Here is a 115,343-nt window from a genome sequence, read left to right on the forward strand (position 1 = left end):
CGGGGGGGGGGGGGGGGGCCCCGCCCCCGCCTCTTGTTGAGGCCGGCAAGCGGCAGGATGTCGGCCGCGCCGTCGCCGAACTTGGTATAGAAGCCCATCACCGCCTCGGCGGCATGGTCCGTGCCGATGACGATGCCGCGCACGGCTCCGGCGAGGCCGAACTGGGCGATCATGCGCTGGCGCGCCTTGATGTTGCCGTGGTGGAAATCGGCGCGCGGTCCCTCGATCAGGTCGCCGGCTTCGCGCGTGAGCTCGGCCATCATCGCATCGGCGGCCGGCTTGATGTTCACGGTGACGACGCGGTCGGCCTTGATGGTCGCCAAGGATTGCTGGGCGTCCTTTTCGTCTGCCTGTACGCCATAGGGCAGGCGCATGGCCAGGAACTGGGCGTCATAGCCTCCGGCCCGCAGGCGTTCGACGCCGGCCTGGGCCAGCAGGCCCGCGGTGAGCGAATCGACGCCGCCGGAGATGCCGAGCACATAGGCACGCCCTCCCGAAGCCTTGAGGTAATCGGCCAGGAAGGCGATGCGCCGCTCGGCTTCTACAGCGGGATCGAAGGCTTCGGGCACGATGATGTCGGGCGTGAGCGGTTGCGGCATGGTCGGCTTTCACGTGATTGAATCGGGTGACAACAGGCCATGTTCGTTTGGGAGCGTCAATATGGGCGCGGTGGTGGGGCGATCCGGAGATCGACCCACCTATCCACAAGCCTCCAGCCCCGGCCCCGTGCTCCCTTCAAGCGCATCTGCTAGCGTGCGACCATGACCTCCTCGCCCCAAAAACTCGATACCGCCGAGGCTTCGGCGCCCGTCACGCCGATGATGGCGCAATATCTCGAGATCAAGGCCGGCCATCCCGGCGCCTTGCTGTTCTATCGCATGGGCGATTTCTACGAGCTGTTCTTCGAGGACGCCGAGATCGCCTCAAAGACGCTCGGCATCGTCCTCACCAAGCGCGGCAAGCATCAGGGCGAGGACATCGCCATGTGCGGCGTGCCGGTCGTCAGGGCGGACGAATATCTGCAGCGCCTGATCGCCCATGGCCACCGCGTCGCGGTTTGCGAGCAGATGGAGGATCCGGCGGAGGCGAAGAAGCGCGGCTCCAAATCGGTGGTCAAGCGCGGCGTGGTCCGCCTGGTCACACCAGGCACCATCACCGAGGAAACCCTGCTGGAGCCGACGCGCACCAATCTGCTGCTCGCTTTGGCGCGCCTGCGCATCTCCGACGATGAGGCCCGCTATGGCCTTGCCTTCGCCGATATCTCCACCGGCGAGTTCGGCCTGTCCGAATGCGACGAGGCGGGGCTGTCGGCCGAGCTCGCCCGTCTCGACCCGTCCGAGATCGTGATGGCCGAGACGGTGCATGAGGATGCCGAGCTGGCCTCGCTCTGGCGCGAGAGCCGCGCCGCCGTCACGCCGGTCGGGCGCGACGTCTTCGACGGTTCCCAGGCCGAGCGTCGTCTCGCAGCCTTCTACGATGTCGGCACCATCGATGGCTTCGGCAGCTTCTCCCAGGCCGAACTGGTCGCCGCTTCAGGCCTGGTCACCTATATCCTGCGCACACAGGTCGGCCAGAAGCCGGCGCTTGAGCCGCCACGCCGGGATGGCGCCAGCGCCCATATGGCGATCGATGCCGCCACGCGCGCCAATCTGGAACTGACCCGCACCCTGGGCGGCGAGCGGGTCGGCTCCCTGTTCGATGCGGTCGACCGCTCGGTGACGGCGGCCGGCGGCCGCCTGCTGGCGCAGTGGCTGGCGAGCCCGCTGTTACAGCCCGAGGCCATTGCGCTCCGCCAGGATGCGGTGGCTTTCTTCGCCGAGCAGGCCCTGCTGCGCGGCCAGGTCCGTGCCCGGTTGAAATCGGCGCCGGATATCGCCCGCTCCATGGCCCGCCTTGCCCTCGATCGGGCCGGCCCGCGCGACCTGGCAGCCCTCCGGGAAGGGCTGACCGGCATTGCCGCGATCGAGGCCCTGCTGCGGCAGCGCGAGACCGAATTGCCGCCGGTGCTCGCCGGCATTCTCTCGGCCTTGGCCAAGCCGGACCAGGGCATGGCGGCGCGCCTTGCCGCGGCCTTGCAGGATGATCTGCCGCTGCTCAGGCGCGATGGCGGCTTCGTGCGCGCCGGCTATGACCAGGCCCTCGACGAGACCAGGGCCCTGCGCGACGAGAGCCGGCGCGTCATCGCCGGCCTGCAGGCGCGCTACGCCGAGGAGAGCCAGGTCCGCCAGCTCAAGATCAAGCACAACAACATGATCGGCTATTTCGTCGAGGTGCCGCAGCAGGCGGGCGAAGCCTTCCTGCAGCCGGGCCTTCGCGAGACCTACGTGCATCGCCAGACCATGGCCGGCGCCATGCGTTTTTCGACCGCCGAGCTCTCGACCCTGGAATCGCGCATCGCCTCGGCGGCCGAGCGCTCGCTGGTGAGCGAGCTTGCGATCTTCTCCGATCTCGCCGCGGCCCTTCTCGGTGACGGCGCCGCCATCCGGGCCGCCACCGAGGCTCTTGCTTTGCTCGACGTCATCGTGGCGCTCGCCGTGCTGGCCGACGAGGAAAACTATGTCCGTCCCGTCGTCGACACGTCGCTGGCCTTCGCCATCGAGGGCGGGCGCCATCCCGTGGTGGAACGGGCGCTGAAGCGCGAGGGCAAGCCCTTCGTCGCCAATGACTGCGAATTGAGCGGCGAGGGAGAGGGCAGCAAGGCTGCCGGCAAGATCTGGCTGCTCACCGGCCCGAACATGGCCGGTAAGTCGACCTTCCTGCGCCAGAATGCCCTGATTGCGGTGCTGGCGCAGATCGGCTCCTTCGTGCCGGCGAAATCGGCCCATATCGGCGCGGTCGACGCGCTGTTCTCGCGCGTCGGCGCCGCCGATGACCTGGCGCGCGGGCGCTCCACCTTCATGGTGGAAATGGTGGAGACGGCGGCCATCCTCAACCAGGCCGGATCGCGCGCCCTCGTCATCCTCGACGAGATCGGCCGCGGCACCGCCACCTTCGACGGCCTCTCCATCGCCTGGGCGGCGATCGAGAACCTCTCGGCCGTCAATCGCTGCCGCGCCCTGTTCGCCACTCATTATCACGAGCTGACCCAGCTGACGAAGAAGCTGCCGCGGCTGGCCAACGCCACCATGCGGGTGACCGAATGGCATGGCGACGTCGTCTTCCTGCATGAGGTGGTGCCCGGCGCCGCCGACCGTTCCTACGGCATCCAGGTCGCCAAGCTCGCCGGCATGCCGGCCGCCGTGGTGGAACGGGCGCGAGCCGTGCTGGCGCAACTGGAGGCGACCGACCGCCAGGCTCCGGCGGCTCGCCTGGTCGACGATTTGCCTCTGTTCGCCGCGGCCCCGCGGGCACCGGCCCAGCCTGCGGCCAAGGTGCCGGATGAGGTCACGGAAGCCCTCGACGCGCTCGATCCCAATGACATGACGCCTCGCCAGGCGCTCGACGCCTTGTTTTCCTTGAAAGCCAAGCGCGATAGCGCCAAGAAGGGGTAATTGGAGCGCGGACATCTTGTCCGCATTGCCGCCATCCACGCCTGGTAACGCCGCATCCGCAGGATGGGAAGAGCGGACAGGATGTCCGCGCTCCGACACTCTCCTTCCTAGAGCAAAGTGCGTTCAAGTGTGAACGCCCATTTGCTCTAACTCCTTGTTCCAACGCGTCTTTGCGATTCGAGGTGACCCCCCGTCAAATCGCAAAACGCTATAAGGCCTGCAATGCTCGACAAGCCCGATCGTGAGCTCCACCTCGTCCTCGACCGCATGGCGCTCGAAGCTGAGATCGACGCCTTGGCGCTGGAGCATGAGGGCAATGCCGACGCCCTCAGGCTGGCGGTGGTCACCCTGCTCAAGGCCACCCTGCGCGACGGCCGCGAGACCATCCGCACCTGGTTCAGCGAGGACCGCCTCGGCACGGCCTGCGCCCAGCGCCTGTCCTGGCTCGAGGACGAGATCATCCGCGCCAGCTATGCCTATGTGACGCGCTACGTCTATACCACCCACAACCCCACCGCTGGCGAGCGCATGGCCGTCATCGCCGTCGGCGGCTACGGCCGCGGCACCCTGGCGCCGGGGTCGGACATCGACCTGCTCTTCCTGCTGCCGGCCAAGCAGACGGCCTGGGGCGAGAGCGTCACCGAGGCCATCCTCTATGTCTTGTGGGACCTCGGGCAGAAGGTCGGTCATGCCACGCGCACGATCGACGAGTGCCTGCGCCTCGCCCGCGGCGACATGACCATCCGGACCGCCTTGCTCGAGGCGCGTCCGATCCTCGGCGACATGGGGCTGGCCAGCGAACTTGCCGCCCGTTTCGACCGTGAACTCGTCCAGCTCACGGCGGCCGAGTTCGTGGCGGCCAAGCTCGCCGAGCGCGACGACCGCCTGATCAAGGCCGGCAATTCGCGCTACCGGGTCGAGCCCAACGTCAAGGAGGGCAAGGGCGGCCTGCGCGATCTCAACACGCTCTACTGGATCGCCAAATATGTCTATCGCGTCAGGGATGCCGCCGACCTCGTCGAGGCCGGCCTGTTCACCCGGCGCGAATATCGCCAGTTCACCCTGGCCGAGGACTTTCTGTGGGCGACGCGCTGTGCCCTTCATTTCCTCACCGGCCGCGCCGAGGAGCGGCTGACCTTCGACATCCAGCGCGAGATCGCGGCTTTTCTGGGCTATTCGGACCGCGGCGGCCTGCGCGGCGTCGAGCGCTTCATGAAGCATTATTTCCTGGTGGCCAAGGATGTCGGCGATCTCACCGCCATCGTCTGCGCCGCACTGGAGGCGCGCCAGGAAAAGCCCAAGGCGATGCTGGATCGCTTCATCGCCCCCTTCCGCCGCAGTCAGCGCCAGGCCCTGATCGGCACCAAGGATTTCGTGATCGAGACGGGCCGGCTCAACGTCGCCAACGACCAGGTGTTTGCGCGCGATCCCGTCAACCTGATCCGCCTGTTCCACCTCGCCGACCTGCATTCACTCGCTTTGCATCCCGACGCGATGCGTCTCGTCACCCGCTCGCTCAAGCTGGTGAACGCTTCGCTGCGCGAGAATGTCGAGGCCAACCGGCTGTTCCTGGAGATCCTGACCTCGCGCAATGCTCCCGAGACCGTGCTCCGGCGCATGAACGAGGCCGGCGTGCTCGGCCGCTTCATCCCCGATTTCGGCAAGGTCGTGGCGATGATGCAGTTCAACATGTATCACCGCTACACCGTGGACGAGCATCTCCTACGTTCGGTCGGTGAGCTCGCCGACATCGATCGCGGCGAGGGCGGCGACGAGCATCCCCTCGTCAACGAGATCATGCCGACCATCCAGAACCGCACCGCCCTCTATGTCGCCACCTTCCTGCACGACATCGCCAAGGGCCGGCCGGAGGACCATTCGCTCGCCGGTGCCAAGATCGCCAAGCGACTGGGGCCCCGCCTCGGCCTGACGCCGGGCCAGACCGACACGGTGTCCTGGCTGATCGAGCAGCATCTGGTGATGTCGATGACGGCGCAGTCGCGCGACATCTCCGATCGCAAGACCATCGAGACCTTCGCCGGCACCGTGCAGACGCTGGAACGGCTGAAGCTGCTGCTCATCCTTACCGTGGCGGATATCCGGGCGGTGGGGCCGGGCGTGTGGAACGGCTGGAAGGGCCAGCTCCTGCGCTCGCTGTTCTGGGAGACCGAGCTGGTGCTGGCCGGCGGCCATTCCAATGTGGACCGGCGCGCCAGCGTGCAACTGTCCCAGGACGAACTGAGGGCGGGCCTGTCGGACTGGAGCACGGCGGAGATCGATGCCTATGTGGCGCGCCTCTACCCGCCCTATTGGCTCAAGGTCGACCTGCCGCGGCGGCTGCGCCACGCCCGCTTCGTGCGTGCCGTGCGCGAGCGCGGCGAGACGCTCGGCACCGAGGTCGCCACCGACGCCTTCCGCGGCGTGACCGAACTGACCATCCTCGCCCCCGACCATCCGCGCCTGTTGTCGATCATCACCGGTGCCTGCGCCGCCTCCGGCGCCAACATCGTCGATGCCCAGATCAACACCACCACGGACGGCCTGGCGCTCGACACCATCTTCGTCAGCCGCGAATTCCCACAGGACGAAGACGAGCTGCGCCGGGCCGGCCGCATCGCCCAGGCGATGGAGCAGGCACTCACCGGCACCATCCGCCTGCCGGATGCCGTGGCCAAGCGCAGTGCCATCAAGCCGCGCCAGAAGGCCTTCCAGGTCGCGCCCGAGGTGGTGGTCGACAATGAATGGTCGAACCGGCACACCGTGGTGGAGGTCTGGGGACTCGACCGGCCCGGCCTGCTCTACGACCTCACCACGGCGATCTCGCGGCTCAACCTCAACATCGCCTCGGCCCATATCGCCACCTTCGGGGAGAAGGCGGTCGACGTGTTCTACGTCACCGATCTCACCGGGGCGAAGATCACGTCGGTACAGCGTCAGGACAGCATCCGCAGCAATCTGCTGGCGGTGTTCCGGCGCGAGGGTAAATCGGGCTGAACGGGCTGCGGGCCGGCGCTGTGCAGCGGCCTTTCCGTGATTTCTGAGCGAAATCCTTATTGCAGCCTCTGCACCAGCTGCTGGTAGAATTTCTGCGAATCCCTGCCCATCGGAAGGTCGTTCTGGGCATTGGGGCCAACCAGGTCGGCGGTGACGACGCGGGCCCGGTCGCGCAGGGCCGACCAATCCGGCAAGGCCCATTGGGCCTGCGTAATGGTCGAGAGGATATAGAGCACATTGTAGCGTCCCGTCAGCGTCAGGCTCTGGACGGCGGGGCGCGCCAGCATGTTGACGAGGGCGCCGACGAGCATGCGCTGGTCGTCGGGCGAGACCGTTCCGTCGCGCACGGCCCGCACGAGATTGTCCGTGGTCGCCCGCCGCACGTCGCCATCGGGACCATCGATCAGGTTGACGTTGGCGAGCAGTTGCTCCCCGGCCGTCAGCTGGGGCATGGGTGGCGGCTTGTAGGCGCGGGACTGGTCGATGGCCTGCGTCAGCACGGCATTCGAATCGCGCAGATACATGTGCTGGGTTGGATTCAATGTCGGTGATGGCGTCTGAGCCAGGGCGAGCTTGGCCTGGGCTTCCTCGAGCGCGCTTTTCATCGCCAGCAACTGATCGTTGAGCTCTTTGAGTTCGGCTGCATGCTGAAATCGCTCGGTCTGGAGTCGCACGTCGGCCGCTAGGAAACGCTGGGCCCGTTTGTCATTGTCCGCCGACAGTTCCTCGGCCTGCCCGCGCAGGCGATCGGCTTCCTTGCGTGCATCGTTCTCCCGAAGAAAGGAGATGAGTGCAAGGATGGCGAAGGCAATGGACAGGACGAGCGTGACGATGAAGCCCATGCGAATATGGCGCGTCCGGCGTTCGGCCGCCGCGCTCGCGCTCACGAAGGCCTCGATCTCAGGGTCCTTGTCGCGATATCCGGCGGCTTCCACCAGGGCATTGCCGGTAAGCAGGTAGCCGGGCGCCCGGTTCGATCGGCGCCATTGATAGGCCAGGGCGCCGATGCGGATCTGGGCGCGGGCATCCTGCGCCGTCGCTTGTCGCTTCGGTCTCCTGGCCGGCGGTGTGCCTGCTGGCAAAGGCGGTTCCGGCGAGGCGAGATAGGGGGCGAGTGGCAGGTCGAGATCCGGCCTCGCGCCGTTGGTCGACCAAGCCAGCAGTTGCGTGCTCCAATAATCGATGATGCCCTGGGCGGCCTCGCGGTCCTCCTCCTGTCCAAGCCGCGCACCCGCCGCAGCGACTTCGTCCCGGAAAGCGGTGACACGATCGCGAAAGGCCGAGATCGCCTCCGGGGTATCGCCATCGCGCTGGCTGCTGGACTTGAGCAGCTCGAGATGTTCATGGCTGATATCCGCGAGGCTTGCGAAATCGTTCGGCGGATGAGCAGGCGTCTCGGTCATGGCACGGCCCCCAGAATGCTCCTCAGGCGGTCGCTGATCTGGAAGACGCTATCGAAATCCGCCTTCAGCCGGCTGTCGAGCGCAAAGAACTGAGCGCTGGCATTCTTCTGGAAACCCGAAAAGGACCGCTGCAGAGCCCGGATCGCCGGGGCGCTCTTGAGGTTGAACGCGGTATCGCGCTGCGCGATCTCGACATCCTGCAGGCAGGCGTCGATCTTGTCGCAATCTTCCGCGTCCACGGTCAGGTCCGCCCGCTCCAGGCCGAGCACGGCCAGGTTCAGCAGCATCGCCCTGGTCTCCGGCCACAGCGCAGCGATCTCGTCCACGATCAGGACACCGGGATCGTCCAGACAACTGGCGAGGATCGAGAGGTTCTGCTCCACTTTCTGCAAGCGATTATGGGTCGCGATCCGGCTCATCAAGCTACGCTGCAGGGCCCCGAGGGCGACGATGGCCTCGTCGAGCGCAGCCAGAAGGCCAGTGTCGGCTGCACCGATTTCGACCAGGGCGCTCGCCAGTTCCGGCAGGGGCAGCTTCGTCGCCGCGTCGAAAATGCCCTTGTTCAACTGCACCGACTGGCTGTCGCTGATCGAGGCGATCTGCCGGATGGCGATGAGCACCGGCCCCGGCCTGTCGGCCTCGAGCCCCTCCTGGCAGCGCTGCGAACTGCTTTCCAGGTCGTCGACCCAGGAAAGGTCGAGGCCGGCCAGGATCTCGTCCGCACCCGGCCTGGCGATCTGGGTGCGGATGGCGATGACGGTGGCGCGCACCTGCGAGATATAGACCTGCACCGTCTCGTAGCTGATCGGATTGTCCATGCTCGCCACGGCCTGCAACAGGATGCGGGTGTGGTTGATCTGGATGTGATGGAGGCTGTCGTGCAACCCCTTGTAGGCGGCCAGCAGGTTGATGCGTTGGCCGATTTCGGCAAGCCGCTGCTTCGATATGCCTGCCTTCTTCCGAACCTCGTCCTTGGCCAGGTAGGCGGCGAGGCTGTCGAGGCCGGAGACGACGGTGCCGACCTGCGAGGCCACGCTCGGCGGCGCGGTCAGGGCATCGGGGATCAGTTGCGTGACCAAGTCCCTGAATGCGGTATTGTCGTTCTTGGCATGCAGGACGATGGCGACGAAGTTCGTCAGGATCCCGCATTTTTGTGCCCAGTCGACGCAATCCCGGGCGACCTTGCGCCGGGGCTGTTCGGCAAAGCTTACCCCGGTGATGGCGACCGACGTGCCGTAGCAGATCTGCATGAGGTCGCCGAGTTCGCGAAAGGTGCACAGGTCTCCGATGGCATTGGAGATCGAGATGACGCTCTGAGGGGGGAGTGTGACGACGCCCATGCCGTTCTCCCTTCCTCAGGCCGGCGGGATGGCCGCGGCGAAGCCGGCCGCCTCGATATCCGCCCGGATCAGGCCCGCCGGGACGCCCTGGTTGAATTTCGGTTCGCCCCAGGCCGGATCGCCGAAATGATGGAGGGCGAGAAGCTGCCACTCCATGCTCAGGCAAGGTGAGCCCGAAGAGCCCGGATCGGTGTTGGTGGCATAGCGCAGCCTCGGCCGGCTTGGCGGGGCGGGCGTGGGCAGGATCGCCTCGGTGTCGATCGCCAGCTTGACGGGGCCGCCATGGGGATGCTGGGCGATGATCAGGGGCGAGCCTTGGCTCAGGGCCTCGTCCCGCTTCGGCAGGGCGAGCCAGCCGCGCTTGGTGCCGGCGGTCCCGGCGAGCTGCAGCAGCGCAAAGTCGAGCTCGGTCGTCGTGGGTGGCGGCTCGTCCGGCGCCTCGGTCATTTCGGCCGGCGCATAGGGACGATGGTGCAGCAGCGGCGTGGCGGACAAGGCGACCGCCTCGCCCTCGTTGAAGGAACCGTCGGCCTTGCGGGCATAGTCGAAGCGGCAGGAAATGGCGGTCATGCCGTTCTGTCCGGCGGCGGCCTCGACGACATGCCAGTTCGTCAGCACGGCCTGCGGCCCGACCAGAAAACCGGTGCCGGCCGGGCTGCCGTCGATCTCGATGCGGCAGACCCTGCGCAGCGTCTCGTTCATTCCGGCGATCCACAAGGCGGGATCGAGCATGTGCAGATGCGGCTTGACGTTGCGCTGCAGGCCGGGGCCGAGGGTCTCGGCGCTGGGCTGCGTGCCGCGATGGTCCTTGTCCAGCACCACCAGGTCATAGGGGTTGGTCAGGGTTTCGGCCGCCGCTTCCGGCGCCAGCCGCGTGATGAGCTGGCGAATATCGTCGCGATGCGGGCGGTTGACGTAGATCGCCTTGAGGAAATTGCCGGTCTGGCCTTCCTGTTCGAGGCGAATGACCAGTTCGCGCAGCACCGAGACCAGCGGCTGCCTCACATCGGTCCAGTAGACCTCGAGCTGATCGCCGGTCGCCACATAGACGAAATTGCCGAGATCATCGAGATTGACGGTCGTCGAGAGGGCCTTGGCCAGTTCAGAGACTTGCGCGCCTGTGAGCTTGTCCACCTTCGCCCCCTCTTGCCGCCCGGTGCTTGCCGCTCGCTCGACTATCCCGATGTCGGCTCCCGGCTGAGCGCCTGCTTGCTCGAGCTCCCTGTTTCGACGCGCCCTTGCGGTTCCAGCTGTCTCCGTCCAATCGCAAGACGCTTTAGCATAATCGCGTGAGAGCGCCGTGAATCCCGGCAGGGGCCGGACTTCAGCGTGGGGCGGAGGACGTCGGAAGGACGCCACAGCGCCAGATGTGGATGCCGGTGTTCGGCGAAGCCGGGATGGCAAGCAGCGCAATGAGAACCGCCTCCGTCGCGTGTGCTACGGAGGCGGGGAAAGGCACGAGGCGTGGAACGTGCCGCGTCGGCTCAGGTGCGGGCGCTGCCGGAAGAGCGCAGGCGGTCGAGGGCGACGGCGCCGATGATCACCAGGCCCTTGATGATGAACTGCCAGATGTCGGACACGCCGATCAGGATCAGGCCGTTGGAGAGCACGGCGATGATCAGGGCACCGATGAGCGTACCCCAGATCGAACCGATGCCGCCCACGAAGCTGGTGCCACCGAGGATGACGGCGGCGATGGCGTCGAGTTCGTAGGACTGACCAAGCTGCAGGCCGTTGGCGGCATAGAGCTTGGCTGCCGACATTGCCCCGCCGAGGCCCGCCAGCAGACCGGAAATGCCGTAGACGATGAGCAGGATCGACCAGACCTTGATGCCCGACAGCCGCGAGGCTTCGGCATTGCCGCCGATGGCGTAGATGCGCAGGCCCAGCACCGTACGGCGCAGGATCAGCCAGGACACCACCACCGTGGCGAGCGCGATCACCATCAGCCAGGGCACGCCGAACAGCGTGCCGTTGCCGATGAAGGCGAAGGGCAGGCTGGGATTGAAGATCGTCTTGTCTTCGCCGAACAGGCGGGCGAGGCCGCGCACCGCCGTCATCGAGCCGAGGGTGACGATGAAGGGTGGCAGGCGCATGAAGGCGATCAGCGCACCATTGACGAGGCCGAGCAGGCCGCCGGTCACCAAAGCGGCTACCAGCCCCATCATGCCCCAGCCCGGGATCAGCGAGACGATCAGGGCGATCATGGCCGAGGCTGCCAGCACCGAGCCGACCGAGAGGTCGATGCCGCCGGTGAGGATGACGAAGGTCATGCCGGCGGCCAGCACGGTGTTGATCGAGGCCTGCTGGGCCACGATCGACAGATTGTTCCAGCTCATGAAGCGACCGCTGGCCCAGGACAGGCCGCCGGATTCGACATAGCCCGACAGCAGCTGGAACAGGATGGCGATCAGCACGAGGGCCGGCAGCATGCCCAGGCCCCGCAGGGTGCCGGACAGGGCGAATTTGCGGCGGGCGGTATCTGCAGTGGAAGGGTTGGTGGATGTCATCGCACAGTCCTGCCTGTCTTGGGGGCCGTGTATTCCTGGGATCGCAGGCATCCCTGCGTGCTCTTCCTTTCCCGCGAGCGACCCGTCTCCAAGTGCAGGCAGTCGCGACATGCAAGCATGTCGCTGAGATGCCTGCGATCCCAAGAAGAGTCGATCTCGAGGCGAGCTGGTATGGAAGCCGGGTGCATCATGCGGCATCCTTCGCGGCTGAGGTCGCGATGGCCATGATGTTCTCCTGGCTGACCGCTTCGGCATTGCCGCCTCCGCCGAGTTCCCCGGCGATGTGGCCTTCGCGCATCACGATGACGCGGTCGCAGATACCGACGATTTCGGGCAGTTCGGACGAGATCACCGCAACGCCGACGCCCTCGCGGGCCAGCCGGTCGATCAGGCGGTAGATTTCCGATTTGGCGCCGATGTCGACGCCGCGTGTCGGCTCGTCCAGGATCAGCACGCGCGGCTTGGTCTCGAGCAGGCGCGAGAGCAGGACCTTCTGCTGGTTGCCGCCCGACAGGCCGCCGACCGGCGCGTCGGGCGAGGCGGTGCGGATGCCGGTGGCCTGGATCGCCTCGGCCGTGCGCCTGCGGCCCTTGGCGAGGTTGAGGAAGCCGCCGGCCAGGGCGTCGCGGGCGATCACACCCAGATTGATGTTCTCGGCCACCGACATGTCCAGCATCAGCCCGAGCAGCTTGCGGTCCTCGGTGAGATAGGCAATGCCGGCCTCGATGGCGTCCTGGGGCGAACGGATGCTGACTTCCTTGCCATCGACCGTCACGGTGCCCGATATCCTCGCATCGGCGCCGTAGATCAGGCGGGCCAGCTCGGTACGGCCGGCGCCGACCAGGCCGGCAATGCCGAGCACCTCGCCCTCGTGGATGTCGAAGGAGCAGGGCTGGATGCGCCTGCCATCGGCGATGTCGCGCACCGAGAAGATGATCCGGCCGCGGCTTTGGTGGGCGTCGTGCTCCTTCTTGTAGAAGGAGGAGAGGTCGCGTCCCACCATCATGCGCACCACCGCGGCGGGGGTGATCGCCTCGCGGTCCAGGGTTCCGACATAGGTGCCGTCGCGCAGCACCGAAACGCGGTCGGAGAGCTCGTAGACCTCCTTCATGCGGTGGCTGATATAGACGATGGCGAGCCCCTCCTGCTTGAGCTGGCGCACCAAAGCGAACAGCCGCTCGGTCTCGCGCTCGGACAGGGTGGTGGTGGGCTCGTCCATGATCAGCACGCGCGAGCGGGCATGGACGGCACGAGCGATTTCCACCAGCTGGCGTTCGGCGATGGAGAGTTCGGCGACCTTGTCGCGTGCGCTGAAGGTGGCGCCGAGGCGCTGCAGCACGCTTTCGACGCCGGCAACCATGGCGCCGCGGTCGATTAAGCCGGCCCGGCTCGGTTCGCGGCCGAGATAGATGTTCTCGGCCACGGTGAGATTGGGTGCGAGGGCAAGCTCCTGGTAGATGATGGCGATGCCCAATTGCTTGGCCGCCATCGGCCCCGAGATCGCCACCTTCTGTCCATCGATCAGGATTTCCGAGCCTTCATCCGGCGTGTAGGCGCCGGAGAGGATCTTCATCAGGGTCGATTTGCCCGCGCCGTTCTCGCCCATCAGGGCATGGATCTCGCCGAGCTTGACGTCGAGCGATACGTTCTTCAGGGCCTGGACCCGACCGAACGTCTTGGAAACATTACGCATTTCCAGAAAGGGATGCGTCTGGCCTGGGTTCATCCTGCCCCCGTTCTCATGCTGTTATCTCAGCAGTTGCGCCAATGTTGCAGCTGTTCCCTGGCTTGCCAATGATTTTGACTGGATTTGGTAAGCGGCGACGAAGGCCGGGCTCTGGCGAAGGCCGAGGCCGGCAAAGGCCTCGATGTCGAGCACGGCCAGGGGATCGCCGCTCTTCAGCCGCTGCCAATCGGCCTCGCCGATGCGCGGCTCGAAGATATCGAAGGCAACACCCTGATCGTCCACGCCGCCGAGATAGCGGGCAAAGCAGGCAAGCAGGAAGGCCTCGCGCGCGAGGTCCGAGCCACCGGCAATCAGCTGGCCGATGGTCTTGCCGTGGAAGACCACGATCTTGGAGGCACCGTCGCCGGCCACCCGGAGAAGCTGGTCCTTGATCGCCGGATTGGCGAAGCGCTCGATTACCGTGTCGGTGAAAGCTTGCGTCGAATAGCCCGCTGGCGGTTCGACCAGGCGGCGAACATCGCGCTCCCAGAAGGCGTGGAGCAGGCGGGGAATGTCGGGATAACGCATGCCTTCGTCGACCTGGCGGCCCCCCATCAGCAGGGACGGGTAGCACATCAACATATGCGCGGCGTTGGAGAGCCTGCCCTTCACCGCGACATAGGCCGGCACCTCGCTGCTGAACACCACGCCAGCCCGTTCGAGCTCGGGGCGGCCGGCGCAGAAACGGTCCTCCACCACCCAGCTCGTATAGGGTTCGCAGGTGGCGGCGACGAGATCCTCGACACCGATGCCGGCGGTGATGCGCCGGCGCTCGTCCTCCGGCACCTGCGGGGCGATGCGGTCGACCATCGAATTGGGGAAGGCGCCATTCGCCTCGATCCAGTCGGCAAGGCCGGGATCGAGGGCTCGGGCAAAACCGACTACGCCGAGGCGCGAGGTGTCGCCGTTGCGGGGGAGATTGTCGCAGGACATCACGGTGAAGGGCGGCAGGCCAGCCTCGCGACGGAGCGCCAGCGCAGCCACGATATAGCCGAACACCGTCCGGGGCGGGCCGCCATCGAGATCGTGGCGGACGTCGGGGTGATCGAGACGAAAAGCGCCGGTGGTCTCGTCGATGTTGTAGCCGCCTTCGGTGATGGTGAGCGAGACGATGCGGGTGGCGGGATCGGCGAGGCGGGCCAGCACGGCTTCCGGATTCGCCGGGGCATGCAGATAGTCGATCATCGCGCCGACGACCTGCGTTTCCGTCGGGGCCGGGGAGGTGAGCTGCGTCACGGTGTAGAGATTGTCCTGCCGGCGATAGGCTTCCGCCTTGGCCCGCGCGGCGGCGCCGTCCGTCAGCCCTACGCCGCAGATCGCCCAATCCTCGTGCCCGGGATGGTGCAGGCAGCCCTCGATGGCGATGGCCTGGTGCACGCGATGGAAATTGCCGACCCCGAAATGCACGATTCCGGCCCGCAGCCGGCTGCGATCATAGGTCGGCCGGGTGACGGTCGGGCCGAACGAGGCAAGCGTCGATGTGTCGAGCGGGGGCATTTGCGTGTGCTTTCAGGCGTTGAAAAGGCCTCCCCCGGGGGCGGGAGGAGGCCAGCTTATGTCAGATGGCGACGTCAGTCGTCGTGCTTGGCATTCCATCCCTTGTAGTCGCCGACATTCTCGCGGGTGACCAGGGCTGAGGGAATCAGGATGACGGGTTTCTCGGGCTTCTTGCCGTTGACCAGGTCCATCGCGGTCTGCGCCGAGACCTTGGGAATGGCGTAGAAATCCTGGCTGGCGGAGGCCTTGATCATGTCCAGCGCCGGATCCTTCAAGGCGGCCTCGATGTCGGGAGAGCCGTCGACCGAGGTGATGAAGAACTCGCTGCGGCCCGCCTGCTTGGCGGCGAGCGCCGTACCGATGGCCTGCGGATCGTTGATGGTGAAGATTGCGTCGATCTTGGGGAAGCGGGTCAGGTAGCCCTGCGCCACGGCCATGCCGCCGTCGCGCGATCCCTTGCCGTCCTGGTCGTCCGACAGGATCTTGATGTCGGGATATTTGGCCAGGACCTGCTTGCAGCCCACCACGCGGTCGATCACCGAGGAGACCTGCGGCCCGTTCTGGATGACGACATTGCCGGCGCCCTTGAGCTTGTCGGCGATGTACTGGCAGGAAACGCTGCCGGCCATGATGTTGTCGGTCATCACGATGGCATCCGCGCCCTCGGCACCGGTGTCGAAGGCGATGACCGGGATGCCGGCCGCCTGGGCCTTCTTGATGGCGGGCGTGATCGCCTTGGGGTCACCGGGGTTGAGCAGGATGAAATCAGCGCCGGCTGCGATGAAATTGTCGATCTGGTTGACCTGCTTGCCGAGGTCGTAGTCGTAGCCGACGGTGGTCACCTGCGCCTGGGGATAGGCCTTCTTGATGATCCGGGTCGCGGTGTTGGCGATGATCACGAAGCCGGGATTGCCGAGCGATCCCACCGATATGCCGACCGTCTTGACCTCCTTGGCCAGGGCAGGGGCCGATATGCCCGTGACCAGGGCCGCACCGGCCATGGCGATGCCGGCGAGGCATTTCAAAGCCTTCATGATTTCCTCCTCATGAATGAGATCGATCTCATTTTATTATAAAAACTTACAAACGAATTGATGCACGAGAAGGCAGGCCTGTCAACGCTGGTCCGCGATCAAGGCGCGAGATCGAAGACCGATTCCCGGTCGATCAGGATGGTCGGCATCTCGACATCCCGGCCGGCTTCGCCGCCCTGGATCTGCCGAACCAGCAAATTGACGGCTGCGCGCCCCATTTCATGGATCGGACGCTGCACCACCGAGATCGCCGGCGTGAGGGCGCCCGACCACGGCGATTCGTCGAAACTGATGAGGGCGACATCCCGCCCCACCGCCAGGTTCAAGGCGCGGCAGGCGGCCAGCACCCCGATGGCGATTTCCTCGCATGTCGCCAAGATCGCGGTAGGCCGTGGATCGGCACTGAGAATCGACGTCGCAGCGTCGATGATCATCTGGGGATTGTTCGGCGTGTAGCGCAGCCAGTCCTTCGGCAGGTCGAGGCCGGCGGCCGCCAGGGCCTCGCGCGCACCGAGGACGCGATCGCGCGCGCTCGAGACGGCGCCCCGCGGCTCGCTTTGCCGATGCGAGGTGGCAGCGGCAGTCAAGACGACGAGGCCGATGCGGGTGTGTCTGCGGGCGATGAACAATTCCACGGCCTCGCGGGCACCGCCGCGGTCATCCGTGGTTACGGCGCTGACCGGAATGTCCGCGATGCGGCGGTCGAGCAGCACCATGCGTCCCTCGCCTGCGCCCGCCTTCTGCAGATGCTCGTTGTGGTCGGGCGAGGACGGCACCACGATCATGCCGGCGACGCGCTTCTCCATCAGGGTCTGCACGGCCTCGATCTCGGTCTTGAGATCGTCGTCCGTGTTCACGATCAGGGTCTGATATCCCAGGGAGGCGCAGGTATCGATGATCGCCCGGGCCGCGCTGGCGAAGAAGGAATTGCTGATGTCGGCGAGCACCACCCCAATGACCTGGGTGCGGCCCGCCCGCATGGCCCGGGCCGCTTCGTTGAGCCGGTAGTTCAGCGTCCGGGCCGCCGCTGCGACGCGCTCGCGCGTCTCCTCGGTGACCAGGCCATAGCCGCCGAGAGCACGGGCCGCCGTCGCACGGGAAACCTTGGCAAGACGGGCGACGTCCAGGAGGCGGGCAGGACGGGAAGGACCGGCTCTCGGACTTTCCTCGTCGGTTTTCTTGTTTTGGGTCATGCCTCTACTTGGTGCAGGAGGCTTTCTTTGGCCAAATTGGAAAAGTATTTGCAGTCGCGGAGAGCCTGCCTACTCCCTTTACGGTAGAAAGGCAAACCATCCGCGCCTGTTGGCGGCCGATCCCGCCCGATCAAGATCAGGCTGTCGGTTGTTCAGCAAAGTTTGGAAATAGTCGGCCTTTTTAAAGTCATCGGATCGCCGCGATGGCAGCGGACACCTCGCGGATACTGCTGCCGCCCTGAATGGGGGAGGCGGTGGTGACGAAGCAGGACCTTGACCCTGCAGGGGTCGTTTTCAATCGTTTCGGCCTGGGGCCTCGCCCCGGCGACCTGGCGAGGCTGGGCGGCGATCCGCGTGCGGCCTTGCGGGCGGAGCTTGCCAAGCCCGATATCGCCCTGATCCCGGTTGTGACGGATGCGGACCTCCTGCCGGGTAGCGCCGCAGCCATCCAGGCCGTCATGAACGAAAACCTGCAGCGCAGGATGGAGCGGATGACGGCGCCCGCCGCCATCCAGATGGGCCCGGAAGGCAAGGCCGCCGCGTCCGCCGCTCCCGTCCCGCAGGGGCCGATGAAGCCGGAGCCGCCCGTCGAGGCCCGGCTGCTGAAGGCGGAGGGACAGGCGCGCTTTGCCAAGGCAATGGAGGCGGAAATCGGCTTCGTCGAGCGCCTCGTCGCCTTCTGGTCCAACCATTTCTGCGTCTCGGTCGCCAAGGACAACATCGTGCGGGCCGCGGCGGGCGCCTTCGAGCGCGAGGCGATTCGCCCTTTCGTGCTGGGCCGCTTTGCCGACATGCTGGTCGCCGTCGAGCATCATCCGGCGATGCTCTATTATCTGGACAATCAGCAATCCATCGGCCCGGGCTCGCGGGCAGGGCGCAACCGCAACCGCGGCCTGAACGAGAATCTCGCCCGAGAGATCCTCGAACTGCATACGCTTGGTGTCGGAAGCGGCTACAGCCAGGCCGACGTGACCGCCTTCGCCCGCATCCTCACCGGCTGGATGGTGGCGGGGCGGGAAGGGCGGCTCGGCGAGCCCGGCAGCTTCGTCTTCAATGCCAGCACGCATGAGCCGGGCGACCAGGTCTTCCTCGGCAAGACCTATCCGGCCGGCGGCATGGGCCAGGCCGAGGCCGTGCTCAACGATCTTGCCCGCCATCCCGCCACGGCCCGGCATATCGCCACGAAGATCGCGCGCCATTTCATCGCGGACGACCCACCGGCCTCCATGCTCGCACGCCTGGCGGAGATCTTCATCAAGACGGACGGCGATCTTCGTGCCATCGCCGTGGCGCTGGTCAACGCGCCGGAAGCCTGGTCGCAACCGCTGGCAAAGATGCGCTCTCCCCTCGATTTCGTTCTCGCCTTGCGGCGCGGTATCGGCCCTGGCCCGGATGCTGATCCCGGCCAGACCCTCAATTGGCTGGCGGCGCTGGGCGCGCCCTTGTGGCAGCCACCTGGCCCGAACGGCTTTTCCGATCTCGTCGATGCACAGGCGTCCCCGGCGGGCATGGCGATGCGCCTCGACATCGCCTGGCAGGCGGCGCGCCAGGCCAGGGCTCTTGCCGAGCCCGCCGATCTCCTGAATGCCCTCATCGGCCCCTCGGCGTCGGCAGAGACACGCCAAGCCGTCAGCCGTGCCGAATCGCGGCAGCAGGCGGTGGCATTGCTCTTGATGGCTCCCGAATTCCAGAGGAGATAGCCATGCATCCATTGTGCGAGCGTCCGCATCCCTCCCGTCGCGCTGTCCTGCTGGCCGGCGGCACCCTGTTCGGCTGGGCCTATCTGCCGCGTTTTGCCCGAGCGGCCGGCGCGAGGGATCCGCGCCTGGTCGTGCTCGTTCTGCGCGGAGCGCTGGACGGACTCTCGACCGTGGCGCCGGTCGGTGATCCCGATTATCGCGGATTGCATGGCGATATCGCCCTGGCGCTCGACGGACCGCATCCGGCGCTGCCCCTGGACGGATTCTTCGCCCTGCATCCGGCCATGCCGACCTTTGCCCGGCTGTTCCAGGCCCGGCAGGCGCTGGTGGTGCATGCCGCTGCCACCGGCTATCGCGAACGCTCCCATTTCGACGGGCAGGACGTGCTGGAGAGCGGTTTTCCGGGGCCGGGCCATACTGCGACGGGCTGGCTCAACCGCGCTCTCGCCAGTCTTCCCGCCGGCGACCGCGTCGCGCCGCAGAGCGGTCTCGCCGTCGGGCCCTCGACGCCCCTGGTGATGCGCGGTGCCGCGCCGGTGCTCGGCTGGGCTCCGCAAGTGCTGCCGGATGCGGGCGATGATCTGGCGGCGCGCCTTCTCGATCTCTACGACCACCGTGATCCGATCCTCGCCTCCGCCTTGCGCAGGGGGCTCGAGGCCGAACGCATGGCGGCCGGGGATGGCATGGGCATGACCAAACGCAAGGGCGGGCTCGACAGCGCCGCCGGCATGCGCCAGGCGGCCGAGGGGGCGGCCCGCCTGATCGCCGCCGATGACGGTCCGCGCGTGGCGGCGCTCGCCTTCGATGGCTGGGATACCCATGTCAACGAAGGTGGAGCAACGGGCCGGCTCGCGACCCTGCTCGGCGGCCTCGATGGCGCTTTTGCAGCGTTCGAAAGCGGCTTGGGCCAGCATTGGCAGGATACGGTCGTGGTCGCCGTCACCGAATTCGGCCGCACCGCGCGCATCAACGGCACCGAGGGGACCGATCATGGCACCGGGACGATCATGCTCCTGGCGGGCGGTGCCCTCAAGGGGGGGCGCGTCGTCGCCGACTGGCCAGGCTTGAAGATCGCCCAGCTTTACGAGGGCCGCGATCTCAAGCCGACCACGGATATGCGCAGTGTGCTGAAGGGATTGCTCGCCGACCAGTTCGGCCTCTCGCCCATGGTGTTGGGATCGGCTGTCTTCCCGGATTCGATGCCGGTTCAACCGCTGGCAGGGCTTGTTGCCTGAAGCGTCGGGGTCGCAATCAAATCAGTCAATCCGTTTAGGATTGTGGCTCAATTCTGTCTATTCGTCACAATAATTACTGATTTATTAGGAAGAAATATTCCAAATAAACCATTGTTGTTCATCGAGTTTTAAGATGGATTGCGATATTTTACTGACAATGCTGGGGTAATCAAATCGGAGTTCCTGTTACAATGACGATGAAGATCTGCCTTTCAGCCGCGATTCTTTGTGTGACGACAGCCTTGGCGGTTACGCCCGCCTTTGCGGGCGACGGCCGCACCGGCGCTTTCGTCGGCGGCGCAGCGCTTGGGGCGGTCGGCGGCGTCCTGCTCGGCCAGGCGCTGGCCGATCGTCCCGCCCCGCCGCCGCGGCCTGCACCGGTGTATGAGCCGGCCCCGGTCGCCTATGATCCCTATATCGATCGCCTCGATCGTCTGCATGCAGGCTGCGACAGGGGCGACCGCCGGGCCTGCGTCCAGTTCGGCGAAATGATCGGCGCCCATCGCGAGCGCGTGGCGGAATGGCGCCGGACCCATCCAGACTTCTTCGAGTGGGAATAAGGCATTTTGCATCCCCGGGAACGGGCGGGCGTTTCGGAAACGCCCGTTTCCCAATTATCCATCCGATGCGAGCTGAAGAAAGTTCAGCCGGTCGGCCTCATCGTGATCATGCAGGCAATGCCGGGGCTCACCACGAAGCGCTGGTTGAGACAGCGGATGGTGGCGAAGCCCTCGGTAACGACCCGGGCCCTGCCGATATCGCCATCGGAATCGCCGCGCATCACGCCGAGATCGAGCGTGTCCTGCTCGATGTCGTAATCACTCTTCTCCGGCCCGATCGTGTGCAGCAGGCTTTCAAGGTGGGCGGTGAAGTTGATCAGGTCCGCAGGGCTGGCCCGGTCGCCCACCAGGCCGATCGAGTCGATCGCATTGCCGGCGAGGACGATGGTCATCGAGGTGGGTGAACGGGACGTGCCGATCGAGCCGGTGACATCGCCCCTCGGCGTGATCGTCGTCAGATATTCGGCGTCGTCGAACGTGCAGGCATAGGACTCGTCGTCCTTCCCTCGGCAGGCCCGGATCGGATCCAGCCCGTCCCGGACGAGGCGCGCATCGAACATGTCGATCAGGCGTCGTTCCGTCAGCGGTGCGGATTGGGCCTGGACTGCGCCGAACAGGGCGCTCGTAAAGAATATGGATAGCAGCAGGCGCATGGCCGTAGCGAACTCCGGCCCCCCGAGGGGATTAAGCACCTGCTGCCTTAAACATTGATGAAAGCGGCCGGTCGATGCCACTCGTCACAGGACCCCGCCGCCTCAGGCCGCGCGGACTTCCTGGACCTCGGGCACGAAATGGCGCAGCAGGTTCTGGATGCCGTTGCGCAGCGTGGCCGTGGAAGAGGGGCAGCCCGAGCAGGCGCCCTTCATGGCGAGATAGACCACGCCTTCGCGATAGCCACGGAAGGTGATGTCGCCGCCATCGGCCGCCACGGCCGGGCGCACGCGGGTCTCGAGCAGGTCCTTGATGGTCTCGACCGTGTCCTCGTCCGCCTCGTCGAAGAATTCCTCGCCTTCCTCCAGCGGCGCGACATCCGCGTTGAGGATCGGCACGCCGGAGAGGTAATGCTCCATGATGGCGCCGAGCACGGCCGGCTTGAGGTGCTGCCACTCCACGCCCGAGCGGGTGATGGTGATGAAGTCCGAGCCGAAGAACACGCCGGCGACGCCCTCGATGGAAAAGAGCTTCTGCGCCAGCGGCGATTGCACGCCCTCGGCGGCATTCGTCATGTGCAGCGTGGTGCCTTCGGGCAGCACTTCGCGGCCGGGCAGGAATTTGAGGGTCGAGGGATTCGGCGTCGCCTCGGTCTGAATGAACATCTTTCTCTCCGCTCCAGCAACCGGGTCAAGGCCGGTCAGGACCTCTCAATTATAGAAGGAGCTGCGATTTGGGCGCAATGCCCTCCACCGCTTCGACCAGCTTGTCGAGATCCTGCGGGCGCGACAGGCGATGGTCGCCATCCTTGATCAGCGTCACCGTCACGTCGTCCTCGGCCAGACTCTCGACCAGTGCCATGGCATGCTGCCAGGGCACGTCCGGATCCTCCATCCCCTGCAATATATGGACGGGGCAGCCGGTTTTCACCATGTCGCCGAGAAGAAGATGATTGCGGCCTTCCTCGATCAGCGCGCGGGTGATCGGATAGGGCTCGGGCGAATAGTCGGAGGGGCGCAGCCAGGCGCCCTTGTCCATGATCTCGCGCTTCACCGCGTCAGGGAACTGGTTCCACATCAGCCGCTCGGTGAAATCGGCAGCGGGCGCGATCAGCACCATGCCGGCCGGTGCCAGCGGCGTGCCGGCCAGCGCCCGCGCAGCCAGCAGGGCGATCCAGCCTCCCATCGAAGAGCCGACCAGGATCGGCGGTGTCTTCACGCCCTCGCGGATCACGGCCAGGGCATCCTCGAGCCAGGAGCCGATGGTGCCCTCCTCGAAGCGGCCACCTGATTCGCCATGGCCGGAATAATCGAATCGCGTCACCGCCCGATGGTGACGTGCGCCCCATTCGGCCAGAAAACTGGCCTTGGTCGCCTGCATGTCGGAGCGGAAGCCGCCGAGCCATACCACATCCGGGCCGCGTCCGGGCTGGTGACGCCAGGCAATCGTGCGGCTGGACGGGCCTTCGCCGACGCTGATCATGGCGGGGTTGCTGGTCATCCGGTCACTTCCTCTTGCTGGTGCGGCGGCGCGTTCTGGGAGGACGCCCGAAAAAATATGCGGGGCCGGCCCGAAAATCCTGCGCTGCATCACCTTTCATTTAGAACATGGGGCGCTCTATAGAGGGTGTCATGGACCAACGTCCATTGACCACCCTCATCATCACGCCGAACCAAGCCGGAAAAATCTGCACCCATGTCCGATTTCTCGTCCAAAGCTCGCCCGGTCGGCCGACGGCCGAAGGAGGAACGCTTTGCCGGTATCACCGTGCTGCAGATCATTCCGGCCCTGGATGCCGGCGGTGCCGAGCGCACCACCATCGACATCGCCGATGCGCTGACGCGGGCGGGGGCCCGGGCCCTTGTCGCCACCGAAGGCGGTCGGCTGGTCGGCGAGCTGCAGGCCCGTGGCGGCCTTTGGATCCCGTTCAACGCCTCGACCAAGAATCCGCTGCGCATCTGGGGCAATGCCCGCCGGCTGGAACGCCTGGTGCGCGAGGAGAAGGTCGATCTCATTCATGCCCGCTCGCGCGCTCCGGCCTGGTCGGCCCGCCTCGCCACCAAGAAGCTCAGCCTGCCCTTCGTCACCACCTATCATGGTGCCTATTCGGCGAGTTCCGAATGGAAGAAGCGCTATAACGGCGTGATGGCGCAGGCCGATGTCGTCATCGCCAATTCGAATTTCACCGCCGCCACCATCAAGGAAAACTGGCCGGAGGCGGCGGAGCGCCTGCGCGTCATCCATCGCGGTACCGACCTGACGGCCTTCACGCCCTCGGCCGTGTCTTTCGAGCGCGTGGAGACGCTGCGCCGGGCCTGGAACGTGGCGCCGCATCAGCGCATCGTGCTGCTCCCCGGCCGTCTCACCGGCTGGAAAGGCCAGCGCGTGCTGATCGATGCCGCCGCCATCCTCAAGCAGAAGGGCATCGAGGACACGGTCTTCGTCCTGGCGGGTGATGCCCAGGGCCGGGACGGCTATGTCGCCGAACTCGAGACGCGCATTGCCGAGCGCGGCCTCAAGGGACTGGTGCTGCGCGTCGGCCATTGCAGCGACATGCCCGCCGCCTATCTCTCCGCGGCAGCGGTCGCCATCCCGTCCACCAGCCCGGAAGCTTTCGGACGCACGGCGGTGGAAGCGCAGGCGATGGGCTGTCCGGTGGTGGTGGCCGACCATGGCGCCACCTCCGAAACCGTGCTGGCTCCGCCGGAGATCGTCGGCAATCTGCGCACGGGCTGGCGTACGCCGGTGGGCGATGCCGAAGCCTTGGCGGAAGCCCTGCACGAGGCGCTGACCCTGGGTGCTTCGGCCCGCGATGGCCTTGCGGCGCGGGCCCGCGCGCATGTCGAGGCACATTTCTCGCTGGACGTGATGTGCAATGCCACGCTCGATGTCTATGCCGAACTTCTGATGAAGAGCCGCAAGCTCAAAGACGAGTGAGCCAAAAGCCGCGAATTGTTCGCCGCATGGCGAGCCCGTGACAGTCTATCGGGCTGATTTGTGATCTAAATTTCGCGCATCGGGCATGAAAGCGTTGACTTCCGGGCGCTTCGGCAACATCTTCCCGCATCCGGGCGCGGGCTTCGACGCGAAGCCGCCGGCTTGCCCAAATCAATTCATGGTAGAGGAGTTTACCGCCATTCGTCGCCCTATGAGGACAAACGCACCCGTCGTCAAGGACGGCCCGCGCATCAATGAGGAGATTCGGAACCGCGAAGTCATGCTGATCGATCAGGACGGGCAGAATCGCGGTGTCACCGACACCAGGGCGGCGATCGCCATGGCCTTTGAAGCCGGACTGGACCTGGTTGAGGTGGCCGCCAATGCCGAGCCCCCGGTCTGCAAGATCATGGACTACGGCAAGTTCAAGTTCAACGAGCAGAAGAAGGCCGCCGAGGCCCGCAAGAATCAGAAGACGGTCGAGATCAAGGAGATCAAGCTCCGGCCGGCCATCGACGATCACGACTATGACGTCAAGATGAAGGCCATGAAGCGCTTCTTCGAGGAAGGCGACAAGGTCAAGGTCACCTTGCGCTTCCGTGGCCGTGAAATGGCGCATCAGGAGATCGGCTATCGCCTGCTCAACCGCGTCAAGGATGACACCGGCCTGATCGCCAAGGTGGAATCCGATGCCTCGCTCGAAGGCCGCCAGATGGTGATGGTGCTGGCGCCGCGCTGATCGAGCCGGATAGATGGAGTGTCGACCTCTCAGCTCCATCGATCGATGGGGTTGAGAGGTCGAGACGCCATATCCATGGCGGTTCCGGGCCGCCATCGTCGCGCCATGTTCCGGGCACAGGAACAGACAGTTCATCTGTTTCGTGCCGTCCCATGGTCCGTTCCCTGACATTCCGGCGTTTCGCCTTTCTGACCCTTCTCGCCGCGGGTGGCGTCTTTGTTGACGCAAAGGTCCTGCCGCGCTGGTTTCCGCAGGCCTTTGGCGGGGTCTGGGGTGGATTGGCCGCCCCCGACAATGCCAATGTGCCCGCCTCCTTGCGCGACCTGCCGGTCGTCGTGATCAAGGGCAAGCGCGATGACGGGCCGGTTGCGATCCTGCTATCGGGCAATGGCGGCTGGTGGGGCATCGACGACGGCATCGCCGAGGGACTTGCCCGCGCCGGCGTGACCACGATCGGCCTGAACAGCCTGGCCTATTTCATCCATCGCCGTTCTCCCGAGGAGGTTGCGGCCGCGATCGACAGGATGGCGGCCGCGATCGGCCCCGACCGGCCGGTCATCCTGGTCGGCTATTCCTTCGGCGCCGATATCGCAGCCACGATCTATGCGCGCCTGTCCGACGACCTGCGTGCGCGCATTCGCCAGGTCTCGCTGCTCGGCCTCTCGCGGGAAGCCGACTACGCCGTCGGCTTCATGAAGGTCGCCGGTGGGCGCAGGGCGACGATCCCAGCCGTCGCCGCCATAGACGGCCCCCATATCCAGTGCTTCCATGGTGCCGATGAAGGCGCGCGGTCGGGCTGCAACGATGTCGATGCCGGCAAGGTGCAGGTGGTCGAGGTGCCGGGCGGCCACCATTTCGACGGTGATTACGACAGGATTGCCAGCCTCATCCTTGACGGCATGCCGTCCCTGCCGCCCAACGATCCGATTCGCTATGCGGGGATGGACCGATTCGCCTGGCTGGCCCATCCGGCAGGGATGGACCTTCAGGCTGGAAAACACCGAAACGATTGAATCCCCCGGTCGCGCTATTTATGTGTGGGCAGCAGTTTCTTGTTTCCAAGCCAATTCGTCGGATTGGCTCGGGCGTCTTTGCGATTCCCGGTGACACCGTCCAATCGCAACACGCTCTGGCACAACGCGATAATGGCTCCAGGCGGGTCGATCCATGTCCACCACTCTCGTCGGCAAGCGCATCCTTCTGATCATCGGCGGCGGCATCGCAGCCTATAAGGGCCTCGAACTGATCCGCCGCCTGCGCGAGCGCGGTGCCGATGTGCGGGCGATCCTGACCAAGGCCGGCGAAGCCTTCGTCACCCCGCTCTCCGTCTCCGCCCTCACCGGCGACAAGGTCTATACCGACCTGTTCTCGCTGACGGACGAGGCCGAGATGGGGCATATCGAGATGTCGCGCGATGCCGATCTGCTGGTGGTGGCGCCGGCGACGGCCGATCTCCTCGCCAAGATGGCGCAGGGGCTCGCCAATGATCTTGCTTCCACCACGCTTCTAGCGACCGACAAGAGCGTGCTGGTCGCCCCGGCCATGAATGTGCGCATGTGGCTGCATCCGGCGACCCAGCGCAACATCGCCCAACTGCGCGAGGACGGCGTGCTCTTCGTCGGCCCGAATGACGGGGAGATGGCTTGCGGCGAATACGGGCCGGGCCGCCTGGCCGAACCCCTGGAGATCGTCGCTGCGATCGAGAAGGCGCTGGCGGGGCCGACCTTCATTCCGCTGCCGGGCTCGGTACGCGCCGATACGCGCCTGTTGCCGGCCCTGCCGCTCGCCGGCAAGCATGTGCTGGTGACGGCCGGGCCGACGCATGAGCCGATCGATCCCGTGCGCTACATCGCCAACCGTTCGTCCGGCAAGCAGGGCTATGCCATTGCCGCAGCGGCCCTGGCCGCGGGAGCGCGCGTCACCCTGGTCTCCGGGCCGGTTGCGCTGCTGCCGCCGCCCGGGGTGAACCTGGTGCCGGTGGAAACGGCGCGCGAAATGCTGGACGCCGTCAGCACCGCGCTGCCGGCCGACATCGCCATCTTTGCGGCGGCGGTGGCCGATTGGCGCGTGGCCGATGCCGGTGCCCAGAAGATCAAGAAGGGCGCCGAGGCCACGCCGAGCTTTTCGCTGGTGGAAAATCCCGACATCCTCGCCACCATTGCAAAGGACAAGGCGAACCGGCCGTCCCTGGTCGTCGGTTTCGCGGCGGAGACCGAGCACGTCGTCGAGCATGCCAAGGCCAAGCTCGCCCGCAAGGGCTGCGATCTCATCGTCGCCAACGACGTCTCGCCGGAGAGCGGCGTGATGGGCGGGGACCGCAATCGCGTCCATCTGGTCTCGGCCTCGGGCGTCGAGACATGGCCCGATATGGACAAGGATGCGGTCGCCCGGGCGCTGGTGGCCCGCTTTGGCGAATTGGCCGGCGCGCCGATCGCCTGATCGCCTTTTTCCTCCACGTGCTCGCAGATTTTTTCCCCGAATGCCGGTTCCGTTCGATTGGATTGCCGATGGCGGACATCGGCACACAGCCTCTAGGATTGCCATGACCCTGACCATTCCCGTCAAGAGACTCGCCCATGCCGGTGACCTGCCGCTGCCCGCCTATCAGAGCGAGGGGGCGGCGGGTCTCGACCTGCCGGCAGCGCTGGGCCCTGGGGAAACCCTGGTTCTTGCACCGATGATGCGTGCTCTGGTGCCGACCGGGCTGGTTTTCCAAATTCCACAGGGCTATGAAGGACAAGTGCGCCCACGTTCCGGATTGGCTGTGAAAAGCGGAATTACCGTTTTGAACGCGCCCGGTACGATAGACGCCGATTATCGCGGTGAGATTAAAGTCGCCCTGATCAATCTGAGTGTAGAATCCTTCGCCATCACCCATGGCATGCGAATCGCCCAGTTGGTCATTGCGCCGGTGACGTTGTCTGTCCTGGTCGAAACGGCGGAAGTCGATTCGACCGCTCGTGGCAGCGGCGGCTTCGGTTCGACGGGCACCACAACCTAAAGCGTTTTGCGGTTCGAGAAAATCACTCGAATCACAAAGACGCGTCGAACAAGAAGTCAGAGCAAATGGGCGTTCAGTCATGAACGCTCTTTGCTCTGAAATAGGACCGTATCAGGGGGTCGACATGCAATTGCTTTCGCGCCGTTCCTTGCTTGGCCTCGCCGCCGTGGTGGATATCGCCCACCATTCGAGGCCTACGCCGGTCGCCGCCAAGGCTCTTGCCTCCCGGCATGCCTTGCCGCCGCGCCATCTGGAAACCTTGCTGCAGACCCTGGTGCGCCACAACATCCTCAAGGGCGTGCGCGGTCCCAGGGGCGGCTATGAACTGGCGCGCGAGAGGCGACGCATCAGCGTCGGCGACATCGTGCGCGCCGCGATGACCGATGCCGCCGGCGAGGAGGATCCCGCGCCGGTCTCGACCCTGGTCGACCAGGTCATCGCGCCGGCGGTCAACCAGGCCTCGCAATCCTTCCTGGCCGAACTCGACCAGATCACCGTCGAGGATCTGTGCCGGGATGCCGAGCGAAAGCACGTCTTCGGCGGCACACCGGCCAATATCGACTTCGCGATCTGAAGATTTCGTCATCTAAAGAACATTAAATATCTGTAATTCAATATTAACCTCGACATTTTCGTGGATTAATGTTGAATTCCAGCCGCTTTCAATCAAGGACGTTCCCCATGGCGAATGCCAATCATGTGCCCGGCCGCGGCCGCATCTACCAGTCGATCACCGAGACCATCGGTGATACCCCGCTGGTGCAGCTCAACCGGCTGGCCAAGGCCAAGAACGTCAAGGCGCGCATCCTCGCCAAGCTCGAATTCTTCAATCCGATCGCCAGCGTCAAGGACCGCATCGGCGTCAGCATGATCGATGCGCTCGAGAAGTCGGGCCATCTCAAGCCCGATACCGTGCTGGTCGAGCCGACCTCCGGCAATACCGGCATCGCTCTCGCCTTCGTCGCCGCTGCCCGCGGCTATCGCCTGATCCTGGTCATGCCGGAATCGATGTCGATCGAGCGCCGCAAGATGCTGGCTTTGCTCGGTGCCGAACTCGTTCTCACCCCGGCTGCCCAGGGTATGCGCGGCGCGGTCGCCAAGGCCGAGGAGATCGTCAAGGAATTGCCGAGCGCCATCATTCCCCAGCAGTTCCGCAATCCCGCCAATCCCGAGATCCATCGCCTCACCACGGCCGAGGAAATCTGGAACGACACCAAGGGTGACATCGACTATTTCGTCTCGGGCGTGGGCACCGGCGGCACCATCACCGGCGTCGGCCAGGTCCTGAAGCCGCGCAAGCCCGATCTCAAGATCGTCGCCGTGGAGCCGGAGGATTCGCCGGTGCTGTCGGGCGGCCAGCCCGGCCCGCACAAGATCCAGGGCATCGGCGCAGGCTTCGTGCCGGATGTGCTCGACCGCTCCGTGATCGACGACATCATCACCGTCGGCAACCAGACCTCGTTCGACACCGCCCGCCTGCTCGCCCGCATCGAGGGCATTCCCTGCGGCATCTCCTCCGGCGCGGCCGTTGCTGCCGCCCTGGAACTGGCGGCCCGCCCCGGCATGGACAACAAGTCCATCGTGGTGATCGTGCCGTCCTTCGCCGAGCGCTACATTTCCAGCGCCCTGTTCGAAGGGCTGTAATTGTCCCTGCATTCGGGCAGAGATGCCCCTTGTCATGCAAAAACCCCGACCATTTGGCCGGGGTTTTCTTATGAACGATCGCTTTTCATATCGGGCGGCGATCAGATCCAGCTGTCGTCGCTGCCGCCGGAATCGTCTGAATCATAGTCGCCATCATCGTCATCGTCATTCGAATCGTAACTGGCGTCGCGCACATTGTCGTCGTTGTCGCGGCCCTTGTCGGCGCTTTCGTTGATGATGGTCTCGTTGATGGTGGTGTTGCCTTCGCCCCAGGGGGCCGAACTGCCGCCACCGAACAGGCCGCCACCGCCACCGAACATCGAGCGCACGCCCTCGAACAGCAAGGCGCCGCCGGCGACACCGGCCGCCGTCTGCAAGGCACCCTGCAGGAAGCCGCCGCCACGCGCGGGCTGCTCGGCCTGCTGCGGAGGCACCTGGCCCGGCTGGGCCTGGTTGCGCTGGCCACCGAAGCCTTGCAGGGCCGAGCCGGCGCGCTCGAGGATGGATTGCGGCTGTGCGGGCTGCTGAGGCGCCTGCGGAGCTTGCTGGGCGGCCGTTTCGGCGGCCTGTACCTTAGCATGCGCCTCGCGCAGGGCGTGATCCTGCACCAGCACCGTCTGCACCAGCGCATAGGCTGCGCCCGGCGAACGGGCCATCTCGGCGGCGATGGCGGCTTCCGCCTCGTTGTCGCGCCCGGTGGGGGCGGAACTGCGCAGGCGATTGAACAGGTCCTCGATGAGGGCTTTTTCGTTGGGGGTCATCCTGACTCTCCTTCGCGGCTGCTTCCTGAGGGGGTAGGCCGCAACGCCTCCCATGTGGGTGCTGCACTTCAATCGGACAAGAACCGGCCAGAATTGGGGCGCGTTACAAAGGAGTAATGCCCCGGAGCGCGGACATCCTGTCCGCTCTTGAAACGATATGCTGCCAGGAAATTCGTTTGCCTTCGGCTTTTGCAGCGAAAAACGGGCGTCGTCCTATCCTGATATCTGATTGTTTCAAGAGCGGACAGGATGTCCGCGCTCCGGGCCTCAATGCGCCTCTTCCCAATTGCCGGCGGCCCGCGCTTCGACCTGCAGCGGCACCTTGAGTTGCAGGGCCGGGAGGGCCGCATGCTCCATCACCTGGGAGACCACGGGCAACGTGGCCTCGACTTCCTCCTCCGGTGCCTCGAAGACGAGTTCGTCATGCACTTGGAGCAGCATCTTGGCCGAGAGGCCGGCCTTGAGGAGGGCGGCGTCCATACGGCTCATGGCGCGGCGGATGATGTCGGCGGCCGAGCCCTGGATCGGCGCATTGATGGATTGCCGCTCGACGAAGGCCCGCTCGGAAGGGTTCTTCGATTCGATTGCCGGAAAATGCATCTTGCGGCCGAAGACGGTCTCGACATAGCCGTTCGCGCGGCATTCGGCCTTCATCCGGTCCATGTAATCGCGAATGCCGGGGAAGCGCTCGAAATATTTCTTGATATAGGCGCTGGCTTCCTCGCGCGGGATCGAGAGCTGGTTGGCGAGGCCGAAGGCGGAAATGCCGTAGATGATGCCGAAATTGATGGCCTTGGCGCGTCGCCGCACTTGGGGATCCATGCCTTGCACCGGCACGCCGAACATTTCGGAGGCCGTCATGGCGTGAATGTCGACGCCATCCTCGAAAGCCTTGGTCAGCTGCGGGATTTCGGCGACATGGGCGAGCACGCGCAGTTCGATCTGCGAATAGTCGGCCGAGATCAGCTTGGCGCCGGGGGCGGCGATGAAGGCCGAGCGAATCTTGCGGCCTTCCTCGGTGCGCACCGGGATGTTCTGCAGATTGGGCTCGGAGGAGGACAGGCGCCCCGTGGTGGTTGCCGCCAGGGAGTAGGAGGTGTGCACCCGGCCGGATTTCGGGTTCACATAGGTGGGCAGCGCGTCGGTATAGGTCGATTTGAGCTTGGTGAGCTGGCGCCAGGCCACGATGCGGCGCGGCAGTTCCAGGCCCTGGTCGGCCAGGTCCTCCAGGACCTGGGCCGAGGTCGCCCATTGGCCTGTTGGGGTCTTCTTGCCGCCGGGCAGGCCCATCTTGCCGAACAGGATGTCGCCGAGCTGCTTGGGCGAGCCGACATTGAAATTCTCGCCGGCAAGCTCGTGGATCTCGGCCTCGAGCCGGGCGGCGCTCTGGGCGAATTCACCCGACAGGCGCGCCAGGATCTGGCGGTCGATCATGATGCCGCGCGATTCCATCTTGGCGAGCACGGCGACGAGCGGGCGCTCCAGCGTCTCGTAGATGGTGACCAGGCCTTCGGCGACCAGGCGGGCCTTGAGCAGCAGCCACAGGCGCAGCGTGACGTCGGCATCCTCGGCGGCATAGGCGGTGGCGCGCTCGATGGTGACCTGGTCGAAGCCGATCAGCGACTTGCCGGAACCGCAGACCTCGGAAAAGGCGATCGGCTTGTGGCCGAAATGGCGTGACGAGAGTTCGTCCATGCCGTGATTGCCGCGCCCGCCATCGACGACATAGGACATCAGCATGGTGTCGTCATAGGGCGCGACCCTGACGTTCTCCTCGCCCATCACCAGCGTGTCGTATTTGAGGTTCTGGCCGATCTTCAAGACGCCGGGGTCTTCGAGCAGGCCCTTGAGCCGCTTCAGCGCCTCCGGCACATCGACCTGGCCGGCCATCATGCCGCCGCCGAACAGGTCTGCCTTGTCGCGATGGCGCAACGGCACATAGCAGGCCTTGCCCGGCTCGACCGACAGGGAGAAGCCGACGAGATCGGCCTGCAGCGCGTCGAGCGAGGTGGTTTCGGTGTCGAAGGCGACATAGCCGAGCTCACGGGCCCTGCTGATCCAGCCATCGAGCGCTTCCAGGCTGGCGACGGTTTCATAGGAGCCGGCTTCGAAGGGGATGGCCGCGAGCCTGGCCTTGACGCTCTCCACCACGGCGGAGGGCGTGCCGGCCCCGGTGGCAACCGCCGGAGCAGGAACGGCGCCGTCGGCGCTCGGCCTGGGCGCCGGCGTGCGGGCCGGGGCGGGCGAGAAATCGCTGTCGGGGATCTTCAGGGCCTCGTCGGCCGGGATATCGGCGACGTCGAGGCCGGCATCCTCGGCGATGCGACGGGTCAAAGTTGAGAATTCCATCGCCTTCAGGAAGGCGATGGCGCCCTTGGCATCGAGCCCGGGGGCGATCAGGTCCTCGATCGGCGTTTCCAGGGTGACGTCGGTGACCAGCTTGACCAGTTCGCGCGAGATGCGGGCGAGCTTGACGTTTTCGGGATCGGTCAGGCTCTCGCGGCGCTTGGGCTGCTTGATCTCGCCGGCCCGGGCGAGAAGCCCTTCGAGGTCGCCATATTCGTTGATCAGCTGCGCCGCCGTCTTGACGCCGATGCCGGGCACGCCGGGGACATTGTCGGTGGAATCGCCGGCCAGGGCTTGCACATCCACCACCTTGTCCGGCGTCACGCCGAACTTTTCGAGCACTTCGGGCTCGGCGATCAGGCGCTCGGGGCGCGAGCCCTTGGCCTTCTGGTCGCCCGAAGCGGGATCGAACATCACCACGCCCGGCCGGATCAACTGCATCAGATCCTTGTCGGCGGAAACGATGGTGACGTCGGCGCCGGCCTTGACGGCGATGTCGCAATAGGTGGCGATCAGGTCGTCCGCCTCGTAGCGCGTCTGTTCCACCGGCTTCAGGCCGAAGGCGCGCACGGCGACGCGCATCAGCGGGAACTGCGGCACCAGCTCTTCCGGCGGTGGCGGCCGGTGGCCCTTATAGGGCGGGTAGATCTCTTTGCGGAAGGAATCTTCCGACTTGTCGAAGATGATGCCGAGATGGGTGGGCTGCTTGCCCATCACCCCTTCCTTGATCATCTTGTGCAGCACGTTGCAGAACAGGCGCACCGCACCTGTCGGCAGGCGGTCGGAGCGGTAATTGTAGCGGGCGTCCTGGTTGATCGACTGGAAATAGGCCCGGAAGATGAAGGACGAACCGTCGACCAGGAAGACGTGGTCGCCCTTTCCGGGGGCGCGCGGAGCAGAAGTCATCGTGGCCTCGTCTTCGGTCTGTTCAGGACTGATTCTTGGAGCGCGATCATACAGGCTCGCATCGAGAAGGCGAGCATGGGAGCATAGATCGGAGCACGGACTTCCAGTCCGCTCTTTCTGTCCGTAAGCGTCGCGCGTGATAGAAAAGCAGGAGCGGATATCGCGACATGCAGGCATGTCGCCGAGAAGTCCGCGCTCCGATCATTGCGCCCTTTCGGGCAAGTATCTACATTTGCCCCATGGCATTCTCATCGCAAGAGCTGGAGCGCTACGCCCGGCATGTCGTCATGCACGAGGTCGGCGGCGCCGGGCAGCAGGCCCTGTCGCGGGCCCGCATCCTGGTGGTCGGTGCCGGCGGGCTCGGCGCGCCCGTGCTGCTCTATCTGGCGGCGGCAGGCGTTGGCACGCTCGGCATCGTCGATGACGATACCGTCTCGCTCTCCAATCTGCAGCGCCAGATCATCCATGCCACGCCCGATATCGGCCGGCCCAAGGTCGAGACGGCCAGCGAGGCGATCGCAAGGCTCAACCCGCATGTCACGGTGGTTCCGCATGCCCTGCGCATCGATCCTGCCAATGCGGCGGAGCTGATCGCCGCCTATGACCTGGTGATCGACGGCTCGGACAATTTCGACACCCGCTATGCCGTCTCCGATGCCTGCTTCCATGGCCGCAAGCCGCTGATCATGGGCGCGCTCGGCGTATTCGACGCCATGCTGACCACATTGCGACCCTTCGAGACCAATGCCGAGGGTGAACCCAATCCGACCTGGCGCTGCCTCTTCCCGCAGAAGCCGCCGCCGGGGACCATTCCGAGCTGCTCGGAGGCCGGCGTGCTCGGCGCGCTCGCCGGCGTTGCAGGCTCGATGATGGCGCTGGAGGCGATCCGCGAGATCGTCGGCTTCGGTACCGGCCTCACCGGCCGCCTGATCCACCTCGATGCGCGCGACATGCGTTTCGGCGAGACCCTCTATGGCTGGGATCCCGACAATCCGCTGAATGGCAGGGCGGCGCCAGCAACGGGCGAAACGGCGATGGCCATTCCCGGCTGAGTGTGTCATGTCTCGCTGCCATGACCGAACAGCGATCCTATAGCCGCGTCTTTCTGCGCGCCCTCAATCTCGAAGCCCATATCGGCTATTACGAGCATGAGAAGGGCGTGACCCAGCCCCTGGTCGTCGATGTCGAGTTGACTTTGGCCGAAGCCCGTTTCGGCGACGACGATATCGAGGGCACGATCGACTATGACAAGATCGCCGCCATCGGGCGGGACCTGGCCGCCGGCCATGTCGACCTGCTGGAGACGTTCGCCGAGCGGCTGGCGCAGCGCTGCCTCGCCTTCGACCGCGCTGCTGCGGTGCGCGTGCATGTCGAAAAGCCGCGCGCCGTGCCGGGCGCCATGGCCGGTGTCGAGATCCTGCGCCTCAAATAGCCGGCTAGTCGGCCTTGGGCCGCGATACCCATCCGACTCGATTACAATTTGGCAAGGCTGGGTTCCCACGCCGGGCGCCTCCCTCTATTTTGCCCGCGATTGTTCAATCGGGTTGAGATTCCACATGGAAAAAATGATCGAGCGCTGCCTCGTCGCCTCGCGCTGGGTGCTGGCGCCCTTCTATATCGGGCTGGTCATCGCCTTGTTCGTCGTCCTGCTGAAATTCGGGCAGGAACTGCTCCATTATGTCGTGGGCGCCTATGGCTTCACGACCGAGGAAACGGTGATCGGCGTGCTGGAGCTGGTCGATCTGGCCCTGCTCGGCAGCCTGATCCTGATCGTCATCTTCTCGGGCTATGAGAATTTCGTCTCGAAGATCGATGGTACCGAACATCTGTCCTGGCCGTCCTGGATGACCAAGGTCGATTTCGCCGGCCTCAAGCTCAAGCTGCTGGCCTCGATCGTGCTGATCTCCGCCATCCAGCTCCTGAAGGGCTTCATGCAGATCGAGAAGCTGACCGACCGCGACCTCTACTGGCTGGTCGGCATCCACATGGTGTTCATGATCTCGGGCGTATTGCTGGCCTTTTCCGACCTGCTGCAGGCCAAGGCGGGCCATCCCGACGACTGACGTCGTCTCGCCCCGGGCACCGCCCGTTTCCTTGCGTGCGGCGCCGTGGACCTATGGCGCCGCGATGACCTGGCTGCAGGCGGCGGGCAGATCGCTCAGAGTGAGCTGGCGCGGCGGGTGCGGAGGCTTGGGGCGCGGCTTGGGATGCAGCACCGCATCCGAGAACCAGTAATCGAGTTCCTTGCCGCAGCCCTCGTCGCCTGTCGGCGGCTTTTGCGGCGTGCAGGTCGGGCTGCCGCGCGGGCAGGTGATGCGGACATGGAAATGATAGTCGTGCCCATACATCGGGCGCACCTTGCCGAGCCAGGAGCGGTCGCCGGTGGCGTCGCGGCACATCGCCTTCTTGATGGCGGCGTTGACGAAGATGCGTTCGACCGCCGGATCCTGGGCGGCGGCGCGCACGATGCCCATCTGGCCGGCGGTCCAGGCGCGCGAGACGTCGAGCCGGTCCGGGCGTACCATCATCACGGCACTCTTGGTCTCACGCTCGGCGACGCTCAGCCGGCGGTTCGGCATGGGGGTCAGCCAGATGTCGGCGTCGAGGCCGATCTGATGCGAGGCATGGCCCGTCAGCATCGGGCCGCCGCGCGGCTGCGCCATGTCGCCGATCAGGATGCCGGGCCAGCCCGCCACGGTCGGGGCCTTGGCCGCGAGATTCTTCACCACCCGGATGACGGCAGCATTGCCCCAGGCGCGATTGCGTGAGGGGCGCATGACCTGCCAGGTCGGTCCATCGGCCGGCAGTTCCACGCCGTTCGACAGGCAGCCCTTGGCGTAGAAGCCGATGGAGCCGAGGCCGATATTGGCCGCTGTTTCGGCGCGGCCGAAGAGCTGCTTGGCGGGGGTGGCGGCCGTCACCGCGCCGAGCGGCGGCAGTTTGTAGCCGGGCGGGGTAATGTCTTGCGACAGGGCCGGCGTATGGCTCGCCAGGGTCAGCAGCGCCGCCGCCGGCAGGGCAGCCTTGAACGACGGAAAGATCCTGGCGAAACGGCGCATGCATGCTCCCGCAAAGTGATTCGTGACGCCATCCTATCCTGTCTTTGCCGGAACGGCAGCATCGGGCGGCGCGGCCAGGGTTTCGGCGGGGCCGCCGGTGGACGGAAACCGAAAATTAACCATGTTCGATTCATGCTTTGTTCGGTTCCGGGTGGACTCGCATCCTGTGCAAAAGCGCATGGCGAATAAGGGCCCGGTACGGCCAATGTCAGCGAACCGCATCGAGGAACCTGTCATGCCTGCCCTGCATCTGAGCGCGAAATTCCGCTGGATCGCCGTTGCCTTCACGCTCTTCGCCGCCACGCTCTGCCAGCTGGCCCCGGCTTCCGCCGGCGTCGTGGCCAAGGTCGATATCGCCAGGCAGCGCATGACCGTGATCGTGGACGGCAATGTCGAGGCGGTCTGGGCCGTGTCGACGGCACGGCGCGGCTACTATACCCCGCGCGGCGTCTACCGTCCCAAGCTGCTCAAGCGCATGCACTACTCGAAGAAATACGACAATTCGCCGATGCCCTATTCGGTGTTCTTCAAGGGCGGCTATGCGGTGCATGGCACCTATTCGGTCAAGCAGCTCGGCCGTGCCGCCTCCCATGGCTGCATCCGGCTGGCGCCATCCCACGCAGCGGCCCTCTACCAGCTCATCCGGCACCGAGGCATGTCGGATACGCGCGTGGTGATCGGCTAGCCCGCGGATTTCACCGGGCGAGGCCGGTAATAGCCACGAATCTGCATATCAGCCGTGCACATTCGCGCGAGAAGCCGTTCCGCTCCTTGACGCTGGGCCGGTGCATTCCTAGCTTGAGGGCAACGGATATTTGCATGGCGATTCCGCCATTCCCGCTGTGGAGATTCTCGAAATGGGTGCCAACACGATCAAGGTCACGGATGCCTCCTTCGCCAATGACGTGCTGAATTCGGCCGAGCCGGTCGTCGTCGATTTCTGGGCCGAATGGTGCGGCCCTTGCCGCATGATCGCGCCCGCCCTCGACGAGATCGCCACCGAGATGGCCGGCAAGGTCAAGATCGCCAAGCTGAACGTCGACGAGAACCCGCAGATCGCCTCGCAGTTCCGGGTGATGTCGATCCCGATGCTGATCGTCTTCAAGGACGGCAAGCCCGTCGCCCAGAAGGTCGGGGCCGCTCCCAAGGGCGAGCTGTCGCGCTGGGTTTCGGCTTCGGCGGCCTGAGGCGAGAATTCGCTTCACCCTCTGTTCTGTGAATGAAGGCGGCCTCAGGGCCGCCTTTTTCATGCGGTCAGCGTCGCCGCCCGCAGGGCGTCCGCATCGCCGATCCTCAAGCCGGCAGCCTCGATGGCCTGCCGGGCCCGCGCCACCAATTCGGCATTGTCCCGGGCGAGCGTGCCGTCGGGACGATGGAGGTTGTTCTCGAAGCCGACACGGGCGTGCCCGCCCAGCAGGGCTGCGGCGGTGACGCAGGCCGCCTCCTGGGGTCCGAAGGCGCACAGGCTCCAGGGATCGAAGCGTGGCATGTCCTCGGCGAGGAAGGGCAGGAGATCGGCGGGGCGTGACGTCTGGTCCGTCGTATAGCGGCCGAGCACATAAAGCACTGGCAGCTTCTCGTAGGGGATGAGGCCGCGCCGCTGCAGGTCGGCAAGGCGCCTGGCTTCGTCCGGCGTGTAGAGGATGATCTGCGGCATGGCGCCGATCAGCCTGAGAAAAAGCAGCAATTCGGCAAAGGCGGCTTCCTCGCCGGCATCGGGCACCAGTTCGCGCAGGGCGAGCGATACCGCTTCCGGCCGCGTTTCGCGGATGACGGCCCGTTGGTCCGCCGGCGAATAGAGGCCGAGCGCCTCCGAGGTGACCTGCACCACGAGATCCTTGCCCGTCGCGGCGGCAATCGCGGCGATGACGGCGCGATAGGCCTCGGCATCGAGCAGATGGCTGCCGTCCCTACGCCGGACATGGACATGAATCATGGCCGCGCCGGCCTCCAGGCAGCCCGCCGCCGTCTGCGCCAGGGCGGAGGTCGTCATCGGCAGGGCGGGATGATCCGCCTTGGTCCGCCGGCCGCCATTGGGGGCGACGGCAATGAAACGCGGGGCGCAATCCAGCGTAGCCGACAAAATCCGTCTCCGAATGAGGATTCATTTGTATCAATATTATAGCATATGATACGTTTGTTTCAATAATCCCTCCGATGGAGCGCAGGGCATGAACGGGCTTGTGGATCTCGACGGCTTGGCCGCGGAGATCGTCAGAGGCTTCGACGCGATGCCGGCGCAGATCAGGGCCGCTGCCCGTTATGTGCTGGAGAATCCGCGCGATGTCGCCCTTTTGTCGATGCGGGAACAGGCGCGTCGCGCCGGCGTGCAGCCGGCGACCATGATGCGTCTCGCCCGGCAATTGGGCTTTGACGGTTACGAGGCCCTGCGGGAACTGCATGCCGACACATTGCGGGAGGCGCAGACGGGCTTCGCAGGCAAGGCGGGAGACCACCTCACCCGGCAGGAGCGCGGTGGCGACGAAGACCTGGCCGCAGCCATGCTCGGTATGCTCGGCGCCCAGCTTGGCGGGCTTGCGGCAGCCAGGCCGCTTGCCGCATTCGCCGGTGCCGCGCAGGCTCTTGCTTCGGCCCGCCGCATCCATTGCCTCGGTCTCAGGGCGAGCCATCCCGTTGCCTGGCACCTGCATTATGCGCTCACCCTGATCGGTAGGCCCAGCGTGCTGCTCGACGGGATCGCCGCCATCGGGGCCGACGCCCTCGTCGATGCCGCTCCGGGCGAGGTGATGGTGGCCGTCAGCCTGCAGCCTTATACGCGCCTAACCCTCGAACTCGCCGAGCATGCCGCTTCGCGCGGGCTGTCCATCCTCGCCATCACCGACAGCGAGGTGGCGCCTCTGGCCAGGATCTCCCGCCATCATCTCGTCGTGCCGACGGCCAGCCCCTCCTTCCTGCATGCCGTGACGCCGGCCTTTGCCGCGGCCGAGGTGCTGGCTGCGCTGGTGGCGGGCCATGACGGCGAGGCGGCGCTCGCCGCCCTGCGGCGCGCGGATGCGCATCTGGCCGCCCTCGGCACCCATCTGACCCGACGTCCGCAGCCGAAACTCCCGGGAACCTCGCCATGAGCCATCTGCTCCATCGTGCTGCCAACGCCGTCATGCCGGTCGCCGTCGGTGGGCATGGCATCGAGCTGATCGATGCCGCCGGCAAGCGCTATATCGATGCTTCCGGCGGTGCCGCCGTCTCCTGCCTCGGCCATGGCCACCCGGCCGTGCTGGAAGCCCTGCACCGGCAGCTCGATAGGCTTGCCTATGCCCATACCTCCTTCTTCACCACCGATGTCGCCGAACGGCTGGCGGATTGCCTGATCGCCCATGCGCCGGCCGGGTTGGAACGGGCCTATCTCGTCAGTGGCGGCTCGGAGGCGGTCGAGGCGGCCCTGAAGATGGCGCGGCAATATTTCGTCGAGAAGGGGCAGCCGCGGCGCCGGCATGTGATCGCCCGGCGCCAGAGCTTTCACGGCAATACGCTGGCGGCCCTCGCCGCCGGAGGCAATCAGTGGCGCAGGGCCCAGTTCCAGCCGCTGCTGATCGAGACCCACCATATCGATCCCTGCTTCGCCTATCGCTTCCAGGCGCCGGGCGAGAGCGACGAAACCTATGCGGCGCGGGCCGCCCAGGCCCTCGAGGACAAGATTCTCGAATTGGGGCCGGACGAGGTCATCGCCTTCCTGGCCGAGACGGTGGTCGGCGCCACGGCAGGCGCGGTGCCGCCCGTCGCCGGCTACTTCACCCGCATCCGCGAGATCTGCGACCGCTATGGTGTCCTGCTCATCCTCGACGAAGTGATGTGCGGCATGGGGCGCACGGGCACACTGCATGCCTGCGAACAGGAGGGGGTGGCGCCCGACCTCATGACCATCGCCAAGGGCCTCGGCGGCGGCTACCAGCCGATCGGCGCCGTCCTGCTCAGCGGCGCCATTTTCGAGGCCTTCGCCGGAGGCTCAGGCTTTTTCCAGCACGGCCATACCTATATGGGCCATGCCATGGCCGCCGCGGCCGCCCTGGCCGTGCAGGAGACAATCGCGCGCGATAATCTTCTCACCAATGTCGCAGCCATGGGCGATCGCCTGCAGGAACGGCTGGAACAGCGTTTCGCCAACCATGCCCATATCGGCGACATCCGGGGACGCGGCTTGTTCCGCGCCGTCGAGTTCGTCGCCGATCGCAACAGCAAGCAACCCTTCGACCCGGCGCTGAAATTCCATGCCGCCGTCAAGCGCGAGGCCATGGCGCGGGGGCTGATGGTCTATCCGATGGGCGGCACGATCGACGGCGTCGAGGGCGACCATGTGCTGCTGGCGCCGCCCTTCATCATCGAGCGCAGCCAGGTCGATGCCGTGGTCGAGCGCCTGGGCGATGCCGTCGAGGCCGCCTTGGCCGGGTTGCCGGCGGCAGGGGCCTGACCATCTTCCCGGCCGTGCCGAAGGCCAAGGAGACAAAGCTCTATCGACGCAGGCCGGAATCCCGTCTAGCAATGAAGCCTTCGGAGCCGTGCGCTGCCGACAGGAGGGGAAAGCGGCCCACGCCGAGAAGGCCGGCAGTCCGGAGAAAACCGGGGTGACTGGGGCCTGATTCGCTCGCCCCCGTTTGAATCAGGCCATGAACTTCAAGGAAATCGGCGCGGCGTTCCGGCCTCGGGGGGCGGAAACCGCGCCATTCAGAGGAGGAGCCTATGCACCGCGTCCGTCCGGTGACCGTCACCGGTCTTGTCGTCGCACTGACCTTCGCACCCCTTGCCGGGGCCAACGCCGCTTCGCCGGCGCCGGTGGAGGCCGAGCACGGCATGGTCGTCACCACCCAGCGCCTGGCCACCCAGGCCGGCGTGGATGTCCTCAAGAAGGGCGGCAATGCCATCGATGCCGCCGTGGCTGTTGGCTACACCCTGGCCGTGGTCTGGCCGGAAGCCGGCAATATCGGCGGCGGCGGCTTCATGACCATCCGCACCAAGGACGGCAAGTCGACCTTCATCGATTTCCGCGAGCGGGCGCCCAACGCTGCCACCAAGAACATGTATCTCGACGGCAAGGGCAATCCGGTGAAGGGCGCCTCCACGGACGGCTATCTCGCCGTCGGCGTGCCCGGCTCGGTGGCCGGCTTCGAATATGCCCGCGAAAAATACGGCTCGCTGCCGCGCAAGGATTTGATGGAAGCCGCCATCCGCTATGCCAAGGATGGCTATGTGCTCGGCCAAGGTGACGTCGCCTCCGTCAAGGAGAATGCCGACTGGCTCAAGCGCGACCCGAACGCGGCCAAGATCTTCCTCAAGGCCGACGGCACGCCCAATGCGGTTGGCGACACCTTCAAGCAGCCCGATCTCGCCGCCTCGCTCTCTGCCATCGCCGAGAAGGGCCAGGACGCCTTCTACAAGGGCGCGATCGCCGATGCCATTGTCAAGGCTTCCGCCGCCAAAGGCGGTATCCTGAAGAAGGAGGATTTCGAGCAGTACAAGGTTCGCGAGCTCGAGCCGGTGAAGTGCAACTATCGCGGCTACGACATCATCTCCTCGCCCCCGCCGAGCTCCGGCGGCGTGATCATCTGCGAGATCCTCAACGTGCTGGAGGGCTATCCGCTCTCCTATCTCGGCGCCGATTCGGCCAACACCGTACATCTGATGGTGGAGGCGATGCGCTATGCCTATGTCGACCGCAATTCCAGCCTGGGCGATCCCGATTTCGTCAAGAACCCTGTCCCGCACCTCCTCGACAAGAACTACGCCGCCGAGATCCGGGCGAAGATCAATCCCTACAAGGCCGGCGTCTCCGAGGAGCTGATGCCCAAGGGCATGGGCGAGTCCAAGGAAACCACGCATTATTCGATCATCGACAATGACGGCAATGCCGTCGCCGTCACCTACACGCTCAACGGCTCCTATGGCGCCGGCGTGGTGGCGGAGGGTACCGGCATCCTGCTCAACAACGAGATGGACGATTTCACCGCCAAGCCCGGTGTGCCCAATCTCTACGGCCTGGTGCAGGGCGAGGCCAATGCCATCGAACCCAAGAAGACGCCGCTGTCCTCGATGAGCCCCACCGTGGTCACCAAGGACGGCAAGCCCTTCATGGTGATCGGCAGCCCCGGCGGTTCGCGCATCATCACCATCACGCTGCAGGCCATCCTCAACGTGATCGACCATGGCCTCGATATCCAGGAAGCCGTCGACGCGCCGCGCATCCACCATCAATGGCTGCCCGACCAGATCTATACCGAGCCCCAGGCGCTCTCGCCGGACACCGTCAAGCTGCTGGTCGAGATGGGATATAAGGTTGACGAAGGCGATCCAGCCTGGCCGGTCTGGGGCAAGGCGGCCGGCATCCTGGTCGGCGGCAAGGATCTCGCCACCATCAAGAAGGGCGACGGCGCCCGCTACAACGGCGCCATGGACAGCCGCGTCGAGTCAGGCCTGGCGGCCGGCTATTGAGGCTGTCTCTCTACCTGAAAAGACCGTGACATTTGTCATTGCCGGGCTCGACCCGGCAATCCAGTCCGGCTTTCGGGAGAACTCGACATCTGGATGCCCGGGTCAAGCCCGGGCATGACAAGGATCGGTGTTTATTGGATTCAGGCCTGCTTCTCTGCTTCGGCCGCCACCGGCTTCGGGCCGCCGCGGGCGACACCGACCATGGCCGGGCGCAGCACGCGCGAGCCGATCGAATAGCCGACCTGCACCACCTGGGCCACGGTGCCGTTGGGCACGGAGGGATCGGGCACCTCGAACATCGCCTGATGGAAGTTGGGATCGAAGCGTTCGCCCTTGGGGTCGAGCTTCTTGACGCCGTGTTTTTCGAGCGAGCGCAGCATTTCCTTTTCGGTGAGCTCGACGCCCTGCATCAAGGCTTTGACGGCATCGTCGCTCTCGCGTGCTTCTGCGGGGACGCTCGCCAGGGCACGTTCCATATTGTCGGCGACGCCGAGCATGTCGCCGGCGAATTTGGCGATGGCATATTGACGCGCATCGTTGAGCTCGCGCTCGCCGCGGCGGCGGACATTCTCGACCTCGGCCAGGGTGCGCAGCAGGCGATCCTTCAGCTCGGCATTCTCGGCCTGCAGCTTGCTGAGGACCTCGAAGGCTTCGTCGTTCGCCGCGGTCTGGTCGGCGCCGGCCTGTTCGCCACCAGCCTGGCCCGTGCTGTCGGCCGTCGGCGCCGCCGTGGCGGCCGCCTCGGCCGCAGGGCGGGTCTCGGTTTCGGCTGCGGGTTTGGTCTTGCTGGTCATTTCACCTTTTCCAACTCATGTTCGGCCGGGATATCAGCGTCCTGGCCGATAAAATCAAGGGTTGATGCTGCGAGCAACCTCAATCCGCCCATTTTGAGTCAACGCCGATGGCGCTCGACCAGCGCCAGGGCGGCGGCGAAGGCGCTCTCGACATCGAGGGCGGTGGTGTCGAGAACATGGGCGTCGGGCGCCGGCTTCAGGGGGGCATCGGCGCGGCCGGCGTCGCGGGCATCGCGCTTGCGGATATCGGCGAGCACCGATTCGAAAGGGGGGGCATCACCGCGCTTCTCGAGCTCGAGATGGCGCCGGCGTGCCCGGATCTCGGCATCGGCTGTGACGAAGATCTTCACCTCGGCGCCGGGCGCGATCACCGTGCCGATGTCGCGGCCGTCAAGCACGGCCCCACCACGCTGATGGGCGAAGCGCCGCTGCAGATCGAGCAGGGCCTTGCGCACCTTGGGGTGGGCGGCGACCACGGAGGCCGCTTCGCCCATTTCCCGGCCGCGCAGCCGGGACTCGTCGAGGCTGGCGACGTCGAGCCCGTCGGCGATCTCGGCGGTGGCGTCCGCATCCTCGAGATCGAGGCCACCATCGATGGCGGCCCGCCCGACGGCGCGATAGAGCAGGCCGGTGTCGAGATGGGGCAGGCCGAGATGGGCGGCGAGGCGCTTGGCCAGGGTACCCTTTCCGGAGGCGGCGGGGCCATCAATGGCGATGATCATGACGAGGCACCAGGATTACACATCAGCGGGAGTAAGGCGGTGTTTCCGCCGGCAGGGTGACGACCGCGGGCCGGAGCGTGGGGCGGCCTTGCAGCACGATACGGTGTCCGGAACCCTCGGGTGATGTGGCGACAGCCGCCCCGAAAAGCGGGAGCAGGTACCCGGCCGCCTCCCCGGCCCCTCGCGGTGCGATGACGCTGGTCTCGCCGGGCGCGTTGAGGCCGGCGAGCAGCACGGCCGAGGTTATCAGATCCGGCGTTACCGGTGACGAGGTGTCGCCATCGGGCACGCGCCAGAGGATCGGCACCGCGTCGACGGCGCCGCGTAGGGTCAGGGGCAGGCGCGTGCCCTCGGCCGAGGTGACGATCTCGGCGCCCATCCGCATCAGGGGCGCCAAGGCAGGCGTTATGGCACAGGCCCGCACTGCGGGCTCACCATCGAAACTGGCCGTGACGCCATGGCCTGCGACAACGCCCATCATCAGGACTGCGGCTGCCAGGGATCCTCCCAAATCGAGGCTACCTTCCGGGGAGAGCAGGCCGCCGACCCCGACGCCGTGAATGCGCCAGCTTCCCGCTCCGGCGCGCTCGATCGCCGCACCCAGCCTGCGGCAGGATTCGGCCGTTGCCAGGATGCCATCGCTTTCGGGAAGGGTCTCGATGCGCGTCTCGCCCACGCTGAGGAGGCCGAGGATGATGGTAAGCAGACGGGCCGTATCGTCGCACGTCACCCGGGTCGCCTGAGCCGGCCCGGAGGACCGGCGCGCGGGAAGCGGAGCGGCTTGGGGGGGCGATGCGAGCAAGGAACGGCTCCGGACGGGCGGAAGAAATTTGCGGCAAGGCAGAATGCCGGTGGCGGGACTCTTGCTCCCGCATGGGCGAACCTCCCAGTCCACCCGGCCACACGCCCTAGCATGGATGGCCCGGAGGGCAAAGCCGGTGGTGGGAGGAAATCTTGATTCAACCCCTTGCCAGATCGCGAAAAAACGCCATCTTTGCGATTCTGATTGACATGGGGGCTTCTAGTCTGTAGCGGCCTCGCACTTCGATTTCCGACATAAGGTACACGCCGTGGCCAGACCCGAACTTGGCACGAAACGCGTCTGTCCGACGACTGGGCGCAAATTCTACGATTTGAACAAGGATCCGATCATCTCGCCCTATACCGGCCAGGTGGTCGCCATTGCAGCACCGCTCCTGCGCGGTGGCCGTCCCGACGCGGTCGCTCCGCGCCCCGCCGATCAGACCGAGGACGACAACGATCTCGATCAGAACACGGACGCCGAACTGATCAGCCTCGAAGAAGCCGATGACGAGACGAGTGCCGCCAAGGCCGTGGTCGGCGACGACGACATCGATGTCGAGGATGATCCGGGCTCCGATGACACCTTCCTCGAGGAAGACGAGGACGAGAATGACGACGTCACCGATCTGATCGGCGACGGCATCGAGGACGACGAGGAAAGCTGAGGCTCGCAACGAGCCCCTTCAGGGACGCGGAACCCGCCCGGAGCCGCGTCTTTTCCCCAATTGAAAGATTTTACAAAATTTCTTCACAAGACGTCTTGCATCGGGCCGCGAAACGTGACAAACGAGCGGCCCGTCGGCGGTGACGCCGAGGGACACCGAAGCAGCTCCCAGGCCGCTTCGCAAAAGTGGGGTCATAGCTCAGCTGGGAGAGCGCTACAATGGCATTGTAGAGGTCGGCGGTTCGATCCCGCCTGGCTCCACCACTTCCTCCCGGTCTTCAATGACAGAAGTCCGGTTCCACCAAGCCCGCCGGCATCGAGCGGGCTTTTTTATTGCGCGACGAAAGCATCCCGAAGGATTACATTGCCTGTGTCCTGGCGAACGCCTAGGGTTCGAGGGCATTCCGTTCGGTTATCTCGCATGCCGGTGGATCATCTCAGCTCGACTGCTGCTTGCCGAGGCCGCTTTGTCCGGTGTTTCGTAGGCGATAGCCCGGATGAGCGGGATCAGTGAAGATGACCGAGGCAAGAGATGCCAAGCAAAGGGAGATAAAGCATGCGCTTTTCACTCAAGGCCTTGTTCGCTGCCGTCATGATGCTCGGCGGACTGGCTGTCACCTCGACGCCGTCTTCGGCGCTGCCGGTGGCGCCGGTCGAGCGGGCGGCCCCCACGGCGAACACCCTGGAAGGCACGGCCCAGGCCCAGCAGGTCCAGTATTACTACTACCGGCCGCGCTACTACCGCCCCCGCTACTACCGACCCTACCGGTACTACCGCCCCTATCGGCGCTATTATCGGCCGCGCTACTATTACCGGCCCTATTATCACCGCCGGTACTATTACGGCTATTGAGCCCATGGGCTTCGTCGTCGGGGGGCCCGCTCGCCGGGCCTCCCGATTCGATACGGAACCATGACCCGATCCATGCGTTCTCACCCGGGACCAGCAAGGTCCCGCCTTGGTGCCATAGCGCCTTGCGAAACCGGCGTGCCTGCCGGCATTCGCAGGAATATGCCGTCAGCGGGCATGCTTGGCGCCAAGCCTGACAAGGGGGTGCAGTATGGAGAATCCGCAAGTGGGTTGGATCGGAGCCATCATCATCGGTGGCCTCGCGGGGTGGCTGGCCGAAATGTTCATGAAGAGCAATATGGGCGTCCTCATGAACATCATCCTCGGCATCGTCGGTGCGGCCGTTGCCAATCTGGTGTTGGGTATGTTTAACGTGGTGCTCGGTGGCTGGATTGGTTATCTCATCGCCGGATTTATCGGAGCCTGCATCCTGATCGCGCTCGGAAGAATGCTGAAACGGTCCGCCTGAGGCGTCGGCGGCTGGCGCTCGGCTGTCACGGGGAACCGGTGCGGGGCACGGCCCAGCCAGCGAACGCTGCTGGAGAACCCGGCCGGGCCGTGGCAGGGCGAGAGAGAAGCCCGATGCCCGGCCATGCTATCTTTGGCTTGTGACAGTTTCGCAACAAGCGTGGCGGCGACGCCCGGCTTCAAAGGCTGCCGGCTTGCGCCATGAAGTGGTCGAGCTCGATGAAGCCAGCACTCCCTTCCATCGGCCCCTGCACGGTCACGGTGTGGGCGCCGGCGGCATTGGCATAGCGCAGGGCCTCCGCAACCGGCTTGCCGAACCGGCGCGCCACCAGAAATGTCGCGCCAAAGCAGTCGCCCGCACCGGTCGGGTCGATTTCGGTCACCGCAAAGCCGGGCATGTCGGTGCGGCCCTCCCGGCTGAAATGGCTGGCTCCGCCGGCGCCGCGTTTCAGCACGATCTCCTTGACGCCCGCCGCCAGCAAGCCCGCCACCGCCTTGTCCTCGTCGCTCTCGCCGGAGAACAGCGACAACTCCTCGCCTGAGGGCAGGAAGAGATCGGTTGCTGCCAGCACGGTATGGAAGATCGCCTTGCTGCCGTCCCGCAGCGTCTCACGCCGGATGTTGGGGTCGAAGGAGACGGTGCCGCCGCGTGCCTTGAGCCCCGGCAGGGTCTTCAGGATCATGTCGGCGACCGCCGGCACCGGCAGTCCGGATCCCATGATGTGGAGATGGCCCGCTTCGGCGAGCACCGCCTCGGCCTCGGGCGTGGCGGCGATGCGTCCGGCGGCGCTGTCGCGCATGTTGTAGACGAAGGCACGGCCGCCATCCGGCCGGTAGCGCACGAAGGCGCTGCCGGTGGCCGCTCCCGCATGCACGGCCACGGCAGAGACGTCGACACCGTCGCGCCGCAGGCGCTCGAGGTTCAGCGTGCCGAAATCGTCATCGCCCACGGCCGAGACGATCGCGGCGGGATGGCCGAGCTTGCCGACCTGGTCGATGAAGATCGCCGGCGCGCCGCTCGGAAAAGGACCGACCAGGGGTTGCGGCTCCAGGAAGCCGTTGCCGGTGGTGGTCGCCATGATCTCCACCAGGATCTCGCCGATGGTGACGATCTTGCCTGCAAGCATGGGAGGTTCCTCGATATCTGAGAAAAGGGGAGCGAGCCTGGGGCCTAAAGCAAAGCGCGTTTAGACGGAAACGCTGCATTGCTTTAGCTCTTTGATTGGACGCGTCTTTGCGATTCTTGGTGATTCCACCAAATCGCAAAACGCTTTAGCTCTGGAACAGCGTGATCGGCTGTTCACTGGCATAGATCGCGCTCTCGTCGATGGAGAACATGCTCTGGTGCATCAGGAGGGCCCCGCCAAGGGCGGGGCCCTCGACGCCGAGGCCGGAAACTTCGATACGCGGCAGCGGAAAGCCCTCGAGCAGTTCGCGCTGCATGGCCTTGCTGACCTCGGTGGCGACATGGGGGAAGACCGCTGCGACAGAGCCGCCGAGGATGATCAGGCCGGGGTTGAGCACGCTGGTGACCTGGATCAGGCCGGCGGCGAGACGCTCGCCCCAGACCCGTGCCGTGGCGGTCGCCGCCTCTTCTCTCCGCACAAGACCTTGTAGCAGCCTGTCGAGATCGGCTTCGCCGCCCCGGGTGCGATAGAAGCCGAGGATGGCGTCCTTGCCGATATAGCTTTCCAGATGGCCCGGCTTGGAGCGGCCGGCCGGGGCACTGTCGCCGCCGAGCACGATCTGGCCGAATTCACCGGCAAAGCCCGCCGAGCCGCGCAACAGGCGGCCGCCGATGACGATGCCGCCGCCGGCACCGTTCTCGATCAGCAGGAAGGCAACGGTCTCCGAGCGATGCGTGGTGTCGCGATAGGTCTCGGCGATGGCGAAGGCATTGGCGTCGTTCTCGATCGAAATGGCGGGATCGAGCGAGGGGAAACGCCGGTTCAATCGATCGGTGACCATCTCCTTCAGCCTCACGTCGCGCCAGCCGAGCATGAGCCCGTTGATCACGGTGCCGTCCGAGGCGAGCAGGGCCGGCAGGGTGACGCACAGGCCGCGCAGGCGCTCGGGCCGGTCGAGGCTGTCGATGGCTTGCGCGATGAGCGCCACCATGCGGTCGATGCCGGCCTCCGGGGTTTCGCGATAGGTCGGGAAGGGCAAGGTGAGGCGCAAGATCTCCTGGGCCAGCATGTCGATGACGACGACGGTGAGCCGGTCGACGCCGATCTCCGCACCCAGGAAGCTGGCGCCGGCAGGATCGATCTGCACCCGGATGCCGGGGCGGCCGGTCTTGCCGGCATTCTCGCTGCGCGGTTCGTCGCGGCGCTCGACCGCAAGGCCCTCCGTCATCAGGCCGGTGATGATATTGCCGGTGGTCGAACGGTTGAGGCCGAGCGCCCGGGCGAGGTCGGCCCGGCTCATGCCGGCGTCGCGGAACAGGGCATTGAGAGCCCTGATTTCATTGAGATGACGGACGGTTTGCGGCGTTGCCAAGATGGGGAGATCCGCTCGGAGGGGAGGGGGAGACTACAATGTCTTGCGACTCGATGGAATCGTCAAACCACGCAAAGACGCGTCGAAACAACGTGTTAGAACGGCGCTGTTCCGGCGGGTTCCATGAATGGCATGCGACGCACGCGGCCTGGACGAGCGCTGGAGAAGGCCGCGTTCCGAACTGCGTTCCAAGTCGCTTTCACGGCGTGCGGGCCGTCTCGGCCTTGCGTTGGGCTTCGGCGTAGCGATCGTCGATGAAGGCCTTGGCACGCTGGGCGAGCTCGACATTGTCGGTCCAGGTGTTGCGCCAGATCGCGCAGATGATCGAGAGGTCTTCATCGACCACTTCGGAGGAAAAGCTCTCGAAGGTGATCCAGTCGTCATAGCCGCTGGCGACGAGGGCGTCGAAAATGGCGGGGAAGTTGATCACGCCCGAGCCGAGATAGCCGCGATTGCTTTCGCCGATGTGGAAATAGCCGAGCTTGTCGCCGGCGAGCCGGATGGCCTGCACGGGATCTGCTTCCTCGATGTTCATGTGGAAGGTGTCGAGATGCAGGAAGATGTTGTCCGAACCGGTGTCCTGGATGAAGGCGAGGCCCTGCGCGGTGGTGTTGAGTAGGTTGGTCTCGAAGCGATTGACGATTTCAAGATTGAGGCTGACGCCGGCCTGCTTGGCCTTGTCGGCCAGGCGGGACAGCGTGGCGACGCTGTTGTCCCAGCCCTTGCGCGTCGGCAGGCTGCGATATTTGGTATGGGCCGAGAAGATGATGCCGCCGAGCTTGTGGCCGCCGAGATCGCGCGTGATGGCGACCGCATCGGCGAGGATTTCCTCGCCCCGGCGCACCACGGCCGCGTCCTCGCTCGAAATATCGCCTTCCAGCGGCAGGCCCATGGTGACGGTCACGGCGAGATCATAGTCCTTGAGGCGCCGCGCCAGCCAGGACACATCGAATTTGCGGGGGTCGAGGCGGGGAAATTCGATCAGCTTGTAGCCGAGGCGATGCGACTTCTCCATCGCGCCTTCGAGATCCTGCTGCGTGGTGCCGCCCGTCCATACGAAGGAATGAATGCCGAGTTTGTCCATGGTGGATCCTGCCCTGTTGCGCCGGCCGGGTTCCGTCCGGAACGTGCCGGCTCGATCATGCTTTTTGGTCTTATTTTGTTGTGAGTAGCAGCAAACTGGCTTCCATTCAAGCAAGGCCGCCCGTCTCTTCTCGACGGCCCTATCCGATGGTCGCGACGCCCAGTCCCGGCCGCTCGGCGCGGGCGGCAACGAAACGAAGGCCCTCGCGCGCCCGATGAAGGGCGGGGTTGTCCCGCCGGGCGGCATGGAGCGCATAGATCGAATGGGAGAAGGCCGGCGCCCCCTTCACCAGCCGCAGGCGCCCATCGGCGAGGAAGGGCGTGACCGCGCCGGCGCGAAAATAGCCTGAGCCTCCCACCGAGAGAATGTGGGTCAGCGCCAGGGGACCGAGCGAAATTGCCAGGGGGGCAGCGGCGAAATCGGGAAAGGCGGCGCGGTGGTTGAGGGCGAAAGCCGGTCCCCAATCGACCTGGATGTAGCTGTCCCGATCCACCGTGCCGTCGGTGGCGGTCGTCACCAGCACCAGTTGTTCCTCCACCACCAGCTCGGCGACGATATCGCGATATTGCGGCGGGTTGTAGAGCGTGACCAGATCGAGCGAGCCTTCCCTGACGCGCTCGACCAGCCGGGATGGCGTATCGACCTCGACGCGCAAAGCGACGCGCGGGCATTCGCGGTGCATCCAGGCCAGCCAGTCGGCGAGCAGGGGATGCCAGAGGCTGAGCTCGCCGCCCAGGCTGATGCCCTCCTCCCGCCCGGGCGGCAGCGCCACCTCTTGCCGGGCGCGTTCCCAGACCTGGACCAGGGCGGCGGCGGGCCCGACGAAGCGCTCGCCGGCCGGCGTGAGCCGGGCCCCGGCCTTGTTGCGGACGAAAAGACGGCGGCCGATCTGCTGCTCGAGGGCCCGGATGCGCGCGCTGACTGCCGTCTGCGTCAGATTGAGGCGCTCGGCCGCGGCGGCGAAGCTGCCATTCTGCGCAATTTCCAGGAAGGTTCGTGCAAGCCCGATATCCATGAAAATAAGATTATGGATTTTGCATTGAACTGCAATAACAATGCGTTTGTCTGAGGTCATTTCCGATGTCACAACTCCAGGACGCTCCGATGCCGGCAGTACCGATCCGCCGTGCGGCGGGGTGTCGGCCCGGTGTCTGGCCCGGCAGAAGCAAGACGCGTTTCGATCGAGGCGCGGTGGTATCGAGTGAAATGGCATGACGGACGACAGGTCTCCCGAAACGATTGCCGCCAGCAACGGCATGGCGGACGACAAGGCCTTCCGCGCGGTGGCTCCGCCTCTCTACCTCGCCAGCTCCTATGCCTTTGGCGGCTTCGAACAGGCCGGCACCTACGAATATGGGCGTACGCGCAACCCGACGCGTGACCAGCTTGCCGAGACGCTGGCGGCGCTGGAAGGCGGGGCAGGTGCCGTGATTGTCGCCAGCGGCATGGCGGCGGTCGATCTGGTACTGTCGCGCCTCAATCCCGGCCAGACCATCCTGGCGCCGCATGACTGCTATGGCGGCACGCAACGTCTCCTGGCCATGCGAGCCAACAAGGGCCATTTCAACCTCGCTTTGGTCGATCAGACCGACGAGAGCGCACTCGACGCCGCCCTGGCCCAGCGTCCTGCCCTGGTGCTGGTCGAAAGCCCCAGCAATCCGCTGATGCGCGTCGTCGACATCGCTTCCATCGCCGGCAAGGCCCACAGGGTGGGGGCAGGGCTTGCTGTCGACAACACCTTCCTCTCGCCGGCGCTGCAGAAACCGATCGGCCTCGGCGCCGATTTCGTCATCCACTCCACCACCAAATATCTGAACGGCCATTCCGACGTGATCGGTGGCGCAGTCGTGGCTGCCAGGACCGAGGACGTCACGGAGCTGGCTTTCTGGGCCAATATGACCGGTGTCACCGGTTCGCCCTTCGATGCCTATCAGACGCTGCGCGGCATCCGCACCCTGTTTCCGCGCATCGAGCACCAGCAGCGTTCGGCGGGCGCGATCGCGGCGTTCCTGGCCGGCCATGACGGCGTTGCCGCCGTGTATTATCCGGGTCTGCCGGGCCATCCCGGCCACGAGATCGCCCGGCGGCAGCAGGCTGGTTTCGGCGCCATGCTCAGTTTCGAGATCGCCGGCGGGCCCCTGGCCGTCAAGCGCTTCGTCGAGGCCGTCAGGGTGTTCACCCTCGCCGAGTCGCTCGGCGGCGTCGAAAGCCTGGTTGCCCATCCCGCCACCATGACCCATCTCGGCATGGGTGAGGCCGCGCGGGCAGCCGCGGGAATCAAGGACAGCCTGTTGCGGCTTTCGGTAGGGCTGGAGGGCGAGGGCGACCTGCTGGCCGATCTCGCCCAGGCGCTGGACGCTGCTCGCCAGCCTGAGGCTGGCCGGCAGCGGGCGTTTGGGACATGATAGCCGTACCTTCGATCAGGGAGCCGATGCCATGATGGAAGCCGATCGCGACGATGCCGACGAGACTACGCATTCCTTCGCGTCGTCAGCCTGCTTCGCCCATGAGGTCGAGGGCGGCCAGCTCGATGCCGCCGCGCAGGTGCAGGTCGAGCGCCGCGCTGAGATCATGGCCTGGCGCAAGGGCGAGCGGGCCCGCCTGATTGAAGAGCGGCTGGCCATGCCTGTCGATCTGAGAACCGAGAAGACCCTGGCCATCGCCGGGCATCTCGATAGCGTCGTCGGCGATGTCGCCGGGCGGGTGGTGAGCTTCTACTGGCCGTTGCGGGGCGAACCCAATCTGCGCGACTGGGCCGAGGCCCTCGCTGCGCGGGGGGCGATCACGGCACTGCCCCTGGTGGTTGAAAGGAACACGCCGCTGGTGTTCCGCACCTGGCGGCAGGGCGAGAAACTGGTCAAGGGCTTCTGGAACATCCCGGTGCCCGAAGGCGGGCGCAAGGTGGTGCCCGACATCTGCCTGGCGCCGGTGGTCGGCCATGATGCCCGGGGCTTCCGGCTCGGTTACGGCGGCGGCTATTTCGACCGCACGCTGGCAAGCCTGCCGGCGAGCGTAGTGGCGATCGGCGTCGGCTATGCCGAGGCGGCGATCCGTACCATCCATCCCCTGGCGCACGATATCCCGCTCGACGCCATCGTCACGGATCAGGGCGTACGGCGCTACCCCAGCGATTGAAGACGGGCGCCCGTTCGGTGGGAAGCGGCGATTTCATCGGGAACCTTTGGAGACGGGATGCATCCAATCACGCGTCCCCAACGAGGTATCGATTCCGATGTCCCATTCCGGTTTGCAGATTCATCCGGTCGACGACCTGATCGACAGGGCGATCCGGCGTGAGCCCGAGGCCATCCGCACGATCACGACGCAGCACAATCGCCGTCTCTATCGGATCGCCCGCAGCATCCTGCGTGACGACGACGAGGCGGAGGAAGCCTTGCAGGCCGCTTATATGCGAGCCTTTGCAGCGCTGCCGGCCTTTCGCCGCGATTCCAGCCTGGCGACCTGGCTGGCGCGTATCGTCATGAACGAGGCGCTCGGCCGCGTACGGGCAAGGCGTCCTGCCATCGGGATCGAGACGGGCAGGGCCCTCCTGGCCGGCGAGGTGATCCCCTTCCCAATCCAGGCCGTGGCGGCCGATCCGGAGCGGACCATGGCCCAGAGACAGATCCAGTCCCTGCTGGAAATGGCGATCGACGAGTTGCCGACGATCTACCGGGTCGTCCTGATGGCACGGGTGGTCGAGGAGATGAGCCTGGAGGAGACGGCGGCATTGCTCGGCCTCAGGCCCGAAACGGTGAAGACCCGTCTGCACCGGGCGCGCCGCCTGCTGCGCGAGGCACTGGAGCGGCAGGCCGGCCCGCATCTGATGGACGCCTTCCCGTTCGATGGCTGGCGCTGCGAACGCATGACGCGAGCCGTGATCGAAAAAATTCTGTCCAATCCCTGAAGCGGCGGGAACCAGGTCGCGGCGCTGGCATCCAATCTCCTGCAAACGTCTACGCACAGGAGAAATGCCATGTTGATTGCAAGGCTTGCGGGAACAGCAGCCGTTCTCGCCATTCTGACCGCCGGCGCGCCGGCCCGGGCCGGCGGCCTTACCGATCCGCAGATCGCCCATATCGCCTACACGGCGGGCGTGCTGGATATCGAGACAGCCAGGCTGGCACTGAAGAAATCGAAGAACAAGGAGGTCGTCGCCTTCGCCCGGAACATGGTCCATGACCATGAAGCCGTGAACGGCAAGGCGCTGGCCCTGGTCAAGAAGCTGAAGGTCACGCCCGAAGACAACGATGTCAGCAAGGGCCTGGTCAGCCAGGCCGAAGCCAGGCGCGCCAGCCTTGCTGCCCTCGATGGGCCGGCCTTCGACAAGGCCTATGCGGACAATGAGGTCGGCTATCACAAGACCGTCAATGCCGCCCTTGCCGATACGCTCATTCCAGCGGCCGGCAATGCCGAGCTCAAGAGCCTGCTGCAGACCGGGCTCAAGATCTTCCAGGGCCATGAACTGCATGCCGAACATCTGGCGGGCGCGCTGAAATGAGGCGTCACTCCAAGGCAGGAGCATCGCGCCGTGCCGCGCTCGGCATTGCAGCCGGCATGATACTGCTCTGGGGCGGAACGGCACGCGCCGCCACGATCGCGATCACGGTCAGCGATCTTGCCTTCGAGCCTGCCGTCGTCGAAGCCCGGGTCGGCGACGTCATCGAATGGCGGAACGCCGATTTCGTCGGCCACACTGCGACAGACCGTAGCGGGCGATGGGACGTCGCCTTGCCGGAGGGAAAGAGCGGGAGCATCCCTGCGACTAGGCTTGGCGTGATGTCCTATTTCTGCCGGTTTCATCCGCAAATGACCGGCATTATCCGGGTGAAGCCGAAGCTGTGACGGCCAGACAGTGCCGGCAAAGGCGTCGGCATTGTCTTTTCTCCCCCTAGGGGCGAGAGGCGGGCCTCGCCTTGCAGCCCGGCTCCCGCGGTGACATGCTGGGGTCCTGCCTATTCTCCGCGTAAGAAACGCACTTGCGCCGGCAGCCCTGACATTCTATGTAAAATGTCCTAATTACACATTTTCCAATGTGAAAAGGGCCCATAGGCGCCAATGTCCCGCACTCTCTCCCCTCATCTCAAGCGGCTCGAAGCCGAGTCGATCGGGATCATCCGCGAAGTCGCGGCCGAATTCGCCAATCCGGTGATGCTCTATTCCATCGGCAAGGATTCGGGGGTGATGCTGCATCTGGCCCTGAAGGCGTTCTATCCCTCCAAGCTGCCTTTCCCGCTGCTCCATGTCGACACGACCTGGAAGTTCAAGGACATGATCTCGTTCCGCGACGAGATCGCCAAGCGCTACGGGCTCGACCTGATCGTGCACATCAACCAGGACGGTGTCGAGCGCGGCATCAACCCGATCACCTCCGGTTCCTCCCTGCACACCCAGGTGATGAAGACGGAGGGGCTGCGCCAGGCCCTCGACAAATACAAGTTCGACGCAGCCTTCGGCGGCGCCCGCCGCGACGAGGAGAAGAGCCGCGCCAAGGAGCGCATCTTCTCCTTCCGCACCGCCAACCACACCTGGGACCCACGCAACCAGCGCCCGGAATTGTGGTCGCTCTACAACACCAAGATCCGGCAGGGCGAATCGATCCGCGTCTTCCCCCTTTCGAACTGGACCGAGCTCGATATCTGGCAATACATCCTCGAAGAGGACATCCCGATCGTGCCGCTCTACCTCGCCAAGGAGCGGCCGGTGGTATTCCGGGCCGGCACCATGCTGATGGTCGACGACGACCGCCTGCCGCTGGAGCCGAGGGAGGTCCCCGAGATGCGCCGCGTCCGCTTCCGTACGCTCGGCTGCTATCCGCTTTCGGGCGCCATCGATTCCGAGGCGACCTCCGTCGCCGACATCGTGCGCGAAATGCTCACGGCCCGCACCTCCGAGCGCCAAGGCCGCCTGATCGACAATGACGAATCGGCCTCGATGGAAAAGAAGAAGCGCGAGGGCTATTTCTGATGAACGCTGCTGCCCCCCAGACCCAGCTCTCGCTCGCCGAAATGCTCAAGCCCCGCGAAAAGGGGCTGTTGCGTTTCCTCACCTGCGGCTCCGTCGATGACGGCAAGTCGACCCTGATCGGCCGGCTCCTCTATGATTCCAAGCTGATCTTCGAGGACCAGCTTGCCACGCTGGAAAAGGATTCCAAGCGCCACGGCACCACCGGCGAGGACATCGACTTCGCTCTGTTGGTCGACGGGCTGGAGGCCGAACGCGAGCAGGGCATCACCATCGATGTCGCCTATCGCTTCTTCTCCACCGCCAAGCGCTCCTTCATCGTGGCCGACACGCCCGGCCACGAGCAATATACCCGCAACATGGCGACCGGCGCTTCCACCGCCGATCTCGCCGTCTTGATGATCGATGCCCGCAAAGGCGTGCTGGTGCAGACCAAGCGCCATGCCACCATCTGCTCGCTGCTCGGCATCCGCCACATAGTGGTCGCGGTCAACAAGATCGACCTGGTGGATTATGATCGTGTCGTCTTCGAGAAGATCGTCCACGATATTCTGGCTTTCACCGCCAATCTCGATTTCACCTCGGTTACCCTGATCCCGATCTCGGCGCGCTTCGGCGAGAACGTCTCGATGCGCTCGACCCATATGGACTGGTATCACGGACCAATCCTGATCGAGCATCTGGAGACGATCGACGTCGCCTCCGATGCCGTGAAGAAACCTTTCCGCTTTCCGGTGCAATGGGTGAATCGGCCCAATCTCGATTTCCGCGGCTTTTCCGGCACGGTCGCCTCCGGCGCCATTCGTTCGGGCGACAGCGTCACGGTGGCGGCGTCGGGCAAGACCTCGGTAGTGACGCGCATCGTCACCCAGGACGGTGACCTCGAGGAGGCCGTCGCCGGCGATGCGGTGACCCTCACGCTCGCCGACGAGATCGATGCCGCGCGCGGCGACGTGTTCTCCCGCACCACCGAACGGCCCGATGTCACCGACCAGTTTGCCGCCCACCTGATCTGGATGTCGGAGGACGCCCTGCTGCCGGGCCGCTCCTACATGCTGCGCATCGGCACCAAGTTCGTGCCTGCGACCATCACCTCGATCAAGCACAAGATCGACGTCAACACCCAGGAGCATCTGGCGGCCCGTACGCTGCAGCTCAACGAGATCGGCGTCGTCAATGTGGCGACCGGCGTGCCGGTGGCGATCGACTCCTATGTCGACAATCGCGAAACCGGCGCCTTCATCCTGATCGACCGCGCTACCAACCAGACCGCGGCCGCCGGCATGATCGATTTCGCCCTGCGCCGGGCCACCAACATCCACCGCCAGTCGCTCACCATCGACAAGCTCGCTCGTTCGGCGCTCAAGCACCAGAAGGCGGCGATCGTCTGGTTCACCGGCCTGTCGGGCTCGGGCAAGTCGACGATCGCCAATCTGGTCGAGGCCGAGCTTGCCCATGCCGGCCATCACACCATGCTGCTCGACGGCGACAATGTCCGCCACGGCCTCAACCGCGACCTCGGCTTTTCCGACGCCGACCGCGTCGAGAACATCCGCCGCGTCGGCGAGGTGGCCAAGCTGTTCGTCGAGAGCGGCACCATCGTGCTGTGCTCCTTCATCTCGCCCTTCGAGGCGGAGCGTGCCCTCGTCCGCTCCCTTGTGGAGGTCGGCGAGTTCGTCGAGGTCTTCGTGGACACCCCGATCGAGGATTGCATCAAGCGCGATCCCAAGGGCCTCTACGCCAAGGCCCTGGCGGGCGAGATCAAGCACTTCACCGGCGTCAGCAGCTCCTATGAGCGGCCCGAGAATGCCGAGATCGTGCTGAAGACCGTCGGTGAAACGCCTCGGGCGCTGGCGGAAGCCGTGGTGAAGGCCCTGCGCGAGCGCGGCCTGCTCGACCACCAGGACGATTGGGGGCTGTAATCTATTTTCGAATACGCGCTGGTGCCAGATACCGCCGCGATCTAGCATAGGTCGGCTCATAGTGATGAGATTCTCACATGAGGAGCCGGCCTGTATCGGGCCGGCCCGGGGATCCGGCAAGGCTTTGTCGGACCGGCAGCGTTGATCATGGGGCGTGATGGCTGGTTTGTTTTCCTTCAAGGGCCGTATCGGCCGGCATGCCTACCTTCTCGTTACGGTACCACTGGCCTTCGTCTATCTGGTCTGGATTGCCTGGTGGCTCTTCGCCACCTCCAGCTTTGATGACGAGGGGCCTGCCAAGATTTTCCGCATGAGTGCGATCGGCTGGGTCGTCTGCGCCTGGCCCTATCTGGCAGCCGGCTTCAAGCGTTGTCACGATCGCGATAAATCCGGCCTGTGGTATGTCGGCTGGACGGCAGGCTGCCTCGGTTTCTGGATCGCCGCGATCATGGTTCAACCCTGGCTGGCCTGGCTGGGCAACCTCATCGCGCTGTGGACCCTGGTCGAGATGGGTTTCATCAAGGGGACGCCGGGCCCCAACCGCTTCGGCCCACCCGCCGAAGAATGGCCCCCGCAAGCGTAGATCCTCGCGGTTTGAAGGAAACGCCGTCGAGCAGGCGGGGCATCGTGCCGCCCCTCACCTCCAGTTGCAGACGGTTGGCGCAGTATCGCGCCGGGTGTATCCTGGCCGAGGAAGGCCAAGCGCGACGAATGCAACATGGCACAAGCCGGTTCAAATGATAGCGGCATGACCATCGGGCGGATGTTGCTGAGCCCGAGAGGACGCATTCCTCGCTTCGACGCCTTGTTCGCCTATGCCTGCCTGTGCGTGATGTTCGCGTCAGCCACCCTCGTCTGGGTCGGATGGGTGTTCGCCTATTACCGCCGCGATCCCTCAGCTGTGTTGCAGGTGATGCCCTGGGTGCCGCTCGGCGGGCTCGGCCTGATGATGGACTGGATGGGCTTCTGCATCCTGGCCAAGCGCTGCCATGATCGCAATCATTCAGCCTGGTTCCTGCTGATCGGACTGATCCCGCTTGCCAACCTATGGCTGCTGGTGGACTTGTTTTTCTGGCGCGGCACCCGTGCTGCCAACCGCTTCGGCCCCGAACCGGAGGGCATGGCCAGCCAATGGCGGGCAACGAACGGGGATCGTTGAAGGCAAGCCGACGGTCAAAGCCCAAGAATGCCGGAGAGGTTTCCAGCCTATGGTCTGGAACGCCAAGGTGAGATAAAGACCATGGCTCGTATTGTGACAATTTCCTGAATTGTAAAATATCCCCAATTCAAGCGGTCAGCCTGCTGCTCTTCTGTCACGCCGGAAACACGCTTCTCCGTTGATCGAGATTGATGCCTTGTTTTCAGTCGGCCGCACTGATAGGGCCGGTAGGTATTGAAATCGCATGAGCTTGTGATCAAGGGGGTTGAGCGCGATGAATGAACCAACACTTGTGGAGAAATTGTTCAGTTTCCAGGGCCGGCTGCGTCGCAGCAATTACTGGATCTATCATCTCCTCCAATGGGTCGCGCTGTGCGTCATCGTGGGAATCTTCTACGGCCTGGCATTGACCATTACGCCGGACAATCCGCTGATCTATGTGCTGGGCGTGATCGGTGTCGTGCTCTATGTCGGCTTTGTCTGGTCCGGGCTTTCCATCGGGGTTCGCCGCTGCCATGACCGCAACAGGAGCGGCTGGTTCCTGCTGGTCAGCTTCATTCCCCTCGTCGGCGCCATCTGGGTTCTCATCGAACTCGGTTTCCTCGACGGCACCCAGGGTCCCAACCAATATGGTCCCTCGCCCAAGGGCATCGGCGGCAACGAAGTTGCCGGCGTGTTTTCCTGAACAGCAAAGGGGCCGAACCCGTTCGGCCCCTGGTTTTCGGCAAAAACGATGCGACAACAACAACCTATGGCATCAGATCTGATTCCGAAATCGGATCTGAGGCTGTAGATGATGCCGTCGCCTACGCCGCTGCGCTCAGACCAGTTTCCATGCCAAATAGAGCGCGGCCAGGGCGATCAGCCACAGGGCGGCATTGCCCCAGCGATTGCGACGGGCCTCGGCCTTGCCGATCGCCTCGATGCTGTCGGGTAGCAGGGCAAAGCCCTTTTCCGCCGCCTCGTTGAGGCGTTCGGCCAGGGTTTCGGCGCGATTGAGCAGGCTCGGCAGCAAGGTGAACGACTTGCCCGCCTCCAGCGTCTGCTGTCCCAAATCGCCGAGCTTGCCCAGAGGCCCGAGATTGCGCTCGATCCAGTCGCGCACCACGGGGTCGGCCGTCGCCCACATGTCGAGCTTGGGATTGAGCCGGCGGGCGACACCCTCGACCACCACCATGGTCTTCTGCAGCAGGATCAATTCGGGCCGGGTCTTCATGTCGAAGAGTTCGGTGATCTCGAACAGCAGCGTCAGCAGCTTGGCCATCGAGATCTCGTCGGCCCGCTTCTGGTGGATCGGCTCGCCGATGGCACGGATGGCCTGGGCGAAATCGTCGATCGAATGGCTCCGAGGCACGTAGCCCGCCTCGAAATGCACTTCGGCCACCCGCCGGTAGTTGCGGGTGATGAAGCCGTGCAGGATCTCGGCAAGGAAGCGGCGCTCCTTCAGGCCGGCCCGGCCCATGATGCCGAAATCGACCGCCACCAGCTGGCCCGAGGCATCGATCATCAAATTGCCCTGGTGCATGTCGGCGTGGAAGAAGCCGTCGCGGATGGCGTGGCGCAGGAAGGACTGGATGATGATGCGGCCGAGATCGACGAGATCGAAGCCGGCCGCCTTCAGCCTGTCGATGTCGGACAGGGGAATGCCCTCGATCCACTCCAGCGTCAGCACGCTGCGGGCGGTGCGGTTCCAGTCCGGTGCCGGGATGCGGAAATCGGGGTCGTCGGCGATATTCTCCGCCATTTCCGACAGGGCCGCCGCTTCCAGGCGCGAATCCATCTCGAAGGCGACGGTGCGCGCCAGCATGTCGACCGTCTCGACCGGCTTGAGGCGTTTGGAACGCGGGTCGAGCCGCTCGATGGTGCGCGCGGCGAAATAGAAGGTGGAGAGATCGGAGCGGAAACGCCGGTCGACGCCCGGGCGCAGCACCTTCACAGCCACTTCGCGCTCGCCGTCGGCGTCACGGATGATGCCCTTGTGCACCTGTGCCACCGAGGCGGCGGCAACAGGCTCGGAAAGCTCGGCGAAGAACTGGTTCAGCGGGCCGCCCAGCGCCCTCTCGATCTCGGCGATGGCGACGGCGCGTCCGAAGGGCGGCATGCGGTCCTGCAGCTCTTCCAGGTCGCGCGCCACGGCAAAGCCGACGACATCCGGCCTGGTAGCCAGGAACTGCCCGAGCTTGACCCAGCTCGGCCCGAGCTTCACCAGGGCAGCCGCCAGGCCCTTGCCGCCGCTGACATTGCGTTTTTCGACCAATCGGCCGAGGCGCACCACCAGCCGCGCCGGTGCTGGCAGATCATGGATGTCGACGAGGCTAAGCGCGCCTTCGCGGGCCAGTGTCCAGCCGGCGCGCATGAGACGAAAAGGGTCGAGGAAAGAAGCCAAGGGTACCAGCCGAATGAATTCGCGGGGAGGTCGATAGCACGCGCAGCCGCATTGGCAAACCTTCTCCCGGTTTGGGCTCCAAGCTCTTCTCCCTCTTGCACATCGTCTTGCGAGGGTTCTATTTGCCATCTGACCCAATGATATCGAGTTCAGGAAGCTTCCGTGACCATTCGCTACCACCGCGGCGATCTGCCCGACCTGTCCCGCTACACTACCAGCGCCGCCATCGATACCGAGACCATGGGCCTCAACCCCCATCGCGACCGGCTCTGCGTGGTGCAGCTCTCGCCGGGAGATGGCACCGCCGATGTGGTGCAGATCGCCCAGGGCCAGAAAAGCGCCCCCAATCTCGAGCAATTGCTGGCCAACCCGTCGGTCACCAAGATCTTCCACTTCGCCCGCTTCGACATTGCCGCGCTGCAGAACGCCTTCGACGTGGTGACCAAGCCGGTCTATTGCACCAAGATCGCCTCTAGGCTCACGCGCACCTACACCGACCGCCACGGCCTCAAGGACCTTGTGCGCGAACTGCTGGGCATCGACCTCTCCAAGCAGCAGCAATCCTCCGACTGGGGCGCCGACACGCTCACCGACGCCCAGCTCGCCTATGCCGCTTCGGACGTGCTCCATCTGCATGAGCTCAAGGCCAAGCTCGACGCCACCCTGGCGCGGGAGGGACGTTCGGACATGGCACGCGCCTGTTTCGACTTCCTGCCGACGCGGGCGCTGCTCGACCTCAATGGCTGGCCGGAGACCGACATCTTCGCCCATAGCTGAGGCCAGCGTCGCGCCTCGCTCCAGATCTGCGCCCAGGAGGCCTGGCGGGTGACGGCGGCGTGACGCGTTCCCCTCGGCACATTCCCCCTGCGCCTGAAATCTGCTATGAGGGCGCACCTGTTGCGATTTTCACCCAAAGTTGAGGAATTGCAGACAGGGATGGACGGCGCCTGTGGCGCCGGGTTGACGTCTCCACTTCGCATCGCAATATGATGGTCGGTGGCGATGGTTTCCCGCCGTTAGCAGCGTTTGGATAGGTATTCGTTTGGCCGATATCATGGATGCGCGGGTCAAGATCCCCCAACCCGCCATGCCTTCGCGTGAAAGCGCTTTCAAAGCTGCCCGCGCTCACAGCAGGCTGGTGCGTTTCCTGAAGTTTGCCGTGCCCGCAATAGCGGTTGCCGGAGCGGGTATTTTTGTGTTTCTGGCAGTGTTCAACCCCTTCGCGCCGGGGATTATCAAAGTCGATGGTCCGGTCAATCCGGTCAGCGACGGAAACCTGGCGGTCGAAAAGCCGCATCTGACCGGCTCGAACAATCGCGGGCAGAAATACGATGTCACGGCCACGGGCGGCACGCAGAAAGTCAACGTGCCCGGCGTTGTCAGCCTCACCGGGTTGAAGGCCGTGATCACCGCGCCAGACCAGAGCGATGCCACGCTGAGCGCCGAAACCGGCACCTTCGACACGGTTGGCCAGCTTCTCGATCTCAAGGGCGATGTGCGCGTCAAGTCGACCAAGGGCTATGACGCGACCTTGAAGAGCGCCAGCATCGACCTCAAGGCCAGCACGGTGAACAGCAAGGAGCCGGTCACCGTCAATCTCACCTCCGGTACGATTTCGGGCAATGGCCTGAGCATCGTGCAGGGCGGTTCGAAAATCCTGTTCAAGGGCGGCGTCAGCGCCAGCTTCAATGTACCCTACAAGCCGGATACGGAAGACGGCGCGGACAATGCCGACGCGCCCGCTGCGCCATCCGACGATGCTCCGGCTCCCGATGCTGCGGCTCCGAATGCCGCTCCCCCGAATCCAGCCAACCCAGTGCAGGGAAATCCCACCCAATGACGATGAAAATCCGCCGCCTGGTGCCTCTCGCGGTGCTGCCGCTCGCTTTGGCCCTGACGGCTGCCGATGCCGGCGCCGCACCGAAGAAGGCGGCCAGCCCCTTCCAGGGCTTCTCCTCCGACAGTGGCAAACCCGTCGACGTCAAGTCGGACTCGCTCGAAGTGCATCAGGACGAGCAAAAGGCGGTGTTCACCGGCAATGTGGTGGCGACGCAGGGTGAATCCGTTCTGCGCACCAATGAGTTGACGGTCTTCTACGAGAATGTCGACAACAACAACGCCAAGGACGGCGCTGCCAAGGATGGCAAGGCCAAGGACGCCAAGTCGGGCGATGCAAAGCCGGCCGATGCCAAATCCGCGGATGCCAAGCCAGCCGACCCCAAAGCCGCCGATGCCAAGCCGGCAGACGGCCAGCCGGTTGGCGATGCCAAGGCTACGGAAACCAAGGCTGCCGAAGCGAAGCCTGCCGACGCCGGCAAGGCGCCGGCCTCCGGTTCCGGCACGCCGGCCAGCTCCATCAAGAAGCTGGTCGCCCGCGGCAATGTCGTGGTCACCTCCAAGGACCAGAAGGCGACCGGCGCCAATGGCGTGATGGACATGGCCACCAATGTCGCCACGCTGACGGGCGGCGAAGTGGTGATGATCCAGGGGCCGAACGTGCTCAAGGGCACCAAGCTGACCGTCAACCTCAAGACGGGCATCGCCAGGGTCGAAGGCGGTGGCACCGGCGGTGTCTCGGGCGTCTTCACCCAGGGCAGCCAGAAGAAGAACAGCAACTGAGGGAGCAGGCCCGTGATGATGCGACCCAGCCCGACGTCTCGCCGCCTCGCTCCGGCGCTGTTGCTGCCTCTGGCATTGCTCGTTTCATCACTGGCCTTGCCGGCCGGTGCGCAGGAGAAGAAGCCCTCCACGCCTTTCCAGGGCTTCTCCTCCGACAATGACAAGCCGGTGAACATCAAGGCCGATCAGCTCGAAACCCATCAGGACGAGCAGAAGGCGATCTTCACCGGCAATGTGGTGGCGACCCAGGGCGAGTCGACGCTGACCTCGGAGGAGCTGACGGTCTTCTACGAGGCCGCGTCGCTGCCGGGCAAGCAGCCGGCCGATGCCGCCGGTACCAGCCCGGCCCAGCCGGCGGCCCCCTCGGCGGCACTGCCGGCCGATGCTTCCTCGACCGCGGAAGCCGCCGATGCCGACACGGCGCCGGCGCCTGACAACAAGGTCAAGAAGCTGGTGGCCAAGGGTAATGTCGTCGTCACCGCCCCGGACCAGAAGGCCACCGGCGATGATGGCATCCTCGACATGGAGACCAACATCGCCACGCTGACGGGCCAGGAAGTGGTGATGACCCAGGGCTGCAACGTGCTGCGCGGCAAGAAGCTGGTGGTCAACACCCAGACCGGCCGAGCCACCGTTACCGGCGGCACCACGGGCCATTTCGTCTCGGGCGACCAGAAGTGCTGATCCAGGGACGTGCTTTCCCCAGAGCGTTTTCCAGAAAAGTCGATAGGCTTTTCGATAAAGAAAACGCGTCAAAACAAAGAATTAGAGTGAAAGTGCGCTTCGGAGAAATCGCGCTTGGCTCTCGAGCAAAACGCGATAGGCGGCATGTTTTTGCCCGATGAACGAGATATTCACCGGCGTGCGGCAAAGCTGTGATTGGACACCGGAATGTGCAATGCAGGCCGGTTTTCTGTATGGGCAGCGTGATAACAGGAAAACGCGGCATCGGGCCCGATGCCGCAGGAAGAGTGCGGGCCAGGCATGAACGAGATGGTGCAATATGCGGCTGACGGCGATGAAGCAGGGCCGGCCGTCAGTATCGAGGGCACGCTCTCGGTGGTGTCGATTGCCAAGACCTATGGCAAGCGCACGGTCGTGAGCGATGTCAGCCTGGAGGTCCGGCGCGGCGAGGCCGTCGGCCTGCTCGGTCCGAACGGCGCCGGCAAGACCACGGTCTTCTACATGATTACCGGCCTGGTGCCGCCGGATCATGGTCGTATCGAACTCGACGGCCATGACGTAACGGCGCTGCCGATGTATCGGCGCGCCCGGCTCGGCATCGGCTATCTGCCGCAGGAAGCCTCGATCTTCCGCGGCCTGAACGTCGAGGAGAATATCCGCGCCGTGCTCGAGATCGTCGAACCCAACAAGGCCGAGCGTGAGCGCCAGCTCGACGAACTGCTCGACGAGTTCAAGATCGGCCGCTTGCGCAAGACTGCCTCGATCGCGCTCTCGGGCGGCGAACGCCGGCGCGTGGAAATCGCGCGCGCTTTGGCGGGGCGGCCGTCCTTCATGCTGCTGGACGAGCCTTTCGCCGGCATCGATCCGATCGCGGTGGGCGACATCCAGACCCTGGTGCGTCATCTGACCAATCGCGGTATCGGCGTGCTGATCACCGACCACAATGTGCGCGAGACGCTGGCCCTGATCGACCGGGCCTACATCATCCATTCCGGCCATGTGCTGACCCAGGGCACGCCGCAGGAGATCATCGACAATCCCGAAGCCCGCCGGCTCTATTTGGGCAGCGAATTCAGGATGTGAGGCGGCCACGCGGTCATCCCGGACGCGGTGCGGCACATCGTGACGCTTCGCAGATCCGGGATCGCTTGCAGAATACGGTTTTTAATCGTCCTGCGGTTCCGTGTCTGCACCGCAACACTTCGTGTTGCAGCGCGCACGGGATGACAATCGCCCTGATTCTCCTCTAGGTTCGACAGGCCAACCCGGAACGTCGATTTGCTCGCCTATGTCCTGCGCCGCCTCGCGCTGATCGTGCCGACCTTGTTCGGTATCATGCTGATCTCCTTTGCCATCATCCAGATCGTGCCCGGCGGTCCGGTGGAGCGCATGGTGTCGATGCTATCGGGCAATGCCGGGGGCGGGGGCGATCTCGGCGGGCCCGCGCCGAGCTTCAATGCCGGCGCCTCGCAATATCGCGGCTCCCAGGGGCTCGATCCGGCCTTTATCGCCAGCCTGCGCAAGCAATATGGCTTCGACAAGCCGGTCTATGAGCAATTCTGGCTGATGATCAAGAACTACGCCACCTTCAGCTTCGGCCAGAGCTATTTCCGCGATACGCCGGTCACCACGCTGATCGCCGAGAAATTGCCGGTGTCGATCTCCATCGGCCTGTGGGTGATGCTGCTCTCCTATGCGATCTCGATCCCGCTGGGCATCCGCAAGGCGGTCAAGGACGGTTCCTTCTTCGACGGCTGGACCAGTGCGGTGATCGTCATCGGCTATGCCATTCCCGGCTTCACCCTCGGCATCCTGTTGATCACGCTGTTCGCCGGCAGCGCCTTCTGGCAGATCTTTCCCAATGGCCGGCTGGTTTCCGACAATTGGAACGAATTGTCGCTGTGGGGCAAGATCGCCGACTATGCCTGGCACATGACGCTGCCGCTGATCGCCATGGGGGTCTCGGCCTTCGCCACGCTGACGATGATGACCAAGAACGCCTTCCTCGACGAGATCCGCAAGCAATATGTGCTGACGGCGCGCATGAAGGGCCTGTCGCCGAGCCGGGTGCTCTATGGCCATGTCTTCCGCAACGCCATGCTGATCGTGATCGCGAGCTTTCCTGCTGCCTTCATATCGGCACTGTTCACGGGATCGCTGCTGATCGAGCAGACCTTCGAGCTCAACGGCCTGGGACGGCTCAACTATGAATCGGTCATCAACCGCGACTATCCCGTGGTGCTGGCCTCTATCTACATCCTGGCGCTGGTGGCCCTCGTCATCAACCTGGCCACCGACCTGATCTACATGTTCGTCGATCCGCGCATCGACTTCGAAGCGCGTGAGGTTTGAGATGGCGGCTGCCACCCAGACCCGGCGAGGCTGGCTCAATCTGTCGCCTCTCAACCGGCGGCGCCTCAACAATTTCAAGGCCAATCGGCGCGGCTATTGGTCGTTCTGGCTGTTTCTCACCCTCTTCATCCTGTCGCTGTTCGCCGAGTTCATCGCCAATGAAAAGCCGCTGCTGATCGTCGACAAGGGCCAGGTCTTCACGCCGGTCTTCGTCGATTATGACGAGACCGATCTCGGCGGAGACCTGCCGGGACCGGCAAATTTCCGCGATCCCTACCTGGTCAAACTGCTGGCCGATCGTGGCGCCTTCGTGCTCTGGGCGCCGATTCGCTATGGTCCGCAGACCATCAACAAGAACCCGCCGGCCGGCGGCGTGCCCTCGCCGCCCACCTGGGCCCTGCGCGACGAGCAGTGCCGTGACGCCGCCCAGACCGTGGGCGGGACGACCTGCCGCGACATCGAATGGAACTGGCTCGGGACCGACGATACCGGCCGCGACGTGCTGGCCCGCATCATCTACGGCACCCGGATTTCGCTGCTCTTCGGCCTGATCCTCACCTTCTTCTCCTCGCTCATCGGCGTGGCCGCCGGCGCGGTGCAGGGCTATTTCGGTGGCTGGGTCGACCTGATCTTCCAGCGCGCCATCGAGATCTGGACCAGCATTCCATCGCTCTATCTGCTCATCATCATCTCGGCGGTGCTGGCGCCGGGCTTCTGGGTGCTGCTCGGCATCCTCCTGCTGTTTTCCTGGATGGCGCTGGTGGCGGTGGTCCGTGCCGAGTTCCTGCGCGCCCGCAACCTCGAATATGTCCGGGCGGCCAAGGCGCTCGGCCTGTCCGACACCACCATCATGATCAAGCATCTGCTGCCGAACGCGACCGTGGCGACGCTGACCATGCTGCCCTTCATTCTCTCGGGCGCCATCTCGACGCTGACGGCGCTGGACTATCTCGGTCTCGGCCTGCCCCCCGGCACGGCCTCGCTGGGCGAATTGCTCAAGCAGGCCCAGGCGAGACCCAATGCCTATTGGCTCACCATCTCCGGCTTCACGGTGACGGCGTTGCTGCTGTCGCTGCTGATTCTGGTCGGCGAAGCGGTGCGCGACGCACTCGACCCGCGCAAGACCTTCGGCTGACCCCAGGAGAAAATCGCATCGGACGAAATCGCATCGGGCGATTGCAGGATGCGGAGCGATCGGCTAGAAGGACAAGCGAAGCACCCATAGCTCAGCTGGATAGAGTGTTGCCCTCCGAAGGCAAAGGTCGCACGTTCGAATCGTGCTGGGTGCGCCATTCCTCCCTTTCGCGATGATCTGCAGCCGCTCGAGACATTCCCGGGCGGCAAGGCTTGTCGATTGCAGACGATGCGGCGAACCGTTGGTTCAGTCCGGATTCATGGCAGCAAAAACCGCCTCGTAGCGGCCGTCCCGCTCGGCCCAGCGGCGGGCGCGGTCGCGTTCGACCAGTACCTCGCCTCGGGGATGGTCGCCCCGTTCGAGCAACTGCATCACCTCGGCGACATAGGTATCGACGGGAATCGCGCGCGGATCGGAAGCCTGCCGGCTGCCGGTGAGCTCGGTCTGCACATAGGGTGGTGCCAGTTCGAGCACCTCGACGGGCACCTTGCGAAGCTGGTGGCGCAGGGATTGCAGCCAGGAATGCAGGAATGCCTTGCTGGCGCAATAGGCCGGGAAGTCGGCGCGGGGTACGAAGGCGAGGTTGGAGCTGGTGGCCATGATCGCCGCGTCCGCCTGTCCCTTCAGGATCGGCAGGAGCGCCGCCGTCACGCGCAACACGCCCAGGATGTTGGTCTCCACGATCGCCTCGGCATCGCCGGCGTCCCAACCGTCCGCCGCCAGGTCCTCGGCGCGCGAGATGCCGGCATTGGCGACGAGCATGTTCAGTTCGGGAAAGCGCCCGCGAACCTCGCTCGTGAGGCGTGACAGGGAGTCGGGATCGGCGAGGTCGAGCGGCAGCCCCACCAGGCCGGGCCGGTTCGTCGTGATCCGGTCAAACAGGCCTTGGCGCCGCCCCGTCACGATGACGCGGTTGCCGCGCTGGTGGAAGGCTTCGGCGAGCGCGCGGCCGATGCCGCTGGTGCCGCCGGTGACGAGAATGGTGTTGCCGGTCATTTTCATGGGTGCTGCGTCTCCGTTGAGCTGGGGGCACGGAAACGCCAGCGCTGCGACCGATGCAGCGGACCGCCTCCAATCCCGGCTGGGCGCTGGGCATCGCGGCGGCAGCAAGCCGCGCCAAGATGGCAGCTCCAGAGGAGGACGGGAATGCGGAGTAGGAGAGAGATGACATGACCGTAGCGCCCTGTTGAATCGAGATCTCCCTGCTGGGACCCTCTCGACGAAGGACGCGTTGGATGACGGTAACGCCTACGGCAGCGTCATGACTGGCCGCTGCACCCATTTCCCTACTGTGGCGGGCGGCCGTCGTCAAGGACGCCATCCAGGCTTCGCCCTGCTGGACAAGCTCAAGGCCGATATCGAGGGGGAAGCCGGGAGCATGACTGCGCTGCCTGTCTTGAATCATCATTCTCAAGGCGAGCGCAGGTCGACGCACCGGCTGTCGCTCGATACGCAGCCGCCCTCTTCAGCCTGGCGGGCTACCAAGGGCAGGGTGATGTCCAGACAGGCACCGCCCGTGGGGCTGTTGGATGCGGCGATATGGCCGCCATGCAGGCGCACGATCTCGCGCACGAGGTTGAGGCCCAGCCCGGCGCCGCGGCCGTCCTGCCGCAGGCGGTGGAACGGCTCGAAGATCCGTTCGGTCTCGCTTTCGGGGATGCCCTCGCCCTCGTCGCAGATCTCGATGCGGCCGCTGCCGTCGACGCGCACGCCGATGGTGCCGCGGCGCCCGCCATGATCGATGGCGTTCTGGACGAGATTGGTCAGCGCCCGCTCGAGCGAGGTCTGGTCGCCCGTCACCAGGATCGGCCCGTCATCGGCTCTGAAGTCCATCTCGTATCCGGCGGCGAAGGCCAGCGGCGCGAGATCGACGATCACTCTTTGGGCAAGCGCGACAAGATCGACCGTTGCCGTCGGCCTTTCCTGCTGGTCCAGGCGCTGGAAGTCGAGCAATTGCCCGGTCAGCACCCCCAGGCGGGAGGCATCCTCCAAGAGGCGCGTCTTCTCCGGTCCCGGTGGCAGCGAGGCGATGCGGGTGGTGAGGATGGCGATCGGCGTGCGCAGTTCATGCGCAGCGTCGGCCAGGAAGCGTTGATGCCGCTCATAGCCCTTGTCGAGGCGGGCCAGCGCATCGTTGACGGCCTTCACCAGCGGCATGATCTCCGCTGGCACCCCGGTCTGGGGCAGGCGAACGCCGCGTTGGCCGATGTCGATGCGCCCGGCCTGTGTGGCGGCCGCGCCGAGCCCGGAAAGGGCCCGGCGCACCACGATCGGCGTGACGACCAGGGTGACCAGCGCCATCAGGACAAAGAGCGGACCGATCACGGTGGCCGAACTCAGCGACACCCCCCAGAACAGATGCTGCCAGGACATATGGCCTTGTGTGCCGGTGAGGATCTGTACGCGCCCAGCGGGGCTCTCCACCCATTTGAGCACGGCCGCGGGCTTGTCGATGCCGGGCCGGTCTTCTCCGAGCCGGATCTGCTGGATGTGGATCATGCCCGCGGCGAACGGGGCGTAGTCAACAGGAACGCTGCCTTCCCTGAGGTCCCGGCCCTGCTTGTCGCGGATGATGAACCACAGATCGGGCGCTTCCTGGCGCAGCCGCCGGAGATCACCGGTCTCCGCCAGGATGAGCCGGCCGCCGCCGTCGCGCACCAGGGCGTCGCGGAGGACGTCGAGGGCGCTGTCTTCATAGGCATCGGCGAACCGCGCCGTGCCCCAGACGGCGACGACCACGATCACCACGATCAGCGCGAGCATGACGGTCTGGAAGGCGACCAGCCGCTTGACCAGGCGCCAGCGCAGGGAAAGCGAGGAGACGGCGGTCATGACGTTTCGCGCAGGAGATAGCCGACCCCGCGAATGCCGTTGATGACGACCCCGGCATCGGCATCGGCGAGCTTGCGTCGCAGCCGCGAAACATGGGTGTCGAGCGCGTTGGACTGGATCTCGTCATCCAGGCCGAACACCGCCTCCATCAGGAAGGGACGCAGCACCATGCGCCCCATGCGTCGGACCAAAGCGGCCAGTACCAGCAATTCCCGCCGCGGCATGTCCAGCGGGGCGCCGGCCACGCTGGCTTCCTGGTGGGTGAAGTCGAAGCAGAGCCGCCCGACCCGCACCATATGCGATTGCAGATTGGCGGGCCGGCGCAGCAAGGCGCGCAGCCGCGCCAGCAATTCCTCGAAGGCGAAGGGCTTGCCGAGATAGTCGTCGGCGCCATGTTCCAGCCCGCTGACACGATCGGTCAACTCGCCGCGGGCGGTAAGCACCAGCACCGGCACGGCATTGCCGCTGGCGCGCAGGGTCGGGATCAGCGACAGCCCGTCGCCATCGGGTAATTGCCGGTCGAGAAGCAGGGCGTCATGCACCCGATCGCAGAGGATTTCCTCGGCGGCGGCGATGCTCGAGACATGGTCGACGATCATGTCGTGGCGGACCAGGGCGGAGCGCAAGGCCGAGACCATCTCCGGCTCGTCTTCCACCAGCAAGATCCGCATTGCCGCCTCTCCATGTCCCCTTGGCTCGCGCCTTGCCAGCATAGCGTTACCCGTCCTGCATTGCGCGAACCTTGCACATGTTCCTGCAATGCAGGGGAAAAAGGGGCAATCGGGGCCACGACCGATGCATCTTGATGAAGGTGCATGAGGCCAGGAGGTGGCCGGCTGTCTTCCCGTGCTATCTCGGTGCCGGCCCTTCCTCGTGACCCTGACGGAAGCGAGCAGCCGGCCGGTCGATGCGGCCGAGGGCCAGCGCGAGGGCGAGGGCAGCCGCGGCGGCGACGACGACGAGCAGGCTTGCCGATGGCCAGCCATAGGCATCGATGAGCGCGCCAACGGCAATCGGCCCCGCGACCTGGCCGAGGCTGCTGCCCTGCATGGCGAGGCCGACCACCATCGGAGCCAGCGCCGCGGCCGGCGCCAGGACAGGGGCCGAGGACAGGAGTGTTGCCGGGATGAGGCCGCCCACGGCCGAAAACACGACGCATAACAGCAGCAGCGGGCCATTCGGGAAGATCTGCAGGAACACGCAAGGCGCGGTGATTCCCATCACCAGGCTGGCGCTCGCGATCAGCACGGCCCGGCGGGTCCCGCGCGACAGCAGGAAGCCAGCCGCGAGATTGCCGAGAATGTTCGAAGCACTGGCGAGGGCGCTGAACATGCCGGCGGTGCCATAGTCCAAGCCCATGCGCTGCATCAGCAGCACCGGCAGGAAACTGAACAGGGCGAAGAACATCAGGCTATAGAGGGCGAAGCATATGGCGAGCAGCGGGGGGGCGCCGGTGGTCAGCACGGCAAGGACATTCCGGGCGAGGCGCTGCGGCGGCGTCGTGCTCCCATGGGTGCTGCCCGGCACCGTGACCAGCGCGGCCAGGATGGCAAGGCTTGCGATGATCGCGCCGGACCACCAGATGGCGCGCCAATTGCTGAAGAACGGGCCGGCGAGCATGGCGAGGGCTATTCCGGCCGGCATGAAGCAACTCCACAGGGCAAAGGCGAGATCGCGCTGCCCGGCAGGGCTGATCCGGTTCAGGATGGCGGGACCCGCGACCGTGACCAGCAGGAAGCCGAGGCCTTCGACGATGCGCGAGGTGACCAGCGCGCCATAGTGGGAAGTAAGGGCACCGAGCCCGCTGCCGGCCGCGATGGCACCCAGGCCCAGCACCAGCATGCGGCGATCGCCGAAGCCGGAGATGGCCGCTCCCGCCGGGATGCCGCCGGCCAGGCCGAGCACGGCGAAGATGCCGGCCAGCCAGCCGATGGCGCCAAGGCCGAGGCCGAGATCGGCCTGCAGCAAGGGAGCGGCGATCAGCGTCTTGCCGACCTGCAGCGAGGCTGCAATGCCGGAGGCGACCACCACGGCTACTGCCGGCCAGGCCGTGGTGCTGCGGGGCAGGAGGAGAGGAGGAGCCATCAGGCGGCATCCTGGAGCCGCGCGGCGGCGAGGGCCCGGGCGAGATGGGCGACGTGACGTCCCTGGAAGCGCGCACCGTCGAGTTCGTTGGTGCTGGGCTCGCGATTGCCGCCGTGGCCGTCATCGGCCAATGTCGAAGCGCCGTAGGGCGAACCGCCGGTGATCTCGTCCATGCGCGACTGGCCCTGGAAGGTATAGGGCAGGCCTGCAACCACCATACCCAGATGCAGCAGGGCGATATGGGTGGACAGGATCGTGGCCTCCTGCCCGCCATGTTGGCTGCCGGTGGAGGTAAAGACGCTGCCGACGCGCCCGACCAGCGCGTTGCGTGCCCACAGCCCCCCGGCCTGATCTAGAAAATTCTTCATCTGCGCGGCCATCATGCCGAAACGCGTCGGCGTGCCGAAGATGATGGCATCGTGGTCGGCCAGTTCGGCAACGTCGGCAATCGCTGCGCGCTGGTCCAGCTTGTAGCCGGCGCGGATGGCAACGGCGTCAGGCACGATTTCCGGCACCCGTTTCACCACGGCGCGTGCGCCGGTTTCACGCACGCCTTCGGCCACCGCACCCGCCATGGTCTCGATATGGCCGTAGGAGGAATAGTACAGCACCAGCACGGACGTCATGGTCAACTCCTCGTCATTCCTGGATGACGGGAGCATGGCATTTCTGGCTTATCGATCGGAGTGATATAATTGGCATCAAACTGATCGAAAGAATTGATCATGATCGATGCTCTTACCTTGGATCAACTGCGCACCTTCGTGACGGTCGTCGACAGCGGCAGCTTCCGCTCGGGGGCTGCCAGGCTCTCGCGCGTCCAATCGGCGGTGAGCCATGCCATCGCCAATCTGGAGGCCGAACTCGGGCTGGCCCTGTTCGATCGCACCGGTCATCGCCCGGTGCTGACCGGCGAGGGCAAGGCGCTGCTGGCCAATGCCCGCGACATCCTTCTGCGCGTCGACGCCATGCGTGCCCGTGCCCGAGGATTGGGTGAGGGGGTGGAACTCGAACTTTCGCTGGTGGTGGACACGCTGTTTCCGGTTGCCTGGGTCGGCGAGGCGCTCAGGGTGATGCGACAGGACTACCCTTCTGTCGCGATCCGCCTCGCCTTCGAACCCCTGGGTGGCCCGCTCACGGCCCTGCTGGCCGGGCGCAGCACGCTGGCTGTGATCACCGGTGAGAATTTCCGCGATCCGCGCGTGGTGCTGCAGGGCCTCGCCTCGATCGAAATCGTGGCGGTCGCCGCGGCGGGACACCCGCTGGCCACTCGGATCGACGAGCAGACGATCGAGGTCGCCGAACTCGCCGATCATCTGCAGATCGTCCAGGTGGATCCAACCACCCTGACACAGGGGCGGGATTTCGGCGTGTTGTCACCGCAGACCTGTCGCGTCGGCAGCCAGGACACCAAACATGCCATGATCCTGGCGGGATTGGGGTGGGGGCGCCTCCCCTCCTGGCAGGTGGAACGGGATCTGCGGGAAGGCCGTCTTGTGCGGCTGCACACGAAGGATCTGGGTCGCCATGCCAGGGCGGGCACGCAGGCCTATCTCGCCCATCGTCTCGATGAGCCGCTCGGGCCGGCCGCCCGCGCCTTCGGCAGGGCGATCGAGCGCATTGCCGCAGCGTAGGGCATCATGCCGAAAGGTGGCTGTCGGCTTTCGGCAAAACGATGCGGCAGCCACAGGCCGTGGCGACGGCATCGATTCCGGAGCCAGATTCGACGCCGCAATGCCTGCCGAAACGGCAGCCTGTCAAATCAGCGGTATGTACATATTCACGACAAGAACTATCAGTGTGTGCAGGCTGTTTCAGTTTGAATCAATTGTCGGATTGCCTATGCCGCGTCCCAAGTTCATTGTGCTGCTCCAGGGACCAGTCGGCCCCTTCTTTTCCGAGCTTGCGCAATCGCTCGTGGCGCGTGGCGACAGAGTCCTCAAGATCAATTTCAATTTCGGCGACCGCATCTATTCGAGGCGGATTCCGTTTGTCATGTTTTCCGACAGCCTGTCGGCATGGCGGGGCTGGTTCTCGCAGTTCCTGCTTGGCCAGAAGCCGGACAAGGTGATCTTGTTCGGCGATCAGCGGCCCTATCATCAGGTGGCTGTGGCGCTGTGCCGGGAACTGGGCGTCGATGTGTGGTGCCTGGAGGAAGGGTATCTACGCCCCGATTACGTGACCGCCGAACGGGAGGGCAACAATGCGGCTTCCCTGCTGCCGCGGGTCCTGTCGGCCTATGACCGCAGCAAGGCCGCCCCCGTCGAGGCGCCGGTGACGATCCCCGCCACCAGCTTCAAGCCCATGGCTTGGTGGGCTTTCAAATATTACCTGGCGATGTCGGCCGGCAGCTTGGTGTTTCGGCAATATTCCCATCATCGCGAGCGCTCCCTATTGGGCGAGGCGATGCTCTGGAGCCGCAATGCCATGCGCAAATACACCGATCGCTGGAACAATGCGAAGAAGATCATCGACCTCGTCGACAATTTCGACCGCAAATATTTCGTCGCCGCCTTGCAGGTGCATGATGACCTGCAATTGCGGGTTCACGGCGCGGGCTGGACCATGGAGCGCATGATCGAGGCCACGATCCGTTCCTTTGCCAAGCATGCCCCGTCCGGTACCCGCCTTGCCTTCAAGGCTCATCCGCTCGACCGTGGGCACCGGCCCTATCACCGCTTCGTGGCGCAACTCGCCAAGCTGGCGGGCGTGGCCGATCGGGTCTCCTTGATCGACGACGGGCCGACCGGGCTGTTGATCCGCCATGCTCGTGGCATGATTACGGTCAACAGCACCACGGGAATTCTGGCGCTGCAGCGCAATTGCCCGGTCTTCGTGCTGGGGAATGCGCATTACGCCATAGACGGCCTTGTTGCCCATGGTGGCGAAGACAAGCTGAAACAGTTCTGGAGCGCGCCTTTCCTGCCCAACGCGGCAGCAAGGGATGCCTTCGTCAGTCATATGGTGGCAGCGACGCAGATCAACGGTTCCTATTATCTGAGCCGTTACTTCGATCTGACCATCCACAACCTGATTGCTCGTATTGACGACAATGTGGTGGAATTGCCGAAGAAAGCCCCTGTGCGTGTGCCGAAATCGGCTTGAAATCGCTCTATGGAAGTCTGAGGACAACCAGTCCTGTTAAGCCTCCGAAGCGAAGTGCGCTTAGACTGAAACGCTTTTTTGCTCTCGCTTCTTGGTTCGGCGCGTCTTCGCAGTTCTTGACGATTCCGTCACATCGCAAGACGTCTTGAAGTCCGGCGGCGAAGGGCCTGCATCCGGACGGGCGGCGCGGCAACGCAATGGCTTGCAGCCCTTAATTAAGCCGGCTTACAAGACAGGCTGGCGCTGCCGAATGACGCCGGCCAGAGCCATCGGCCCGCCTCATCGGTCGTTGCAGACCCGGCAAACAAAAACGGGGGCAAATCTGCCCCCGTCGATGCAATGAGATCTGAGCAGCAGCGCGTCGGATCAGAACTTGTAGTTCACACCCAGACGCACGGCGTGGAAGTCCGGCGAGGCCTTGGAGTGAAGGGTGCCGCTGCCGCGCACCGTGTAGCTGCCGAAGTTCACATACTGATATTCGATGCGGCCCGAGAGATTGTCGGTGAAGGCATATTCGAGACCGGCACCGGCCGTCCAGCCCACCTTGGTGTTGCTGTCGCTGAACGAAGCGCCGTCATAGCTCAGCTTGTAGTCGATGTTGCCATAGGCCAGACCGCCGGTGGCGTAGATCAGGAAGCGGTCATAGGCATAGCCGATGCGCGGACGCAGCGTGCCGTACCACTTGATGTCCGAGCGGGCACGACCGGGAGCGCCGGCGACCACACCATGCACGGTGTCCTTGATCTGGGCACCCTGGAAGTCGGTTTCGATACCGACCACGATGTTGTCGAACTGGTAGTTATAGCCGGCCTGCAAGCCGCCAAGAAAACCCTTGCCCGTCAGCTTGCCGATGTCGCCGAGGAAATCCGGATCGTGGATGCCGACCGTGTCGCGGCCGCCGAAAGCATAGCCGACGTTCGCACCAGCATAGAAGCCTGTCCAGGAGAACGGCAGGACAACCGGTGCCACAGGCTCAACAGGTGCAGGCGCGAGATCGGCAGAGAAAGCTGCCGTTGACGAGAGCAGAAGAGCAATTGCTGCTGCAGAGATTCTCATATGCGTCACTCCTAAAGGCGAAATCACCATGCCAGCTTTCGAAACATGAGTCTGTAGCTTTGATGCAACAGGTATTTGGAAAATAACACGTTTAATTGAGAGGAACCATAAGGTGCACGACCGGTTTGAATTTTTGCACGGTAAGATGATTTGGCTATGATCACAAAGAAATTTTATCCAAGCTTGATGCTATATAGTAGAAAATAGTATCACGAATGGGGAAATGTCGTTGAGTTAGCGAGTGTCGGTCGGCGGTTCGCCTCAGGCGGGGCTCCTGCTGGCGAAGTTGTTTTTCGGGACCGCATGCTCGAAGTGATCCCGCACGACATCGAGGGCTTGCTGCACGTGATCCCGCCAGGTGGGGAGGGCGGCACGGGTGCTGAGCTCGAAGCGGTCCGAAGCCAGTGCCGTCACCGCACCCATCCATTGCGGCAGGTCGATGGGATCGACCAGGCTGATGCCATGGTGGCCTGCGAGTTCGGCCACCTCGCGATGCGCGGGAATGTCGGAGGCGATCACCGGCACGCCGAGGGCATTGGCTTCCAGGATCGGCAGTCCGAAACCTTCTACCAGTGATGGCTGTACCATGCCGTGCGCGCCGGCGATCAGGGAGGCGACGGCGGGGTCGCTGAGGTCGGCGACTTCCACGACATGGCGGGCCAGTGGGGCGGCGTGGGTCAACAGGTCCAGGACCTGGTCGACTTTCCAGCCCCGCCGTCCTACCAGCACCAGGCGCGGACAGGCCGCGCCAAGCTTCTCGGCAAGACGGCGCCAGAGCAGCAGCAGCAAAGCATGGTTCTTGCGCGCCTCGATGGTGCCGAGGCAGACGAAATAGGGGATCTGCGAAGAGGGCGGGCGCAGGGCGCTGCGCGTGAGGAATTCGTTTTCGACGGCCAACGGCACCACCACCACGCGCGGCGCGGCAGGCCGAGGCTCGCCGCGCGGGATGGCCGCCGCCAGCCAGGCGGTGAAGCGATCGCGCGAATAAGCCGAGTTGGCGATGATCAGGTCGGCATGCTGCAGCAAGGAGAGCATGCGGCGATGATGTTTGGCGGCCTCGCCTTCACGGCAGAACTCCGGGAAGTCGACGGGAATGAGGTCATGCAGCATGGCGACGATGCGTGCCCCGCGCCGCTTCATTTCCTGAATTTTGAGAGTGTTTTCCAAGCCCGAATGGGAAGTATTGAGATAGACCGATCCGCGCAGATTGAGAGGCAAGTCTCGCGTACCGAAGACTTGCCGCATGCCGGTGAGCGCCACCCGGGCCGCGGAAGGTTCCGTCCGGCTGGCTTCGGCCAAGCGCCGGCAGCCGCGTTCGGAGGCCCACACCGGCCTGGCGAGATAGTCGGCCAGATCGGTGTAGATGCGATCCTTTTCGACATCGGCTCCTTGCCAAGCTGAATTTTCCGTGGGCGGGAGAAGCTTGTCGACGCGCCGCAAACCGTTGAAGCCCGGCATCTTGGCGACGAAGGAGACCTCGCCGGCCAGATCGGGCAGGAGCCGGATATAGGCGGCATCGACCCGATCAATGCCGGTGGGCGTGGTGCGGATGAGCCGGCGCAGATGCCGCGATACGTCAAAAAGAAACTGCATTGCGGGGCCACCAACGTATGATTCGGCGCAAGGGGCTGGTTTTGCCGGCGGGAGCCTGGCGCGCTGTGCTCAGCCAGTTCACCGCATCTTCGGCTTCCATCGGCAGCCCCCGGACGGGGTGCAGATAGCTCGGATAAAGGATGAGGGCGGCAGCCACCAATTCATCGAGCGTGCGGCGCCGCGTGCGGCGGGGTATGGCGACGCGGTCGGTCGTCAGGCCCCAGCCGGCAAAGAAGGGGGCTCCGTGGCAGGTCACGGGCTTGTTCCGCAACAAGGCTTCGAACCCCGCCAGCGAGGTGCGCACATGCACTTCGTCGGCAAAATCGATCCAGGCCGCGGCATCCCCCGACACCGCCAGATGATCGGCCAGGGCGCCGGCGGCGGTCGGGTCGCTCAGGCCGGGCCGTTTGCCGGCCACCAGATCGGGATGCTCCTTGAAAATGATGAAGGCGTCGGCGCATTCGCGGCGGACGGCACGCAGAAAGTCGAGATTGCTGGCCTGGCTGGGCAGGCCGAGCCTGAGGGATTGGTCATCGGGCACCTGCCCGGCCACCAGTACGCGCCGGCGTCCTCCTGCTTGCCGATGGACCTCGTCGGGCACATCGCTGCGCAGATTATATTTGGTCAGGCCCGCCTGCAGGATCGCCTGGCGCAGCCGCGCGGCGCGCTCGGTGAGGTCGGCGGGAAAAGTGCCGGTCTCCAGAAGAGTCTCGAGATCGCTAGCGGTGGTTGCATCATAATAGATGCCGCTCTCATCGAAGCACAGCGAGATCGGGACGGTGCCGGGAAAGCCGAGTCCCACCGATCTGAGGAAGCCGTCCTCGACCGCGATCGCCGCCGCCGCCCTGGCGGAAGAGGGTGACAGGCCCCAGCTGAGCTGGCGCGCCTTGCCGGACGCTGTGGCGCTGAAGCGAAGCATGGCGCCCGGGGCGGTGCAATAGCGCCGGAGTATCGGCCGTTTGTGCAGCTTGATGGCGACAGCCTCGGTCTCCCCGCGCCACCGGTCGGCATGGGCACGCCAGCCCTGCAGCCTTGCGATCGCCTGTTCAGGGCCGGCGGCGCGGCCGGTGATCGGATCGGCGTAGAGTGGGTAGCGGATCAGGGCAGCGTCGACGAGGTCGGCGATGTCGAGCCGGTTCCCGACCCGCGCGTGGCGGCGAGCCAGGGCCTCGCGCGCGCCGGCCAGCACCGGCCGGTCCTCGCTCAATCCCCACCCCGCATAGAAGGGCACGCCATAGCACCGCACCGGCAATCCACGCAGAAGGGCGTCGAAGCCGAGCTGGCTCGACACGGTCCAGACCTCATCGACTTCATCGAGCACGGCGTGGGGCGAAACGGCATCGTCGAGCCGGCGCAGATGGGTGGCGGCCGCGAGGCCGGCGAAGCTGCCCTGGGCCCGGCCCGCCATCACATCCGGGTGCGAGCGGATGATGATCTGGGCGTCCTGCAAGGCGAGGGCATCGGCCAGCATGGCGGCAAAGCTCGTCCTGTCGGCGCAGGCGCCGGCAATCGACAGATCACCTGCGACCTGCTCGACCAGCAGGATGCGGCGATGCCCGCGCGGCCCGAGCTCCAATGGCCTGTCGGGCAGATGGTTATATTTGGTCAGCCGCCGATGTACGATCTCGTCACGTAGGGCGGTGGCGCGTGGCCGGGTCTCGTGAAAATTCCCCAGTGCCAGTTCGTGCTCGAGTCGCGACGGCGTGCGGGCGTCGTAATAGACGCCGAGGTCGTCCATCACCACCGAAACAGCCGCCGCCCCGGCCTTGCCGAGGCCGACGGAGCGCAGGAAGCCGTCCTCCAGGGTGAAAAAGGGGCGGGCCAGCCGGGCGGCTGCATGTCTGGCCCAGCGGGCCGGCAGCTTGCGGCCCCAGCCGGCGACGGCGTCAACTCCACGTCCCGCCTGTTCCAGAGCCACCAGCCGGTACTCCGGCAGCAACTCGCCGAGATCCGGGAAACGCAACAGCGTGACCAAGGGCAGGCCGATGACGCTGCCGGGGCGTGGCAACCAGGACCGATCCATCAGCATGACCCCGGAGAAGGCATGGCGAACCTGGCGTGCAAGGCGCCGGAGATGGAAGGCGGTCTGGAAGATGGTTGCAGGGGCGCCTGCATCAGAAGATCCATGGCCTGGATCGATGACCTTGATCGGGAGATGGACCTGCAAGACGTGGTGTGTCGCCGTTCCAAGCGGAAGGGAGCTGCACGGGCTTGCGGAAACGATGACGGTAAAGAGAGACGTCCTACTACTAAAGGAGTAATCTTTGTGTCGTCGGCAGACTTTGAGCCGTTATGGTTCTCAGTCGCGGTGTCTCTCTGGGGAGCTTGAGCAAAAACCTCGTCGCCAATTATCAGTATATTGTAAGAATTCCTTTTTTTACTTTTGATAAAAGTGGAAAAAATTAGGTGGTGAATTAAAGAGAGTTTCTCACAAGAGAATCTAATGTGTAGATTTCGTGACGAGATGGCCGCCGGCGGCGGCGCAATTTCTGTTGCATTATCACGGAAATTTTGCAAATTGGCGCGGGCTGCCATGCAGCCTCCTTCGGTTGGCACTGCCAGAGCCCTCCGCCAATTCCTATGGTTCCTACTTACCTTTCGGGAGACCGAAACGGAAGTGAAAATATAGGAGCGATGGAAAGCGTGGAGTGTGGGTTAGCCCGAGCGAATGAGGTCTCCGTGGTGGGCTGGATGGAAGTCGATTCGGGTCCGAAGTCGTGACGTTCGTTTCATCGGCACCGGCGAGAAAAGTTCGACGGAAGCGGATGTTTGGACAAATGTTACCTCTTTCCGACTAGAGATCTTTACCACGAAAAGCATCAAGACTTGTTCCGGTCCGTCAGTGATGGGAAAAAAGATATGGTGCCGTTGAAAAGCGAGTGATGTCGAAGTGTTGCGTATTCCAATCATTCTCCTGATCACCACCAGCCTTGCGGCGTGTTCTAGCCTGCCGAATGCTGGTCCCACGGCCAAGACCATTCTGAGCCGTCAGCAGAATGGCGGTGCGCAGTCGCGCGGCGTCGCCAGCCCCTATTCCATCTTCGACGTCAACGCCGGAACGGTCGCGGTGCTGTCGCGGCATCGCCCGACCGGCTTCCTCGGCAGCTTCGCCGCAGGTGGCCCGCCGTCGAGCGGGACGCTGGGTATCGGCGACATGGTGTCGGTCTCGATCTTCGAGGCGAGTTCGGGCGGCCTGTTCGGCACTGCCGATGCCACCGGCAGCGCCGGCAGCAAGAGCGTGCAGCTGCCCGCCCAGCAGATCGATCGCGGCGGGCGCATCAACGTGCCCTATGCCGGCAGCGTCGTCGCCGCCGGCCGTACGCCGGCCCAGGTCGGGCAGGCCATCGTCAGCGCCCTGTCCTCCAAGGCGATCGAGCCGCAGGTGCTCGTCACCCTCACCCAGAATGCCGCCAATCTCGTCACGGTCTCCGGTGAGGTCGGCCAGGGCGGCCGCTTCCCCCTCGCCGTCAAGGGCACGCGCGTGCTGGACGCGATCGCCCTCGCCGGCGGTCCACGGGCCGCAGCCCACGACCTCTTCGTCCGCCTGACGCGCGGCTCGCGCACGGGCGTGGAAAGCCTGACTTCCCTGGTCTCCAATCCGCGTGAGAACATCTATATGCGCGCGGATGATCAGCTCTTCATCTATCGCGAGCCGCGCACCTTCACGGTGCTCGGTGCCACCGGCAAGAACGACACCATCGAGTTCACGAGCGACAGGGTCACCCTCGCCGAAGCCATCGGCAAGTCTGGTGGCCTGAACGATTCGCGCTCGGATGCCAGCGGCGTCTTCGTGTTCCGCTATGAGGATGCGGCTGCCTATCGCGAGCTCAGGGGCGGCGTGGCATCCGGCGGCTATCGTTCGGGCAGCGTACCCGTGGTCTATCGCCTCGACATGAAGAACCCGGGTTCCTTCCTGTGGTCGCAGCGCTTCCTGATGCGCAACAAGGACGTGCTCTACATCTCGAACGCACCATCGACCGATCTCGCCAAGTTCCTGCAGATGATCGGTGGGGGCGTGGGCATCGTCAGCGCCGGCGCCAATCTCTCGTCGATCGGGCGCTGAGCCCGCCCTCCTCCGACAGGCCTTTCTTTTGCACGCCTCGCCCGAAAGGGCGGGGCGTGTTTGTCTTGGAGGCGAGGACCCGTTTGCTGCCGGGCCGCAAGGCATGCGCACGCCACTCGTGCGGTGGGGGACTTTCGACAAAGGCATGGCGATCCAGGCAGCCGTCCCGCATGGGTGTCACCGGCTGTCGGCGGCAATGCCGTCGGATGTGCCCGGGTAACCCGGCAATGGCAAGACTGCCGCCAGATCCTGCGAATTCCGGCGGCGAGGCTGCTCGCGGCTTCCGGAAAGAGTGCCCGCCCGTCAGTAACCGACGGTGAAGCGCGTCCGGCTATGGGCCGGCTTTTCGATCTCGTCGGCCAGCGCGATGGCATAGTCCTCGAAGGAGATGCTGCTGCCCTTGTCGTTGGTCAGGAGCTGGTCGCCGCCCAGGCGGAACGTGCCGGTGCGCTCGCCCGGCACGAACAGGGCCGAAGGGGAGAGGAAGGTCCAGTCGAGGTCCTTCTCGCCGCGCAGGATGGCAAGGAATTCGGCGCCCTTGGTGGCCTCTTCCTTGTAGATGGCGGGGAATTCCGGCGTCGACACCAGGGTGACGCCGGGCGCGACTTCCAGGCTGCCGGCGCCGCCCACCACCAGATAGCGCTTCACGCCGGAAGCGCGCACCGCCTCGATCAGGGCATGGGGATCGCTCGCGCTGAAATGCACGCTCGAAACAACGGCGTCATGGCCGGCGAGCAGCGCGGCCAGGCCGGCCTTGTCGTGCACGTCGCCCTTGCGGGCCGTGACCTTCGGATTGGCCGGCACCTTTTCGGGGTGGCGCACGATGGCGGTGACCTCGTGGCCGCGGCTGACGAGTTCGGCGAGGATGCGCGAGCCGGCATTGCCGGTGGCGCCGATCAGGGCGATTTTCATCTGGCTTTCCTTTTGGTTGAAGAGTTCTTTGCGTGAGGCGGGGCGGTCAGCCCCATTTCATCTCGCCCTTGACGACCTTGGCACTGAGGTCGAGCGAGTCGAGGCCGCCGAGCTTGGGATAGAGCGCCTTCATCGCCTCGATCAGCGCCGCGCTGTCCTTGGCCTTGTCGGCCTCGCGGTTGAAGGCGGCGATATAGTCACGGGTAAACTTGACGGCGGCCAGGCCCTCCGGCGCGCCCTCGGCGTGATGGGCCGGCACCACGATCCCGGGCTTGCGGGCGGCGATGGCGTCGAGCGCCCGGATCCAGGCCTGCCGGGAGGCGGCATCGGCATTGTCGGCCAGCCAGACATGGCCGCCGGAACTGACCAGCACGCCGCCGAACACGGCCTTGAGGCTGGGCACCCACAGATAGCGCCGGTCATGCATGTCGGGCACTTCGACGATCTCGATGCGATGGCCCTCGAGATCGAGTGCGGCGGCCTCGGACGGGGCGGGGATCACCACCTCGGCGAGGCTGCGTGGGCCGTTGTCGCCGAGCTTGGGGCCCCAGACCTCGAGCTTGCCCTGCACGCTGGCCTTGATCGAGGCCACCGTCACCGGCTTGGCGATCACCTTGGCGGCGGGGAAGGCCTCCACCACCGGGCGCAGCGAGAAATAATAGTCCGGGTCCGGGCAGCTTACATAGATGGTGGTCAGCGTCTTGCCGCTCGCCTTGATGGCTTCAGCCAGCTTGCGACCATCCGAAAGGGTGAAGCCGCCGTCGAGCAGGATGGCTTCCTTGCGGCCGGACAGCAGTACCGGCATGCGGGAGAAACCTGCCTCGTCGGCCTGGAAGGCACGCCAGGCGAGCTTGCCGCTGGCGGCATCGGCCGAGGCCTGGGGAAAGAGGGCGCCGACGCCGAAGAGGGCGGTGAGCTTGATTGTGTCGCGTCTGTTGATCACGGGGCGTGTCTTTCCGGTCGATGCCGTCAGGCGTTGAGGTGGGAAACGAGATTGTCGAAACTGCCGAACAGGGCATTCGAGGCGATCAGCCGCTGCTGCCCGTAGCGCTGGGCGACGAGGGCCGGCACGCCCTGGGCGCCGAGGCTGGCCATCAGGGCTCGCCCTTCGACGATGCGGGCGCGGTTGGCGGCGAGCAGCGCTTCGTCGGGCGTGGCGAGGCGGTCGGCAGCGGCTATGAAGCCCGCGTCGCGCAGGATGGCGACGAGGCAGGCCAGGGATGTCGTGTCGCGGCCCTCGACATAGCGCCCGGCCTGGATGGCCGCGAGGGCGTCGAGTTCGCGCTCGGGTTCGGCCAGGACCACGGCGGTCAGCGCCAGCGTGGCCGGCCCCGAATCGAACAGGCCGTCTTCGGCGTCCAGCACCTGATTGCGATAGGCTTCGGTAAAATGCTGGCCGGTGAGGCGTTCGATGCGCTGGTCGTTGGACCAGGCATAGGCGGCAAAGCCCGCATCCATCGGCCGGGCGCCCGGCCCCGTGAACAGGCCGGTCGGGACAGGGCTGACGGCGACGCCGGCGGCGCGCAGGCGCTGCAGCATCGGGGCGGCGCCATAGCACCAGCCGCAGAGCGGATCGAACAGATAGGTCACGGCCTGCCCGCGGGCGGCCTCGTCGGAAGAAAGCGGCATGGACATCGAAATCTCCTTGCCGCGAAACATGGCCTGCCCGTCGTCCAAGAAAAATCCCGAACAATTTGACAGAGTGTCTGATTGAATCAGACAATGAGGGTGGTCGAATTTGCGTCCCCTTCGTCCGCCATCAGCAAGGGTGGGAGCAGATATTCAGGTGCAGGAGGCCTATGTCCGAGCTTCTCAATCTCAACCGGCTCGCCTTTTTCACCGCGGTGATCGAGACCGGCTCCTTTACGGCGGCGGGGGAGAGGCTCGGCGTCGCCAAGGCGGTGGTCAGCCACCAGGTCGGCAAGCTGGAGGAGGAACTCGGCGTCACCCTGATCCTGCGCACCACCCGCCGCCTGCAGGCGACGGAGGCAGGGCGCGCCTTCTATGACCGCGCTGCCCTGATCCTGCGCGAGGCCGAATCCGCCTTCGGGGAGATTTCCAGGAACGCGGCGGAGCCGACCGGCACTCTCACTCTCGCGGCGCAGATCGACTATGGCGGGGCAGTGGTCGCGCCCGCCATCGCGGCCTTCCGCGAACGCTATCCCCATATGCGGGTCGAGGTCGCCTTCGACGATACGGTGGTGGATCTGGTGGATGCGCAGGTCGACGTCGCCGTGCGCGTCGGCTGGCTCACCGATTCCTCGAACCAGGCCCAGCGGCTCGGCACGTTCCAGCAGCATCTGGTCTGTTCAGCGGCGCTTGCCGCGCGCCTGCCGGTCGATCTCGACCCCAAGGGGCTGGCAGGGCTGCCCTTCGTCGCCAACCATGCCTTGCGCACGCCGACGCGCTGGCTGTTCTCGCGGGGGGAATGGGAGCGGGAGACGGTGGAGGTCACCGCCGTCGTCGATGCGGACAAGACGCCGACTTCCTACGCCATGGTGCTGGCGGGGGCTGGCCTGTCGGTGTTTCCGGATTTCCTGGTCGCCGGCGACATCGCCGCGGGCCGGCTCGTCCGCCTGCTGGCCGACTGGACGCTGCCCGCGGGCGGCATCCATGTCGTCTACCCGGCCGCGCGCTTCCGCCCGGCCAAGGTGCGCTTGTTCGTGGAGATCCTCAAGGGTCTCGAGCGTGCCCGGAGCAAGCCGTAGGGCTCGCACCTCATGCCCGCGCTGGCTTGTCCTCGGGCAGGATCATCTGGCTGGGGACGTTGGCGCCGCCCCGGGCCAGGGCGTAGTAGACCACCGAGGTCACCACCAGGCTGACGATCCAGGAGATGTCGGCATCGTCGAGCATCTTGGCGATCGGCCCTTCATAGAGCGCCTGGTTCAGGAAGGGGATCTGGATCAGCACGCCGAAGAGGTAGCAGCCCAGCGCCGTCCAGTTATAGGCGCCGTAGCGGCCCGAGGCATCGTAGAGGGCGGGAACGTCCACCTTCTCCTTGGAGATCAAATAGTAGTCGACGAGGTTCACCGCGCTCCAGGGCACGAACACGGCCAGCAGCAGCAGCATGAAGTTCTTGAAGGCCGAGAGGAAGTGGGCGCTGGCGAACAAAGCGATCGCCACAGAGCCAGCCACGAACAGCACGATATAGGCCATGCGGGCCGCCTGCGACACGCTGCGCTGGCCGGCATAGGCGCTCACCGTGGTGAGCAGGGTCATCGAGCCGCCATAGGCGTTGAGGCAGTTCACCGTGAGCTTGTTGGTGACGATGACGATATAGACCAACACGGCCACGCCCGGCCCGGCGAGTTCGCCGAGGAAACCGACCTGGTTGGCCAGGAACTTGCCGCCCAGGGCCGCCACCACGGCGCCGAAGGTCATGGCGATCTGGGCGCCGATGGCCGAGCCGAGCAGGGTCGACCAGAAGGTCACCGAAGCGGGGGTGGAGGAGGGCAGGTAGCGCGAATAATCGGCGACATAGGGCGCGAAGGTCAGCTGCCAGCCGGCGCCGAGCGCAATGGCGAGCAGGAAGGTCGCCATGGTGAAGGGCTTCTGGCCGAAAGCATCGCCGACGTTGTACTGCCCGAGCAGCTTGAAGGTGAGATAGGCAAAGCCGAGGATGCCGACCACGGTGGCGATCCGCCCGATGACATGGATCAGCTTGTAGCCGATCACCGCGACGATCACAGTGATGACGCCGAAGGCGATCATGCCGAAGGCCGGGTTCTCGACGCCGAACATCAGGTTGATGGCCTGGCCCGAGAGCACGGTGCCGGTGGCGGCAAAGCCCAGATACATCACCACGGTGAGGAGCAGGGGCAGAGTGGCGCCCTTCACGCCGAACTGGGCGCGCGAGGAGATCATCTGCGGCAGGCCGAGCCGCGGCCCCTGCGCCGAATGCAGGGCCATGACCGCGCCGCCGAGCAGGTTGCCGATGGCCAGGCCGATGATGGCCGTGAGCGCTTCGGCACCGAACACGATCGAGAGCGCGCCGTCGACCACCGCGGTGATCTGCAGGTTCGCGCCGAACCACAAGGTGAACTGGTTGAAGGGGGAGCCATGCCGCTCGCCCTCCGGAATCCGGTCGATCGTCCGTTTCTCGATCGCGCCCGTCTCTGCCGCCATGCCGCCCCTCCCAAGAGCTGATGTGCAAACACTATGGTAGAATATGTATATACAAGTTATTTCAATGCGCGCGAGAAAAGGGAGAGTCAAGGGGGATTGTGCGTGGGTTGTCGCGCGAAGAAGCGGAGGCCGGCAACGCTTGGCACGCGAAGACGGCCTTCTGGACATGCACTCGTGGAGCGAAGGTCCGGGCGGCCGTCAGCGCCGGCGGGCGACGACAAAGGGGCGGTGATCGTTGCCCTTGCCGGCATGGTTCTCGCAGGCAACGACCTCGAAGCCGGCGGCGGAGATCTGCCGGTCCAGCTCGGCTTCCGTGAACACGCCGGCATAGGGGGCGAGGCCGATCAGACGCATTGCCGGCAGCAGGGCGAGCCGGATGAGCACGTTCATTTCCCCGACGCAGGGGGTCTTGGAGATGAACAGCCCTTCCGGCGCCAGCAAGGCGTGGATAAGGTGCAGCGTGCCGGGCAGGTCGCGGACCAGATGGAGATAGTTGAAGCCGAGCACGGCGTTGAACGGCATGGCTCCGGGCGCGACGGCTTCAGCCGTCGCGGCGCGGAAAGTCAGCGCCGGGACCGGAGCGGCGGCGTATCTTTCCTCGGCAATGGTGATCATGCCGGTGGAGATATCGGTGGCGAGATAGGCCTGAACGCCATCAGCGAGCAGAAGCGCGGTCGTTCCCGTGCCGCACCCCAGTTCCAGCACCCTGTCGCCCGGTTGCAGCAAGGCCTGGGTCCGCTCCAACGTGCGCTCATAGCCGGCTTGATCGGCAATCGCGCTGCTGGCGTATTTACGCGAACTCCGGTCCCAGAACCGCGCGTCGCTGGCCAAGCTCATAATGGAAAGCTCCTCGCCGAGAACCTTGCTGGAGAAACGCCATGGTGGGGATGGCCGATTTTCATGACGTCGCTCGATGGCGGCAAGAGGGCGAACGGGAGGAAACGGAAGAGCGGGTGCAACCTCCCTTGCGGGATTGCGCTCTGTCGCCTTATGCGGCGACTCCGTCACTCGGAAGAGTACAGCTTCGCTATGGTGCTGCTCGTCAGGTTCAGCACAACCTCTATCTGCACAGACGGCACGCGCCCGCTGCGTTCACTCTGTTCGTGAAAACTCTGCGCGTTCGGGGATGAGGACCAGGTTCTGGAAAACACAGGCCAAAGTGGCGGAAGGGGCGGGATTCGAACCCGCGATACGGTTTCCCGTATACACACTTTCCAGGCGTGCGCCTTCAACCACTCGGCCACCCTTCCGTCGAGCGGTGCTTATGGCGATGTCGGGGCAATTTGTAAACGGGAGATTGCAGTTTTTTGAAGGGGACGGCGCTTTCATTCGCCAGGCAAGCCGCATGCGGCATGCAGGACGCGGCTCGGGCCTGATGCGGATTGTCTGCTCGCCTCTTCGGAAGCGTTCACCTTCGAGCCCGAATTTCCTACGCGCGAGGGAGGCCCTGCGCTAGACTGTACAAGTCCTGCCGTTCTCGGCAGGCGCGTGCAGTGGTGGAGTGCGTGATGCGTTTCCTGGCTCGTTCGCTCGGCCTGTTCCTGGCTGCCGCTGCCTTCGTGGCCGCGGTGGTCGACGGCACGCGCTCGATCGCCGACAATCATGTCGTCTTCCTGCCGGTGCGCGCGGTCTGGCTCTGGCTCAGCCCCGCGAGCTATGAGCATATGCGCGCTTGGGTAGAAGCCTCTCTCTCGGTCTTTTTGTGGAACAATCTGGTTTCACCCCTGCTCGGCCTGCCCTTCGCCCTGGTGCTGGTGCTGGCCTCGGCCCTGTTCTTCTGGCTGGGACGCCCGCCGGCGAGCCGGATCGGCTATGTCTCGCATCTGTGAGGGGCAGTGCAGCCAGGCTGACGCATCCGTGATGAATGGGCCCCTGACAAGGGCGGTCCGCACCCCCATATTGGCCAGGTAGCCATAGAACTTGACCATAAGAACAGGAAGGAAGAACCATGTTCGGCTTTCGCAAGAAGACGGCGTTTCCCTCCGCCGACGAAGCCCTGCCGGGGCGCGGCGAGGCCATCGAGACGGCGGATACCCATTTCGTCAACGGCGCGGCCCTGAAGGGGCCTTATGCCGAAGGCAGCGAGACGGCCTATTTCGGCCTCGGCTGCTTCTGGGGCGCCGAGCGCAAATTCTGGCAGACCCCGGGCGTGCTGGTCACGGCGGTGGGCTATGCCGGCGGCCTCACCCCCAATGCCACCTATGAGGAGGTCTGTTCCGGCCTCACCGGCCACAACGAAGTGGTGAAGGTGGTGTTCGATCCCAAGACCATTTCCTACGACCAGCTGCTGAAGGTGTTCTTCGAAGCTCATGATCCCACCCAGGGCATGCGCCAGGGCAACGATATCGGCACGCAATATCGCTCGGGCATCTACGTCACCAGCGAGGCGCAGCGCCAGGCGGCCGAGGCGGCCAAGGCGCGCTACAACGAGGCGCTGGCGGCCAAGGGCTATGGCGCCGTCACCACCGAGATCGTGGAGGCACCGCCCTTCTATTATGCGGAAGCCTATCACCAGCAATATCTGGCCAAGAACCCGGCCGGCTATTGCGGCCTGGGCGGCACCGGTGTCTCCTGCCCGATCGGCGTGGGCGTCGCGGCCTGAAGAGCCTGACCGAAAATCGATGAAACTCGATTTTTGTCATTGCCGGGCTTCGTCCCGGCAATCCAGCGGCGGAATCAGGGCCGGTGGTGCCTGGATGTCCGGCACGAAGCCCGGGCATGACAGAATCTGATCCGGCCGGGCTCCGCATTTCTTCGATCACGATCCGGCAGGCGCGACATTCGCGCCTGCCGGCCTGCCTTGCGCTCTCTCCAGCGCCGCTATATCCCTTGATATATAACCATCATGGCTGCTAGAGCAAAGCGCGTTCAAGCATGAACGCTTGTTTGCTCTAACTCTTTGGTTCGACGCGTCTTTGCGATTCTTGGTGACTCCACCAAATCGCAAAACGCTTTAGGGGATCTCACCATGCTTCGCTTTGCCCGCCGGGCTTTTCTGGCTCTCTCCGTCGGTCTCGTCTTCGCGCCCGTGATGGCGCGGGCCGAGGACGCTTCCGCCGCCAAGGCCGCGCAGGCTGGAGCGGGGGAGGTCACCGTCTTCGCCGCCGCCAGCCTCAAGGGCTCGCTCGACGAGGCTGCCAAGGCCTGGACCGCAAGCTCGGGCAAGAAGGTGGTGATTTCCTATGCCGCTTCCTCGGCGCTGATGAAGCAGATCGAGCAAGGCGCGCCGGCCGATGCCTTCGCCTCCGCCGATCTCGACTGGATGAAATACGGCGTCGACAAGAAGCTGATCAAGCCCGACAGCGTGGTGAAGCTGCTCGGCAACGCCCTGGTGCTGATCGCGCCGGCCGATGCCGCCACGACCATCGAACTCAAGCCCGGGGTCGACCTCGCCGGCGCCATTGGCGAGGGCAGGATCGCGGTGGGTGAAGTGAAGACGGTGCCGGCCGGCAAATATGCCCGGGCTGCCTTCGAGAAGCTCGGCATCCTCAAGGCGGTCGAGCCGAAATTCGCGCAGACCGACAATGTGCGTGCCGCCCTCGCTCTGGTCGCGCGCGGCGAGGCCAAGTTCGGCGTGGTCTACGCCACCGATGCGGCCGCTGATCCGAAGGTTAAGGTCGTCGCCACCTTCCCCGAGGATTCGCATGAACCGATCGTCTATCCCTTCGGCCTGACGGCGTCGTCCAACAATGCCGATGCCGCCGGCTTCCTGGGTTATCTCAAGACGGCAGATGGCCAGAAGCCCTTCGCCAAGGCCGGGTTCACGCTGCTGAAGGAGTAGGGCGGGGAGGGACCTGCTTCATCGTCCGGCAACAATCTTCACTCGATTGTGTCTGATCTCCTGCTTCCCCCTCTCCCAATTTTGCCGGAATTCGGGCAAGAAATGAGACTCGCTGGTTTTATCCGTAACCGGCGGGTTTTGATTCGGGGCCATCATGGAGCAGCGCACGGACGACAAGTCCTCGGGAGAAGAGCACTGGCGCGACGTCCGGCGTAACAATTTGCTGGACGCGGCCGGTCGCATCTTCGCGCGCCAGGGCTATGATGCGGCCTCGGTGGACGATATCGCCTTCGAGGCTGGCATCGGCAAGGCTACCGTCTATCGCTACTTCACCAGCAAGGAAGCCCTGTTCGAAGCGGTGTTTGCCCAGACGCTCGACGATCTCGAGGTGCGGCTCGACACGGCCCTGCTGCGCGAGGGTAATTTCCGCGAGCGCCTGACCTATCTCGTCGCCGAGATCGTGCCCACGGTGCGTACCCATCTCAGCACCATCCGCGACCTCAACGAGGGCGAGAACTCCAAGCGGCGTATCTTCCGCCGCCGACGTGGTGCCATCGCCCAGCGCCTGATTACGGTGATCGAGGAAGCGCAGCGTCGTGGCGAGGCCCGGATCTATGACGCCGACATGGCAGCGCGGCTGCTGATCGGCATGGCCTGGATCGGCGTGGGCGCCGACTACCTGTCCGACATCGAGGTGACGCGCGACGTGGTCGACATGGCGCTCAACGGCATTGCCCAGGGGCGACCGGTGCCGGAAGGGCGGGTCACCCGGCTCGAACCCGGCAAGCGTGGGCGCAAGGCCAGCGTGCCCTCGTGAGCGAGGGGGTGACATCGCAGGGCCGATTGCTGCCGCTGATCATCGCTACCGGCCTGTTCATGGAGAACCTGGACTCGACGGTGCTGTCGACGGCACTGCCCACGATCGCGCGCGATTTCGGCACCAGCCCGATCTACCTCAAGCTCACCCTCACCTCCTATCTGCTGTCGCTGGCCATCTTCATCCCGACCTCCGGCTGGATGGCCGATCGCTTCGGGGCCCGCACCATCTTCCGCGCCGCCATCGTGGTGTTCGGCCTCGGTTCGATCGCCTGTGGTCTGTCCTCCAACCTCACCGAACTGGTGGCCTCCCGCATCGTCCAGGGCATGGGCGGGGCGATGATGACGCCGGTGGGCCGGCTGATCATCCTCAAGACCACGCCCAAGCACGACCTCGTCAACGCCATGATGTGGCTGACCCTGCCGGCCCTGCTCGGCCCGCTCAGCGGGCCGCCGCTGGGGGGCTTCATCACCACCTATTTCCATTGGCGCCTGATCTTCTGGATCAACATCCCCATCGCGGTGCTCGGCATCGTCCTGGCCAGTCTCTACGTGCCCAATGTGCGCGAGGACGAGCGGCGGCCTTTCGACCTCGTCGGCTTTCTCCTCCTGGCACCGGGCTTGGTGGCCCTGATGGGCGGGGCGACGCTGTCGGGTCTCGATGTGGTGCCGGCGGGGGCTATCATCGGCCTCGCCGTTGGCGGGCTTGTCCTGATCGCCCTCTACGTCCCGCACGCCCGGCGAACGGCCAATCCGCTGATCGAACTCAGGCTGCTGCGCTTTGCCGCCTTCCGCTCGGCCATCGGCGGCGGCTTCCTGTTCCGCATCGGCGTCGGCGCAACCCCCTTCCTGCTGGCCCTGTATTTCCAGCTCGGTTTCGATTTCAATCCGTTCCAGTCCGGCCTTCTGACCATCGCCACCGCCGCCGGTGCCCTGGCCATGAAGGCGCTGGCGGGGCCGATTCTACGCCGGTTCGGCTTCTACCGCGTGCTGACCTTGAACGCGGTGCTGTCCTCCGTCCTGGTGGCGGCCCCGGCCCTGTTCCACGCCGGCATGCCGGTGCTGCTGATCTCGCTCACCCTGCTCGCCGCCGGCTTCACCCGTTCGCTGCAATTCACCTCGATCAATACCGCCGGCGTCTCGGACATCCCGCCCGAACTGATGGGCCGTGTCACCTCCATGACCTCGGTGCTGCAGGAATTGGCGGGTTCGGTCGGCGTCTCCGTTGCCGCTCTGGCACTGGAAACCTCGATGCACCTGCACGGGGCCAGCCATCTCACCGCGCCGGTCTTTCCGCCTGTGTTCCTGATGATCGGCATGATCGCCATGACCTCGGGCCTGATCTTCCTCACCTTGCCGCGCAATGTCGGCAGCGAGCTGCTCGCGCCGGCGCCAGTGCCGCGGACGCCCGCCGCAGCGGAGTGAAACAACGGGCCTGACCCCATCACGGGGTATCACGATGGGGTGATCCGACCCCTCCAGACACCAATCGAAAGCGGGCAGAAACATCCCTTAACACTGGCCCACACTTCCGTCGTCATCGCCGCCCAAATCGGATTCGAACCCCAGGACGTTTCCTGGCTTATGCATCGGGCTCGAGTGCATGAGCGACGAAACGTCCGAGAACAGGCGCGCTTGCAGGCAGGCGCGATTCGACGGATCGGATCCATGAATATCGAACATGAACGCAGACGGCGCCGCTGGCCCGCCGGACTGGCAATCCTGGTGGTCGGGCTGGGAAGCTACGCGGCCTGGCGCCATCTGGCCCAGGCCGCGCCGGCGCCCGAGGCCCAGGCCGCGCCTGCCGCCAAGGTGCCGGTGACCTTCGCGCAAGCCGTGAAAGCCGACTATCCGGTCGAGGTCGACGGTCTCGGCACGGTCTCACCCTTCAAGACGGTGACGGTGAGAAGCCGGGTCGACGGTGAGATCACCAGGGTGTTCTTCAAGCAGGGACAGATGGTCAAGCAGGGCGATGCCCTGGTGGAGATCGACAAGCGACCCTACCAGGCCGCGCTGGACCAGGCGGTCGCCAAGAAGGCCCAGGACGAAGCCAGCCTCCGAAACGACCAGCTCAACCTGCAGCGCTTCCAGAACTTGGCGCAGAAGAGCTTCGAATCCCAGCAGGCCGTCGACACCCAGCAGGCCCTGGTCGACCAGGTCAAGGCCCAGATAGAGGGCGATGATGCGGCCATCGCCAATGCCCGCACCAATCTCGACTACACCATCATCAAGGCGCCCTTCACCGGCCGCACCGGCTTCCGCCAGATCGATCCGGGCAACATCGTGCATGCCGCCGACCAGAATGGCATCGTCACCATTGCCCAGCTCCAGCCCATCGCCGTGCAGTTCACCGAGCCCCAGGACCTGCTGCCGGCCATCGCCAAGGCGTTTTCCGATCCGGCCGGATCGGAAAAACGCGTCAATCCTTCTGAAACGACGAGCGATGTTCGATCCAATGGGATCGAAAATCGCTCTAGGGCCTTCGAGCGTGGGGCGGCCCCGGTCGAAGCCTTGAGTTCCGACGGCCAGACGGTCCTTTCCCACGGCACGCTGGCCGTGATCGACAACACGGTCAACCAGGCGACGGGCACGATCAGCCTGAAGGCGCGTTTCGACAATGCCGACAATGCGCTCTGGCCCGGCCTGTCGGTCGATACGCGCCTGCTCGTCGACACGCTCAAGCAGGTGCTCGTGGTGCCCGAGGATGCCGTCCAGCACGGGCCGTCAGGCCTCTTCGCTTATGTGATCGGCGATGACGGCAAGGCCTTGGCGGCGCCGATCCAGGTGAGCATGAGCGGCAATGGCCGTGCCGTGGTCAGCCAGGGCCTGACGGTGGGGCAGAAGGTCGTAGTCTCGGGCCAGGCGCGCCTGCAGAACGGCGCGGAGGTCGAGGCGCGACCGCTGCCGTCCCCGGATGGCAAGGTTGCCGATCAGGCCGCCCTGCCGGCAGGCGGCGATGCAGGAAAGGCAGACTGATCATGCCCGGCATCTCCACCCCCTTCATCCGCCATCCGGTGGCCACCACGCTCCTGATGGTGGGCATCCTGTTCGTGGGCATCATCGCCTACCCCCAATTGCCGGTGGCACCGCTGCCGGAAGTGGACTTCCCGACCATCCAGGTCTCCGCCAGCCTGCCGGGTGCCGACCCCGCCACCATGGCCTCGTCGGTGGCCCAGCCTTTGGAGACGCAGTTCTCGCTGATCCCCGGTATTTCGGAGATGACCTCGTCGAGCCAGACGAGCTCGACCCAGATCACCCTGCAATTCGACCTCTCCCGCAACATTGACGGCGCAGGCGCCGACGTGTTGGCTGCCATCAATGCCGCCAACGGGCAATTGCCCAAGAACATGCCGAGCCCGCCGACCTATCGGAAGGTGAATCCGGCCGATTCCCCCATCCTGCTGCTCGGCGCCACGTCCGACACGCTGCCCTTGACCGAGGTTTCCGACCAGGCTCTCACTAAGCTGGCCCAGGCCATCAGCCAGATCGGTGGTGTCGGCCAGGTCAATGTCGGCGGCCAGCAGACCCCGTCCATCCGGGTCCAGGTCGATCCCGCCAAGCTGGTGGCCAAGGGATTGTCGATGGAGGACGTGCGAACACCGCTCGCCGTCACCACCGTCAACAACCCCAAGGGTACCTTCAACGGCGCCACCCGCTCCTACACCATCTATGCCAACGACCAGCTCACCGATGCCAAGGACTGGAACGACGTCATCATCGCCTATCGCAATGGCAGTCCCGTCCGCGTGCGCGACATCGGGCAGGCGGTCAGCGCCCCCCAGGACGACACCCAGGCCGGCTGGGCCGACGGCAAGCGCGGCGTCTTCCTGGTGATCTTCAAGCAGCCCGGTGCCAACGTCATCGATACCGTCGACAATGTCATGAAGGTGCTGCCCCGCCTGGAGGCCGGCATCTCGCCTGCCATCAAGATCTCGGTGCTGTCGGACCGTACCCAGACCATCCGCGCTGCTGTGAAGGACGTGCAGTTCACGCTGCTGCTTACCATCGGCCTCGTTGTCATGGTCATTTTCGTCTTCCTGCGCAGCGTGTGGGCCACGGTGATCCCCTCCATCACCGTGCCGCTGGCCTTGCTGGGCGCCTGCGCCCTGATGTGGCTGGCCGGCTACAGCCTCGACAATCTCTCGCTGATGGCGCTGACCATCGCAGTGGGCTTCGTGGTGGACGATGCCATCGTCATGCTGGAGAACATCACCCGCCATATCGAGGAGGGCGAGAAGCCGATGGCTGCCGCCCTCAAGGGGGCCGGCGAGATCGGCTTCACCATCCTCTCGATCAGCATCTCGCTGATCGCCGTGCTGATCCCGCTCCTCCTGATGAGCGGCATCATCGGGCGGCTGTTCCGCGAATTCGCGATCACGCTCGCCATGACCATCGTGGTCTCGGCCTTCGTGTCGCTGACCCTGACGCCGATGATGGCCTCGCGCTTCCTCAAGCCGATCCATGAGGAGCGTCACGGCAGGCTCTACAAGCTCAGCGAATCCTTCTTCGAGGGCATGGTGAACGCCTATGAGCGCGGCCTCGACCTCGTGCTGCGCTTCCGCTTCATCACCTTGCTGACCTTCTTCGCCACGGTGGCGCTGTCGGGCTACCTGTTCGTGATCATCCCCAAGGGCTTCTTCCCGCAGCAGGATACCGGCCTGATCACGGGCGTCGTCGAGGCGGCGCAGGACACCTCGGTGGCCGATATGGCGCGCCATATGGAGGAACTCGGGGCCATCGTGCTCAAGGACCCGGCCATCGCCCATATGGCGATGCGCATGGGCGGCAATGGCAACACCCTCAATGACGGCACCATGTACATCACGCTGAAGCCGCGCGACGAGCGCAGTGCCTCGGCCGACCAGGTGATCCGCCGCCTGCAGCGCCAGACCGCCAAGATCGAGGGAGCGCGGCTCTATTTGCAGTCGGCCCAGGATGTGCGCCTGGGCGGCCGGCCCTCGCGCACGCAGTTCCAGTTCACCCTCCAGGGCACCGACATCGACCAGCTCAACCAATGGGCGCCCAAGCTTCTGGAGGCGATGAAGGCGATGCCGGAACTGCGCGACGTCGCCTCCGACCAGCAGGCATCCGGCACCACGCTGACCCTGTCGATCGACCGCGACCAGGCGGCCCGCTACGGGCTTACGCCCGACATCATCGATGCCACGCTGTACGATGCCTTCGGCCAGCGCCAGATCGCCCAGTTCTCGACCCAGCTCTCGACCTATTATGTCATCCTGGAGGTGCTGCCTTCCCTGCAGAAGAGCACGGCGACGCTGCAGCAGGTCTATCTGCGCTCGCCGACCACCGGGGGAGAGGTGCCGCTTTCGGCCTTTGCGAAATGGAGCACCGATCCGGTCCGCCCGCTCGCGATCAACCATCAGGGGCAATTCCCGGCGGTGACGATCTCCTTCAACCTGGCGCCCGGCGTGGCGCTCGGGCAGGCGACGGCTGCCATCGAGGCCCTGGAAAAGCGCATGGAGCTGCCGGCCACCATCGGCTCGACCTTCCAGGGCACGGCTCAGGCCTTCCAGGACTCGCTCGCCTCGGTGCCGATGCTGATCGTCGCGGCCCTGGTGGTGGTCTACCTGATCCTCGGCATCCTCTATGAGAGCTTCATCCACCCCCTCACCATCCTCTCGACCTTGCCTTCGGCAGGCGTAGGAGCGCTGGCGACGCTGCTGCTGTTCCATTTCGATTTCAGCCTGATCGCCCTGATCGGGGTCATCCTGCTGATCGGCATCGTCAAGAAGAACGGCATCATGCTGGTGGATTTCGCCATCGTTGCCGAGCGCGATCACCGCATGAGCGCGGTGGAGGCGATAAGGCGGGCCTGCCTCCTGCGCTTCCGGCCGATCCTGATGACCACCATGGCCGCCTTGCTCGGTGGCGTGCCGCTGATGCTGGGGTCCGGCACCGGCTCGGAGATCCGCCAGCCTCTCGGCTATGCCATGGTCGGCGGCCTCATCGTCAGCCAGGTGCTGACCCTGTTCACCACGCCGGTGATCTATCTCTACCTCGACGGCTTTTCGAAATGGCTGAGAAGCGGCCGCGATTCAGGCGAGCCGAGCGAGCCGCCGGAAGCCGTCCTGGCGGGAGAGCCGAGGGAGGACCAGGATCTGGTCCTGCCCGAACCGCGCGCGGTAGCGATGCGGTGAAGGCGAGCTTTCTCAGGCGGCCCGCACGATCATCTCGATGGGCGCAATCAGCCCGTCGGCGAGGGCCGACATCACATTGCCGATGCGCAGGGGAGCGTTCTCGCCCATCAGGACTTGTGGACCGAGCGGCGAGGGGCCGTCGCGCGAGACCTTCTCCCTCATCTCGCGGCCTAGCCGAAGGGCAAGGTCGCGATGGCTGCGCTCGAGCTCCAGGCTGAAGCCGGCCTGGGCCAGGGCTTGGCGGTAGCGGCTCGGCGGCTCCACGAAGCTGGTGGCCGAGGTCATCGCCCAGGGCATCGGGTAGGGCAATTCCCCCTTGTCCTGGTGCATGATGTCGTAGACGCCGAAGCGTGCTCCCGGCCTGAGCACCCGGCGTATCTCGCGAAAGAGCGTATCCTTGTCGGCGATGTTCATGCCGACATGGAACAGGGTGGCGCCGTCGAAGCTCGCGGTCTCGAAAGGCAGAGCGAGGGCACTGCCCTGCACGAAGGAGACCCGTCCCGACAGGTGGCAGCGCCGGGTCACCGCTTCCGCCACCGTGACGAATTCGGCAGTGAGGTCGATACCGGTGACGCTGCAGCCGAGCGCCTGCGCCAGATGCCGCGCCGGCCCGCCGATGCCCGAGCCGACATCGAGCACATGCATGGCGTGGGTGAAACCGAGATCTTCCGCCAGTTCCTCGGTAGCGGCCGCCCAGCCAAGATGGAACTCGTCGATGCCGGCGAGATCGCCGGTGGTAAGGCGGTCGGGGTCCTTGCCGGCGGCCTCCAGCGCCGCGAACAGCGTGCGTTCGAGCGAACCTTGCGTGTAATGGCTGGCGACGGCGCCTTCGATGTCCATGGCCACATCCTTTCTTGGCGGGATGGTATTAAGCGGTGGCATCGTAAGTTCGGCGGCCACTATACCGCGGGCGGCCAAGCAATGACAGACATGCCGCAGTATCGGCTGGAGCGCGCGGGGGGACTTGCCCTGCGCAGGCGCTTTGTCATAAGCGTTCTAGAAAGCGTCTTGTGATTTTTTCGGGAATCGCCGGGAGTTGCAAAGACGCCCAAACCAATCCATCGGATTGGCTTGAAAACAAAGAGCTGGAGAGAAAGGGCGTTTTCGCGAAGACGCGCTTTGCTCCAGAGGAAACGCCGGTTCCGAAGCCGGCGCGGGTTGCAAGGCCGTGGCACGACCCCGGCCGATGGGAGGAAGGCATGTCTGAGGCCAAGATCTACGACGTTCCGCGCGAATGGGCCGAGGAAGCGTATGTCGACAATGCGCGCTACCAGGCGATGTACGAAGCCTCCGTCAGCGATCCCGAGGCCTTCTGGGGAGAGCACGGCAAGCGGATCGGTTGGTTCGAGCCCTATACCAGGGTCAAGAACACCCGTTTCGCGCCTGATGTCTCGATCCGCTGGTATGAGGACGGCACGACCAACGTCGCCTGGAATTGCGTCGACCGCCATGTCGCCGAGCATGGCGACCGCACCGCCATCATCTGGGAAGGCGACGATCCCGCCGAGAGCCGGCACATCTCCTATCGCGAACTCGCCGGCGAAGTGCAGCGCTTCGCCAACGTGCTCAAGGGCGAGGGCGTCAAGAAGGGCGATCGCGTCACCATCTACCTGCCGATGATTCCCGAAGCGGCCTTCGCCATGCTGGCTTGCGCCCGTATCGGTGCGGTTCATTCCATCGTGTTCGGCGGCTTCTCGCCCGATTCCCTCGCCGGCCGCATCACCGATTGCGGCTCCACCGTGGTCATCACTGCCGACGAAGGCCTGCGCGGCGGCAAGCGCGTGCCGCTCAAGGCCAATGTCGACGCGGCCCTGGCCAAGGTCGGCGGCGTCTCCTCGGTGGTGGTGGTCAAGCGCACCGGCGCCCCGGTGCCGATGGTCACCGGCCGCGATCACTTCTATGCGGATCTCGCAGCCAATGTCTCCGACGAGTGCCCCTGCGAGGAGATGGCCGCGGAGGATCCGCTGTTCATCCTCTACACCTCCGGTTCCACCGGCAAGCCGAAGGGTGTGCTGCACACCACGGCCGGCTACCTCGTCTATGCCGCGATGACGCACCAATACGTCTTCGACTACCGCGAGGGCGATGTCTACTGGTGCACCGCCGATGTGGGCTGGGTCACCGGCCATTCCTACATCGTCTACGGCCCGCTTTGTAACGGCGCCACGACGCTGATGTTCGAGGGTGTGCCGAACTATCCGTCCATGTCGCGCTTCTGGGAAGTGATCGACAAGCACCAGGTCACCATCTTCTACACCGCACCCACCGCGATCCGCGCTTTGATGGGGGCCGGCGAGGAGCCGGTGAAGAAGACCTCGCGCGCCTCGCTGCGCCTGCTCGGCTCCGTGGGCGAGCCGATCAATCCGGAAGCCTGGGAATGGTATCACCGCGTGGTGGGCGACCATCGCTGCCCGATCGTCGACACCTGGTGGCAGACCGAGACCGGCGGCATCCTGATCTCGCCGCTGCCCGGCGCCACCAAGCTCAAGCCGGGCTCGGCCACGCGGCCCTTCTTTGGCGTGCGCCCCGAGATCGTCGACGCCGAGGGCAAGGTGCTGGAGGGAGCCTGCGAGGGCAATCTCGTCATCGCCGATTCCTGGCCGGGCCAGATGCGCACCGTCTATGGCGATCACCAGCGCTTCTTCGACACCTATTTCGCGGCCTATAAGGGCAAATATTTCACCGGCGACGGCTGCCGCCGCGACGAGGACGGCTATTACTGGATCACCGGCCGCGTCGACGACGTCATCAACGTTTCCGGCCATCGCATGGGCACGGCCGAGGTCGAGAGCGCGCTGGTGGCGCATGAACTGGTGTCGGAAGCGGCCGTGGTCGGCTATCCCCACGACCTCAAGGGTCAGGGCATCTATGCCTATGTCACCCTGATGGCGGGCACCAGCGGCGACGAGACCCTGCGCAAGGAACTGGTCGGCTGGGTACGCCGTGAGATCGGCCCGATCGCCTCGCCCGATCTCGTGCAGTTCGCGCCCGGCCTGCCCAAGACCCGCTCCGGCAAGATCATGCGCCGCATCCTGCGCAAGATCGCCGAGGACGATTTCGGTTCGCTCGGCGACATCTCCACTTTGGCCGATCCGACCGTGGTTGAGGACCTGATCGCCAACCGCCAGAACAAGCCCAAGGGCTGACGCTGGTGTTGAGGCGAGCGCTTCTTGTCGCGCTCGCTTGCAGCGTGGGCATGATCGCGCTGGCGCGGGCGGAGGAGCGGCCGTTGCTCCCGGATGCCGCCCGCTTCGAGGCGGCTTTCAAGCCCGGCGCGAGTGGCACGGTCGAGGGGACATCGGTGCCGCTCGACAGCCGCGTCCTCGGCGAGGTCACGGTGTCCAGCGGCCAGATCGTGGCCTGCGATCCCTTCGTCTTCATCGAGGCCAAGCCCTTCATTCGTACCGTGCCGAAGGGGCGCTTTCCCGTACGCATCGCGGTGATGCGTTCGCAGCGTTTCGGCGATCGCATCGCCTTTGCGCGCGTCGAATTCTCACAGGCGCCGGTCGTGACCTGGGAACGGGCTTTGGTGCCGGGCCAGGACCCGGCCAAGCTGGGCAAGGACGAATATTACGGCTTTCCGGTCGATGCGGGCACCGGCGCCTTCCTCGACCCTGCTGCCGGCGCGGAGATTGCCGCCCTGCCCGCCGACCAGATGCAGGTTCTCGATGACGACTGGATCCGGCAGGGCGAGAGCTATGGCAAGGAGCACGGGCTACCCTTCGCCCTGCCGGTCTCCCGAGGAGCCCATGCCATGGTACTGTTTTCGAGCGGCTGGGGCGATGGAGCCTACCCGTCCTGGTTCGGCCTGGCGGCCGACGGCAGCGTGGCCATGCTGCTGACCGATCTGCGCGTGGTGGATGACGCCCCGGGCCGGCGAGAATAATGCCTGGCATCCCCGATCGCGCCAATTTTCGTCGCTTGCGGACTTTTGCCTTTCACAACAAGTGTCTAAACAGGATGGATCGGCCTTCCCCTTATTCCTGCCTCCACCAGAGGCGGGCAAGCTTGCCATGTTCCATCAGCGTTTTTCCCGCCAGGCTCTCAACCTCGCCTTCGACCGGATCATCCCTGGCTGGATGCGCCTGCTGGTGCGGCGCAGCGAGAGCGGCATGGTCGCGCTCGCGGCCGTGGTGGGCGCGCTGGCCGGCGTGGCGGTCTACGCCGTCGCGGCCACCGCGCAGCTCGCACATGAGCTCTTCTTCGGCCTGCAATCGGAAGAGCGGCTGAGCGGAACCCTCGGCCTGCCGGTGATCCTGGCCGTCTCCATGCCGCTGATCGGCGGCCTCCTGCTCGGCCTGTTCAACCTGGTTCTGGCGCGGACACGCTCGCCCCGCCCGGTCGACCCGATCGAGGCCAATGCCCTGCATGGCGGGCGCCTCTCGCTCACCGGCAGCATCATCGTGGTCGTACAGACCTGGATCTCCAACGCCTTCGGCGCCTCCGTCGGGCTCGAGGCCGCCTATTCGCAGATCGGCTCGGGCATCGCCTCGCGGCTCGGCCTCGGCTTTCACCTGCGTCGGGCGGATCTGCGCCTGCTGGTGGGGTGCGGTTCGGCCGGTGCCATCGCCGGTGCCTTCAGCGCGCCGCTGACCGGCGCCTTCTACGCCTTCGAGATCATCATCGGCACCTATGCCGTTTCGCATCTGGCCCCGGTGGCAGCAGCGGCCATTGCCGGCACCATCGTCACCCATCTGCTCGGGATCGATTCCTACGCCTTCGTCATCGATGTCGGTTACAAGCCACAGGCCTCGTCCTTCGTGGCCCTGGTCGGCCTCGGCCTGTTCAGCGCCGCCGTCGCCATCCTGGTGATGCTGGGCGTCGCCATGACCGAGAAGGGCTTCCGTCGCCTGCCCCTGCCGATCTGGCTGATGCCCGGACTGGGTGGCCTGATGGTCGGTGGACTTGCCTTGATCACGCCGCAGGTGCTGTCGTCGGGGCATGGTGCGCTGGTGAAGATGCTCGCCGGCGGCGAACTGCCGATGCTGATGCTGGGCGGCCTGATCCTGCTGAAGGGGCTCGCCTCCTCCATCTCGCTCGGTTCGGGCTTTCGCGGAGGCCTGTTCTTCGCCTCGCTCTTCCTCGGCGCCCTGGTCGGCCAATTCTATCTGGGTGGCATCCATCTCTTCTCCCTGGATACGGGGCTGACGCCCCACGCGGCGGCGCTGACCGGCATGGCGGCGCTGGCCGCCTCCGTGATGGGGGGCCCGCTGACCATGAGCTTCCTGGTGCTGGAGATGACGGGCGATTTCCAGCTCACCGCCGCCGTGCTGCTGGCGGTGATCATCGCCAGCATCACCGTGCGCGAGACCTTCGGCTACTCCTTCGCCACCTGGCGCTTCCATCTGCGCGGTGAGGCGATCCGCAGCGCCCACGACATCGGCTGGGCCCGTGATCTCACCGTCGGCCGCGTGATGCGCAAGCCGGCACCGACCGTCGACAAGGACGCCTCCCTGGTGGTCTTCCGCAACGCCAATCCGCTCGGCACCACCCATTACATCGTCGCCGTCGACACCCTGACCAACCGCTATGCCGGGCTGATCCGGGTTGCCGATGCCTATCAGGTCAGCCCCGAGATCCAGGATGGCGCCAGTCCCGTCGGCGGTCTTGCGCTCTATCGCGATCAGGTGCTGACGGCGGGCATGACGCTGAAAGAGGCGACCGAGCGCATGGAAGGTTGCGAGGCCGAAGCGCTGGCGGTGGTCGACGAGGCCGGCCACGTCATCGGCCTCCTGTCGGAAGCCCATGCCTTGCGCCGTTATGCCGAAGCGGCGGACCGCGCCCGCCGTGACCTGGCGGGCGGGGTTTAGGAACATCTCTTCCTATCGCGCGGGCTGGACCCGGGCCAGGAAGGCGAGGATCTCGTCGGCGATCTGGCGGTGCAGCGTCGCCCGGTCGCGCGTGCCGCCATCCCGGCAGACGAAGCTCTCGCCTGGGGCGATCTTCTCGATCGCGGCGGGCGCCTCCGGCAGGCAGAGCTGCATGAAGCTGAAATGCGTTGCGTCGGGGATGGGCAGGTAGCGGGTGCTTGCCGGCGGGAGGGCCTTGGCGAGATAGTCGGAATCCTGCTGCAGGGCTGCGATGCCGGGGACCGGCGTTCCCGCCGCAAGCACCAGCACAGGTATCCGGACAGCCGCCAGGCTTTGCGGCGTAAAGCCGAGCGCAGGTCCGAGATCGAGAGAAACCACCGCGCCGATCCTGCTATCGCGAAGATCGGCTCCCAGCTTGGCGGGATTGGTTCCGCCGTCGCGCAATCCGAGAGCTGCGAGCGCTTCGCAAAGGGGGGCGGGCGAGCAAGCCGCGGGAAGGCGGCTTGCGTCATAGCGCCCGCCGGCCAGCGCCATCACCGTCCAGCCGCCGAGGGAGTGGCCGATGGCGGCGATACGGCCCGCCTCGATGGGGCCGGCGAGGCCGGGATCGGTGCTGACGGCATCGAGAACCCGGCTGAGATCATGGGGGCGTTCCCACAGGCGGACTGCCTGTTCCGGCCGCTTGTCGGCGGTGGTCGTGCCCGGATGGTCCGGCGCCGCCACGATGTAGCCGCGCCCGGCGAGTTCTGCTGCCAGCCAGTTGAGGTTTCGCCAGCTGCCGCCGAAGCCGTGCGACAGCAGGACGAGCGGATGGCTGCCGGCCGCGGGCGGAGCATTCTCCGCCACATTGATGCCGGGGAAGCTGCCCTCCCGCCCGCCGATCGACGTCAAGGGGCCGCGAGCATCGGTCGGATACCACAGGCGGGTCTGCAGCGGCCGCTCGCCGCCCGGATCGGGGATGTTGAACACCTTGGTGGCGACCGGCTCGCCAGCCAAGGCAGCATGTCCTGCCAGGCAGACGGCAAGGGCGAGGAGGAAAGAGAAACGGCGCATGAAACTCTCCAGGAATGCGGTTGACGCCGCCTTCCTGCCGCGCGGTGGCCTCGGCTTGCGACCTGGAACGTGTTCGAGGTCGTACCGGAAGGCGATGGCGGACCCGCTCTTATCGCAGTGGCGATTCCACACCATTGACGCCGCTGCCGAGAGTGACTAGGATATCTGATATATCAGATATGGTGAAAGTAATGAGCGCCTTTGGCCATTTCCAGGATCGCACCGGCGGGCGGCCGCTTGCGGCTCAGCCGGGCCTGACGACGGCAGCGGTCGTGCATCGGGCATTGCGGGACGAGATCGTCTCCATGATCAGGCGGCCTGGCGAGAGGATCGCCGAGGCTGAGGTGGCGACGGCGCATGCCGTCAGCCGCACGCCGGTCCGCGAGGCGTTGCTGCGCCTGGCCGACGAGGGGCTGGTCGAGATCGCAGCGCGGTCGGCCACGCGCGTGGCCCGCATTCCCGCCGCCATCCTGCCCGATGCAATCTTCGTGCGCTCGGCCGTCGAGCATGCCACGGCGCGCGCCGCCGCCCATCAGGCTCGGGGCAGCAGCGTCACTCTGCTGCGCGGCCTCATCGAGCGTCAGCGTGAGAGCCTCGGAGCCGGCGACACCAATGGCTTTCACGAGGCGGATGAAGCTTTTCACGCGGCCCTCGCCATGGCAGCGGGCCGGCCGGGCGCCTGGGAGATGGTACAGCAGGTCAAGACCCAGCTCGACCGCTATCGCCGGCTGACCCTGCCGGAAGCCGGACGCATGCTGCGCGTCGTCGAGGAGCACGGCGCCATCGTCGATGCCATCGAGGCCCATGATGCGGAGAAGGCGGGGCTTGCCATGGACCATCATCTCGACGGCCTGCGGCGGAGCCTGGCCTCCATCCGCGATCACAACCCGGACTATTTCTCAGGGGATGCCGCCGGTATCTCCGCCGCCTTCGAGACGCTGCTGTTCCGCTAAAGCGTTTTGCGATCCCGACAATCCAGAAAGTCCCTATGTCCTATCAAACCCTCGAAATTCGCCACGCCAGCCACCCCGAAGCCGTCAAGGGCCTGGATACGCAGGGCCTGCGCCGCGAGTTCCTGATCCCCGATTTGTTCGCCGCCGGCCGCATCAAGCTGGTCTACTCCCATGTCGAGCGCATGATCATCGGCGGCGCCTGCCCGGTCGATGCCTCCTTGGCCCTGCAGACCCCGAAGGAGGTCGGCCAGCCGAGCTTCCTGGCCCGGCGCGAGCTCGGCATCATCAATATCGGCGGTCCGGGGATCGTGCGCGTCGACGGCGAGACCCATGACATCGGCACGCGCGAAGCCCTCTATGTCGGCATGGGCGCCGGCGAGGTGGTGTTCGAAGCCAGGGACGCCGCCGCGCCGCCGCGCTTCTACCTTCTCTCGGCGCCCGCCCATCGCAGCTATCCGACGCGCCGGATCGACGCCTCGGTCGGGCGGATCCTGCAGCTCGGCGACAAGAGCACCGCGAATGAGCGCAGCATTCACCAGATGCTGATCCCGGGCGCAGTCGACTCCTGCCAGCTCGTCTTCGGCATGACCACGCTGGCGCCGGGCTCGGTGTGGAACACCATGCCCTGCCACACCCATGACCGGCGCAACGAGGTCTATCTCTATTTCGATCTCGCGCCCGAGGCGCGCGTCTTCCACTTCATGGGCGAGCCGCAGGAGACCCGCCACCTGGTGGTGGGCGAGGGCGATGCGGTGATCTCGCCGCCCTGGTCCATCCATTCCGGCGTCGGCACCGGCGCCTATACCTTCATCTGGGCCATGGCCGGCGACAACCAGGACTATGCCGACATGGACATGGTCGCGACGGCGGACCTGCGATGAGCAGCGCAACCATGAACCGGCTTGCCGCCAACCCCTTTGACCTCACCGGCAAGGTCGCGATGGTGACGGGATCGCGCACCGGGCTCGGGCAGGCCATCGCCATCGCCCTGTCGCAGGCCGGCGCCAGCATCGTCGGGGTCGATCGCGGCCCCGCCGACGAAACCCGCGCGGCGATCGAGGCGCAGGGCGGCGCCTTCCTGCCCGTGACCGCTGATCTTTCCACCACGGCGCCTCTGCCTGGGATCGTCCAGTCGGCGCTCGACCGCTTCGGCGCGCTTGACATCCTGGTCAACAATGCCGGCATCATCCGCCGCGCCGATGCCCTCGACTTCACCGAGGAGGACTGGGACGCGGTTGTCGACGTGAACCTCAAATCGGCGTTCTTCCTGGCCCAGGCGGCGGCTCGCGCCATGCTTGCGGACGGACGCGGCGGCAAGATCATCAACATCGCCTCGATGCTGTCCTTCCAGGGCGGCATCCGCGTCGCCTCCTACACCTCGGCCAAGAGCGGGTTGATGGGGCTGACCAAGCTGCTTGCCTGCGAATGGGCCGCCAGGGGCATCAACGTCAACGCCATCGCCCCCGGCTATATGGCGACCAACAACACCGCGCCATTGCGTGCGGATGCTGAGCGCAATGGCCAGATCCTGGCGCGCATTCCGGCCGGGCGCTGGGGCGCGCCCGCCGATCTCGGCGGCGCTGCCGTGTTCCTGGCCTCGGACGCCTCCGCCTATGTCCACGGCACCACCATTCCGGTGGATGGCGGCTGGCTGGCGCGCTGAGCGATTTCCTTCTCCCCTTGCGGGAGAAGGTGCCCCGAAGGGGCGGATGAGGGGAGATGCACAAACCCCACGAGTGTTCACCAGCACCCCTCATCCGTCATTGCTTCGCAATGCCACCTTCTCCCGCAAGGGGAGAAGGAATTTGCGGAGCGGCCACGTCTGGCCGTTCGCCAAAAATACAATCTGGGAGGCAGTCCATGAAGATATTGAAGGTCATCGATAAGATTCCCGGCGGCCTGATGCTGGTGCCGCTGCTGCTCGGCGCCTTGTGCAAGACCTTCTCACCCGGCGCCGGCAGTTATCTGGGTTCGTTCACCAACGGCCTGATCACCGGCACCGTGCCGATCCTCGCCGTCTGGTTCTTCTGCATGGGCGCCACCATCGATCTCAGGGCGACCGGCATGGTCCTGCGCAAATCGGGCACGCTCCTGGTCACCAAGATCATCGTGGCCTGGGTCGCTACCATGGTCGCGGCGCGGTTCATTCCCGATGGGGGCATCACCTCCGGTCTGTTTGCGGGGCTTTCGGTGCTGGCGATCACCGCCTCGATGGACATGACCAATGGCGGCCTCTACGCCGCGGTGATGCAGCAATACGGTACCAAGGAGGAGGCCGGCGCTTTCGTGCTGATGTCGGTCGAATCAGGCCCTCTGGTCAGCATGCTCATCCTCGGCGCCTCCGGCGTGGCCGTGTTCGAGCCGCGCCTGTTCGTCGGTGCCGTGCTGCCCTTCCTGATCGGCTTTGCCCTCGGCAATCTCGACCGCGACCTGCGCGAGCTGTTCGGGCGCTGCGTGCATCCGCTGATCCCGTTCTTCGGCTTCGCCCTCGGCAACGGCATCGATCTCAAGGTCATCGCGCAGAGCGGCCTTGCCGGCGTGCTGCTCGGCCTCGGCGTGATCGTGGTTACCGGCATACCGCTGATACTGGCCGACAGGTTCATCGGCGGCGGCAACGGCACGGCCGGGCTCGCGGCCTCCAGCACGGCGGGGGCGGCGATCGCCAACCCGACTCTGATCGGCGAGATGATCCCGAGCTTCAAGCCGGTGGTGCCGGCGGCAACGGCCCTGGTGGCCACGGCCTGCCTGGTGACGGCGATCCTGGTGCCGATCCTGACGGCGCTGTGGGCAAAGCGAATGGGCAGGGTGCCGGCATCGCAACCCGACGGCGTGCCCCGGCACGGCGTCGAGCCGATCTAGCCCGGCTTCCCGCTCCGCCTCAGCCGAGCAGGGCCTCGATGGCCGAGCGCAGCACAGCCGGATCGTCCTCCGGTACCAAGGTGAGACCTGGTCGCGGAGAAAGTCCGCAGGCCGGCGTGGCGATCACGGGCAGGCCGGCCGCCAGGGCGGCGAGGAGCTGGCGCGGCTGGTGCTCGACGACAGCCGGCAGCACCACCCCGGCAAGGGTGGCAGGCGTCTCGCCCGGGGCCAGCAGGCGGACCGGCATGTTGCCCCAGAAGCCGAGGCTCTCGCGCGCATGCCCCTTCACGGCGAGCTCGACGGGCAGGCCGTAGAGCGCCTCGCGCAGGGCATAGGCGCCCTTGCGGCCGAGGGCCGAGGCGGGAAACAGCAGGGTGCGGCCGCCCTTCGCGGCCGGGAGCGGCCGGGCGGGGGACCAGTCGAGCAGATGGGTCTTGCCAGGGGCGAGAGCCGCGATTTCCGAATGCGGGGTCAGCAGCCGGTCGGCGGCAGCCAGGGCGGCGCTTTCGGCCGCCTCGATCGCCTCCGGCGCGCGGAAGTCCGCCAGGGTGGAGCTTTCAGGATGGCGTGCAGCAGTGGCATCGAGTTTTGCCTGCAGCTCGGCAAGCGGCAGGCGTTCCATCAGCACCTCGAAGCTGCGGCCCTGCAGGGCGCCGGCCAGCCATAGATGCGGGAGCAGGTTCTGCGAGACCACGAGATGCGTATGCCGGTGCGACAGTCTGGCGGCATAGGCCGCCGCGAGACGGGCATCGCCCTGGAGGGCCTTCGCCTGCAGGCTGCCACCCTTGGCGCCTCGCAATGCGAGCGAGCGTCGTAGCGTGGCGATGGTCGCCGTGGTCTCGCTGCCGGCCATGCCCGACGGCCAGCCATAGCGCGCGGCGCCCAGGCGGCGGGAGGGCAGGAAAAGGGCGTCTTCGCTGCCGGCCCTCTGCTCGAGCAGGGTGGCGAATTCCGGCCAGCAGGCATCGACGAGCCAGGCCGTCGGCACGCCGGCGCGGAGGGCGCGCTCGGGGTCGTTGCGATGGCAATCTTGCTGCCCGCATTGCGTGCAGTCATGCACCGCCGGCCCGGCAGGTGGCATTTCCACTGGCAGGTCGGTGGCATTGGCGCGGCCATGGCCACGCAGGACGATCTCCAGCCTGTCCCGGCTCATCGAGGCTTCGATGCGGAAGGGGTGGTGGCTGCGGATGCGGAAGTCGACATAGTTCCAGAACACGGTGGCGTCGCGGCCGAGCTGGGCACGCGAACCGGGCACCACGCGGCTATGGGCATGGCGTTCGACGATCTCCAGCCCGGCTGCGAGGGCCGCCTCATAGAGGGCGTTGGAAAGCTGGCACAGGCCGCCGCCCACGCTGGCGATCAGGCAGCCTTCGCGCAATTCGCGGCCAGGCACGTAGCCGCGGGCCCGGCTGGCGCGGCCGACCTGCTTCCAGAAGCTGAGCACGGCGCCGGCCGGCACCTCGACACCGTCGAGGCCCTTCAAGGCCATGCGCAAATTCTGTACCTTGCCGGCGGTGAGCTCGCGGTCCCTGGCCCCGGCGAGATGGGTCCACAGGGGCGAGCCGGCCCGGCCGAGCACGGGTGCGGCGGCCAGCTGGGCCGAGCAGCCATGGCGGACAATGGGCTCGGCAGTGAATTTCTCGCGCAGGTAGCGCAGCCCCCGCAAGGCCACCGCCTTGGCCTCGAAGGCGAGGCTGTCGGCATAGCTAGGCACGCTGCGTTGGGGGAGGGCGACCATGGCGGGATCCCGGCTCGGCTGAAAACTTGCCGAGACCTTATCGGCCCCTTGGCGAGCCCGCCGTGCGCGCTGGCACGCGGAGGGCAATTCTGGCTGTCGCGGGAACAGAATGAAGGATTGGGCTGGGTGATGAAGGTGACGTGAGGCCGCGACGCTCAAGCCCCCCTCGCCCCGCCACTTGCGGGGAGAGGGTAAGGGTGAGGGGCTTCGCAGAGTTCGGTTTTCTACGTGTTGCGCTGCCCCTCATCCCGGCCTTCTCCCCGTCAGAACGGGGAGAAGGGGTGGTCGGCGGCGCGCCCTTCCTCATAAGCTGCTATCGCGGCCTCTACCCCCGATCGAGCCAGGCGACCTCTTCCGGCGTCAGGGCGATGTCGAAGGCCTCCAGGCTGTCGTCGAGCTCGCCCAGCGTGCGCGGCCCGATCAGCGGCACGGACGGGAAGGGCTGCGACAGGACATAGGCGAGGGCGACATGGATCGGCCGCTTGCCGAGCCGGCGGGCCAGTTCGACCGCCCGGTCCCGGCGCGCGAAATTGCGCTCGGAATACCAGACCCGGACGAGTTCCTTGTCGTCCTGCTTGTCCCGCCCGGCCCTGTCGGTGAAGAAGCCGCGCCCCTGGCTCGACCAGGCGAAATTGGGGACCTGCCGCGCCGCGAGCCAGGCCTTCCAGTCGTCGTCCGATGCCGAGACGCAGCCCGCCCAGATCACGTCCTGCATCTCGGCAAGGGCGAAATTGTTGGAGAGCGCCCCCGGCCTCTGCTTGCCCGTCCTGTCGGCATAGGCCACCGCCTCGTCGAAGCGCTCGCGTGTCCAGTTCGAGCCGCCAAAGGGGCCGCGGATGCGGCCGGCCTTGACCTCGGCATCCATGGCGTCGACGAACTCGCCGACCGGCACGTCGGAATTGTCGCGATGCATGAAATAGAGGTCGACATGGTCGGTCTTCAGTCGTTCGAGCGACTGGGTGAGCTGCTGACCGATGAATTCGGGACGGCAGAGCGGGGTATGCGCGCCCTTGCCGATCACCACGCTCTCGTTGCGCACGCCTCGTGAGGTCTGCCAGTCGCCGAACAGTTTTTCGGTGATGCCGGCGCCATAGACGAAGGCGGTGTCGAACAGGTTGCCGCCCTTCTCGAAGAAGGCGTCCAGCAGGATGGCTGCGCTGGAGAAGGTGCGGAAGTCCTCGAAGCCGAGCGCCACGGCGGAGGCGGCCGGCGCGAGGCCGGGAATGATACGCCGGGGGATCGGCCCGCTCCCCGGCCTGAGCGGCGTGCCCTTCAGCGTCTCCTTGCGCCGCTCGGGCTTCTCGATGCCGTATTCGAGCCCGATCGCCTGGCGCCATTTGTCGAGCACGCGCAGATTGCCAAGGCTGTCGGCCCAGTCCATGCCCGGCCAGGCGAATTCCCGGCTGCCTTCGCGAATGGCCTTGCCGGCGGCGTCGGCCTCGAAGGCATAGAGATGCCGTGTCTCCTCGACCTGCACCGTCTCCGCCGTGCCGTCGGGCCTGACGATGCGGATCTCGCCGGTGCCGCCCTGCACGCCGCCGGCAAACCAGAAATCCTGCACCTCGATGCGGCCCTCGGTGCCGAGGATGCGCAGCACATTATCCTGCTTCAGCGAGATCGAGCAGGAGACGTCCGCCAGGATGCCGCCTGGGAAGTGCAACAGGGCCGAAGCCCATTCGTCGACCCCCGATTGCCCGAGATGGCCGGTGCCGGAAACGCTGTCGGGCTCAAGGAAGCCCTTGCCCGAGGCGGCGCCGGCGATCAGCCGCGCCATCGAGACGGGATAGCCGCCGACATCGAGGATACCGCCGCCCGCCAGATCATTGGCATAGAGCCGGTGATCGGGCTTGAACTCCGGCATGGCGAAACCGAAGCTGGAGCGGATCAGCCTGACTTCGCCGATCGCGCCCGACCGGATCAGTTCCACCAGCTTCAGGGTCTGCGGGTGCTGGCGGTACATGAAGGCCTCGCCCAGGAAGGTTCCGGCCTTGCGGGCGGCATGCATCATGGCATCGGCCTCGAAGGCCGTCAGTCCCATGGGTTTTTCCACCAGCGCATGCTTGCCGGCTTCGGCCGCCTTGATCGCCCATTGTGCGTGGCCGGGATGGGGCACGGCTATATAGACGGCATCGATTGTGGGATCGGCCAGCAGGGCCTCATAGCCCCGGTGGATGCGGGCGCCGGGGAAGGCTTCGGCAAGGCCCGGCCTGCCCGGATCGCGGGTGCCGATCGCCGCGAGCACGCCGCTCTCGGAATCGCCGAGGCCGGCGACGAAGGCCTTGGCGATGGCGCCGGGTCCGATGATGCCCCAGCGGATCTTGTCTTTCTCGGTCATGTCAGTCTTTCCAAAGGCTTTCAGGAAAAAAGTACTGCGCTCAGCGCAGGCGCTGGCCGTCCTTGGCGAACAGCAGAGCGCGGTGGCGGGGGATGGCGACGGTGAGCTGGCGCTCCTCGGCCCATTGGCGGGAATCGTCGCGCTGGATGATCAGCGGTTCGGCGGAGGCCGTGCCGGCATAGACATAGGACGTGGCACCCAGATGCTCGGCCATGTCGACCTCGATGGCGAGATCGGCGTCGCCGCTGCCCGCGGGCAGGAAGTGTTCGGGACGGATGCCGATGGCGACCTCGCTGCCCGGTGCCGGCGCCGGGCCGGCGAGCGGCACCGCAAGGCGCGCGCCTTTCTGGTTGACCAGTTCGACCGTCACGCTTCCCTTGTCCGCCGTGACGACGCGTCCGGCCAGGAAGTTCATCTTGGGGCTGCCCATGAAGCCGGCGACGAAGCGGTTGGCGGGGTCCTCGTAGAGTTCGAGCGGGCGCCCGACCTGCTCGACATTGCCGCCGCGCAGCACCACTATCTTGTCGGCCAGGGTCATCGCTTCGGTCTGGTCATGGGTGACGTAGATCATGGTCACGCCGAGTTCGCGGTGGAGCCTGGCGATCTCCACCCGCATCTGCACCCGCAATTCGGCGTCGAGGTTGGACAAGGGCTCGTCGAACAGGAACACCTTGGGGTCGCGCACGATCGCCCGGCCGATCGCCACGCGCTGGCGCTGGCCGCCCGAGAGCTGCTTGGGCCGGCGCTGCATGAGATCGGTGATGCGCAGGATGTCGGCGGCGCGCGCCACCCGCC

100 protein-coding genes and 3 tRNA genes (1 of these 103 running past the window's edge) are annotated in these 115,343 nt (G+C 65.4%); 60 read left to right on the forward strand and 43 right to left on the reverse strand.

Annotated elements, in window-relative coordinates; translation table 11 throughout:
* Positions 1-599: ammonia-dependent NAD(+) synthetase (nadE, locus tag BA190_RS22545; protein ID WP_068292607.1), on the reverse strand; the 599-nt coding region annotated here is incomplete at its 3' end.
* Between the two features lie 162 nt (positions 600-761).
* Between nadE and mutS the strand changes: the two genes are divergently transcribed.
* The gene (mutS, locus tag BA190_RS22550) at positions 762-3,491 is read left to right on the forward strand and encodes a DNA mismatch repair protein MutS (protein ID WP_068292611.1); all 2,730 of its coding nucleotides are present in this window, start codon (positions 762-764) and stop codon (positions 3,489-3,491) included.
* Positions 3,492-3,713: 222 nt separating this feature from the next.
* Complete coding sequence (locus BA190_RS22555) at positions 3,714-6,485, forward strand: [protein-PII] uridylyltransferase (RefSeq protein ID WP_068292614.1); 2,772 nt, start codon at positions 3,714-3,716, stop codon at positions 6,483-6,485.
* Positions 6,486-6,541: 56 nt separating this feature from the next.
* On the opposite strand, the gene BA190_RS22560 is transcribed toward BA190_RS22555, so the two are convergent.
* The 8 genes from BA190_RS22560 to BA190_RS22595 all read right to left on the reverse strand — a co-directional run bounded on the left by BA190_RS22560 (position 6,542) and on the right by BA190_RS22595 (position 17,188).
* Positions 6,542-7,888, reverse strand: a complete 1,347-nt coding sequence (locus tag BA190_RS22560) for a hypothetical protein (RefSeq protein WP_068292616.1) — start codon at positions 7,886-7,888, stop codon at positions 6,542-6,544.
* Positions 7,885-9,228, reverse strand: coding sequence for a hypothetical protein (locus BA190_RS22565; protein WP_068292619.1), 1,344 nt, complete (start codon positions 9,226-9,228; stop codon positions 7,885-7,887). Before BA190_RS22565 ends, BA190_RS22560 begins: the two co-directional genes overlap by 4 nt.
* A 15-nt stretch (positions 9,229-9,243) precedes the next feature.
* Positions 9,244-10,362 carry a trypsin-like peptidase domain-containing protein gene (locus BA190_RS22570; protein ID WP_068292622.1) on the reverse strand — a complete coding sequence of 373 codons (1,119 nt, stop codon included), beginning with the start codon at positions 10,360-10,362 and terminating at the stop codon, positions 9,244-9,246.
* A 350-nt stretch (positions 10,363-10,712) separates the two neighbouring features.
* On the reverse strand, positions 10,713-11,738 hold the full coding sequence (locus tag BA190_RS22575) for a ribose ABC transporter permease (protein WP_068292624.1): 1,026 nt from the start codon (positions 11,736-11,738) through the stop codon (positions 10,713-10,715).
* Between the two features lie 187 nt (positions 11,739-11,925).
* On the reverse strand, positions 11,926-13,464 hold the full coding sequence (locus BA190_RS22580; RefSeq protein WP_068292626.1) for a sugar ABC transporter ATP-binding protein: 1,539 nt from the start codon (positions 13,462-13,464) through the stop codon (positions 11,926-11,928).
* A 21-nt stretch (positions 13,465-13,485) separates the two neighbouring features.
* Positions 13,486-14,961, reverse strand: coding sequence for a mannitol dehydrogenase family protein (locus BA190_RS22585; RefSeq protein ID WP_068292628.1), 1,476 nt, complete (start codon positions 14,959-14,961; stop codon positions 13,486-13,488).
* Between the two features lie 74 nt (positions 14,962-15,035).
* Complete coding sequence (locus tag BA190_RS22590; protein WP_068292631.1) at positions 15,036-15,995, reverse strand: ABC transporter substrate-binding protein; 960 nt, start codon at positions 15,993-15,995, stop codon at positions 15,036-15,038.
* Positions 15,996-16,093: 98 nt separating this feature from the next.
* A complete protein-coding gene (locus BA190_RS22595; protein ID WP_068292635.1) occupies positions 16,094-17,188 on the reverse strand; it encodes a LacI family DNA-binding transcriptional regulator in 1,095 nt (364 codons plus the stop codon).
* Between the two features lie 242 nt (positions 17,189-17,430).
* Between BA190_RS22595 and BA190_RS22600 the strand changes: the two genes are divergently transcribed.
* The 3 genes from BA190_RS22600 (at position 17,431) to BA190_RS22610 (ending at position 20,683) form a co-directional block, all read left to right on the forward strand.
* On the forward strand, positions 17,431-18,888 hold the full coding sequence (locus BA190_RS22600; RefSeq protein ID WP_068292637.1) for a DUF1800 family protein: 1,458 nt from the start codon (positions 17,431-17,433) through the stop codon (positions 18,886-18,888).
* 2 nt (positions 18,889-18,890) lie between these two features.
* Entirely contained in the window at positions 18,891-20,123 is a 1,233-nt protein-coding gene (locus tag BA190_RS22605; protein WP_068292639.1) for a DUF1501 domain-containing protein, read from the forward strand.
* A 230-nt stretch (positions 20,124-20,353) separates the two neighbouring features.
* The gene (locus BA190_RS22610; RefSeq protein ID WP_156771664.1) at positions 20,354-20,683 is read left to right on the forward strand and encodes a hypothetical protein; all 330 of its coding nucleotides are present in this window, start codon (positions 20,354-20,356) and stop codon (positions 20,681-20,683) included.
* 83 nt (positions 20,684-20,766) lie between these two features.
* Here the strand turns inward: BA190_RS22610 and BA190_RS22615 are convergent, their stop codons facing one another.
* From BA190_RS22615 to BA190_RS22625, 3 genes are all read right to left on the reverse strand, one after another.
* On the reverse strand, positions 20,767-21,336 hold the full coding sequence (locus tag BA190_RS22615; RefSeq protein WP_068292645.1) for a hypothetical protein: 570 nt from the start codon (positions 21,334-21,336) through the stop codon (positions 20,767-20,769).
* A 102-nt stretch (positions 21,337-21,438) separates the two neighbouring features.
* A complete protein-coding gene (locus tag BA190_RS22620) occupies positions 21,439-21,999 on the reverse strand; it encodes a NifU family protein (protein ID WP_068292648.1) in 561 nt (186 codons plus the stop codon).
* Between the two features lie 49 nt (positions 22,000-22,048).
* Positions 22,049-22,834 (reverse strand): carboxylesterase, encoded by a 786-nt coding sequence (locus BA190_RS22625; RefSeq protein ID WP_068292656.1) that lies wholly within the window; start codon positions 22,832-22,834, stop codon positions 22,049-22,051.
* Between the two features lie 195 nt (positions 22,835-23,029).
* Here BA190_RS22625 and BA190_RS22630 point away from each other — a divergent pair, with 195 nt between their 5' ends.
* The 7 genes from BA190_RS22630 (at position 23,030) to cysK (ending at position 29,655) form a co-directional block, all read left to right on the forward strand.
* Positions 23,030-24,271 carry a glycosyltransferase family 4 protein gene (locus tag BA190_RS22630; RefSeq protein WP_068292658.1) on the forward strand — a complete coding sequence of 414 codons (1,242 nt, stop codon included), beginning with the start codon at positions 23,030-23,032 and terminating at the stop codon, positions 24,269-24,271.
* A 199-nt stretch (positions 24,272-24,470) separates the two neighbouring features.
* Positions 24,471-25,010 (forward strand): translation initiation factor IF-3, encoded by a 540-nt coding sequence (gene infC / locus BA190_RS22635; RefSeq protein ID WP_371260377.1) that lies wholly within the window; start codon positions 24,471-24,473, stop codon positions 25,008-25,010.
* Positions 25,011-25,162: 152 nt separating this feature from the next.
* Positions 25,163-26,023 carry an alpha/beta fold hydrolase gene (locus BA190_RS22640; protein ID WP_068292666.1) on the forward strand — a complete coding sequence of 287 codons (861 nt, stop codon included), beginning with the start codon at positions 25,163-25,165 and terminating at the stop codon, positions 26,021-26,023.
* 154 nt (positions 26,024-26,177) lie between these two features.
* The gene (gene coaBC, locus BA190_RS22645) at positions 26,178-27,449 is read left to right on the forward strand and encodes a bifunctional phosphopantothenoylcysteine decarboxylase/phosphopantothenate--cysteine ligase CoaBC (protein ID WP_068292670.1); all 1,272 of its coding nucleotides are present in this window, start codon (positions 26,178-26,180) and stop codon (positions 27,447-27,449) included.
* A 103-nt stretch (positions 27,450-27,552) separates the two neighbouring features.
* Complete coding sequence (gene dut, locus BA190_RS22650) at positions 27,553-28,011, forward strand: dUTP diphosphatase (RefSeq protein ID WP_082979966.1); 459 nt, start codon at positions 27,553-27,555, stop codon at positions 28,009-28,011.
* A gap of 124 nt (positions 28,012-28,135) precedes the next feature.
* Positions 28,136-28,585 (forward strand): Rrf2 family transcriptional regulator, encoded by a 450-nt coding sequence (locus BA190_RS22655; protein WP_068292671.1) that lies wholly within the window; start codon positions 28,136-28,138, stop codon positions 28,583-28,585.
* A gap of 107 nt (positions 28,586-28,692) precedes the next feature.
* Positions 28,693-29,655: a cysteine synthase A gene (cysK, locus tag BA190_RS22660; RefSeq protein ID WP_068292673.1), complete on the forward strand. Its 963-nt coding sequence runs from the start codon at positions 28,693-28,695 to the stop codon at positions 29,653-29,655.
* A 101-nt stretch (positions 29,656-29,756) separates the two neighbouring features.
* Here the strand turns inward: cysK and BA190_RS22665 are convergent, their stop codons facing one another.
* Entirely contained in the window at positions 29,757-30,416 is a 660-nt protein-coding gene (locus BA190_RS22665) for a DUF2076 domain-containing protein (protein WP_068292676.1), read from the reverse strand.
* A gap of 267 nt (positions 30,417-30,683) precedes the next feature.
* Positions 30,684-33,668 (reverse strand): DNA polymerase I, encoded by a 2,985-nt coding sequence (gene polA / locus BA190_RS22670; RefSeq protein WP_068292679.1) that lies wholly within the window; start codon positions 33,666-33,668, stop codon positions 30,684-30,686.
* 239 nt (positions 33,669-33,907) lie between these two features.
* On the opposite strand from polA, the gene BA190_RS22675 reads away from it, so the two are divergent.
* The 3 genes from BA190_RS22675 to BA190_RS22685 all read left to right on the forward strand — a co-directional run bounded on the left by BA190_RS22675 (position 33,908) and on the right by BA190_RS22685 (position 35,731).
* The gene (locus BA190_RS22675) at positions 33,908-34,720 is read left to right on the forward strand and encodes a molybdopterin-synthase adenylyltransferase MoeB (RefSeq protein WP_068292682.1); all 813 of its coding nucleotides are present in this window, start codon (positions 33,908-33,910) and stop codon (positions 34,718-34,720) included.
* 20 nt (positions 34,721-34,740) lie between these two features.
* On the forward strand, positions 34,741-35,100 hold the full coding sequence (gene folB, locus BA190_RS22680; protein WP_068292684.1) for a dihydroneopterin aldolase: 360 nt from the start codon (positions 34,741-34,743) through the stop codon (positions 35,098-35,100).
* A gap of 124 nt (positions 35,101-35,224) precedes the next feature.
* Entirely contained in the window at positions 35,225-35,731 is a 507-nt protein-coding gene (locus BA190_RS22685) for a TIGR00645 family protein (RefSeq protein ID WP_068292686.1), read from the forward strand.
* A 51-nt stretch (positions 35,732-35,782) separates the two neighbouring features.
* Here BA190_RS22685 and mepA read toward each other — a convergent pair whose 3' ends face one another.
* A complete protein-coding gene (mepA, locus tag BA190_RS22690; RefSeq protein WP_068292689.1) occupies positions 35,783-36,727 on the reverse strand; it encodes a penicillin-insensitive murein endopeptidase in 945 nt (314 codons plus the stop codon).
* Positions 36,728-36,962: 235 nt separating this feature from the next.
* Between mepA and BA190_RS22695 the strand changes: the two genes are divergently transcribed.
* Positions 36,963-37,412, forward strand: a complete 450-nt coding sequence (locus BA190_RS22695) for a L,D-transpeptidase (RefSeq protein ID WP_082979989.1) — start codon at positions 36,963-36,965, stop codon at positions 37,410-37,412.
* 172 nt (positions 37,413-37,584) lie between these two features.
* Positions 37,585-37,914 (forward strand): thioredoxin, encoded by a 330-nt coding sequence (gene trxA, locus BA190_RS22700; protein WP_068292695.1) that lies wholly within the window; start codon positions 37,585-37,587, stop codon positions 37,912-37,914.
* A 59-nt stretch (positions 37,915-37,973) separates the two neighbouring features.
* Here trxA and BA190_RS22705 read toward each other — a convergent pair whose 3' ends face one another.
* The gene (locus BA190_RS22705; RefSeq protein ID WP_371260373.1) at positions 37,974-38,810 is read right to left on the reverse strand and encodes a 3-keto-5-aminohexanoate cleavage protein; all 837 of its coding nucleotides are present in this window, start codon (positions 38,808-38,810) and stop codon (positions 37,974-37,976) included.
* A gap of 100 nt (positions 38,811-38,910) precedes the next feature.
* Between BA190_RS22705 and BA190_RS22710 the strand changes: the two genes are divergently transcribed.
* The 3 genes from BA190_RS22710 (at position 38,911) to ggt (ending at position 43,168) form a co-directional block, all read left to right on the forward strand.
* Positions 38,911-39,813: a MurR/RpiR family transcriptional regulator gene (locus tag BA190_RS22710; RefSeq protein WP_068293117.1), complete on the forward strand. Its 903-nt coding sequence runs from the start codon at positions 38,911-38,913 to the stop codon at positions 39,811-39,813.
* Entirely contained in the window at positions 39,810-41,153 is a 1,344-nt protein-coding gene (locus BA190_RS22715; RefSeq protein WP_068292704.1) for an aspartate aminotransferase family protein, read from the forward strand. Before BA190_RS22710 ends, BA190_RS22715 begins: the two co-directional genes overlap by 4 nt.
* Positions 41,154-41,422: 269 nt before the next feature.
* Positions 41,423-43,168, forward strand: a complete 1,746-nt coding sequence (gene ggt / locus BA190_RS22720; RefSeq protein ID WP_068292707.1) for a gamma-glutamyltransferase — start codon at positions 41,423-41,425, stop codon at positions 43,166-43,168.
* Positions 43,169-43,308: 140 nt separating this feature from the next.
* Here ggt and grpE read toward each other — a convergent pair whose 3' ends face one another.
* From grpE to BA190_RS22735, 3 genes are all read right to left on the reverse strand, one after another.
* Positions 43,309-43,962, reverse strand: coding sequence for a nucleotide exchange factor GrpE (grpE, locus tag BA190_RS22725; protein ID WP_068292709.1), 654 nt, complete (start codon positions 43,960-43,962; stop codon positions 43,309-43,311).
* 98 nt (positions 43,963-44,060) lie between these two features.
* Positions 44,061-44,684 (reverse strand): (d)CMP kinase, encoded by a 624-nt coding sequence (gene cmk / locus BA190_RS22730; protein ID WP_068292712.1) that lies wholly within the window; start codon positions 44,682-44,684, stop codon positions 44,061-44,063.
* Positions 44,685-44,706: 22 nt separating this feature from the next.
* The gene (locus BA190_RS22735) at positions 44,707-45,414 is read right to left on the reverse strand and encodes a hypothetical protein (protein ID WP_068292715.1); all 708 of its coding nucleotides are present in this window, start codon (positions 45,412-45,414) and stop codon (positions 44,707-44,709) included.
* 340 nt (positions 45,415-45,754) lie between these two features.
* Here BA190_RS22735 and BA190_RS22740 point away from each other — a divergent pair, with 340 nt between their 5' ends.
* From BA190_RS22740 to BA190_RS22755, 4 genes are all read left to right on the forward strand, one after another.
* Positions 45,755-46,153 (forward strand): TIGR02300 family protein, encoded by a 399-nt coding sequence (locus tag BA190_RS22740; protein WP_068292718.1) that lies wholly within the window; start codon positions 45,755-45,757, stop codon positions 46,151-46,153.
* A 187-nt stretch (positions 46,154-46,340) separates the two neighbouring features.
* Positions 46,341-46,416, forward strand: a tRNA-Ala gene (locus BA190_RS22745).
* Between the two features lie 292 nt (positions 46,417-46,708).
* Positions 46,709-47,005, forward strand: a complete 297-nt coding sequence (locus tag BA190_RS22750; RefSeq protein ID WP_082979969.1) for a hypothetical protein — start codon at positions 46,709-46,711, stop codon at positions 47,003-47,005.
* A 208-nt stretch (positions 47,006-47,213) separates the two neighbouring features.
* Positions 47,214-47,471, forward strand: coding sequence for a GlsB/YeaQ/YmgE family stress response membrane protein (locus BA190_RS22755; RefSeq protein ID WP_068292723.1), 258 nt, complete (start codon positions 47,214-47,216; stop codon positions 47,469-47,471).
* Between the two features lie 178 nt (positions 47,472-47,649).
* Here BA190_RS22755 and BA190_RS22760 read toward each other — a convergent pair whose 3' ends face one another.
* The 4 genes from BA190_RS22760 to BA190_RS22775 all read right to left on the reverse strand — a co-directional run bounded on the left by BA190_RS22760 (position 47,650) and on the right by BA190_RS22775 (position 52,068).
* Entirely contained in the window at positions 47,650-48,597 is a 948-nt protein-coding gene (locus tag BA190_RS22760; protein ID WP_082979970.1) for a sugar kinase, read from the reverse strand.
* Positions 48,598-48,742: 145 nt separating this feature from the next.
* A complete protein-coding gene (locus BA190_RS22765; RefSeq protein ID WP_068292729.1) occupies positions 48,743-49,969 on the reverse strand; it encodes an ROK family transcriptional regulator in 1,227 nt (408 codons plus the stop codon).
* A 199-nt stretch (positions 49,970-50,168) separates the two neighbouring features.
* A complete protein-coding gene (locus BA190_RS22770; RefSeq protein ID WP_068292733.1) occupies positions 50,169-51,053 on the reverse strand; it encodes a sugar phosphate isomerase/epimerase in 885 nt (294 codons plus the stop codon).
* Positions 51,054-51,192: 139 nt separating this feature from the next.
* A complete protein-coding gene (locus tag BA190_RS22775) occupies positions 51,193-52,068 on the reverse strand; it encodes a LysR family transcriptional regulator (protein ID WP_068292739.1) in 876 nt (291 codons plus the stop codon).
* Positions 52,069-52,264: 196 nt separating this feature from the next.
* On the opposite strand from BA190_RS22775, the gene metB reads away from it, so the two are divergent.
* From metB to BA190_RS22825, 10 genes are all read left to right on the forward strand, one after another.
* Positions 52,265-53,458, forward strand: a complete 1,194-nt coding sequence (gene metB / locus BA190_RS22780) for a cystathionine gamma-synthase (RefSeq protein WP_068292743.1) — start codon at positions 52,265-52,267, stop codon at positions 53,456-53,458.
* 31 nt (positions 53,459-53,489) lie between these two features.
* On the forward strand, positions 53,490-54,188 hold the full coding sequence (locus BA190_RS22785; RefSeq protein ID WP_245314910.1) for a 5-formyltetrahydrofolate cyclo-ligase: 699 nt from the start codon (positions 53,490-53,492) through the stop codon (positions 54,186-54,188).
* Between the two features lie 97 nt (positions 54,189-54,285).
* On the forward strand, positions 54,286-54,960 hold the full coding sequence (locus BA190_RS22790) for an RNA polymerase sigma factor (protein ID WP_068292746.1): 675 nt from the start codon (positions 54,286-54,288) through the stop codon (positions 54,958-54,960).
* A gap of 69 nt (positions 54,961-55,029) precedes the next feature.
* Positions 55,030-55,554 (forward strand): DUF4142 domain-containing protein, encoded by a 525-nt coding sequence (locus tag BA190_RS22795; RefSeq protein ID WP_082979971.1) that lies wholly within the window; start codon positions 55,030-55,032, stop codon positions 55,552-55,554.
* Positions 55,551-55,898: a cupredoxin domain-containing protein gene (locus tag BA190_RS22800; protein WP_068292750.1), complete on the forward strand. Its 348-nt coding sequence runs from the start codon at positions 55,551-55,553 to the stop codon at positions 55,896-55,898. The genes BA190_RS22795 and BA190_RS22800 overlap by 4 nt, the downstream gene beginning before the upstream one ends.
* 213 nt (positions 55,899-56,111) lie before the next feature.
* On the forward strand, positions 56,112-57,020 hold the full coding sequence (gene cysD, locus BA190_RS22805) for a sulfate adenylyltransferase subunit CysD (RefSeq protein ID WP_068292752.1): 909 nt from the start codon (positions 56,112-56,114) through the stop codon (positions 57,018-57,020).
* Positions 57,020-58,939: a sulfate adenylyltransferase subunit CysN gene (gene cysN, locus BA190_RS22810; RefSeq protein ID WP_068292756.1), complete on the forward strand. Its 1,920-nt coding sequence runs from the start codon at positions 57,020-57,022 to the stop codon at positions 58,937-58,939. Before cysD ends, cysN begins: the two co-directional genes overlap by 1 nt.
* A gap of 157 nt (positions 58,940-59,096) precedes the next feature.
* Entirely contained in the window at positions 59,097-59,522 is a 426-nt protein-coding gene (locus BA190_RS22815) for a DUF805 domain-containing protein (protein WP_068292758.1), read from the forward strand.
* Positions 59,523-59,687: 165 nt separating this feature from the next.
* Positions 59,688-60,098, forward strand: a complete 411-nt coding sequence (locus BA190_RS22820) for a DUF805 domain-containing protein (protein WP_068292761.1) — start codon at positions 59,688-59,690, stop codon at positions 60,096-60,098.
* Between the two features lie 274 nt (positions 60,099-60,372).
* Positions 60,373-60,783 carry a DUF805 domain-containing protein gene (locus tag BA190_RS22825; RefSeq protein WP_068292764.1) on the forward strand — a complete coding sequence of 137 codons (411 nt, stop codon included), beginning with the start codon at positions 60,373-60,375 and terminating at the stop codon, positions 60,781-60,783.
* 135 nt (positions 60,784-60,918) lie between these two features.
* Here BA190_RS22825 and ubiB read toward each other — a convergent pair whose 3' ends face one another.
* Positions 60,919-62,454, reverse strand: coding sequence for a 2-polyprenylphenol 6-hydroxylase (gene ubiB / locus BA190_RS22830; protein WP_068293130.1), 1,536 nt, complete (start codon positions 62,452-62,454; stop codon positions 60,919-60,921).
* A 192-nt stretch (positions 62,455-62,646) separates the two neighbouring features.
* On the opposite strand from ubiB, the gene BA190_RS22835 reads away from it, so the two are divergent.
* From BA190_RS22835 to BA190_RS22870, 8 genes are all read left to right on the forward strand, one after another.
* Positions 62,647-63,261: a ribonuclease D gene (locus BA190_RS22835; protein ID WP_068292768.1), complete on the forward strand. Its 615-nt coding sequence runs from the start codon at positions 62,647-62,649 to the stop codon at positions 63,259-63,261.
* 265 nt (positions 63,262-63,526) lie between these two features.
* A complete protein-coding gene (gene lptC / locus BA190_RS22840) occupies positions 63,527-64,324 on the forward strand; it encodes an LPS export ABC transporter periplasmic protein LptC (RefSeq protein WP_068292770.1) in 798 nt (265 codons plus the stop codon).
* Positions 64,321-65,103: an LptA/OstA family protein gene (locus tag BA190_RS22845; RefSeq protein ID WP_068292774.1), complete on the forward strand. Its 783-nt coding sequence runs from the start codon at positions 64,321-64,323 to the stop codon at positions 65,101-65,103. The genes lptC and BA190_RS22845 overlap by 4 nt, the downstream gene beginning before the upstream one ends.
* A gap of 15 nt (positions 65,104-65,118) precedes the next feature.
* On the forward strand, positions 65,119-65,787 hold the full coding sequence (locus BA190_RS22850; RefSeq protein ID WP_068292777.1) for an LptA/OstA family protein: 669 nt from the start codon (positions 65,119-65,121) through the stop codon (positions 65,785-65,787).
* A 273-nt stretch (positions 65,788-66,060) separates the two neighbouring features.
* Entirely contained in the window at positions 66,061-66,870 is an 810-nt protein-coding gene (gene lptB / locus BA190_RS22855; protein ID WP_068292780.1) for an LPS export ABC transporter ATP-binding protein, read from the forward strand.
* A 195-nt stretch (positions 66,871-67,065) separates the two neighbouring features.
* Positions 67,066-68,139, forward strand: a complete 1,074-nt coding sequence (locus tag BA190_RS22860) for a microcin C ABC transporter permease YejB (RefSeq protein WP_068292785.1) — start codon at positions 67,066-67,068, stop codon at positions 68,137-68,139.
* A 1-nt stretch (position 68,140) separates the two neighbouring features.
* A complete protein-coding gene (locus BA190_RS22865) occupies positions 68,141-69,274 on the forward strand; it encodes an ABC transporter permease (protein WP_068292788.1) in 1,134 nt (377 codons plus the stop codon).
* 80 nt (positions 69,275-69,354) lie between these two features.
* Positions 69,355-69,431 (forward strand) — tRNA-Arg (locus BA190_RS22870).
* 89 nt (positions 69,432-69,520) lie between these two features.
* Here the strand turns inward: BA190_RS22870 and BA190_RS22875 are convergent.
* The 5 genes from BA190_RS22875 to wrbA all read right to left on the reverse strand — a co-directional run bounded on the left by BA190_RS22875 (position 69,521) and on the right by wrbA (position 74,817).
* On the reverse strand, positions 69,521-70,276 hold the full coding sequence (locus tag BA190_RS22875) for an SDR family oxidoreductase (RefSeq protein WP_068292790.1): 756 nt from the start codon (positions 70,274-70,276) through the stop codon (positions 69,521-69,523).
* 408 nt (positions 70,277-70,684) lie between these two features.
* Positions 70,685-72,106 carry a HAMP domain-containing sensor histidine kinase gene (locus tag BA190_RS22880; RefSeq protein WP_068292793.1) on the reverse strand — a complete coding sequence of 474 codons (1,422 nt, stop codon included), beginning with the start codon at positions 72,104-72,106 and terminating at the stop codon, positions 70,685-70,687.
* Positions 72,103-72,777 (reverse strand): response regulator transcription factor, encoded by a 675-nt coding sequence (locus BA190_RS22885; protein WP_068292795.1) that lies wholly within the window; start codon positions 72,775-72,777, stop codon positions 72,103-72,105. The genes BA190_RS22880 and BA190_RS22885 overlap by 4 nt, the downstream gene beginning before the upstream one ends.
* Positions 72,778-72,955: 178 nt before the next feature.
* Positions 72,956-74,191, reverse strand: a complete 1,236-nt coding sequence (locus tag BA190_RS22890; RefSeq protein ID WP_068292797.1) for a CynX/NimT family MFS transporter — start codon at positions 74,189-74,191, stop codon at positions 72,956-72,958.
* Positions 74,191-74,817, reverse strand: coding sequence for an NAD(P)H:quinone oxidoreductase (wrbA, locus tag BA190_RS22895; protein WP_068292800.1), 627 nt, complete (start codon positions 74,815-74,817; stop codon positions 74,191-74,193). The genes BA190_RS22890 and wrbA overlap by 1 nt, the downstream gene beginning before the upstream one ends.
* A gap of 99 nt (positions 74,818-74,916) precedes the next feature.
* Between wrbA and BA190_RS22900 the strand changes: the two genes are divergently transcribed.
* Together BA190_RS22900 and BA190_RS22905 are read left to right on the forward strand one after the other, a co-directional pair.
* A complete protein-coding gene (locus tag BA190_RS22900) occupies positions 74,917-75,825 on the forward strand; it encodes a LysR family transcriptional regulator (RefSeq protein WP_068292803.1) in 909 nt (302 codons plus the stop codon).
* Between the two features lie 208 nt (positions 75,826-76,033).
* Complete coding sequence (locus BA190_RS22905) at positions 76,034-77,296, forward strand: capsule biosynthesis protein (RefSeq protein ID WP_068292806.1); 1,263 nt, start codon at positions 76,034-76,036, stop codon at positions 77,294-77,296.
* A 366-nt stretch (positions 77,297-77,662) separates the two neighbouring features.
* On the opposite strand, the gene BA190_RS22910 is transcribed toward BA190_RS22905, so the two are convergent.
* The 3 genes from BA190_RS22910 to BA190_RS22920 form a co-directional block, all read right to left on the reverse strand.
* Positions 77,663-78,352, reverse strand: a complete 690-nt coding sequence (locus BA190_RS22910; RefSeq protein WP_068292809.1) for an outer membrane protein — start codon at positions 78,350-78,352, stop codon at positions 77,663-77,665.
* Between the two features lie 261 nt (positions 78,353-78,613).
* Positions 78,614-79,945: a glycosyltransferase family 1 protein gene (locus tag BA190_RS22915; RefSeq protein WP_068292811.1), complete on the reverse strand. Its 1,332-nt coding sequence runs from the start codon at positions 79,943-79,945 to the stop codon at positions 78,614-78,616.
* A complete protein-coding gene (locus BA190_RS22920) occupies positions 79,929-81,968 on the reverse strand; it encodes a capsular polysaccharide biosynthesis protein (RefSeq protein WP_162275185.1) in 2,040 nt (679 codons plus the stop codon). The genes BA190_RS22915 and BA190_RS22920 overlap by 17 nt, the downstream gene beginning before the upstream one ends.
* Before the next feature lie 867 nt (positions 81,969-82,835).
* Here BA190_RS22920 and BA190_RS22925 point away from each other — a divergent pair.
* A complete protein-coding gene (locus tag BA190_RS22925; protein WP_068292814.1) occupies positions 82,836-84,008 on the forward strand; it encodes a polysaccharide biosynthesis/export family protein in 1,173 nt (390 codons plus the stop codon).
* Positions 84,009-84,311: 303 nt separating this feature from the next.
* On the opposite strand, the gene BA190_RS22930 is transcribed toward BA190_RS22925, so the two are convergent.
* Genes BA190_RS22930 through BA190_RS22940 form a run of 3 tightly spaced genes read right to left on the reverse strand, consistent with a single transcriptional unit; the run spans position 84,312 to position 86,555 of the window.
* Positions 84,312-84,920, reverse strand: coding sequence for an NAD(P)-dependent oxidoreductase (locus BA190_RS22930; protein ID WP_068292817.1), 609 nt, complete (start codon positions 84,918-84,920; stop codon positions 84,312-84,314).
* Between the two features lie 46 nt (positions 84,921-84,966).
* Positions 84,967-85,863 (reverse strand): MBL fold metallo-hydrolase, encoded by an 897-nt coding sequence (locus BA190_RS22935; RefSeq protein ID WP_068292820.1) that lies wholly within the window; start codon positions 85,861-85,863, stop codon positions 84,967-84,969.
* 26 nt (positions 85,864-85,889) lie between these two features.
* The gene (locus BA190_RS22940; RefSeq protein WP_068293136.1) at positions 85,890-86,555 is read right to left on the reverse strand and encodes a DsbA family protein; all 666 of its coding nucleotides are present in this window, start codon (positions 86,553-86,555) and stop codon (positions 85,890-85,892) included.
* A 164-nt stretch (positions 86,556-86,719) separates the two neighbouring features.
* Between BA190_RS22940 and BA190_RS22945 the strand changes: the two genes are divergently transcribed.
* On the forward strand, positions 86,720-87,628 hold the full coding sequence (locus BA190_RS22945) for a LysR family transcriptional regulator (protein WP_068292823.1): 909 nt from the start codon (positions 86,720-86,722) through the stop codon (positions 87,626-87,628).
* 10 nt (positions 87,629-87,638) lie between these two features.
* Here the strand turns inward: BA190_RS22945 and BA190_RS22950 are convergent, their stop codons facing one another.
* From BA190_RS22950 to BA190_RS22960, 3 genes are all read right to left on the reverse strand, one after another.
* Positions 87,639-89,045: a cytosine permease gene (locus tag BA190_RS22950; protein ID WP_068292826.1), complete on the reverse strand. Its 1,407-nt coding sequence runs from the start codon at positions 89,043-89,045 to the stop codon at positions 87,639-87,641.
* A gap of 198 nt (positions 89,046-89,243) precedes the next feature.
* Positions 89,244-89,882 (reverse strand): bifunctional 2-polyprenyl-6-hydroxyphenol methylase/3-demethylubiquinol 3-O-methyltransferase UbiG, encoded by a 639-nt coding sequence (locus BA190_RS22955; protein ID WP_068292829.1) that lies wholly within the window; start codon positions 89,880-89,882, stop codon positions 89,244-89,246.
* A gap of 323 nt (positions 89,883-90,205) precedes the next feature.
* Positions 90,206-90,295: transfer RNA gene (locus BA190_RS22960), tRNA-Ser, on the reverse strand.
* Positions 90,296-90,553: 258 nt separating this feature from the next.
* Here BA190_RS22960 and BA190_RS22965 point away from each other — a divergent pair.
* The 7 genes from BA190_RS22965 to BA190_RS22995 all read left to right on the forward strand — a co-directional run bounded on the left by BA190_RS22965 (position 90,554) and on the right by BA190_RS22995 (position 99,800).
* Positions 90,554-90,874 carry a hypothetical protein gene (locus tag BA190_RS22965; protein WP_082979975.1) on the forward strand — a complete coding sequence of 107 codons (321 nt, stop codon included), beginning with the start codon at positions 90,554-90,556 and terminating at the stop codon, positions 90,872-90,874.
* A 119-nt stretch (positions 90,875-90,993) separates the two neighbouring features.
* Positions 90,994-91,647 (forward strand): peptide-methionine (S)-S-oxide reductase MsrA, encoded by a 654-nt coding sequence (msrA, locus tag BA190_RS22970; RefSeq protein WP_068292835.1) that lies wholly within the window; start codon positions 90,994-90,996, stop codon positions 91,645-91,647.
* A 366-nt stretch (positions 91,648-92,013) separates the two neighbouring features.
* Positions 92,014-92,826, forward strand: coding sequence for a molybdate ABC transporter substrate-binding protein (gene modA, locus BA190_RS22975; RefSeq protein WP_068292838.1), 813 nt, complete (start codon positions 92,014-92,016; stop codon positions 92,824-92,826).
* A 154-nt stretch (positions 92,827-92,980) separates the two neighbouring features.
* Positions 92,981-93,643 carry a TetR/AcrR family transcriptional regulator gene (locus tag BA190_RS22980; protein ID WP_068292841.1) on the forward strand — a complete coding sequence of 221 codons (663 nt, stop codon included), beginning with the start codon at positions 92,981-92,983 and terminating at the stop codon, positions 93,641-93,643.
* 8 nt (positions 93,644-93,651) lie between these two features.
* Positions 93,652-95,067 (forward strand): DHA2 family efflux MFS transporter permease subunit, encoded by a 1,416-nt coding sequence (locus tag BA190_RS22985; RefSeq protein ID WP_156771666.1) that lies wholly within the window; start codon positions 93,652-93,654, stop codon positions 95,065-95,067.
* Positions 95,068-95,310: 243 nt separating this feature from the next.
* On the forward strand, positions 95,311-96,618 hold the full coding sequence (locus BA190_RS22990; RefSeq protein ID WP_068292849.1) for an efflux RND transporter periplasmic adaptor subunit: 1,308 nt from the start codon (positions 95,311-95,313) through the stop codon (positions 96,616-96,618).
* Positions 96,619-96,620: 2 nt separating this feature from the next.
* The gene (locus BA190_RS22995) at positions 96,621-99,800 is read left to right on the forward strand and encodes an efflux RND transporter permease subunit (RefSeq protein WP_082979976.1); all 3,180 of its coding nucleotides are present in this window, start codon (positions 96,621-96,623) and stop codon (positions 99,798-99,800) included.
* 12 nt (positions 99,801-99,812) lie between these two features.
* Here BA190_RS22995 and BA190_RS23000 read toward each other — a convergent pair whose 3' ends face one another.
* Positions 99,813-100,640, reverse strand: a complete 828-nt coding sequence (locus BA190_RS23000; protein WP_068292853.1) for a class I SAM-dependent methyltransferase — start codon at positions 100,638-100,640, stop codon at positions 99,813-99,815.
* Positions 100,641-100,999: 359 nt separating this feature from the next.
* Here BA190_RS23000 and acs point away from each other — a divergent pair, with 359 nt between their 5' ends.
* The 3 genes from acs (at position 101,000) to BA190_RS23020 (ending at position 105,610) form a co-directional block, all read left to right on the forward strand.
* Positions 101,000-102,946: an acetate--CoA ligase gene (gene acs / locus BA190_RS23010; RefSeq protein WP_068292859.1), complete on the forward strand. Its 1,947-nt coding sequence runs from the start codon at positions 101,000-101,002 to the stop codon at positions 102,944-102,946.
* 50 nt (positions 102,947-102,996) lie between these two features.
* Positions 102,997-103,686: a DUF4241 domain-containing protein gene (locus tag BA190_RS23015; RefSeq protein WP_068292861.1), complete on the forward strand. Its 690-nt coding sequence runs from the start codon at positions 102,997-102,999 to the stop codon at positions 103,684-103,686.
* Positions 103,687-103,813: 127 nt separating this feature from the next.
* Positions 103,814-105,610, forward strand: coding sequence for a chloride channel protein (locus tag BA190_RS23020; RefSeq protein WP_068292863.1), 1,797 nt, complete (start codon positions 103,814-103,816; stop codon positions 105,608-105,610).
* Positions 105,611-105,622: 12 nt separating this feature from the next.
* On the opposite strand, the gene BA190_RS23025 is transcribed toward BA190_RS23020, so the two are convergent.
* Positions 105,623-106,663, reverse strand: a complete 1,041-nt coding sequence (locus BA190_RS23025; RefSeq protein WP_068292865.1) for an alpha/beta fold hydrolase — start codon at positions 106,661-106,663, stop codon at positions 105,623-105,625.
* Between the two features lie 191 nt (positions 106,664-106,854).
* Here BA190_RS23025 and BA190_RS23030 point away from each other — a divergent pair, with 191 nt between their 5' ends.
* The 4 genes from BA190_RS23030 to kdgT all read left to right on the forward strand — a co-directional run bounded on the left by BA190_RS23030 (position 106,855) and on the right by kdgT (position 110,475).
* On the forward strand, positions 106,855-107,616 hold the full coding sequence (locus BA190_RS23030) for a GntR family transcriptional regulator (protein WP_068292868.1): 762 nt from the start codon (positions 106,855-106,857) through the stop codon (positions 107,614-107,616).
* A 35-nt stretch (positions 107,617-107,651) separates the two neighbouring features.
* The gene (gene kduI / locus BA190_RS23035) at positions 107,652-108,497 is read left to right on the forward strand and encodes a 5-dehydro-4-deoxy-D-glucuronate isomerase (protein WP_068292872.1); all 846 of its coding nucleotides are present in this window, start codon (positions 107,652-107,654) and stop codon (positions 108,495-108,497) included.
* Positions 108,494-109,279, forward strand: a complete 786-nt coding sequence (kduD, locus tag BA190_RS23040; protein WP_245314912.1) for a 2-dehydro-3-deoxy-D-gluconate 5-dehydrogenase KduD — start codon at positions 108,494-108,496, stop codon at positions 109,277-109,279. The genes kduI and kduD overlap by 4 nt, the downstream gene beginning before the upstream one ends.
* Positions 109,280-109,476: 197 nt before the next feature.
* Positions 109,477-110,475 (forward strand): 2-keto-3-deoxygluconate transporter, encoded by a 999-nt coding sequence (gene kdgT / locus BA190_RS23045; protein ID WP_068292878.1) that lies wholly within the window; start codon positions 109,477-109,479, stop codon positions 110,473-110,475.
* A 19-nt stretch (positions 110,476-110,494) separates the two neighbouring features.
* Here the strand turns inward: kdgT and BA190_RS23050 are convergent, their stop codons facing one another.
* The 3 genes from BA190_RS23050 to BA190_RS23060 all read right to left on the reverse strand — a co-directional run.
* Entirely contained in the window at positions 110,495-112,213 is a 1,719-nt protein-coding gene (locus BA190_RS23050; RefSeq protein ID WP_068292881.1) for a VanW family protein, read from the reverse strand.
* A gap of 325 nt (positions 112,214-112,538) precedes the next feature.
* Positions 112,539-114,548, reverse strand: a complete 2,010-nt coding sequence (locus tag BA190_RS23055; RefSeq protein ID WP_068292884.1) for an aldo/keto reductase — start codon at positions 114,546-114,548, stop codon at positions 112,539-112,541.
* 40 nt (positions 114,549-114,588) lie between these two features.
* Positions 114,589-115,343, reverse strand: partial view of an ABC transporter ATP-binding protein gene (locus BA190_RS23060; protein ID WP_068292887.1) — the 3' portion only. Its footprint extends 334 nt past the window's final position; only the last 755 of its 1,089 coding nucleotides appear in the window; the start codon falls outside the window, past its right edge — the gene reads right to left on this strand; it ends in the stop codon at positions 114,589-114,591.

Source organism: Labrys sp. WJW (assembly GCF_001676615.1).
In the GTDB taxonomy this organism is placed as follows: Bacteria; Pseudomonadota; Alphaproteobacteria; order Rhizobiales; family Labraceae; genus Labrys; species Labrys sedimenti.

Bases quoted from the DNA above. Each gene is read 5' to 3' on its own strand.
- mutS (WP_068292611.1), top strand. From the start codon at position 762: ATGACCTCCTCGCCCCAAAAACTCGATACCGCCGAGGCTTCGGCGCCC.
- BA190_RS22880 (WP_068292793.1), bottom strand. From the start codon at position 72,106: ATGACCGCCGTCTCCTCGCTTTCCCTGCGCTGGCGCCTGGTCAAGCGG.
- BA190_RS22955 (WP_068292829.1), bottom strand. From the start codon at position 89,882: ATGAGCTTGGCCAGCGACGCGCGGTTCTGGGACCGGAGTTCGCGTAAA.
- BA190_RS22760 (WP_082979970.1), bottom strand. From the start codon at position 48,597: ATGCTTGCAGGCAAGATCGTCACCATCGGCGAGATCCTGGTGGAGATC.
- BA190_RS22910 (WP_068292809.1), bottom strand. From the start codon at position 78,352: ATGAGAATCTCTGCAGCAGCAATTGCTCTTCTGCTCTCGTCAACGGCA.
- mepA (WP_068292689.1), bottom strand. From the start codon at position 36,727: ATGCGCCGTTTCGCCAGGATCTTTCCGTCGTTCAAGGCTGCCCTGCCG.
- polA (WP_068292679.1), bottom strand. From the start codon at position 33,668: ATGACTTCTGCTCCGCGCGCCCCCGGAAAGGGCGACCACGTCTTCCTG.
- BA190_RS22685 (WP_068292686.1), top strand. From the start codon at position 35,225: ATGGAAAAAATGATCGAGCGCTGCCTCGTCGCCTCGCGCTGGGTGCTG.
- metB (WP_068292743.1), top strand. From the start codon at position 52,265: ATGACGGACGACAGGTCTCCCGAAACGATTGCCGCCAGCAACGGCATG.
- BA190_RS22930 (WP_068292817.1), bottom strand. From the start codon at position 84,920: ATGAAAATCGCCCTGATCGGCGCCACCGGCAATGCCGGCTCGCGCATC.
- BA190_RS22640 (WP_068292666.1), top strand. From the start codon at position 25,163: ATGGTCCGTTCCCTGACATTCCGGCGTTTCGCCTTTCTGACCCTTCTC.
- BA190_RS22625 (WP_068292656.1), bottom strand. From the start codon at position 22,834: ATGACCAGCAACCCCGCCATGATCAGCGTCGGCGAAGGCCCGTCCAGC.
- msrA (WP_068292835.1), top strand. From the start codon at position 90,994: ATGTTCGGCTTTCGCAAGAAGACGGCGTTTCCCTCCGCCGACGAAGCC.
- BA190_RS22580 (WP_068292626.1), bottom strand. From the start codon at position 13,464: ATGAACCCAGGCCAGACGCATCCCTTTCTGGAAATGCGTAATGTTTCC.
- BA190_RS22605 (WP_068292639.1), top strand. From the start codon at position 18,891: ATGCATCCATTGTGCGAGCGTCCGCATCCCTCCCGTCGCGCTGTCCTG.
- BA190_RS22795 (WP_082979971.1), top strand. From the start codon at position 55,030: ATGTTGATTGCAAGGCTTGCGGGAACAGCAGCCGTTCTCGCCATTCTG.
- BA190_RS22715 (WP_068292704.1), top strand. From the start codon at position 39,810: ATGAGCCATCTGCTCCATCGTGCTGCCAACGCCGTCATGCCGGTCGCC.
- BA190_RS23030 (WP_068292868.1), top strand. From the start codon at position 106,855: ATGAGCGCCTTTGGCCATTTCCAGGATCGCACCGGCGGGCGGCCGCTT.
- kduD (WP_245314912.1), top strand. From the start codon at position 108,494: ATGAGCAGCGCAACCATGAACCGGCTTGCCGCCAACCCCTTTGACCTC.
- cysD (WP_068292752.1), top strand. From the start codon at position 56,112: ATGTCCCGCACTCTCTCCCCTCATCTCAAGCGGCTCGAAGCCGAGTCG.
- BA190_RS22885 (WP_068292795.1), bottom strand. From the start codon at position 72,777: ATGCGGATCTTGCTGGTGGAAGACGAGCCGGAGATGGTCTCGGCCTTG.
- kdgT (WP_068292878.1), top strand. From the start codon at position 109,477: ATGAAGATATTGAAGGTCATCGATAAGATTCCCGGCGGCCTGATGCTG.
- ubiB (WP_068293130.1), bottom strand. From the start codon at position 62,454: ATGCGCGCCGGCTGGACACTGGCCCGCGAAGGCGCGCTTAGCCTCGTC.
- BA190_RS22815 (WP_068292758.1), top strand. From the start codon at position 59,097: ATGGCTGGTTTGTTTTCCTTCAAGGGCCGTATCGGCCGGCATGCCTAC.
- BA190_RS22965 (WP_082979975.1), top strand. From the start codon at position 90,554: ATGCGTTTCCTGGCTCGTTCGCTCGGCCTGTTCCTGGCTGCCGCTGCC.
- BA190_RS22630 (WP_068292658.1), top strand. From the start codon at position 23,030: ATGTCCGATTTCTCGTCCAAAGCTCGCCCGGTCGGCCGACGGCCGAAG.
- BA190_RS22990 (WP_068292849.1), top strand. From the start codon at position 95,311: ATGAATATCGAACATGAACGCAGACGGCGCCGCTGGCCCGCCGGACTG.
- BA190_RS22585 (WP_068292628.1), bottom strand. From the start codon at position 14,961: ATGCCCCCGCTCGACACATCGACGCTTGCCTCGTTCGGCCCGACCGTC.
- BA190_RS23055 (WP_068292884.1), bottom strand. From the start codon at position 114,548: ATGACCGAGAAAGACAAGATCCGCTGGGGCATCATCGGACCCGGCGCC.
- BA190_RS22845 (WP_068292774.1), top strand. From the start codon at position 64,321: ATGACGATGAAAATCCGCCGCCTGGTGCCTCTCGCGGTGCTGCCGCTC.
- trxA (WP_068292695.1), top strand. From the start codon at position 37,585: ATGGGTGCCAACACGATCAAGGTCACGGATGCCTCCTTCGCCAATGAC.
- BA190_RS22560 (WP_068292616.1), bottom strand. From the start codon at position 7,888: ATGACCGAGACGCCTGCTCATCCGCCGAACGATTTCGCAAGCCTCGCG.
- BA190_RS22575 (WP_068292624.1), bottom strand. From the start codon at position 11,738: ATGACATCCACCAACCCTTCCACTGCAGATACCGCCCGCCGCAAATTC.
- BA190_RS22770 (WP_068292733.1), bottom strand. From the start codon at position 51,053: ATGGACAAACTCGGCATTCATTCCTTCGTATGGACGGGCGGCACCACG.
- BA190_RS22850 (WP_068292777.1), top strand. From the start codon at position 65,119: ATGATGCGACCCAGCCCGACGTCTCGCCGCCTCGCTCCGGCGCTGTTG.
- BA190_RS22825 (WP_068292764.1), top strand. From the start codon at position 60,373: ATGAATGAACCAACACTTGTGGAGAAATTGTTCAGTTTCCAGGGCCGG.
- BA190_RS23020 (WP_068292863.1), top strand. From the start codon at position 103,814: ATGTTCCATCAGCGTTTTTCCCGCCAGGCTCTCAACCTCGCCTTCGAC.
- BA190_RS22915 (WP_068292811.1), bottom strand. From the start codon at position 79,945: ATGCAGTTTCTTTTTGACGTATCGCGGCATCTGCGCCGGCTCATCCGC.
- BA190_RS22620 (WP_068292648.1), bottom strand. From the start codon at position 21,999: ATGTTCATTCAGACCGAGGCGACGCCGAATCCCTCGACCCTCAAATTC.
- BA190_RS22590 (WP_068292631.1), bottom strand. From the start codon at position 15,995: ATGAAGGCTTTGAAATGCCTCGCCGGCATCGCCATGGCCGGTGCGGCC.
- BA190_RS22785 (WP_245314910.1), top strand. From the start codon at position 53,490: ATGATGGAAGCCGATCGCGACGATGCCGACGAGACTACGCATTCCTTC.
- cysK (WP_068292673.1), top strand. From the start codon at position 28,693: ATGGCGAATGCCAATCATGTGCCCGGCCGCGGCCGCATCTACCAGTCG.
- wrbA (WP_068292800.1), bottom strand. From the start codon at position 74,817: ATGACGTCCGTGCTGGTGCTGTACTATTCCTCCTACGGCCATATCGAG.
- BA190_RS22755 (WP_068292723.1), top strand. From the start codon at position 47,214: ATGGAGAATCCGCAAGTGGGTTGGATCGGAGCCATCATCATCGGTGGC.
- BA190_RS22695 (WP_082979989.1), top strand. From the start codon at position 36,963: ATGCCTGCCCTGCATCTGAGCGCGAAATTCCGCTGGATCGCCGTTGCC.
- BA190_RS22900 (WP_068292803.1), top strand. From the start codon at position 74,917: ATGATCGATGCTCTTACCTTGGATCAACTGCGCACCTTCGTGACGGTC.
- BA190_RS22790 (WP_068292746.1), top strand. From the start codon at position 54,286: ATGTCCCATTCCGGTTTGCAGATTCATCCGGTCGACGACCTGATCGAC.
- BA190_RS22865 (WP_068292788.1), top strand. From the start codon at position 68,141: ATGGCGGCTGCCACCCAGACCCGGCGAGGCTGGCTCAATCTGTCGCCT.
- grpE (WP_068292709.1), bottom strand. From the start codon at position 43,962: ATGACCAGCAAGACCAAACCCGCAGCCGAAACCGAGACCCGCCCTGCG.
- BA190_RS22890 (WP_068292797.1), bottom strand. From the start codon at position 74,191: ATGGCTCCTCCTCTCCTCCTGCCCCGCAGCACCACGGCCTGGCCGGCA.
- cmk (WP_068292712.1), bottom strand. From the start codon at position 44,684: ATGATCATCGCCATTGATGGCCCCGCCGCCTCCGGAAAGGGTACCCTG.
- BA190_RS22615 (WP_068292645.1), bottom strand. From the start codon at position 21,336: ATGCGCCTGCTGCTATCCATATTCTTTACGAGCGCCCTGTTCGGCGCA.
- BA190_RS22920 (WP_162275185.1), bottom strand. From the start codon at position 81,968: ATGGATCGGTCCTGGTTGCCACGCCCCGGCAGCGTCATCGGCCTGCCC.
- BA190_RS22940 (WP_068293136.1), bottom strand. From the start codon at position 86,555: ATGTCCATGCCGCTTTCTTCCGACGAGGCCGCCCGCGGGCAGGCCGTG.
- lptB (WP_068292780.1), top strand. From the start codon at position 66,061: ATGCCGCAGGAAGAGTGCGGGCCAGGCATGAACGAGATGGTGCAATAT.
- acs (WP_068292859.1), top strand. From the start codon at position 101,000: ATGTCTGAGGCCAAGATCTACGACGTTCCGCGCGAATGGGCCGAGGAA.
- BA190_RS22905 (WP_068292806.1), top strand. From the start codon at position 76,034: ATGCCGCGTCCCAAGTTCATTGTGCTGCTCCAGGGACCAGTCGGCCCC.
- BA190_RS22665 (WP_068292676.1), bottom strand. From the start codon at position 30,416: ATGACCCCCAACGAAAAAGCCCTCATCGAGGACCTGTTCAATCGCCTG.
- BA190_RS22820 (WP_068292761.1), top strand. From the start codon at position 59,688: ATGACCATCGGGCGGATGTTGCTGAGCCCGAGAGGACGCATTCCTCGC.
- BA190_RS22980 (WP_068292841.1), top strand. From the start codon at position 92,981: ATGGAGCAGCGCACGGACGACAAGTCCTCGGGAGAAGAGCACTGGCGC.
- BA190_RS22950 (WP_068292826.1), bottom strand. From the start codon at position 89,045: ATGGCGGCAGAGACGGGCGCGATCGAGAAACGGACGATCGACCGGATT.
- BA190_RS23015 (WP_068292861.1), top strand. From the start codon at position 102,997: ATGATCGCGCTGGCGCGGGCGGAGGAGCGGCCGTTGCTCCCGGATGCC.
- BA190_RS22800 (WP_068292750.1), top strand. From the start codon at position 55,551: ATGAGGCGTCACTCCAAGGCAGGAGCATCGCGCCGTGCCGCGCTCGGC.
- BA190_RS23025 (WP_068292865.1), bottom strand. From the start codon at position 106,663: ATGCGCCGTTTCTCTTTCCTCCTCGCCCTTGCCGTCTGCCTGGCAGGA.
- BA190_RS22555 (WP_068292614.1), top strand. From the start codon at position 3,714: ATGCTCGACAAGCCCGATCGTGAGCTCCACCTCGTCCTCGACCGCATG.
- BA190_RS22945 (WP_068292823.1), top strand. From the start codon at position 86,720: ATGTCCGAGCTTCTCAATCTCAACCGGCTCGCCTTTTTCACCGCGGTG.
- BA190_RS22600 (WP_068292637.1), top strand. From the start codon at position 17,431: ATGGGGGAGGCGGTGGTGACGAAGCAGGACCTTGACCCTGCAGGGGTC.
- dut (WP_082979966.1), top strand. From the start codon at position 27,553: ATGACCCTGACCATTCCCGTCAAGAGACTCGCCCATGCCGGTGACCTG.
- BA190_RS22655 (WP_068292671.1), top strand. From the start codon at position 28,136: ATGCAATTGCTTTCGCGCCGTTCCTTGCTTGGCCTCGCCGCCGTGGTG.
- BA190_RS22775 (WP_068292739.1), bottom strand. From the start codon at position 52,068: ATGGATATCGGGCTTGCACGAACCTTCCTGGAAATTGCGCAGAATGGC.
- modA (WP_068292838.1), top strand. From the start codon at position 92,014: ATGCTTCGCTTTGCCCGCCGGGCTTTTCTGGCTCTCTCCGTCGGTCTC.
- BA190_RS22875 (WP_068292790.1), bottom strand. From the start codon at position 70,276: ATGAAAATGACCGGCAACACCATTCTCGTCACCGGCGGCACCAGCGGC.
- ggt (WP_068292707.1), top strand. From the start codon at position 41,423: ATGCACCGCGTCCGTCCGGTGACCGTCACCGGTCTTGTCGTCGCACTG.
- coaBC (WP_068292670.1), top strand. From the start codon at position 26,178: ATGTCCACCACTCTCGTCGGCAAGCGCATCCTTCTGATCATCGGCGGC.
- BA190_RS22750 (WP_082979969.1), top strand. From the start codon at position 46,709: ATGCGCTTTTCACTCAAGGCCTTGTTCGCTGCCGTCATGATGCTCGGC.
- BA190_RS22675 (WP_068292682.1), top strand. From the start codon at position 33,908: ATGGCATTCTCATCGCAAGAGCTGGAGCGCTACGCCCGGCATGTCGTC.
- kduI (WP_068292872.1), top strand. From the start codon at position 107,652: ATGTCCTATCAAACCCTCGAAATTCGCCACGCCAGCCACCCCGAAGCC.
- BA190_RS22995 (WP_082979976.1), top strand. From the start codon at position 96,621: ATGCCCGGCATCTCCACCCCCTTCATCCGCCATCCGGTGGCCACCACG.
- BA190_RS23050 (WP_068292881.1), bottom strand. From the start codon at position 112,213: ATGGTCGCCCTCCCCCAACGCAGCGTGCCTAGCTATGCCGACAGCCTC.
- BA190_RS23000 (WP_068292853.1), bottom strand. From the start codon at position 100,640: ATGGACATCGAAGGCGCCGTCGCCAGCCATTACACGCAAGGTTCGCTC.
- folB (WP_068292684.1), top strand. From the start codon at position 34,741: ATGACCGAACAGCGATCCTATAGCCGCGTCTTTCTGCGCGCCCTCAAT.
- BA190_RS22595 (WP_068292635.1), bottom strand. From the start codon at position 17,188: ATGACCCAAAACAAGAAAACCGACGAGGAAAGTCCGAGAGCCGGTCCT.
- cysN (WP_068292756.1), top strand. From the start codon at position 57,020: ATGAACGCTGCTGCCCCCCAGACCCAGCTCTCGCTCGCCGAAATGCTC.
- BA190_RS22565 (WP_068292619.1), bottom strand. From the start codon at position 9,228: ATGGGCGTCGTCACACTCCCCCCTCAGAGCGTCATCTCGATCTCCAAT.